Genomic DNA, 114475 nt, shown 5'->3' on the forward strand with positions numbered 1-114475 from the left:
TCACATAGAGACACTGGCCGGTGACCCAGCTAGACGCGGGCGAGGCCATATAGACCACCGCAGCGGCAATATCCTCTTCCCGGCCGAAACGGTCCAGCGGGATCTGGAACTGCTTGAGCAGGGCTGCGCGTTTTTCTTCAGAATCAATGCCCATGGACTCATCGAAATTTTCGGTAGGGATCGGTCCGGGCGCCACCGCATTGACGCGAATTTTCGGTGCGAGCTCCAACGACAGGCTTGCTGTGAGGCTGTTCACCGCCGCCTTGGACGCGCCATAAGGGGCGTTCTTCACCTGTCCGCCGATTGCCGCGCGCGAGGAGATATTGATGATCGCACCGCCATTGTCGCTCATATGATTGGCTGCGGCGACCGCGCCCATCCAGACGCTTTTCAGATTGAGTTCTATCTGCGCGTCCCAGCTGTCCTCCGGTGTGCGGGTGAGATAGCGGGGCGTGCCATCGGGCAAGCCGCCGGCGTTGCTGATCCAGATCGTCAATCGCCCCAGTTCCTCGACCGCGCGGTTGGCGAGATTTTCCAGAGCATCTTTGCTGGTCACATCGGTCGGCACCGCAATCGCGCGGCGGCCCATGGCGCGAATTTCTCCCGCTACTTTCTCCAGATCATCGGCAGAGCGCGCGGCGATCGCGACGTCGGCACCCGCTTCTGCAAGGCCGAGCGCAATTGCCCGCCCGATCCCCTTGCCGGCACCGGTGACAACGGCAACTTCGCCGTCGAGTCTGAACTGCTCCAATATGCTCATAGTCTCGTTCCTTTGGTCGGTTTGATCATTGGTTGGCCCGTCTGGCCGCCGCGCGGCCTGCAATATAGCCGAATGTCAGGGCTGGTCCCAATGTGCCGCCTGCACCAGCATAGACGCTGCCGGTCGGGGCACTGATCACATTGCCGGCCCCGAACAGTCCGGCGATTGGCGCGCCATCGACATCCGTGATCTGCGCCTGCGCGTTGGTTTTCGCGCCACCGTTGGTGCCCAGCGCGCCCATCCGGATTTCCACGGCATAATAAGGCGCCTTGTCCAGACGGCCCAATGTCGCGGCAGCGCCCGCTCTGGAGCGGTCGCCGTAGAAGCGGTCATAATCGGTCTTGCCGCGGCCAAAATCCTGATCGTCCAGTCGTTCGGCCTGTTCGTTGAACCGGCTTACCGTCGCCGGGAGGTTGGCCGCATCGACGCCGATTTGTGCAGCGAGCGCATCGACGCTGTTGGCCCGCGCCACCCAGTCCGGCAGTGGTGTGCCCGGCATGAAGGAGGAGAGCTGATAGCGCTCCCGATATTGCGAATCGAAAATCAGATAGGCGGGTAGATTGGGATAGCCATAGGTCGCCGGGTCGAAGGCATGGAATGCGCCCGCCAGCGCCGAGTAATTTGCCGCTTCGTTGCAGAATCTCTGCCCGTCGCGGTTGACCATGATGCCGTGCGGCAGGGTCCGTTCGATCAGTACCGGCATATTGCGGGTCTCACCGCTCTGCCATTGTGCTTCGGGGATTGCGAGGGTCGGCACCCACCAGGCGCTGGTCATATTGCCTAGTCCCGCGCCAGCCGCCATCGCCATTTTCAGACCATCGCCGCGATTGGTTGGCGGCGAGGCGGGTGCTTCAAGGGGACCGCGCAGGAAGGCGTGTTTCAGCGCGTCATTCCATTCAAATCCGCCGGTGGCTAATATCACACCGTTTCGCGCCATGATGGTTTCCTGCTTGCTGCCGCGCTCGACAATCGCGCCGGTCACCCGGCCATCTTCGATAGATAATCGGTAACCGCCACAACCTAGAACGGGTTCGATGCCGCGATCCAGACAGGCTTTCAGCAGCCGTCCGACCAGTGCCTGTCCCCAGCCGCGCAAATCGCTGGCATCGCGGCGCTGCAATTCCTCCGGCTCGACAATGCCGCTGCCGCCGCCGAGCGGCGTCTCGCGCAGCATCATTCTCGGTGCCGGTCCATGATCGAAGACACGGTCCTTCCACTCGCCGAGTGTCGTGAAATCGAAAAGGTCATTGTCGAGGGATCGACCGCCATCCGCCTTGGCCCCGGGGCGATCCTCGTAATAGTCCGGATAGTCCGGCATCATCGTCAAGCTGATTGCGTCGATGTCGGTCAGGAAGGAGAGCATTGGCCCGGCTTCCTGTACAAAGGCCGAGAGCACGTCTGCGTCCATCTCGCCATGATCGAGCGACAGGAAATAATCCAGCGCCGCGGCGGTGCTGTCCTCTATGCCCTGCGCGGCCATCTGGTCATGATCGGGCAGCCAGACCACACCGCCGGATATCGCGGCGGTCCCGCCCAGCCGGTCCTGCTTTTCGATCAGCCGGACCGAGGCGCCGGATTCATGCGCCGCCAGCGCTGCGGTGAGGCCCGCTGCCCCCGCACCGATGATCAGAACATCCACCTCGCTATCGACTATCGAACCTCTCCCATGAACGGATTTTCGATCAGTCTAGGGCGTTGCAGGAGGTGCGACAAACCGCACTTTGGATAGCGACGAAATGCTAGGCCGCAACGGTTCCCGGCTGTACCGGTGCCGGTAGTCCGGTTTCCTCCAGACAATTGGCACGCAGCGTTTCGATATCGGGGCCGAAGTTGAACGGACTGTCGCTCTCGACAATATTCGCCGCCATGTCCGCGCGCAGGCTTTCGGTTGCCGGACCATCGACACTGCCGTCTTCGGCAATGACCACGCCATAGTCGCGGGCGCCCTCTGCGGTTACCAGTCCCTGACGGATTTCTAGCGCAACCAGTTCGGGATCGCGTTCCAACGGATTGCCCCAGCCGCCACCGCCCCAGGTGATGAAGTGCAGCAGATCGCCTTCGCGGACCTCGACACCATCCTGTTTGTTGCCGACCACTTCTCTCGATCCGTCGGTGCGTTCCAATATCTTGGTGGCGCGGTCGCCCGGCTGACCGCCATTGACGCCCCACGGATAGGTGAACCAGCGATCGTCATGGATTGCCACCGTTCCGGGTTCCAGGAACCGGTAGGTCATGTGAATACCGTTACCGCCTCGGAAGCTTCCCGCACCGCCGCTGTCGGCCTTGGCCTCATAGCGTTCGATTCGCAGCGGGAAATATTTCTCGAGAAATTCGTTGGGTACATTGGTGAAGCCGGGCCATAGCGAGTGGCCGTCCGGGCCGTCGCCAAAGGGCCGGCCGGGGATGCCGCCAAAACCGATCTGGAACAGCTGGAACCATTCGCCACCCTTGTCGAAACCGGAGTACATCAGATGCGGGCTGGAGGAGAATCCGGCACCGTTCAGAAATTCCGGCTGGCGCTGGCCGAGCAGGCCGCCCAATATGTCGAAAATCCGGCCCAGCGCATGGGTCCGTCCGGCAAGCGCGGCGGGATATTTCGGCTTGAGCAGCGAGCCTTCGGGAATCCGGACATCGACCAGATCATAGAAGCCGTCGTTGAACAGGATTTGCGGGTCGAAGACCATGATCATATAGATGCCGAAGAACATCTTGAACATATTCTCGTTCAGGAAGAAGTTGATCGAGCTTGGCGCCTGCGGGTCTGTGCCTTCGAAATCGAGAATGACCTTGCCGCCCTCGCGCCACATCTTGCAGCTGATCTTATAGGGGCCAAAGCCGACGCCATCATCGCAGATGAAATCGGTGAAGCTGACGGGTTCCTCGCCGATGCTGGTTTCGATCAGATGTTTCATGGCGCGATGGTTGCGTGCCAGCAGTAGATCGGTGGCGCTGGCAAATTCATCCTCACCAAAGCGCGCGCACATCTCGTCGACCCGGCGGGCGGCAACCCGGCAGGAGGCGATCAGCGCGTTGAGATCGGCGGCACACCAGTCCGGTTTGCGGCTCTGGTGCAGCACGACCTTCACCATTTCTTCGTTATAGACGCCCTTCTGGTAGATTTTCACCGGCGGAATCCGGACGCCTTCCTCGAACACGCTTTTGCTGTCGATCGGGATAGAGCCGGCGACTTTCCCGCCGATATCGGATTGATGACCGAACATCGCGGTCCACGCGACCAGCCTGCCGCCGCGATAGACCGGCAACAAAACCAGCCAGTCGTTATTATGGCTGACAGCCCCGTCGCAGCTATACGGGTCGCTGAGGAAGATCATGTCGCCCTCCTCGATCGTGCCGGGATAGGAGCGCAGGAAGCCGTCGATAAAGCTGCCAAATTGGCCGACAACCATCTTGCCGTCGCGATCGGCGATCAACGGAAACGCGTCGCCCTGTTCACGGATACCCGGTGACATGGCGGTACGGACCAATGTGGCGTCCATTTCAATCCGGGCGTTGCGCAGGGCATTTTCCATGATATCGAGCGTGACGGGATCGACCTCGGAGTTGTTGAATGGAGCGCTGTTGGTTTCGATAATCTGTGCGGTCATATTAGGCTCCTGCAACCGGGTTGATGATGAGATTGCCATGATCGTCGACCAGCGCTTCGCAGCCGCTGTGGACGAGGGTGGTTGAATCCATTTCGGTGACAATCGCAGGACCGGGGATGCGGTTGCCGGCTTTGAGCAGCGCGCGATCGTAAATGGCGGCATCCTGTATTTTGCCATCCATATAAAGCTGGTGATCGCGGGTTTTGGCAGCGGCCGGGTCCGCATCGCCCTTGTCGATGGTCGGCGGTGCGACATCAGCCGATTTGCCGAGCGCTACGGCACGGACATTCACGATCTCGTGCGGTGTCTCGTCGAGATTGAACGTAAATAATCGCTCATGCTCGGTGTCAAATCGTTCGATCAGATTTTCGATCGAAAGGCCGGCGGGTTCGACCGACAAAGGAATTTCAAAGGCCTGCCCGGCGTAGCGAATATCAATTTCGTAGAGCAGTTCGACATCGTCGGGCGCGACGCCTTCGGCCTCCAGCTCCTGCCGGACCTGCGCACCAAGATTGTCGAGATAGACGGTCAGTTCGCCGTCGCTGGTGTTTTGAACCATCTCGTTATAACTGCGCTGGGTTTCGATGCGCTGGCGGGTGGTGGCATCACCATAAGCGCAGAGCACGCCCGGTGATGGCGGTATGATGACCGGCCAGCTGTTCATCAGCTTGCCCATCGCATTGGCGTGCAACGGCCCTGCACCGCCAAAGCCCATCAGCGCAAAGTCGCGCGGATCATAGCCTTGCTGCACCGACACCAGACGCAGCGCGCCGAACATATTCTCGTTCACAATGTCGATGATTCCGGCCGCAGCGTCCATCAGGTCGATGCCGAGCGCATCGGCGATTGTCTGGACCGATTTTTTCGCGCCTTCGCGATCGAGGGTGAAGCTGCCGCCCAGAAGCGATTCAGGCAGATAGCCCAGCACCACATTGGCGTCGGTCACCGTCGGCAATTCGCCGCCTTTGCCATAAGCCACCGGCCCGGGCACCGCGCCGGCGCTTTCCGGCCCGACGCGCAGCGCCTTGGTCAGTTCCGGCACGAAGGCGATTGAACCGCCGCCCGCACCGACGGTCTTTACGTCGATGGAAGAGGCGCGAACATTAAGGTCGCCGACCGACGTTTCCCGTTGCAGTCGGGCTGCGCCATCCTCGATTAGGGCCACGTCGGTTGATGTGCCGCCCATGTCCAGGGTCAGAACATTTTTGACATTAGCGCTTTTTGCCACCCAGACCGCGCCGGCGACACCGCCAGCAGGCCCAGACATCAGCAGATTGACCGGCGCTTCCGCGCTTTTTTCGGCGGACATCAATCCGCCATCGGACCGCAGCAGGCTGAGCCTTGCTTTGGTGCCCCAATCCTTCAGTTCTTTTTCCAGATTGCCGACATAGCGCGCCACTGCGGGGCGCACCGCGCTGTTGGCAATTGTGGTGAGCGCGCGTTCATATTCCTGCATTTCCGGCAGAATATCTGAAGAAATCGAAATCGGAACATCGGGGAAGACTTCGGCGCAGATAGCGGCGACGGCTTTTTCGTGCTGGCCGTCGACATAGCTGTTCATCAGACAGACGGTCAGCGCCTCGATGTCTTCCGATGCTTTCAACTGTTCCAGCCGGGCCCGCATTTCCGCTTCGTCCAGTTCGCGGACGGTGTTGCCTTCGGCATCCATCCGTTCCGGCGCTTCGATCGTGCGTTCTAGGGCCGCCATGGGCTCCGGCTTCGGCCAGATGATCCAGGCAGCAAGCCCACCGGGCACCAGACTGCGCGCAATCTGCATCAAATGGCGGTAGCCGTCGGTGACGACGAGGCCGACTTTGGCAATTTTCTTCTCTAGTACCGCGTTGGTTGCGACGGTGGTGCCGTGCAAGAACAAGTCGATATCGGCAGGGGCAATATTCTGGCGTTCGCACAGGCCCCGTGCGCCATTGATGACCGCCTGGGAGGGATCGCTCGGGGTGGAGGGAACCTTGTCCCGGAACGTCTGGCCTGTGGCCTCGTCAATCAATAGCAGATCCGTAAAAGTTCCGCCGACGTCGACACCCAATCGATACCCCATATTTCAATCTCTCTCTTATATTTTTGTCATTCAGGCTTCGGCTCTCGCGACCAGAGACGGCAACGGCCGGCCGATTATGGTTTCAAACCACTGATTGGTGGCGATGGCTTTCTGTAGATCAAGATCATGGCCGACAGCGGAGCGGTCGAGCAGGTTGACCAGATCTTCTGTAGCAATATTACCCGTGGCATTGGGCGCAAAAGGGCAGCCGCCCAGTCCGCCGAGGCTGGAGTCCAGTGTTTCCACGCCGGCCTGCACAGCAGCCCATGCATTGGCGATACCGGTGTTGCGTGTGTCATGGAAATGGGCCCGCATCTTTATATGGCTCGGTAATATTTCCTTCAGCCGACCGAATAGGTCAGTGACTTGCGCCGGAACGCCGACACCTATCGTATCGGCCAGCGCGATTTCCATCGGATCTTCCGCCGCCATTTCTTCGGCAATCCGGACTATCGTCTCTGGCTTGACGGCACCTTCAAACGGACAACCAAAAGCGGCCGAGATGGTCACTTGCGCTTTTAGCCCCTCGGCTTTGGCAAAGCGGATCATCTCGCGATTTTCCTTAATCCCCTGTTCGATGGTCTGTCCTTGGTTCTTCTCACCAAATGTGTCGCTTGCCACAATCACGCAGCCGGCTTCGTCAATGCCGCGCTTGTTGCCTTCGCGCGTTGCTAGGCCGCGTAAGACACCGCGTTTGTTCAGGCACAGGCCGATGTAAGAGACATCATCTCGGTCTGGCAGACCAGCGATAACTGCCTCTGCATCCGCCATTTGAGGAACGCGTTTTGGATGGACAAAGCTTGCCACTTCCATGCGCCTTGTTCCAGCATCAAGCATGCGGGTAATAAGGCCCAGCTTGTCAGCTGTTGAAATTATTTCGGCTTCATTTTGCAACCCGTCCCTTGGACCAACTTCCAAAATTGTAACCGCTGTGCGACTAATCTTGTTCATTTAAATTGTATACAATCCTGCAACTGCTTTGTATAGAAGAAAGGATGATGCGGGAGTATTTTTCATGACGCAAGGGGCATTGGCTGGGTTGCGGTTGATCGAAATGGGCCAGTTAATAGCGGGCCCATTCTGCGGTCAGCTGATGGGTGACCATGGCGCAGAAGTAATTAAGATCGAGCCGCCGAAAGTCGGCGATGCGATGCGAAGCTGGGGACAGGGCATTCCGCTCTGGTTTTCCGTCGTAGGTCGCAATAAAAAATCGATCACGCTGAATTTGCGGGAAAAAGAAGGCCAGGCAATCGTCAAGAAACTGGTCGAGAAATCGGACTTTCTGCTGGAAAACTTCCGGGCCGGTACGATGGAAAAATGGGGCTTGGACTATGAAACGCTCAGCGCGATCAACAAGGGCCTGGTCATGATTCGGGTCTCTGGCTATGGCCAGACCGGCCCCTATTCGAACCGTGCGGGCTATGGCGGTATTGGTGAAGCCATGGGCGGGATGCGCTATATCATAGGCGAGCCCGACCGGCCGCCCAGCCGTGCGGGCCTGTCCATTGGAGATTCACTCGCGGCGACCTACGCCTGCATCGGTGCGCTGATGGCACTGGAACATCGGCATAAGACCGGCGAAGGACAGGTGGTTGACTCGGCGATTTACGAAGCCGTGCTCGCCAATATGGAATCGACCGTGGCGGAATATACCGTTGCCGGACATATCAGGGAGCGGACGGGTTCGATCCTGCCAAAAATTGCTCCGTCCAATGTCTATCCAACCAGCGACGGCAGTATATTGATTGGCGGCAATCAAGACAGTGTCTGGAAGCGCATGGCGGCGATGATGGGGCGGCCAGAGCTTGGTGAGGATCCGCGCTATGCAACGCATGTCGCCCGCGGTGAAAATCAGACGGAGCTTGATGAACTGATCGCCAAATGGACGCAGACGATATCCAGCAAGGCCTTGCTGGATATGTGCGAAGAGCATGGTGTACCGGCAGGCAATGTGTATCGCGCACCCGAAATGCTCGAGGACCCCCATTTCAAGGCACGTGAGGCTTTGGTGGAAATGGACCATCCGCAGCACGACAATTTTGTGATGCAGAATGTCGCGCCGAAACTTTCAAAAACTCCGGGTCATATCGACAGCGTCGGTCCTGAATTGGGGTCGCATAACGAAGTGATATATGGTGAGTTGCTGGGCATGAGCAGCGCGAAGATGACGGACCTTAAAGATCGCGGTATCATCTAAGGCCCGCCCCGAATTCAGTTTTCTGCAGCCTGCGCTGATATACTGCTGAAGCTGTGAAAGGCGCGGCGGATATGGCTGGTCATGACCGCGCGCGCCCATTTTGGATCCTTGGCAGCAAAGGCAGCGATCAGTTCGTCATGATCGACGCCCGACTGGATCAGATCATCCTGCGAATATTGATTGGCGGTTCGACGGACAACGGGCTGTTCTACTAGGGCCGGGAGTAATTTGCTCAGCCGCGGAGACTGGGCGCGATGCAGAATCAAATTGTGAAATTGCCGGTTTGCATCGAGGAAGGTCGCAATATCAGGTTCGGGCTGGTTGACCGCTTCGGTCAGGGCGTCATTAATGGCGCGCAGCTGGATCAGGTTTTCGTCATCCATCCGCTGAGCGGCCCGTTCTGCTGCATGGGCCTCGAGCATTGCCCGTAGCGTGAACATTTCGTCGATCTCGTCATCCGACCAGTCCGCCACCGAAAGTCGTTTGGAAGCGCTGCGCACCAGCAACATTTCATTTTCCAGCCGGCGAACCGCATCGCGCACCGGCGTTCGTGACACGCCGGAAATCTCCGCGAGCTGTTCCTCCGTCAATTGCATACCTGGGCGCGCGCCTCCGTCCAGGATGAAGCTACGGATTTTCTTATAGGCGGTGTCAGAAGCGCGGCTCATCACAGGTTCTTGGCGCAATAATGGGTAAGGAGCAAGCCCTGACCAATCTAGCAGTTTCCACTTGACGGATCATAATTGTATACAATAGAACGTTGTTAGGGAGTTTTACATCACTATGTCCGAACCGGAATTGCCATGAAACGGATCAAGGTCATTGTTCCTATTCCCATGGACGATGCCGGTGTGGCTGCTCGGGCGGAACAATTGCCGGCCGATTTTGTGCGGGCCGGTTTTCAACCAGAATTTGTCGCTGTTCCGTGGGGAGCCGCTTTGGGTGACAGCTACCATGACACGCTGTTGATGGACTGGACGGTTTTTCAGGCCGGGATCAAGGCGGAAGAAGAGGGCTATGCCGGGGTATTGATCGATACGGTCAGCGACAGTGGCATGCGCGCGCTTCGTTCGAGGCTCAACATTCCCGTCGTCGGACCCGGAGAAGCCGCTTTCGCTGCGGCAATGATGCTGGGCAAGAAATTTACCGTGCTAACCATGTGGCCAGAATGGTTCCCGCTCTACGAAAAGACGATCAACGAATATGGCTGGTGGGAGCGGGTAGCCTCGCTTCGGTCGATCGAAACCCGACCCGATGTCACCGAATTGCTAGCGGGCAAGGAAGAGGTGATCTTTGATAAGCTGAAGCAAGAAGCGAACTTGGCGATGGAAGAGGATGGTGCGGATGTCATTGTGCTTGGATCGACCACCATGCATCAGTCGGCCCAATATCTAGACGAAAACCTGCCCATTCCCGTCCTTAATCCGGGACAAGTGGCCTATAAATTTCTCGAAACACTGATCGAGCTGGATCTGACTCACAGCAAGAAAGCGTTTCCTGCCCCTGAAGTGCCAAAGGATGATGATATTCGAAAGGGATGGTATTGATGACCGACTGGACGCCCGGCATGGCAGGCCAAGAACCGCTGCCTTATCCCTTTTATATCGATATTGTAATCAAGCGCTATTTCGACGGCGTTGATAATAAAAATCTAACCCAGGTGCTCAACTGCTTCGCGCCCGATGCGATATTGCACGAAGCCACATCCGACACGATCCATCAAGGCCGTGACGCGATAAGGGCCATGTTCGAAAAGCTGTTTGCTGATTTTGAATCGATTTGGCACGGCAATTTTGTGCACACGGCTGACCCGGGTTCGAATGCAATCTGTTCACAGTTTACAGTGCTAATCACGCCCAATGGTGGCGAGCAGCTTCGCTATGAAAATTGCAATCGCTTCTATTGCAAGGACCGGCTTTTTCAGCATGTCTTTGTCTACATGAGCGGTGACAATTTGCTGAAAGAAGGAGATTCCTGATGCAATATGAACCGGGCCTCTCCCGCACTGCATTGATCGAGCTCGCAACCAAAACCTATTTTGGCAATGTCGACGCGAAAAACATGGATGGAGCGTTGGACTGTTTCCAGGATGGCGCTCTATTCTGTGTCCAGACCGATTTTACCCGCCACAGCGGGAAGGCCGAAATCAGGCGCATGTTCGAAGATTTCTTCGGCGCCTATGAGAAAATTGTCCATCGTGACTTCACGTGCACGGTGGACGAAGCCAATGGCCGGATTTCTGCTTGTTTTGTGGCTGAGCTGACCGATGTCGATGGTGGGGTCACGCTGCTTAACAACACCAATTTTTGGCGAATCCGGGACGGAAAATTTCAGGAAGTCTACGTCTATATGAGCGGAGCCAATGTGCTCGTCTAACCAAATTTGACGGGCCAAAAAGGCCCGCAAATATTCCATTCAGGGAAGGAAGAAAAATGCGTCGCATAAAAACAACTCTTTCAATTTCGGCCGGTCTCGCTGCGCTGGTTGGGTTTAATCCAGCTTCTGCACAAACCGGTGGTGATCAATCAGCGAACGAAGGCGAGGACAGCAATGTCATCATCGTCACGGCCCGGCGTCAGGATGAATTGCTCACCGAGGTTCCTGCATCTGTTACGGTATTTACCGAGGATATGCTGGATCGCACCGGTGTGCAGCAGGCGGATGAGTTTGTTCAGCTGACTGCTGGCGTGACGATTGTCAGCGGCACCGCAGAAGCCGGCGATACGCAGATTAATATCCGCGGCATCAATGGTGCACGCGACGCTGAAAGTTCGGTTGCGCTGGTTGTGGATGGCATTCTCAAAACCAACACTGCCCAGCTCAATCAGGACCAAGGCACGCTTCGCCAGATTGAAATTCTAAAAGGCCCGCAAGGCGCACTTTATGGTCGCAATGCTGCTGCTGGTGCGATTGTCATTCAGACACTCAAGCCGAGTGACATTCTGGAAGGCGGAATCAAGGTCAGTGCCGCAGAAGATAAAACGTATAAAGCATCAGCCTATGTCTCGATGCCCGTGGGCGACAGCGCCGGTCTGGTGTTGTCGGGTTCTTACAACACCACCGACGGTTTTTACCGCAATAGTTTCCTCGGCAACAGCAAGGTTGTAGATGATCAGGAAACCTGGTCGATCGACGGACGCTTTATCGCAGAGTTGGGTGATGCGACGGAAATTGATGTGAAGGCTCGCTATGCCGATCTTTCCGGCGCCTCGATCAACTTTAACACGGCCTTCCATCTTCCCAATTTCGCTGGCGTCGATCCGGCCTTTTTTGAAGATGTGAATGATCATGACTTTGGCTATTATTCGAACATCCGGCCGACCAATGACCAAACCACGTTTGAAACATCTGTCAAACTGACGCACGAGTTTGAGTCAGCCACGTTAACGGCTTGGGCGCTCTACAGCGATGTTGACCAAGCATTGACGGCCGATGGTACGTCAGCAGATTTCGCGCGCTATACTTTCCCGGGCGCCACACCCGCATCGGTCGCTGCGTCGAACAGCTGTTTCGCGACGACTGCACAATTGACCGGTTTCCCGCTCAATTCCCCGACCTTTATCGGTAATGGCCCGATTCCGTTCATTTTTGATCCGGCCAATGGCTCGACCCTCGGCGCCTATAGTCCGACCACCTGTGATGGCACTCAATATCAAATTCGTGAACAGACCGATATTAGCGCGGAAGTCCGGCTGGCCTCCAATGGCGACGGGCCATTGGCCTGGCAGATTGGTGCCTATTTTCTGAACATCGACCGCGATGTTGGGGTGAGCCTCGGCGCCGATCTCGGTCAGGGCATCATCAGGCAATTGTATAATGACGCGGATAGCAGCAACCCGACATCGCAGTTGTTTGCCGATAATTTTAACACCAATGTCTATGCTGCTTTCGGTTCGCTCGATTATGAAGTGACCGATAATTTGGACGTCGGGCTCGCGCTGCGTTATGATATCGAGAAGCGGGAAGTATCCAGCCGGGTGCCGTTGGTGACCGATCCGATCACCGGCGGTCCGATCAATCCTGGACAGGCTTTCGGCGCCATTCCGGATCAACAGGAAACCTTCAAGGAGCTGCAGCCCAAGCTATCGTTGCGCTATGGGCTCACGGATGATCTGAACTTCTATGCTAACTGGGGCATCGGCTTCAAATCGGGTGGTTTCAACAACCAGGGATCTGCTGCCATTGTCGACCAGAATTTCAACCAGTTTCTCGGCACCAACATCTTGATCAACGATGTTTACCGTAAGGAAACATCGAGCGCGTTTGAGGCCGGTTTCAAGGGCTCTGCGGCAAATGGCGCGCTAACCTTTGATCTGGCAGGCTATTACACCACGGTCGATGACATGCAGTTCTTCGAATTTTTTGTCGGTTCTTTTGGTTTGCTTCGGGTGGTTTCAAATATCGACAAGGTCGATGTTTACGGGATCGAATTTAACGCCAATGCAGAAATTGTAGAGGGCTGGGACGTCTTCGGATCGGTCAATGTGACCGAAAGCGAGATTAAAGCCAATGCTTCTCGCCCCTATACTGTTGGCAACAAATCGCCGCATACCGCAGATTATACGATCAATCTGGGCACCCAGATGGTGGCACCGATCGCGGACAGTTTCGATCTGGTGATGCGCGCCGATTATCGCATCACTGGCCCAACGTGGTTCCACACGGTTCAGGAAGACACCGGCCCGACCCTGTTTAGTGGTCTATTGCCTGGTTCCGCCCTGGCTCTGCCGGCCTTTGTCGGCGACGCTGATATGTCGATTACGGAGCGTGATGCCTTTGGTGTGCTGGATCTCCGGTTCGGACTGGAAGGCGACAATTGGAACATCACTGCCTTTGCCGATAACCTGCTCGACAAGCGCTATCTCAATGAGGTGATTACCGCGATTGAATTTGGTGGTTCCTTTGTCTCACCGGGTGGCCAGCGTCGCTTTGGTGTCGAGGTTGGATATAAGTTCTAAAAGCCCTGTTTTTGCGCGCTGTCGATTTACGGCAATGATCCATCTAGCTTCGTAAGAGCTTTCCTTGCGAAGCTAGATGGGCCGCATCAACAGCGACTAGCGTCTTGTAGACTTGATGGGTTTGATCTGCGATTTCGTCCCATTGCGGAAAGCGGCGCGGGCTGACGCGGAACATATCGGGATTGGCGTGAGCCCGGTTGAGCGCGCTCACCATGCTCCGAACATTATCCGGATTGAAATAATGTTTAGCATTGAGCCGGAGGTCCCGGTTTTCTGGAAGGTCACTCAACAAGATGGGACAGTCAAAGCTAATCGCTTCAAGCAGCGTATTGGAATATCCTTCGCGGATCGAAGGGTTCACAAAGAAACGGGCGTCAGAATAGAGCGGGGCCAAGGCTGATCGGGGAAGACTGCCAAGCATCTCTATTCGGTCATCCGCAAAGGTTGAGCTTTGCTTGCGACCAGTATTTTTGTCATATTTGCCGACGATCACCAACTTTATATGCGGATGGCTTTTGGCAAAGACACGGAAAGCAGAAACCAAGCGATGGATATTTTTCTGTTGCGGTTTCTGGCCGACCAAAAGAATATAGTCGCCACTTATCGGCGCGTTTAAGTCTCCGGGGAAATTCTCTTTTCGGTCGAGTGCATTACCGATGACATGGATATGGTTTTTGATGCCCGAGGCGCGCAGTTTTTTTCTCAAGGCGGGCGTTACGGCGATGATACTATCCGCCCAGCGCAATTGATATTTGCCCCATCGCATGACCCATTTCCCGATTCCCTTCCATGAGCGTGTGTAACAATCAGCTCCATAGCGAATGACGGTTTTGCACCCGATCAACTTGTAAGCCCAAAGTAGCACAGCGGATTCAAGGCCTGAGAAATGCACAATGTCCGGACGCATCCGGAGCGCTTTCATGAAGGTCGCCACGGCGTAAAAAAATCTGCCGGTTCTGAGAAAGGCAAGCGACGGCACGCGCCATAGCGAAACACCGCTATACTCTGGCGCCTTTATAAACGGTTTTACGCCGGCGATGCACACCTTCCAACCACGGCTCGCGATAAGGGGGAAAAGTCGTTCCGCATTTTTTTCGATGCCGCCTTCGACATCCGGGATGCCACGAACCCCAACGACCAATATCGTTTTCATTGCCCCTCCTTCCAGCTGTTGTCAGAATTTGAAGCGATATCGCGCGAAGCTGGTTAACAAACCTTAGCGTGGTCGAGTCGGTTGGCCGCTTTAGACAAATATTTCTTTTGAAGGTCGAAAAACTCGGTTTGATTCACTAAGAGATTTTGCGACAAACCCCTGATGGGGCTATGAGAATCAGAACCGGGCTGAAAATATGCGGGACAACAAGCGATGACGAAGACGGACCGAAACAATCTGCCTGATAGCGATGCTGATCGGCTGAAACCGCCGCCTCGGTTCATCCAAAAATTTCTGGCCCTGGACCCACGGCGCGTGGAGTTTCGTGTTCGCGGTTTCGATCTTGCAGAAAAGAGCCGTGAGGAGAGGCTGGAGGCGATCGGCAAGGCATTTTTGCGTGGTTATAACCTGACGCTATCAGCGCGCTCATTTGCTGAATTCGTTGCGGCAATGGACGAAGAATCCTTATTGTTGCGTGGCTTCTTTATCGAAGGCGGCGCGATGGGCTGCGCTCTTGTGGACAGCCTTCCCTTTCGTAAGCCGATGTTGCCGCGCTATCTTGCGTTATTTGCCGGACAATATCCGATTCTGGTTCATGCCGGTGTCGGACTGACGATCTCGAAACTGTCGTGGCGTGAGAAAGGGATTTTGGCGGAGCTGGACCCGCTTTACCGTTGGCTTGCTTACGACGGTTTAGGTTATCACAATATGTATTTTGAACCCGAAAAAACGCTCACTGGGCCGAAACGCATCCTTAAAGGCTATGCATCACAGGCTTATGATCAGGGCGCTGGCCGCGGTATCTGGTTCATTAGCGGCGCAGACGTCGACAAGGCAGCTGCAACAATCGCCTCCATGGCCAGTGAACGGCGACCGGATCTCTGGGCGGGTGTCGGGCTGGCGCTATGTTATGCTGGGCCTAGCGGTCCACAGGAATTTCTCGCCGCAAAGGAATTGGCGGGCGGATATGCCGCCGATATGGCAATGGGCGTGGCAATGGCCTGTACGGCCAGAGTGAAAGATCAATCGCTTTTGCCGGAAACCCGTGAAGCGATCACTGCATTATGGGGTATCCCGCCGGAAGCGTTGGCAGAACGGGTGGAATCGCTGCGCGAATCTATAGTATCATCCGCGCTTAGCGACGGCACGGCTTATGCATCTTGGCGCGCTCAAATAGCGCAGGATTTCTCGCAAAAATAGAGCATTTGAATGCTTGTTATAGAAGGTCTGGCTGCTGGATATTGCAGCATTTGGCTAGGCTTAGTTGGTGCGGTCGAGAAGACTCGAACTTCCACGGGGTATTAACCCCACAGCGACCTCAACGCTGCGCGTCTACCAATTCCGCCACGACCGCACTGTCACTAGCTTGGGACAGCTTGTCCCGGGTAGGCGCGTGCCCTTAGCAAAGGGGTTTCCTAGTCGCAACAGATATTCGTTGTCAGCCTGCGTTGGTGGCGCGAAAGTTTAAGGGCGCACCGCCGTCAATCCCTTGTCTGGTCAGCCCACCCGACTTCGAGCTGGCTGGCTGCCCTTGGCACATCGAGCTTGGCTTCATTGAAGTTTACCGTCTCTCCGGGAGCCAGCGATTGCGTCGGAGCTTTCATTTTCCAACTATACACAATCCGGCCACCAGCATCACGTAGAATGACGAGCATGGACGGCACCGCATGGTCATTGGTTGTCGGGTTTATGATTGTCCCGCTGGCGGCGAAATATTCAGTGCCATCTGGAAGCGTTCTACGGTCCTGCTTCTGGCTAAGCTCGATAAGCAGGGGGGTCTCTTCAACCGTGGCAAACTGATAGTTGGAAATCCATTGCGGCGTTCCAAATCTATATAGCGCGGCCCCTAGGGCCAGCACCAATGCGGCGAAGGCAACCGCTGCGATTGTCCATAGCTTTGCCGGATTCCGGCGCGCTTTAAACGGTGGCTCGTGCGCGAAACTGCTGTCTGCCGCGGCATAGTCCGGAGCGACAGAAATCGGTGGCGGCGGCGTTGATGGCGTGACGGCTGGTGCAGGTTTCCAACCCCCGTCAGAAACGGGTTCTGTATTTGTGACCGGAGGCGCCTGTTCGGGCGCGCTTGCCTCAACTGTTTCGATTTCCGGGAGGATAGCTTCCTGAAACCAATTGTGGCGACAGGATGCACAGCGCACCGAACGGCCATTGGGGCCAATGGCGCTATCGGGTACGAGATAGCGGGTTTGGCAAGCTGGGCAATTCAAAATCATGACATCCCTCTAAACACGCCATGACGGCAAACTGCAAGTGGCTGCATAGGTGATTTGACATCGATGCTGCTTTTTTCGCGATTTCCCGCAAATTGAAACATCATCGCCAGATAGCGGAGTTGATTTGATGGGTCTTCCCGGCCTATTGGTCCTTGGGCTGGTTAATGTTTCTTTACTATATTGGAATGCAGAGCACAAATGGACGAAATTGTTCGATTTGAAAATGTCGGCCTGCGCTACGGTGCGGGTGCGGAAACGCTGACTGATCTCAATTTCTCTCTCAACCCAGGCCGTTTCTATTTTCTTACGGGTGCGTCAGGAGCTGGCAAAACGTCGCTGCTCAAGCTGCTCTATTTGTCGCAACGTCCTAGTCGCGGGATCATTCGTCTTTTTGGAGAAGATGCCGTTACCATGCCACGTGAGCGGTTGCCCGGCTTTCGGCGCCGGATCGGGGTGGTGTTTCAGGATTTTCGTCTCGTCCCGCATCTGTCGGCTTTTGACAATATCGCGCTTCCGTTGCGCGTCGCCGGGGTTCGCGAAAAAGATCTGGAAGCGCCAGTGGCAGAGATGTTGGAATGGGTTGGACTTGGAGACCGGCAATCTGCCCGGCCAGCGACACTGTCCGGCGGGGAGCAGCAACGCGTGGCTATTGCGCGAGCGGTGATTGGCAGACCGGAGATATTGGTCGCGGACGAACCCACTGGTAACGTGGATCCCGATATGGCCGTGCGGCTGCTGCAATTGTTCGAGGCGCTTAATACGCTCGGCACGACAATTGTGGTCGCCACCCATGATATTCATTTGCTTAGCAAGATACCGGGCGCTCAGATGATGCAGTTAGAAAAGGGCGCGCTTGCCGATCCAACCGGGTCGCTTCGTCATCCGCCACTTTCCAAAGATAAGCTGCAGTAGGTCGTTCGGGGCATGTTCAAGTTTTTTGTCATTCCGGCCCATGATCGGCGCCTGATACCCGAGGGCCGCCTGTCCGGACCTATGCCTTGGGTTATCGCCATTATGATTTTCCTCACGGTTCTGGCAGCAGCGGCGGGTCTCGCCATGACGCAGGCGATGATCGATGTGTCGGATGAATTGTCCAGTAAGGCGACGGTGCAGATCATTGAAGCCAATCCCCAAACCCGAAGTCGTCAGGCAGGCGTCGCCGCTGAACGATTGCGGTCCTTGCCGCTCATCAAAGAGGTGCGCGTACTGCCATCCGAAGAGATTGAAGCTCTCATGGAGCCCTGGCTCGGTACCCAGGATATTGCGGACAATATTCCGCTTCCCGCACTAATTGATCTGAAACTAGTCCGTGTTGCTACCGAAGCCGAATATCAGTCGTTACGAGACACGCTGCAATCGATCGCTCCGGAGGTGCGCGTTGAACCCAGTAGCAGTTATATCGCACCGGTTGTTTCCTTGGTGCGGTCTTTTCAATGGATCGCCTTTGGTCTGGTTGGCCTACTTGCCTTGGCGACCGCTGCTGCTGTGATCATTGCGGCGCGATCGGCGCTCAATACGCACAGGGAGACTATTGCGGTGGTGCATTTGCTGGGTGGTACAGACCAACAAATCAGCCGGTTGTTCCAAAGACGCATTGCTCTGGATGCCCTGTTCGGTGGATTGATCGGATTGATCGGGGGCATATTGATCATCTGGTTGATCAGCTCGCAATTGACGGCTCTTGGTTCCGGATTGGTACAGTCGGTTGGCCTTAACTGGTGGAGTTGGTTGATAATTGTCACCATTCCGATATTGGGAATGTTCCTTGCCATGGTGACGGCTAAATTGACGGTTACCGGCGCCTTGAAAAAGATATTATAGCTACGCCGAATGATTTTGCGCTTGCTCTCTTTCCTGATTCTGGTCTGGATCATAGGCTTTGCCTGGTTCGCCATCGATTTGCCGCGCCCAGCAGCAGATGATGCGCATACAGGCTCCGTTGTGGTTCTGACCGGTGGTGCTGGCCGCATTGATCGTGGGTTGGATATTGTTACGGCGAAAACAGCCGGCAGATTACTGATTTCTGGAGTCGACCGGGATGTGAAGCCAGCAGAACTCGCGGCTGAATATGACCGGTCAGACGCCCTGTTCGATTGTTGCATAGATTTGGGTTTCCAAGCGGTGGATACACGGTCCAATGCTCTCGAAATTGCGCGTTGGGCCGCCCGACGCGGCGATAAGTCGGTACGGTTGGTGACGTCTGACTGGCATATGCGGCGTGCTCGGTTGGAACTGGAGCGAGCGATGCCCTCGGATGTTCGCATATTGTCCGATGCGGTGCAGAATAAACCGTCTTTGGGTATGTTGTTCACCGAATATAATAAATATCTGATGCGCCGTTTGGCCGCTTTGGCGGGAGTCTGAGATGTTGGCTTTCATTCGCTCTTTGATCTTCATGGCCGTCTTCTACATCGGCTCTGTACCAATCATTGCCGCTACTTTTCTCGGGGCCTTTTTCAGGCCAAAGACCATCTATTATATGGCTCAATTTTGGAGCCGTTATCATTATCTCTGTGCTCGCTGCATTCTTGGCATTCGGGTTGAGGTCAAGGGCGAGATCCGCAACGAACCGCTGCTATATGTCTTCAAGCATGAAAGTATGTTTGAAACGATCGACCTGCTGAGGATTTTCGACAAGCCCGTGGTCATTGCCAAGAAAGAGCTTTTGGTTATCCCAGTTTGGGGATGGGTTGCGACCAAACATGGGCTGCTTGGTATCGACCGCGATGGCGGTGGGGCCGCAATGCGACAGATTATCAAGCAAGCCAAAAAAGCCGTTGCCGAAGGCCGGCCCATTGTCATTTTTGCCGAAGGCAGTCGTGCCCACCATGGTGAACGCCCGGAACTTCAGACCGGCTTTGCGGGCATCTATAAGTTAATGGGTATACCATTGGTACCGGTGGCGTTGAATAGCGGGATTATTTCCCCCCGGGACACATTTGTGCAGAAAAGCGGCGTGATCACCTATGAGGTGCAGCCGGAGATTGAACCCGGTCTGGACCGTGAGGACATCGCGGGCCGGGTGCATGCAGCGATCAATATGCTGAACGACTAGTCGTGCGTACGTCCGAAATCGGGCGCTGCATCATCTTGACCTTCTTCAATAATCTGGCGACGGATCGCGCGGGTCTTAGTGAAAAGGTCAAAAAGTTCATCACCCTTGTCCCAGCGGATTGCCCGTTGCAGCGCGGTGAGATCCTCGGAGAAGCGCTGGAGCATTTCAAGCACGGCTTCCTTATTTGACAGGAAAACGTCCCGCCACATCGTTGGATCGGATGCCGCAATCCTTGTGAAGTCACGAAAGCCGCCGGCGGAATATTTGATGACTTCACCGCTGGTGACATCTTCGAGGTCGGACGCGGTGCCGACAATCGTATAGGCAATAAGATGTGGCAAATGGCTGGTTACGGCCAAGACAAGGTCATGATGTTTGGCGTCCATGATTTCGACATTAGCACCGAGCTTTTGCCAAAAGGCCTGCACGCGCTCGATATCGATTTGATGGGCATCGTCCGGCGGAGTCAGGATGCACCAGCGTTCCTGAAACAATGTTGCAAATCCGGAGTCCGGGCCGCTATCTTCGGTGCCAGCGACGGGGTGGGCAGGGATGATCCGGGCACTGGGGAGAGCCTTGGTCAAAGCGCTCAGCACGCTTTCTTTCGATGATCCGACATCGCTGACAATCGCATCGTCCGGCAGGTCGGCAGCGATGTCCGATGCCACTTCGCCAATCGCTCCGACAGGTACGCAGAGCATTATCAGGTCAGCGTCGGTAACGGCGGCTCCCGCACTGTCACTGACGTCATCGCAAAATCCGAGTTCGATAACGCGTGCCCGTGTGGCCGGGTCGCTGTCAAAGCCGGTGATTCGAGCGGTCGGCATAGTGGCCCGCACCGCATGGGCGATGGAGGAGCCGATCAGTCCCAGACCAATGATGGCAATATTGGCAAACGGCAGCATCAGGCGGCCGCCGCCAATATTTCGCGCAAGGCTTGCGCCAATCCGCGGGTTTCCGTTTCTGTGCCGATGGTCATTCGCAGACCGTTGACCAGCCCCTGACCCGGAAGCCAGCGCACAGCATAGCCTTTTTCCATGAGCGCGCTGTTGGCCTGTTCGGCGGTGACTTTGCCTTCAAACAACACCAGCAAGAAATTGGTATGGCTTGGCACGATCCGCAGGCCGTGATTGCCAAGAGCATTGATTTCGTCGCTCAACCATTGCCGCCATTGCGCATTATGTTCGCGGCTAGCGGTGACAAAATCATCGGCAGCCAAGGCGGCGAGGGCTGCTTCCTGGCCTGCTGTAGTGACATTGAACGGCAGTCTGATCCGGTTCATCGCACCGATAACTTCTGCCGAGGCATAGCCCCAGCCGATGCGTTCCGCGGCGAGGCCGTGGATCTTGGAAAAGGTGCGCGTGACCAGAACATTGGCCTTGGTTTCGGCTAGCGGCAGCGCACCGTCATCCTCGTCGGCTTCGAGATATTCGGCATAGGCGCCGTCGAGTACTAGCAAGACATGACCAGGCAGCTCTGCCTGCAGGCGCGCGATCTCTTCGCGGCTTGAGAAGGTGCCGGTCGGATTATTGGGATTGGCAACAAAAACGACCCGCGTCTTTTCGTTGACCTTCGCAAGTATCGCATCAACATCGGTGCCATAGTCTACATCATCGGCGATCACTGGTGTTCCGCCATAACGCCGCGCGGCAATATCATAGACCGCAAAGCCGTATCGCACATAGATGATTTCGTCGCCGGGCCCGCTAAACGCGTTGGCGGCGAGGTGCAGGACATCGTCTGAACCCGTTCCGCAAATGATTCGCGCCGGATCTAGATCATATTTGGCCGCAATGGCTTCGCGCAACTTGGTCGAACCGGGATCGGGATAGCGGTCTACGGAGGCCGAAGCAGCGTTTAATGCCGCGGTAGCGTCCGGGCTGCATCCTAGTGGATTTTCATTGGCCGACAGTTTGACAAGCTTTTTGCCGTCATCACCGCTGGATTTACCCGGGACATAGGGCGCAATTCCCATGATCCAGTCTTTTGGTTTTGGTCCGCTCATTGCCTTGGTCCGCTTGCTTGGAGATAGTCTCTGTCGCCGGACTAACCTTTGCGGCCTGTCAGTCAACAGCATTATCATTTGACGGTCGGGATTTCGCCGCTTAGCTCCCATATTGATGACAGATGATACGCGTTTTGGATTGGATAGAAAGGTTCGCCTGCTCGGACCGCTGCCGCTGGACAGCGGGGCAGAGCTTGCGCCTGTCGATATCGCGTATGAAACCTATGGTAGCCTCAATGCGGATGCCAGCAACGCGATATTGATTTGCCATGCGCTGACGGGCGATCAATATGTTGCCTCGACCCATCCGATTACCGGCAAGGACGGCTGGTGGGTGCGGATGGTGGGGCCCGGCAGACCGATCGATACGGAACGTCATTTTATCATCTGCGCCAATGTGATCGGCAGTTGCCTTGGTAGTTCTGGTCCCGCGACGATCAATCCTGCGACAGAGTCTCCCTGGGGTATGAACTTTCCGGTGCTGACCTTGGCCGACATGGTCCGCGCGCAGGCTTTGCTACTCGATCATCTAGGGGTCGAACGGCTTCATGCGGTCGTTGGTGGTTCGATGGGCGGCATGCAGGCGGTTAGTTGGGCGGCCCTCTATCCCGAGCGGGTCCGTTCTGCGGTGGTCATTGCCTCGGCCGCGCGCCATAGCGCCCAGAATATCGCCTTTCATGAAGTGGGACGCCAGGCGATCATGGCCGACCCGCGTTGGCGCGGCGGGGCCTATTATGCCGATGACGATCCGCCGAGCAGCGGTCTCGCCGTGGCGCGGATGGCGGCGCATATCACCTATCTCTCGGAAGCGGGCCTGACCGAGAAATTCGGACGGCGGCTGCAAGACCGTGACGCCAAGACCTTTGGCTTTGATGCCGATTTCCAGGTGGAAAGCTATCTCCGCCATCAGGGGATCAGCTTCGTCGATCGCTTCGATGCGAACAGCTATCTCTATATCACCCGGGCGATGGACTATTTCGATCTCGCCGAAGCGCATGGCGGCGTGCTGGCCAATGCTTTCAAGGGATCACCAACCCGCTTCTGCCTGATCAGCTTCGACACCGACTGGCTCTATCCGACCAGCGAAAGCCGGACGATGGTCCATGCGCTGAACGCTGCGGGGGCAGAAGTCAGTTTCATGGAATTGTCGAGCCCGTTCGGCCATGACAGCTTCCTGCTGGAGAACCCGGAGATGAGCCGGATTGTCGACGGCTTTCTGAAGGCGGGGGAAGAGAAATGACCGCAGACCCGATTATATCCTGCCTTTCGCGCCGTTTTGGAATCGCACAAAGCCACAAAGGCACCAAGAAGAGATCGCCTGTTCTTCTCTTCGTGCCTTCGTGTCTTCGTGCGCAAAAATCTTCTGTCTCCCGCTTCGCAGAGTGCGCCGCATGATCAAACTCCGTCCCGACCTTCAGATAATTGCCGATAACATCGCGCCGGGCAGCCGGGTGCTTGATATCGGCTGCGGCGATGGCGCGCTGATGGCCGCCTTGCGTGATAAAAAAGGCTGTGATGCGCGCGGGCTGGAGATTGATCCTGCCAATGTCGCCAGCGCGGTCGCCAAGGGGCTTTCGGTGGTACAGGGCGACGCCGACACCGATCTGGCCACCTATCCCGACGGTAGTTTTGACTATGCGATCCTCAGCCAGACGCTGCAGACCACCCATCGGCCCGACATCATGCTCGACCAGCTGCTGCGGATCGGCCAGCAGGCCTTTGTTAGCTTCCCCAATTTCGCCCATTGGCGGGTGCGCATGGCGCTGTTTTTCGGCGGCCAGATGCCGGTCACCCGGTTGCTTCCACAACGCTGGTATGACACGCCCAATATCCACCATGTCACGATCGACGATTTCCGCGCGCTGGTGCAGGATGGCAAATATGCGCAGGAGGGGCAGTGGTTCCTCAGCGGTGACAAGCAGACGGGGCGCGGTATCGCCAATCTATTGGCGGAACACGCGGTGTTCTTGTTGCGGGGCTAAGGGAAGCAGCAAGAAGCTCGTTCGCTTCGATGGCGTCTATTTTGAACTAAGCTAGGAATTTTACCGTTCCCGCGTGGCGCTAAACTTGATCTCCGGATTGCGCTCTTCCTGATAGCCGACATCCCATGCTGACTTTGCCAAAAATACGAGATTGTCATCACGGTCTTTGGCGAGAGCACTCTGGTTGATATTGGCAAAGGCCTGCAAAGTCGCGTCATCGCCGCTGATCCAGCGGGCGGTCTCGAACGGGGCGATTTCCAGATAGGCATCGACCTTATATTCCACCTCTAGCCGGGAAACCAGCACCTCCAGCTGCAATTGTCCGACCACGCCGATGATCCAGTTGGCACCGAGCTCGGGATAGAACACCTGCACGACGCCTTCTTCGGATAGGTCGTCCAGTGCCTTGCGCAATTGCTTGGTCTTGGTTGGATCGCGCAGGATCACGCGGCGGAGAATTTCGGGAGCAAAATTGGGCAGGCCCGTGATCCGCACCTGATTTTTCTCTGACAAAGTATCACCGACCCGCAAGGTGCCGTGATTGGGGATACCGATAATGTCGCCCGGTTCCGCTGTGTCGGCAATCTCTCGGTCTTGTGCAAAAAACAGGATGGGCGAATGGATAGCAATCGGCTTGCCAAGGCCCGAAGGCGTCAGTTTCATGCCGCGCTTAAACTCGCCGGAACATAGTCGCATGAAAGCAATGCGATCGCGATGCTGGGGGTCCATATTGGCCTGAACCTTAAAAATAAAGCCGGTGATATCGTCGCTGGCTGGATCAATCGGTTCCGGTTCTGCAGGCTGCGGCCGGGGCGATGGTGCATAGTCGGCAATGGCCTCAATCAGTTCTTCGACACCAAATTGCTTCAGTGCGGAACCAAAATAGACCGGTGTCAGATCACCGTTCTGATAAGCCTCCAGATCGAAGCCGCTGTAGCCGCCTTGTGCCAGTTCACCTTCATCCGTCAGTCGTTCGAAGGCGCTGTCACTTAATGTTTCGGCCAGTTTGGGATCATCCAGTCCAGAAAATTGTTGCGTAACGCCATCATATATTTTGCTGTCACCGGTCGGCTGGTGCAGTTGGTTTTTGATCAGATCATAAACGCCTTCAAACTGGCCACCCATGCCGGCCGGCCAGCTCATCGGGCAAACGTCCAGTGCAAGCTTGTCAGCAACCTCGTCGAGCAGTTCAAACGGATCACGCCCTTCGCGATCGACCTTATTCACGAAGGTGATGATTGGTACGCTACGCAACCGGCAGACCTCGAACAGTTTCAGCGTCTGCGCCTCGATACCGCTAGCCGCATCGATCACCATGATCGCGCTGTCGACAGCGGTCAGTGTGCGATAGGTGTCCTCGGAGAAATCCTCATGGCCCGGTGTGTCGAGCAAGTTGAAGACAATGCCGTTGCGTTCAAAGGTCATGACGGAACTCGTCACGGAAATCCCGCGCTGCTGCTCGATCTTCATCCAGTCGGACCGCGCCCGCCGGTTGTCACCGCGCGCCTTAACTTCGCCGGCCAGGTGAATAGCACCGCCCTTTAAGAGCAGCTTCTCCGTCAACGTCGTCTTACCCGCATCGGGGTGAGAGATGATCGCGAATGTGCGGCGGGGTTTGGTCATATCAATATCTAACTCTCGTCATGCCGAACTTGTTTCAGCATCTCTCCATCTACTAGCCTATCTCAAGATCCTGAAATATGTTCAGGATGACGAATAGCCTAGCCCCTCAATTCCGCGCCCAATTTCGTCGCGTTTGCGACAACCTTGTCCGATAGGGCTTTTAGGTCCTCTTCGGTCAATGTCGCATCGGTCGGCTGGAGCGTCACTTCCACCGCCAGCGACTTTTTGCCTTCGCCCACGCTTGGTCCCTCGAATAGATCGAACAGCCGCGCGTCGGTGATCAACTTCTTATCCGCGCCCTTAACCGCGCGCACCAGATCGCCTGCGGGCAGATCAGCATCGACGATGAAGGCGAAATCGCGGGTAACGGCCTGCAATGCCGGTGGCGCAAAGGCATCGCGCATATGGCCAGACTTCTTCTTCAGCGGAATCGCATCGAGGAATATCTCGGCGGCAACAGCCGATCCCTTGAGGCCCAAAGCCTTGGTTGCAGATGGATGGAGCACACCATAAGCGGCGAGAATCTTCTTCGGCCCCAACCGCAATGTGCCGGACTGGCCGGGATGATAGTGATCACCAGCGTCAGCGAAATCCATCAGCTTTTCGGTCGGTGCGCCAGCGGCGTCCAATATCGCCAGCACTTCGGTCTTCGCATCATAGGCATCAAATTTACCTGCCGCACCGGTCTGCCAGCTGCGGGGACGATTTTCACCGGCCAGCGCCAGACCGATGGTCGGATGCTCGCTGCTTTCCAGATAGCGGCGTCCCACTTCGAACAGGCGAATAGACGACGCACCGCGCGCCACATTGCGCTGGGCCGCTGCGATCAGGCCAGGCAGCAGCGATGGCCGCATGGCCTTGAGGTCTTCGCTGATCGGATTGGCGAGCGACCATGTGCCGCCACCGAAAGGCGCAGCTTCTTTCTCGGAGATGAAGCTCCAGTTGACGACTTCGTTCAAGCCACGTGCAGCCGCCGCCCGGCGTGCCTTGCGTTCGGACATCTGTTCCGGCGAGGCAGTGGGTTTTGCTACACCCGGTTTGCGAGGGAGCGGCGTTGACGGAACCTTGTCCAGCCCTTCCATCCGGATGACTTCCTCGACCAGATCTTGCCAACCGGCAATATCCCGGCGCCAGGTTGGAATTGTGACCTGCCAATCCCCGCCAACAATAAAGCCCAGGGCTTCCAAAATGCTCTTTTGCTTGTCCGGTGCGACGTCCAGCCCACCCAGTGAAGCGCACTGGCTTGGATCATATGCGATTGTGCGCTGATCCGTCGGCGCTTTGCCGACACGGGTGATCTCGCTGGCTTGGCCGCCGCAAAGGGCTTGCACCAGCGCTGTTGCGATTTCTACGCCCTCTTCGAGAAAGGCCGGATCAACACCGCGCTCGAACCGTTGCCGCGCATCGCTGGTCAGCATTAGCTTCTGGCCGGTGCGTGCAATATGGGCTGGATCGAAATAGGCGCATTCTATCAGCACATCTTTGGTATTCTCGTCGGTACCATTGGCCGCACCGCCCATGATGCCACCGATACCATGGGCGCCCGCCTGATCGGCGATTACGGTCATGGTCTCGTCGAGCATATATTCCTTGTCGTTGAGCGCGACCAGCTTTTCACCAGCCTGCGCCTTGCGCGCAACCAGGCCGCCGTTGAGTTTGGCGACGTCATAGACGTGCAGCGGGCGACCCTGATCGAGCGTGACATAGTTGGTAATATCGACCAGCGCAGAAATTGGCTTCTGTCCAGCCGATTTCAGGCGTGCCTGCATCCAGTCGGGCGATGAGCCGTTGGTCACGCCGCTGACGGTGCAGCCGTAAAAGGCAGGGCAGCCTTCCGGATCGTCAATCGCGATATCGGGACCGGCCCCGTTGCGGGTAATGGCCTCAATGTCCAGCGGCTTGAGCGTGCCCATGCCGGCGGCTACCAGATCGCGGGCAATGCCGCGGACACCCATGCAATCCTGACGATTGGGGGTGATGGCGACGTCGATGACGGGATCGTCCAGCTGCGCATAGTCCGCATAGCTGCCGCCAACGGGAGCGTCTGACGGCAATTCGATGATACCGTCATGATCTTCACCCAGTTCCAGCTCGCGCGCGCTGCACATCATGCCAAAGCTTTCGACATCGCGGATTTTGGCAGGCTTCAAGGTGAAGTCACTACCGGGAATATAGGTGCCGGGAGGGCCGAATACGCCGACCATATCTTTGCGCGCATTGGGCGCACCGCAGACAACCTGCCACGGTTCATCCGAGCCATCGTCAACCTTCAGCAATTGCAGCTTGTCGGCATTGGGATGCGGTCCGGCTTCGATAACCTTGGCGACTCGGAATGGGCGCAAAGCATCGGCAGGATTTTCCAACCCTTCCAGTTCCAGACCGATATCGGTCAGCTTATCGGTAATCTCGGTCAGGCTTGCATCGGTGTCGAGATGGGCTTTGAGCCAGCTTAGGGAAAATTTCATGCGCCCACTCCTCCGCTTAATGTCGGAACATCCAGCGCATCAAAGCCATAATGGTCGGCCCAGCGCAGGTCGCCGTCGAAGAAAGCGCGCAAGTCGTCCATGCCATATTTCAGCATCGCTAGCCGGTCGATGCCGCAGCCGAAGGCAAAGCCCTGCCAGACATCGGGATCAAGGCCGCAATTGCGGATGACGTTGGGATGCACCATGCCGGAACCCAAAATCTCCATCCAGCCGCCATTTTCGCCACGTGGGTCACCACCGATGATCCGGCGGCCCTTTTCGACCGAGAAACCAAGGTCGATTTCAGCGCTTGGTTCGGTGAACGGGAAATAGCTCGGGCGCAGGCGCAGCTCGATATCGTCGCGCTCGAAAAAGGCGCGGACAAAGGTTTCCAGCGTCCATTTGAGATGGCCCATATGGATGCCCTTGTCGATCACCAGGCCTTCGACCTGATGGAACATCGGCGTGTGGGTCGCGTCGCTGTCGCTACGATAGGTGCGACCCGGCGCAATAATATGGATGGGCTCGCCGGCCCCGTCGGTCCGCTTGGCAACATCCATCATCGTGCGGATCTGCACAGGCGACGTATGGGTGCGCAGCAGCTTCGCCATCCCGTCTTCATCGGTCTGCGGGAAATAGAATGTGTCATGCATTGCCCGCGCGGGGTGCGTGTCCGGAATGTTGAGCGCGGTGAAATTGTGCCAGTCGTCCTCAATCTCCGGACCGGTGGCGACGGAGAAGCCGAGATCAGCGAATATCTCCGCCAGTTCGTCCATGACTTGTGAAACCGGGTGGATGCTGCCTTTGGGTGCCATGGGCGGCGGCAAGGTGAGGTCGAGCTTTTCGGTTGCGAGCTTTGCGTCGAGGGCTTCGGTCTCCATGGCTTCTTTGCGTGTCGCAATGGCATCGGCGACCGCTTGGCGACCGCCATTGATCTTCGGGCCTTGTTCCTGACGCTCTTCCGGCGTCATCTTACCAAGGGTTTTTAGCAGCAGGGAAATCTCACCCTTTTTGCCGAGCGCAGCCACACGGATGGCCTCCAGCGCGTTGCTATCGGCCGCCGTGCTAATCTGCTCCAGATATTTGTCCCTGATCGCTTCGATGTCGCTCATCATATTGTCCCGTTTTCTCTCGTTGCCCGTCTAGCAACCCCTGCGAAAAACCCAATAAAAAAGCGCCGCGAGATTGCTCTCCGGCGCTTCTTTGAAATTATGAAAATGCTTAGGCTTTGGCCAGAGCATCCTGCGCCTGTTTGATGATGCCGCTAAACACTGCGGGTTCATTCATCGCCAGATCGGCCATTACTTTACGATCCAGTTCGATCCCGGCAAGCTTGGTGCCGTGGATGAATGTGCCGTAGGTCATGCCTTCTGCGCGAACCGCAGCGTTGATACGCTGGATCCAGATAGCGCGGAAAGCCCGCTTTTTAACTTTACGATCGCGATACGCATATTGACCGGCTTTTTCGACAGCCTGCCGCGCGATGCGGATGGTATTTTTGCGACGGCCATAATAGCCCTTCGCCTGTACCAATAATCTTTTATGTTTTGTACGAGTGGTCGTACCCCGTTTTACACGTGCCATTTTCTATATCCTGTAAGTTTGAATGTCGCTGCGGCGGGATTAACCCAGACCGTATGGCGCCCATTTTTTGACTGTCCGAGCATCCGCATCACACAATTTCTTGGTGCCGCGGTTCTGGCGGATATATTTGCTGTTATGGCTCATCAAACGGTGGCGTTTGCCGGCTACGCCGTGCTTAACCTTACCGGTTGCGGTGATTTTGAAGCGTTTCTTCACACCACTTTTGGTCTTCAACTTGGGCATTTTGGTCTCCTCTAGATGGTACCGTTACGGACACTTATGGCAGCCCACACTGGCCAGAGCGTCACATAGGAAGGGCGGCAATAGCTAGATTCGCTCCAAATGCAAGTTTTATCGCGATCAGAACGACCATCAATGATGGCCAGCAATAGCCTCTAGTACATCATCCACCCGCGCATGGTCCCCGATCGCCAGCACATGGCCTTCGGATTCCGCATGGAGCGGCTCGCCGTTCCAGTCGCACATCATCCCGCCCGCGCCATCGACAATCGGGGCAAGCGCCGCAAAATCGTGGAGCATCAGGCCCGCTTCGCAGACGACATCGACATGGCCGCTGGCGACCAGGCCGTAATTATAGCAATCGCCACCATAGATGATTTTGCGCTGGGCAACCTTGCCCGCCAAACCCATGAAATGATCGGCTTCCAGTTCGTTGAAGCAATGCGGTGAGGTGGTGGCGAGGACGGCGTCCTTCAGATCGCGGCAGCGCGCCGCTTTGGCCGGTTCACCGTTGAACAGGGTCTCGCGCCCGACGACTCCGACCCAGCGTTCGCGCAGAATCGGCTGGTCGATGATCCCGATCAGCGGAAAACCGTCCTGCATCAGCGCGATCAGCGTGCCGAAAATCGGCCGGCCGGCGATAAAGCTGGTGGTGCCGTCGATAGGATCCAGCACCCATTGGCGCGAGGCGCCTTCGTTGCGGGTACCATATTCTTCACCGATAATGCCATCATCGGGGCGTTCGGCTTCGATGATGGCCCGCATCGCGGCTTCCGCGGCGCGGTCCGCTTCGGTTACAAAAGTCGAATCGCTCTTGGCTTCCTGATCAAATTTTGCGCGGAAGAACGGACGAATGGCTTCGCCTGCGGCTTCGGCCAGTCTTTGTGCTAGGTCGACGTCTTTCGGTGTCATTGGTCACTATCCGTTTCGGAAGGCGTCGGGCGCCAGGCCCATAGATATAGAATCAACCCAGTGATGATGAAGAGCGCACAGCCGGACAGCACCCAGCTATTTGCGTACCAATATTCGCCCCAGGTGAACTCACCAGCCATGATCCTTTTCCAGCCGTTGAAATGCTGCATTCCTCCGACGACCAAGCCTAGGACGGCTAGAGTGGACGCTATCCATCGAGTAAGCCAGTGCTGAGGATTGGTGAGCAACAGCAAGCCGAGAAGTCCGATGACGGTTCTTTGCGCGCGGCAAAAGGGGCAGACATATACCAGCCCTGCCAGTTCCGTGATCCAAGCGATGACGCAGATCGCAATCGCCAATAGCGCGATATGGATGCGATATTTCAGCAGAATTTCAAAGCTGGGCATGCCTGTCTCCCGAAGTTAGAAAATTGCGTCCCGATCTAGTCCCACAGGCTGCTGACGGAACTTTCATCGGCGATCCGCTTGATTGCTTCGCCGAGCAGCGGTGCAATTGGCAGAACACGGATTTTGCTGGAATCGAGAGCAGATTGCGGGGCCTGAATCGTGTCTGTGATGATCAGCTTGCGCAGCGAAGAGGCGTTGACCCGCTCTACAGCTTTGCCGGAAAGAACACCGTGGGTAATATAGGCGGCGACATCGGTTGCGCCCGCCGCGATCAAGGCATCGGCTGCGTTGCAGAGGGTGCCGGCGCTGTCGGCGATATCATCGATCATCACACAGAATCGGCCTTTGACGTCGCCGATGATGTTCATCACTTCGGATACGCCCGCTCGTTCGCGGCGTTTGTCGACAATGGCCAGTGGCGCATTGTCCAGCCGCTTGGCCAGCGCTCTGGCGCGAACCACGCCGCCGACATCGGGTGAGACGACCATGATGTCTTTGTCGGCGTGGCGCGATTTAATATCTTCGCTGATCACCGGTGCGCCATAGAGATTGTCGGTCGGGATATCGAAAAAGCCCTGAATCTGTCCGGCGTGAAGATCAACGGTCAAGACGCGATCTGCACCCGCTTCGGTGATCAGGTTGGCGACCAGCTTGGCCGAAATCGGCGTGCGTGGTCCTGGCTTTCGGTCTTGCCGGGCATAACCGAAATAAGGGATGACGGCGGTGATACGCTTGGCTGACGCCCGGCGCAGGGCGTCGATGCTGATCAGCAATTCCATTAGATTATCGTTGGCGGGGTGGCTGGTCGACTGCACGACGAAGACATCTTCGCCGCGAACATTTTCGTGGATTTCTATGAAAATCTCGTCATCGGCAAAACGCTTCACGCTTGCATCGGTGAGCGGAATATCCAGATATGCGGCAATTTCCTTAGCAAGCGGCAGATTGCTGTTGCCTGACATGAGTTTCATATGTGCGTTCCCCGAAGTAGCGGTCCGCCAGAATCGCCAGCGAGACCTCATGACAATTTTGTGACCCTGTTAGACAGAAGGCGGTGAAATCAAAAGTCCGTATTTGCGTTTATTTCGATTGCTCCACACAGTGGCCCTTTCTATCAGGGCATGATGACGAAAAAGCTTATCATCACCATGGCGCAACTGAATCAGAGTGTGGGCGATTTGCGGGGCAATGCTGACGCGATGATCGCGGCGCATAGCGGCCGGCCGGATAGCGACCTGATCGTGTTCCCCGAATTGCAATTGATCGGCTATCCGCCCGAAGATCTGGTGCTAAAACCTGCGGTCTGGGAGCGGGCCGAGGCCGAACTTAATCGGCTGGCGGCGGCGACCGCTGGGCCGGGGGCGGCGATGCTCGTTGGATCGGTGTTTCGGGAAGATGGCAAGCTGTACAATGGCATCGCGTTGCTTGCGGACGGACATGTTCGGGATATTCGCTATAAACACGAACTGCCCAATTACGGCACATTTGACGAAAAGCGTCTCTTCTCGTCGGGCCCATTACCCGAACCAATAACGTTTAAAGGTTGTAAAATCGGGTTGCCGATCTGTGAAGATGTCTGGTTTCCGACTGTATGCGACCATTTGAAGTCCCGGGGTGCGGAGCTGTTTATATCCGTGCATGGTAGCCCCTATGAAATTGAGAAAGATGATTTGCGCCTAGGTCAGGTCGCGACGAAGCGCGTGCAGGAAACCGGAATTCCGCTGCTGTTTCTGAACCGCGTTGGTGGGCAGGATGAAATTGTCTTCGACGGCGCGAGCTTTGTGCTCAACGGCGACGCTAGCGTGATGCACCAACTGCCCGATTGGGACGAGGTGATCGTCGATACGCATTGGTCGGGCGAAGAGGGAAACTGGATTTGCACGGCCGGCGAAATTCACCAGCTGGATGATCACCCAGCTGATATCTATAATGCGATGGTTGTGGGCCTGCGTGACTATGTGAACCGCAATCGTTTTCCAGGGGTCTTGCTTGGCTTGTCGGGAGGAATTGATAGTGCCTTGTCAGCGGCGGTCGCCGTCGATGCCTTGGGTGCCGACCGCGTGTGGAACGTCATGATGCCGTCACGCTTCACGTCGCAGGAAAGTCTGGACGATGCCGAGGGCTGTGCCGACATGCTGGGCACCAGATTGGATACTATTCCGATCAATCCCGCGATCGAGGGCTTTGATGCGATGCTGGAGGACAGCTTCGCGGACAGCAATGTTGATATTACCGAAGAAAATATCCAGTCGCGGATTCGCGGGGTCACGTTGATGGCGCTGTCGAACAAATTTGGTCATATGCTGCTGACCACCGGTAACAAGAGCGAGATGAGCGTCGGCTATGCCACTATTTATGGCGATATGGCTGGCGGCTATTCGGTGTTGAAAGATGCTTATAAGCTGACGGTTTTCAAGCTTAGCCGGTGGCGCAATCGCAATAAGCCCAGCCTTGGCCTTGGACCGGATGGCCCCGTCATGCCGGACACGGTGATCACCAAGCCGCCGAGTGCGGAATTGCGTGAAGATCAGAAAGACAGCGACAGCTTGCCGGATTATGAAATTCTTGATCCGCTATTGCATGGACTGATCGAGGAAGAATTGTCGGTTGATGATCTGGTGGCACGGGGATTTGATCGGGAAACGGTGGTGCGGATCGAACGACTTCTCTATATTGCCGAATATAAACGGCGTCAGGCCCCACCGGGCGTTAAGCTTGGCTCCCGAAATTTTGGCCGCGACCGGCGCTATCCGATAACCAACGCATTCAGGACTGTATGACCATAAAAACTCGCTTTGCCCCGTCACCGACGGGCCACCTTCATGTCGGTAATATCCGGACCGCGCTTCACAATTGGATGTTCGCGCAAAAAGAAGGTGGCACCTTCCTGTTGCGGCTCGATGATACCGACGCGGAGCGATCCAAGGAAGAATATGTCGATGCGATCCGGGCGGACTTGGCGTGGCTGGGACTGGCCTCTGATGAGGAGCGGCGGCAATCGGACCGCTTTGACCGTTATGAAGAGCAGTGGGAAAAATTAAAGGCCGATGGCCGTGTCTATCCGGCTTATGAGACCGCTCAGGAATTGGACCTGAAGCGCAAGATTCAACTCGGTCGGGGCAAGCCGCCCATTTATGACCGCGCAGCATTGGGACTCACCCAAGAAGAAATCGCAGCTTTCGAAGCAGAGGGCCGCAAACCGCATTGGCGTTTCAAGCTTGATCATGAAACACCGATTACGTGGACCGACCGCATTCGAGGCGACCAGAATTTTGACCCGGCATTGCTGTCCGATCCGGTCATTCGGCGCGAAAATGGAAGCTGGCTCTATATGCTGCCCTCGGCGATTGACGATATTGATATGGGGATTACCCATGTTGTGCGCGGCGAAGACCATGTTGCCAATACCGCGGTGCAAATCCAGATGTTCCATGCTCTTGGTGCAAAAGAACCCGAATTTGCCCATGAGGCGCTTCTGGTCGGTACCGAAGGAAAGCTATCGAAGCGCCTTGGTTCGCTAGGTGTCAGCAGCTTTCGTCAGAAAAATATCGAACCCCAGGCGATTGTTGCCTTGTTGGCCCGCATTGGCACCAGTGATCCGGTTGAACCGATTGCCGATGTACAGCAGCTGATTGCTACCTTCGACTTTTCCCGTTTTGGCCGAGCGCCAGCGCGGTTTGATGATGAAGAACTGGCGCAGCTCAACCAGAAAATCGTTCATCTGCTGGACTATGCAGATGTGAACGACCGGCTGCCGGACGCAATGGATGCTGAAGCATGGGCGGTTATCCGGCCGAACCTGCATGATATGGGCGATGTGGAGCAATGGTGGAAGGTGGTAACCGGACCGATTTCCCTTCCGGAGATATCGGCCGAAGATAAAGAATTTCTGACGGTCGCCCACGATAAGCTGGAAGAGATGGAAGCATCCGACGACTTATGGAAGCGGCTTACAACGGCGCTCAAAGAAGAAACGGGGCGGAAAGGAAAGCCTCTGTTCATGCCTTTGCGTCAGGCGTTGACGGGGTTGGATCATGGCCCGGATATGAACGCATTGATCCTGCTAATCGGCCGTGATGGCGCGCTGACGAGATTGGCCGAAGCCACATCCTAACCCTCTCTTAAATTAGAATATTCAAGCTGAGCACAGCCTTGTTTGCAATAGAATATGTAATAGTATATCATAACAATCGGTGTTGAGGTCAGATAGTCAGACAGGCACGGGCCGCTCCGCCACTTTTGAGGATGGTTGAGAGGATATAATCATGAGCTATGTTTCTGTTTACGAAAACAAGACTCCGCGGGCCAAAGGCGTGGCAATGGCGGCTGTTGTTCACGCAGTGATTATTGCGGGCGTGATCGCGATGCCGGGGATTGAGATTCCGGATACGTTTAATGGGCCTTTCGTCGCCATTCACATTCCGTCACCGCAGCCGCCTGAGCCGGTGACTAAAGAGCAAAAGCGCGACGTTGAGATAAAGCAGAAAAACCCGCGAAAGAAGCCTTCACAGCCGATCATTGATTTGCCGCCCGTTGCTACCAATGACTATTCCGATCTTATCTTTGCGACAGGATCTGAGGGGGCGGGCGATGAAATCCCTTTCGAAGCGATCGAAATAGCGCCTGATCCAGTGATGGTCGGCGCGAGCTTGAACAAGCGCTATGCCCAGCAGTTCCAGCCGGCTTATCCGTCAGGTCAATTGCGGATGGAACGCGAGGGCGAGGTTAGTGTCCGTGTTCTGGTCGGCACTGACGGGCGAGTTAAGCAGATCGAGCTGATCGATTCTCCGCATCTCGATTTCTGGCACGCGACCCGTAAGCAGGCGCTGCGAAAATGGCGTTTCTTGCCAGCGACAAAAGACGGCAGGCCGTTTGAAAGCTGGATGATGCTAAAAGTGCGCTTTGAAATCAACAGCTGATCGCCCTAGCGGATGACCGCCACTCACTTCCCGTGGCAAATTTACGGGAAGGGCTGGTCATCCGCGTGTTGCGACACTATTTGGGAATCATGGGCCTTATAAAAGATGCATCCGTAACCGGCGGATTTGGCGATTTAGTCGCTGTATTCCGTCAGAGTGAACCGGGGGAGCGCTTGCTCCCGGCGGTTTTGGCCATCGCCTGCACGACGTTCATTCTTTTCCTTTTCTGGCTCGATCCCAAGGTAAATACGTACACTTATGTACCGCAGGAGGTCATTTATGTCGAAAACTGGACCGTTGACCGGACTGATGAAGAAATCATGCAGGACCGTTGGGAAATTCAATGTCTGAAGGACAAGCTTGAAGATAAGCGTCGCGAAGCGGTCAAATCTCTGGGGCGCATGTCCGGTATGGATGTTGACGAAATCGAACGCGAAGCCGTTGCGGCTCGCCTCGCACGCGGTGAGGTAGAGGTGGAACGTCCTGCTGGCTTGCAATGCTAACCCCTGCTAGCGACGCGCATTTCATGGCGGCGGCACTGGCTCTATCAGAGCGGGGGCGGGGCCGGACCGGCGGCAACCCGAATGTCGGCTGCGTCATTGTCAAACATGGTATCATCGTAGGCCGGGGCTGGACTCAGCCGGGTGGCCGACCGCATGCCGAGCAGATGGCGCTGGCTGAAGCGCGCGCATCAGCCAAAGGCGCCGACATTTATGTGACCATGGAGCCCTGTGCTCATGAAAGCAGCCGGGGGCCGACCTGTAGCAACGCCATTATAGCCGCAAAGCCGAAGCGGGTTATTGTCGCGACTCTCGATGCCGATGAACGCACAAGACGCAGGGGCATTGATAGGCTGGGTGATGCCGGCATTCCCGTATCTGTCGGTATCCTTGAACCGGCAGCGCGCCGCACGATGGCCGGTTTTTTGTGCCGTATCGAAAAGGAACGGCCATTTGTTTCGCTCAAATTGGCAATGTCGCTGGATGGATGCATTGCCATGGCCGATGGCACCAGTCAGTGGATCACTGGTGATCGCGCGCGTGCGCATGCCCATTTGGAGCGGGCGCGCAGTGATGCGATTCTGGTGGGCGCCGGAACAGCGAAGGCAGACCGGCCGGGACTGGATGTCCGGATCGATGGACTGACGGATCGTTCACCCCAAGCGATTGTGCTCGGCCATGATCCTGAACTACCGGGCGATTGGTTGCAAATTTCCGAACCAGCGGCAATAGCCGATTTGGCCGACATCAACTGGCTACTCATAGAAGGCGGCGCAAAAACCGCAGCATCTTTCCTGCAAGCCGGGCTGGTCGACCGGCTTTTGCTCTATCGTGCCCCGATCATCATCGGCGGCGGCTTGCCCGGCGTAGCCGATATCGGACTGGAGAATCTCGGCGACGCGCATGGACAGTGGCGTCGGATCGATCAGCGGGCATTGCGGCAGGATGTGCTTGAGATATATGACCGCGCAGCCTAGGCTCCGGCTAGTGTAAAGCAAATAGGATCGTCCATGTTCACAGGCATTGTTTCAGATATTGGTACCATCGAATCGCTGGATCAGCGTGGTGACCTCCGTGTCAGGATCAGCTGCGGTTATGCAATGGACGGCGTCGACCTCGGGGCTTCCATTGCCTGTTCGGGTATCTGCCTGACAGTGGTCGAAAAAGGGCCTGACTGGTTCGCCGTCGATGTGTCGAGCGAAACCCTGTCATGCACCGCGCAAGGGCAATTTACCGCCGGGCGTCGCTTGAATCTTGAGCGCGCCCTGAAGGTTGGCGAGGAACTGGGCGGTCATATTGTGACCGGCCATGTTGACGGTATTGGTGCTGTGGTTTCCAGCACGGCTGCAGGAGATTCCCAGCAGGTTGTGATCCGGGTTTCGAAAGATCTTGCACCCTATATTGCGGCGAAAGGGTCGATCACGGTCGACGGCGTTTCGCTGACCGTGAATGCAGTTTCCGATGATGAAGAGGGGGCGTTGTTTACTCTCAACATCATTCCGCACACCGGTCAGGTGACGACGCTTGGCGAACTCGAAGCCGGTCGTGCCGTCAATCTGGAGATTGACATTTTGGCACGCTATCTGGCGCGGATGGAAAAGGTCCGGTCCTTAGGCTGAAGCCGGCTTTAGGCGACCGATGGTCGATTGTTCACGGCTTAGAACGGCAGCCATTTCTGCTTCTTGCTGAACTTCATATAGCCGACATTCGCACCCAGCCGTAGCCCCGCCCCTAGTCGTACGGGGATCAACACCTTGTCGCCGCTGCGCAGATAGCTGACATGGAAGCCGCCGATGAAATAGGCCGCGCCTTCGCCGGCGGGGAAGCGCTGAAACAGCTCTTCGCTATCATAGAGATTATAGACCAGCACAAAACTGTTGGCGGCATTGCCTCCGAAATCAAAGCCGATTGACGGGCCTGTCCAGTAGACCGGCCGTTCGCCTTCGACCTTGTGATATAGTTTGCCCGAACCGTAGCGTAGCCCGACGACGAAAGCGCCGCTGGCTTCACGACCAGTGATATAGGCGTTGGGCCGACCCTGTTTCTTCAGGATATCTTCGATCACCTGGGCAAGGCCTTTTGCGCCTTTGCCAAAGACGCCTTCGGCTGCGCCGATCAGATCATCGTCCTGATAGGTGGTATCGTCCGCTAACGTAGAGGTAGCTAAACCGTTTTCCGTCGCGCCTGTCGTATCAGCCGGCGTAACAATATCCGCATTGATGTCGCTGTCGATCGGTGCGTCTTCAACCATATTTGGGTTTGGCGCAGCGGGTTCGAAATTTCCATCATAGTCGGGCGCAGCCAAGTCGGCATCGATCACATCATTGGGATCGACATTCTCCACTTGTGCGAACGCGGGGGATAGGGCCGGCGCAGTGGCAAAAGCCAAAACAGCAAACAAGCCCAATGATTTCTTCAAAAACAACGGTAACATTGGGTAAATCCTTCCATTACCAGCCGCAGAAAGCTCTCGGCTGTTGCACATGACCACGCAATGAACGGACGACGAGATGAGTCGATTCTGCGGCGGCTTGAGTCGCTTTGCCGAAATTGGGTAGATTTCCGATTTTCCAGCGCGTTTTTACGCGGTCCACTTTACCCGTTGCAGGGAGCGCAATGCATGGTTATATAGCGGGCCTTGGCCAACTGCGGGGACACGTGGGTGAGCGGCTGAAACCACCTCCTTGCTAAGGAGACAAGCCTTTACGGGCTTCGAGGGTTCGAATCCCTCCGTGTCCTCCATTTATACTATCCTAGAAATCCCAGGCCGTTCCGTAAGCCTATGATTTTTATAGGCTTTTTAACTTACGCGATTCTCAAACACTCTTACAATATTTCACTTATGCTTGCCATAGTGGTGGGGTAAGTCGGGATGGTTGAAAATGAAGAAACTAACGACGACAAAAATCCAGCATTTCAAAAAGCTCGGTAACTAAGGTGACGGCGATGCCTTGACGTTGATTCTGACAAGTCCAAAGAAGGGCCGTCAGAGACTTCAGGTATTGTATTAGCGGTAGAAGGCGGGATATTTTCTTGGCTCGGTCGGCCTGGTGTCAGTGGCCGAATCCGCTAGTCATCCGGTCTTTCGGCTCAAAAAGCACCATCCTGTTGTCGCCGCGATTCTGGATTGATGAGCGAGCCTCCGTTTCTTGCCATCACTTTCAAGCAAGTTCGCTCAGTTGCGGCAATCTAGGTCTGTAAAATCACGCAGGCCGATTGGCAGTTTCTGATGCCTTTGCCAAACTTGACAATCTGGCTAGGCCGAAATGTCAGATTTCTGGACAAGATCGAATAGCCTGCCGATTGCGAATCATCGGATCACTTAGTAAAGCGTGCCCTCCCGTTCCCGATTTATGGCTTCGGTTCCTATAAGTGGCGTTCCTCAGTCTTTCACCCGATTAGACGGGTTCTACAATTGGTAGCATGCGCTAACCTATGGCGTTCATCGTTTCGTTCGCTTAAGGAGCTTGGTAACTCAACTTCAACAACAATTAGGGTGTGATATTTTGGTTAAAAAACCTACCAAAAAGAGGCTAAGCATGTCCACAAGGAAGCTCTCTAGTCCCGGCGCGCGTTTTTATGCATTTGTAGTGTTTTTTGTGCTCGTATTTTTTACTGGGGGTGGTTCGCGGGATGATATTCAATCACTGCTGATTTTGCGACCGCTCGCTGTGTTTTTTTGCGCCTATGCGCTGACTGTAAAGACCCCAGAGCTATGGACGGGCAGGATGTTTCCGCTCTATATTGTGGGTGCGCTCTCGGCCCTCATGGTTGTTCAGCTAATACCTCTGCCGCCACCAATCTGGGTCGAGTTACCGGGGCGTCAGATATTCGCTGACATTGCTGACATTGCAGGCATTGCACAGCCATCGCGGCCATTGTCTTTGTCACCATCGAAGACGCTTAATAGTCTGTTTTCGCTTGCCGTGCCGATTGCTGCGATGATGCTCTATCTCAACCTTGATCGCGAGTATCGCAGGCGCGCAGTACCGGTAATTATTATACTGTGTTCGTTGAGCGCGCTGTTTGCGATATTTCAGGTCATTGGTCCGTCGCGCGGACCGCTGTATATATACCGTATCACCAATTTTGGGGCCGGCGTTGGCCTCTTTGCCAATCGAAACCATCAAGCAGTCTTACTTGCTTCTACAATTGTAATGATTGGCTGGTACGCTGGTTCTTTGGCGCCGAATGTCAGGCAAGCTGCGTTGAAATTTTATGCCTCGGTAGCGACTATTCTCGTTTTTGTGCCGCTCATTTTCATTACCGGATCCAGAGCGGGGCTGCTGTTGATGGTGCCAGGGCTGATTTTGGCTTTGTTTATGACATATTTTGGTAAACAATACACCGCAGGTACTTTAAAAGGAAGGAGTTATAAATCATCAAAAAGCACCTTATTTGCTGATCGCCGATTGTTATTGACGATCAGCATCTTGACAGTACTGGGAATAGCGGCCTCGTCTATCCTTCTGTCCCGTTCAATGGCATATGACCGGCTTTTCGATGGCAATGTCGCTGAAGAACTACGTATCCAGCTTCTGCCTACATTGTTAACAATGACTAAAGAATATATGCCTTGGGGTAGCGGGTTCGGTTCGTTCGAACATGTCTACAATATATATGAGCCACAAGAGCTGCTCAACCCAACCTATCTGAACCAGGCTCATAATGACTGGCTTCAATTCCTTATTGAGGGCGGCGTTCCTGCCTTACTGCTCCTAATTTGCGTTTTTGTCTGGTTTGCCAAGCGCTCGTGGATCGTGATAAAAAGTTGGCGCAATTCCAATTCCGCAAAATATCGTGTTCTAATGTGTATTGCGGTTATGTCTTTTATGCTTGCTGCGAGTATCGGAGATTATCCCTTGCGCGTTCCTTCAATAGCAGCGGTATTTGCGGTGCTGATTTGTACTTTCAACGATAGTGTAGCTTCCATTCAGCGGCGAAGCATCGATCGACACTAGATAAGGTTGACGATTCGCGGCAAAAATTTTGCTTATCCGGCCAAGATACGGTTTACCTGCGAAACCACATAGTCTAACGGAATTCAATAAATAGTGGAATATCTGATAAAATGGTCAAACGTTTATTGCTTCTGATGGTAGTTTCATTGCTGCCATCCTGTGCTGGTCCGTCAGTTTTGGGAAATAGCCCTGATGTTACGGTTGTCTCGACCGAAGGAATGCCGGAGCCGACCCGCGTTGATCTGCTGAGTTCCAATCGACCCTATTTAATCGGCCCTTTCGATAAACTTAAGATCGACGTTTTCGGGATTGAAGATTTGAGCAAGGAAGTTCAGATTGATGCCAGTGGGCGCTTGTCCTTTCCTTTGATCGGCGTGGTCGAGGCCTCGGGCCTGACGCCGGGAGAACTCGCAGACGAACTCGAAAATCGCCTTCAAGGGCGCTATGTTCGCAATCCCGAAGTCACAGTAAATCTGGAAGAGACCGTAAGTCAGGTAATTACTGTTGATGGTCAGGTTGATAGACCGGGACTTTATCCGGTTATTGGTCGTATGACACTAATGCGTGCTGTAGCAACAGCGGGCGGCGCCGGAGAATTTGCGAGATTAAATGATGTGGTGATCTTCAGGACCGTAAATGGCCAGCAAATGGCTGGTTTGTACAATCTGAAAGGGATTCGGCGAGGAAATTATAGTGACCCGGAAGTATTCGCTAATGATGTTATTGTTGTGGGTGATTCTCAGGCGCGCAGGATTTTTAAGGATATCATTGCGGGATCCTCGTTTATAACTACTCCGCTTATCATCCTATTTAGAAAATAGTTGGCGCAACAAGGTTTTGAAATTCGATGGATAGTATGACGGACAATAACGAACAGCTTGCTATAAGTTACGATCCTTATGATGATGTGCATCATGAACCCCCGATGCTGTTGCAATATTGGCAATCTGTGTTGCGCCACAAGATTGCCATCGGCGCTATTCTTGCAGTTTGTATCGCTCTGGGTATTATTGTAACGCTGCTAATGACGCCCTATTTTACTTCGACATCCAGAATTGAGATCAGTCGTGAGCAAGAGTATTTTACCAATGTAGAAGGTCTGGCGGGCGCTGATGGAGCTGGTCAAAACCTTGAATTTTATCAAACACAATATTCATTGCTCGAATCTCGATCACTAGCCGAGCGGGTTGTTCGTGCCGAGAATTTGGCATCGAAAGATAGCTTTTTTGCGACGTTTGGTGTTGATCCAGACGGTTCAGGTATTTTGACAGAAACTCCAAAAGCACAATCCTCTGTTCAGCGAAGTGAGCGCCTGAAAATGGCGACTGATCTATTGCAAGAACATGTCAGCGTGTCGCCGATTCCTGGATCAAGTTTAGTTGACGTAAATTTTGAAAGCCCCAACGCAAAACTATCTGCTGAAATTGCTAATTCCTGGATTGAGCAGTTCATTGCGTCTAATCTTGACCGGCGCTTTAATTCTACTGCAGATGCACGAGAATTTCTTGAAGAACAGCTCGCTGAGCTTAAGCAGAAGCTGGAAGATTCCGAACGTAACCTGTCCCGCTATGCTGACAACAAGGAAATTATAACGTTATCTTCTGAGCAGACTGCAGAGGGTAAAACTGTCTCGCAAAAAACGCTAGCCTCCGCAAATCTAGAAGCGCTGAACGCCGAACTTGCCGAGGCCACTGCGGATAGAATTGTGGCAGAGAGCGAAGCCGCTCAACAACTAGGTAATAAAAATGCGCTGGCCAACGGTGCTCTAAATAGTTTGCGCGAAGAACGCGCAAAAGCACAGGGCGAATATGCCAAGCTTATGGTGCAGTTCGAGCCTGAATACCCAGCTGCAAAAGCAATTGAATCACAAGTTATGGCTTTAAACCAGAGTATTGCTGCTGAAGAAGCGCGTTCACGTATCGGCACTGCAGCTCGTTATAGCGAAGCCGTTGAGAGAGAACAAAAGCTGCGAAGTCAAGTTAACAGGTTGAAGAGTCAATTCAGCGGCGAAAGACGTGACTCCATTCAATATAATATATTCCAGCGCGAAGTTGACACTAACCGGCAGTTGTATGACGGTCTTTTGCAGAGGTATAAAGAAATTGGAGTGGCGGGTGTTGGAGCAAATAATATTTCTGTTGTCGATCGTGCCGAACGTGCCGAACGTCCGTCCAGTCCAAGGCTGTTGCTTAATGTAGCGCTTGCAATTCTTGCCGGTCTTGGTTTGGCAGCATGTTATGTTTTAGTGATGGAGCAGATTGATCAAACGGTGAAAGACTCAGCCGATCTGAAATCAAAACTCGGAATCGCGCCACTGGGATCAATTCCCAATTTTGAGAACGAAGACATAGCGGCAAGCCTAACAGACAAAAAGTCGGTGGCTTGGGAAGCGTACATTTCTATACGAACCAGCATGTCTTTCTTGACAGATCACGGGGTTCCGCGATCTTTTCTGCTAACCAGCACACGTCCGAACGAAGGAAAGAGTACATCAGCCCTAGCTTTGGCAGCGGTTTTGGCTAGCACAGGCAAGCGTATCTTGATTGTTGATGGCGATATGCGCAATCCATCACTTCATCAGATGATCGGTATGAAAAATAGCGCGGGTTTGAGCAACTATTTATCCGGATCAGATGACCTTGGGCAACTTATTCATCAAAAAACCTCTTTTGGCTTTGATGCAATGACTGCTGGGCCGATACCCCCAAATGCGGGAGAGCTCTTGAGCAGTACACGGCTGCAGGAATTGATCGCTAGACTCGGTGAGAGCTATGATACAGTTGTCATCGACGCGCCGCCTGTACTGGGATTGGCAGATATCCCACTATTGGCAGCCTCTGTTGAGGGCGTAATCTTCACTATTGAGGCCGGCGGTGTAAAATTGCATGCTATTCAATCGGCCCTGCAACGCATCAGAAGCTCTCATTCGAATATCTTTGGCGGAATTGTAACCAGAGTACAGCCACAACATTCGGGTTATGGATATGGCTATGCATATCAGTACAGTTACGGGAATAAGGCTGCTGTGGAAACATAGTATAAAAGCCACATTATGATTATATGCTGAAGATTTTTTTTATTTGGATCGCGGCGATTTCCATCGCCACAATATCGGGGGCGACGGCAATGGGTGCTATCGCCAAGGCGAAATCGCCAGAGCTTGCACTCTCACTTTCCCCTCAAAATGGGTTTGCCGCGCAGGCGATGGTCTCGAATGTGACTATGATTGCTGTGATAGAAAAGCAGGGCAGTTTTCCCGATTCAATTGACCCTGCTTGGAGCGCAATGGCGGTCCAAGCATTTCAATCTGAAGCGGTCAGTCCAGATGCAATAGCTGTGATAGCCTTATCACGCACCGGATATGTTCGCCGAAAGTTGATGGAAAAAGCGTTCGAGCTTTCGCGTCGCCGAAAGACTGTAATCGGGTGGTTGATTGCGGATAGTGGGAATCGCGATGAACTTACGAATCTGCTTAACTATTATGATACATTGCTGCGATCAAGCTCGTCTGCAAACAGTGTTGTCATGCCAGCCATGGCATCGGCACTCGCAGATCATAGCGCAATAGCCCCCTTGGCAAGTCTTCTGTCAAAAAAGCCACCTTGGGCTTTCCGCTTTTGGAGACAAGTTTCTTCAACTCCGCAAGCTACGAGGAATGCAGTCCAATTGCGTCAGCGGCTTTACAGGCCTGGTGAACTCACCGACGATTACTCGGATCCGTCTTTGATTGGGGCGTTGGTCAGAGGCGAGCAGTATCGAGAAGCAAACGAACTCCATAGTCTGTTATCAAATGGCTCCTCAAGCAGCTCGCTCATCAAAAATGGATCGTTTAGCTATGAGCCTAAATACCCTCCGCTTGATTGGCAGCTATTTTCGACCGGAGAGTATGGAGCTGTGGCTACGGATGGAAGTTTACAGATTAGCGCTATTGCCAATTCAGGAGGGCTTTTTGCTAGGCAGCTAGTAAGGTTCCCATCAGCGGTTCTTCAAATCGACACCAAATTCGCTAGCGAAATACCTGAAGACGCGAATTTGGAGCTTAGAATATCGTGCGCTGAAACAATTGCGATTGCACCGGTGCCTGTGCGGCTCCCGCTAACAGATCAGTCGGAACATAAGCAGATCAGTAACGAATCTTCGGGTTGCAGTTATTTTTGGTTCGATATAGTTGGCCGCGCGTCGGAAAAAGGCGATGGGTTTGACACTGTTCTGGAATCTGTTTCGCTCCACCCAAAATGACAACGAGAACGGGACCTTAAGCGCCAAGCCAACGATCTCAGCCTAAATATCGCGATGCAAGATTTGCCTTAAAACCGAGGCCCTGCAGTCTTTGCAACTTCTATGCTTTGGCCTGCAACACAGGGCGAGCCACCGATACCTTTGTTTTTTTGCCCATCACATCCAGTAGCAACCAAACCCGGCGATCAGACACCGTTCGCTCAACTTGGCCGACTAAATTCGCGAAAGGGCCATCGGTCACGCGCACCTTTTCACCTTCTTCGAAAATTACATTCTTTCCAATCAATCCATCTTTATTGCAGCGAGACTTCAATTCCACAATAAGTTGGGCCGGTACGTCGGCAGCTTTGGTACCGAACCGGACCAATTGGGACACCCCGTAGGTGGAGCGAATAGCGTTAAGAGGGCTGGATCCATCGGCTAGGCCAACGAACAAATAGCCTGGAAAAAAGGGCATTATCTTTTCGATGAATTTGCCTCGCGAAATTCGCGTATTCGTTTCGAGGGGCAGAAAGACTTCGAATCCTTGTCTTGCAAGATTGTGCTTGGCGATCATTGCGCAATTCGGTTTGTATTGCGCCAAATGCCAAATGAGCTCAGAATTACCCCGCTTTTCTTCCATTCGGGTTATGATACCTGCTAAACCTATCATAGGCAATGAGTTTGGATGAAGAATCAGTCTATAGAGGTCGTAAACTCCAACGCCCAAGGCCTGTTGGGTGGCAGCTTGTCCTATTTTCTCATTGCCATCCGCAACAGATTGGCTATTGTTCAAAATTGAACGATGTATATGCTTTGCATGAATCTGAATCGTAGTCATACAGGCTTGTCACGCTGATGAGCTTGTGCGGTAGCCTGCCCGAAAACGTATGACGGCATTGCACAAACCTAATTTTCGTGAAGACACGCGATTTCGCGTGCTTCGACTGCTTCAGGAAGACCCAGAGCTATCGCAAAGGGAGTTGGCGGAGGCTCTTGGGATTAGTCTCGGGGCCGTGCACTATCTTTTGCGCGCTTTGATAGACATGGGCTTTGTAAAGCTCGGTAATTTTACCGCCGCTAAGGATAAGCGCCGATATGTCTATATCCTCACGCCCCGTGGCGCGACAGAGAAGGCCGCAATCACAAGGCGGTTTTTGGCGCGAAAGCTGTCAGAATATGAGGCTTTGAAGCAGGAGATTGCGGAGTTAAGGAATTCAGTTCGGGCGGATCCATCCGACGAACATCCTCGACCGGAATCCAAAGCCGTCGACGGCAGTCAGAGGCATGCGTAATAGTTTAGGAGTTTGCTTTATCGGGAGATCGTTTGGGATCATTTTTTGGAGCCATTATAGGAAAACCAAAACATTGCGATATGAGGACATAGAGGGGCTTTGTAAGAATATACGCTCTTGACTGAGGCTTTGGCACGCTATTCAGTGGCGTTTGAGTGCGGGGAGAGATATAGAGTGTTCGTCAATGGATAGAGGGTTGTCAGTAGTGTTCGAAAACGTTGCTTCGCTCGAAAATTGTTCGCATTCCAGGCTGGCGGAATTGATGCGCATGGAGCGCGGGTTTAACCTTTGAGGCAAAAAAGGGGCTCGCAATTCGAACATCACAATTTAGAATTAGGGCTAGGTGATTTTCAAGGAGTCGCGTCTAGCGGATGTACCTAAGCCGCCCAGCAACAAGGCCAAGCAATGTCATATTTTGAGTTTGGTTGCCTCAAACACAAAGCGTCAATTTCTAATGTGGGTCTTGCTAGGTTGAACACAGGCTAGGCCCCTGAAATACAACTAAATAGAAAGAAAAAATAGATGCTCTCAAATTCAACCATACTAGTGACCGGAGGGACGGGCTCATTCGGTCATGCGTTCGTTCCCATGACTTTGCAGAAATACAACCCTAAGAAGATCGTTATCCTCTCGCGTGACGAAATGAAGCAATGGGAAATGGCTAAGCTTTTTAAAGATGATCCAAGGATACGCTTCTTTCTGGGTGATATACGCGATCGTGAGCGCCTTTATCGCGCGCTGGATGGGGTTGATTACGTCGTTCATGCTGCGGCAACCAAGATTGTCCCAACGGCTGAGTACAATCCATTTGAATGCATTAAAACCAACGTGATTGGGGCGATGAATTTGATTGATGCTTGCATCGACAAGCGGGTAAAAAGAGTTGTAGCGCTATCTACCGACAAGGCGTCGTCGCCAATTAATCTTTATGGTGCGTCGAAATTGGCATCCGACAAGCTATTCGTCGCTGGTAACGCGTATTCCGGTGGTCATGTCACGTCTTTTGCGGTGGTACGATATGGCAACGTTATGGGCTCACGCGGATCTGTAATCCCTTTCTTTGTTTCCATTCGCGACAAAGGCACTCTCCCGATTACTGATCCCAGAATGACCAGATTTATGATCTCTCTTGAGCAGGGCGTCGAACTCGTTTGGCATGCTTTTGATGATATGGTGGGCGGGGAGATATATGTAAAAAAAATCCCTTCGATGAAAGTCACGGATGTTGCAAGGGTCATTGCGCCAGACGCGTGTCAGGAGGTTATTGGTATACGGCCCGGCGAGAAACTGCACGAACAAATGATCGGTATCGAGGATTCGCCTTTTACGTTTGAGTATGACGAGCATTTCAAGATTTTGCCATCGATCAATGATTGGGCATCATCTGAAGAACGGATCAAGGACGGTAAAAAGGTTGATCCGGATTTTGTGTATTCAAGTGAGAAGAATGATGAATGGATGGCCGACGATGAACTTTCGCGCTGGCTTGATAGCAATTCTGAGAAGTTGGGGGCTTTTTGATGTTCCCAAATTCGGTTGACCCAATGTTTGTTGACCAAATATTATCGACGGCTTTTGTGTCACCGATGCAAAAGGACTAGTGGTGATGAGGATCATGATCTTGGGGAGCAGCGGCATGTTGGGTCGCACGCTGACCGCTACGGCTCGTAAGGCTGGTTATAGTGTCATCGCCCACGCCATTCGGGCGCCTGGTGACGAATATGTACGTGGAGACTTAACTGTGCCGGAGACCGCTAAACGGCTTCTAGATGAGCACAGCCCGGATGTGGTTGTCAATTTGGTTGCGCTAACGAGTGTTGACCAGTGCGAAGCTGACATCGACCAGGCCTTTCAAATAAATGCTGGAATTCCGACCTCTCTTGCGATGGCGGCTAGCAGGAAAACTCGCCTCATTCACGTGTCGACCGATCATGTTTATGATGGTTGCAAATCAGCTCCTTCTCGAGAGTCGGAGACCCGTTTGCGCAATGCCTATGCTGTTACAAAGCTCGCCGGAGAGCTTCCAATCCTGACTCAAGGTAGTGTGGTATTGCGGACCAATTTTTTTGGTCCGAGTTATGACTTAAGGCGAAAGAGTTTCAGCGATGCCATTCTAAATGCGCTGGAGGGTGGGGCGGGCTTTTCGGGCTTCCATGACGTCTTTTTCAGCCCGTTATCAATGGTACGCCTTTCAACGGAGATCCTGCGCGTGGCGGAGGTTTGGTGCCCGGGACTGTATAATCTTGGATCGCGCGCAGGCCTCAGTAAGTTGGAATTTGCTCGTTTGGTCGCGACGCGATATGGTTATGATCCCGCCTTACTGAAATCCCAAAGCATTGACGACGCTGTTTTACCTGCTTCACGACCCCGCGGCATGGTAATGGATGTGACAGCTTTCGAGTCAGCATATGCTGCAATCCTGCCTACGCTTGAAGATGAAATCGAATCCTTGGAGCTCTGACGTGAACAAAAATCTCTCTACACCAAACCGCAGCTTTCAAATCGGCGATAAGACGATAGGTCAAGACGGCCCATCATATTTTATTGCCGATATTGGCGCCAACCACGACGGTGATTTGGAGCGCGCCAAGGAGCTGATCTGGATGTGCGCAGAGGCCGGCGCAGATGCAGCTAAGTTCCAGCACTTTGCCGCCGCTTCTATCGTCAGCGACCGCGGCTTTAAGACAATGGACCCCAAGGCGATGTCACACCAATCCGGTTGGAAGAAATCTGTTTTTGAAGTCTATCAGGGCGCTTCCATCAACCAAGGTTGGACAGGTCAATTAAAGGAATGTTGCGACGCAGCCGGTATTGCTTTTATGACTACTCCGTATTCACGCGAACTTGTAGATCTCGTGGATCCTTTCGTGCCGGCCTATAAGATCGGTTCTGGCGACATTACTTGGCTTTCTCATATTGAATATATTGCTTCAAAAGGTAAGCCGGTAATTTTGGCCTGTGGGGCCTCAACAATGGACGAAACGGTCCGTGCTGTCGAAGCGGTATTGCGTCACAGTGGCGATGTTGCGCTGTTGCAGTGTAATACAAACTATACTGCGAGCCTTAAAAACTTCGATTTCATTCAGCTCAATGTGCTCAAGACATTCGAGAGCATGTACCCGACAGCCATTCTTGGCCTATCGGACCATACACCGGGGCATACGACGACGCTGGGTGCAGTGGCCTTGGGTGGTCGGATCATCGAGAAACATTTTACGGATGACAATGATCGGGACGGTCCGGATCACAAATTTGCTATGAACCCATTGGCCTGGCGGGACATGGTTGACCGTACGCATGAACTAGAGCGCGCTTTGGGTGGGGGTGTGAAGAAGGTTGAGGGCAATGAGCAAGATACCGTTGTGGTCCAAAGGCGTAGTTTGCGGGCGAAGAAAGACCTGCCGGTGGGCCATGTGCTGGCGGCAACAGATATTGAGGCATTGCGGCCATGTCCGGCAGATGGGATTGCTCCGCATCTCTTTGAAGATCTTGTGGGGCGCACGGTCACAACAGAAATGCAAAGCGGGGACCACTTTATATGGTCGAGCCTGAACTGACTTCAAGCATGCTGCCACTTAAGCACCGCGCAATTGTAATTCCGGCTTTGAATGAGGCAAAAAAAATCGCGCGGGTGGTCGAGAATGTTCGAGCTTACGGTCAAGTCTTTGTTGTAGATGACGGTAGTACTGACTCGACAGGTGAACTGGCTTCGGCGTCAGGGGCAACGGTTGTGCGGCATGATACTCCACGCGGCTATGACGGTGCATTGTCAAGCGGGTTTGACGCTGCATTTTCTGCTGGTGCTAAGGCGGCCATAACCATCGATGCGGATGGCCAATTGCCTGCAGACGAAGTTCCTGTCTTTTTTGGAAAACTGGAAGAGGGTTACGATCTGGTTGTTGGAGAACGGCCATCGTTACCGCGAGTCTCCGAATGGCTTTTCGCTCGGCTGATGCGGATGTCAGGCAGTGTCGTGCGCGATCCTTTCTGTGGGCTAAAGGCGTATCGGTTGTCCTTCTATGCAGAGCACGGCCATTTCGATACCTACCAGTCCATTGGAACGGACCTAATGATCTTTGTGCTCCTTAGTCAAGGGCGCGTATTCAGTCTGCCAATCTCTGTTGAGCCGCGTGAAGGTGCTTCTCGCATGGGTTCACTTTTGCACGCTGAGTGGAAAATACTAAAGGCCGTTTGGCGCGGTATTCACCGGCTGTGGTTCAACCGTGCTCGACCGCCAAGCCACGACAAGGGATGTGACTGATCCATTGGTAAACGCAGAATCCGATTCACGGCAGACAGGAGTCCGAGAAGGTGCGGGGCAATGACCAAACCTCTAATCATACTGCAGGCACGGACAAGCTCGCGGCGTTTGCCCGCAAAATCCTTAGTGAGCTTTCGAGGTTACCCTCTGGCTATTTTGGCTGCACTTAGGGCGGCAACGGGTGGCAACAAGGTTATCCTAGCGACTTCGGATGATTCCTCCGATGACATGCTGGCGGCGGCGGCGGAAAAGCATAAAATTGAGTGCGTGCGCGGCTCTCTGGAAAATGTGCTCACCCGATTTCGTGAGGCAATCCAGGATGTACCGGACGAAACTCCAGTGGTTCGTCTAACCGGCGACAATCTTGTGCCTGATGGCGCGCTGATTTGTGAAATCATTGACGAATTGCGCGCCACGGGCGCTGGATACATAACTTCCGGTCACGGTTCAGGTTTGCCTTATGGCGTTTCGGTAGAGGTAACATATGCACGACATCTCCGAGCTGCGGATCGGGAGGCAACAACGGATTACGAACGCGAGCATGTCACCACTTGGGTGCGCGCCAATCAAGGCGTGACTGTATTTAGCCGTTATGCTTCCATGGAGCTGGGTCAATACCGCCTGACAGTCGATTCGCTAGATGATCTCGCTTCGATCAATCAGGTTTTCCCCGAAACGGACGACCCTATCAGCGTACCTTGGCGGGAGATTGTTTCTCGCGCGCATCTCGGTTTGTATCAACCAGGCTCCAACGTAGTCGGCGAAGATATGGTTCTTGGTACCGCACAATTAGGCATGCCCTACGGCGTCAATCGGGCGGGTTCACCGACTGGTACTGAGGCACAAACTTTGATTCGTACCGCTATTGCAAATGGAGTTGAATGGCTGGACACGGCGCGAGTCTATGGCAACAGTGAGTCGGTTTTGGGACAAGTTCTTGGTGGTGGATGGGATGGACGTTGCCGGGTTGTAACAAAGCTAGATACTCTAAATGGGTGGGGGGCAAGCGAATCCGAAAAAGGCGTACGCGCTGCGTCAGAAGTGAGTCTTCTAACGTCATTAAGGGAACTGAGAGTCTCCCGACTGGATGCCGTGCTGCTGCACCGGGCGGACCATTGGGCTGGTTGGAGTGGCGCAGTCGCCAACTTATTGCAGGAGTGGCGTGCGTCCGACCGAATCGGTGCAATTGGTGTTTCGGTTCAATCGCCTGAAGAGCTCAAATTTGCGCTCGCGGAATCAGCCATTTCTCATATTCAGATGCCGTTTAGTATTTTGGACCATCGCTGGAGTGGGCACATAGACGCTATCGAGCAGGCGAAGGCGGAACGTCCGTTGACGATCCATCTTCGAAGCGCGCTTCTGCAGGGGCTTTTATTGTCCAACGACCCGGCGCTATGGCGTCGCGCGCATGTTAGTGAATCCAGTCCCATAATAGGCTGGCTGGCAGATAAGGCTCGTGATTATGCGCAGTCCGACATTGCGGCTCTGTGTCTAAACTGGTGCAGGGCCCAAAGATGGTCAGATGGTGTGGTTGTAGGTATGGACAACATTGAGCAGCTTAATCACAATCTCGCGATCTTCTCTGCACCGGTTTTGCCACCTCATGCCATAGATGAGATTATAGCGAACCGTCCGCAGCTCGCGACGCACAGTCTCGACCCCGCCCAATGGAAACACGGAAGGTAGTTCGATTATTTTTGTCTTATCTGGTAAAACGGCGCTTGTGACAGGTGCCACAGGATATCTTGGCCGCGAGATGTGTTGGGCGCTAGCCCGGGCAGGTGCCGAAGTTCTAGTCAATTCGAGAATTGCTGAAAAGGCCGAGGCTTTTGCAGCGGAGCTGCGGCAGGCCGGCTTTGCGGCGACACCCGCTCCCTTTGACGTCGTCGACGAAGAGGCTATTACGGCTTTTGTCGATAGCAGGGCCGGTTCCCCGCTGCATGTGCTTGTTAATAACGCCTATGCAGGAGTTGGAGGCACTATCGAAACTTCAAATTCTGAGCAATTTCGTACAAGCTACGAAATGACCGTAATCTCTGCGAACCAGATCCTCCAGGCGACGCTGCCACTTTTGCGCGGCGCCATCGCTGAAAGCGGCGATGCCTCGGTGATCAATATCTGTTCGATGTACGGTGTCGTTAGCCCAGACCTTCGGGTATATGAGACCCCTGAGGGTTCTAACCCACCGTTCTACGGAGCCGCGAAGGCGGCGTTTATCCAATATACTAGATACGCGGCTTGTGAGTTTGGGCCTGAAGGGTTGCGTGTGAACGCTATTGCACCGGGGCCCTTCCCTTCCCATTCGGTGCAAGAAGCAGACCCACAATTCGTTAAAACCTTGGCTGCCAAGGTACCCATGCGCCGCATTGGTAGCGCTGCCGAAATTGGCGGACCCGTTGTTTTCTTGGCTTCCTCCCTTTCGACTTATGTGAACGGGGCTGTGCTGCCTGTGGATGGTGGTTGGACGGCCTGGTGAATATGGATAGGTTCGCTTGCCCGAGTTTGCGAACGTCGAAGGTAGAGCGATCTGCGCCTAGGTTTTTTGTATAATCCTATGTTCGCTCAGTTAATGGGTACTAAAATCGGACTACAAGGTTCTGGAGGCTAAACGATGAACGCAATTGCAAAATTCTCGAAGGCATTGATCAAAGACGCGTGGCAAGAATTTTTTGGTGGAAAAGGCGAATTTGGTGAGCTGACACAAAAGACCGCACTCGTCTTTGAGGGCAGCCTGTCTAGGGAAGTGTGTGACACTCTTATCCAAGAAATCGAGCGAGTACTTGCGGATCGGTCTCACCCTAGGATTTGGAGAGATGCACTTGGTGCGGACTGCCGTATACTTGGTTTTGAAAAGGACATTGGGGGCCTGATCGATCACTTCGAAATCAAGCGCCGGTTACTGGCAATTGGAGAGTATTTGGGAACACCGATCCAGTCATGGCACCTGATGGCCAACCGGGTTGTGCCGAGGGAAGACAATCTTGGTTCAGGTGGCGGTTGGCATCGCGATTCCCCGTACTCCCATGAGGTGAAGTGCATTTGGTATCTCAATGACGTAGCGAGCGAGAATGGTCCATTCCAATTCTTGCCGGATTCACACCGTAAGACGATTGCGATGCGCAAAGAATATCCTTTGGGAGACAGTCGATTCGAGGCGCTGATGGCGGAAGACATGCCCGTAGAGGTAACGGGAAAGGCTGGATCGCTGCTTGTCTGCGACACCAAGTGCGTCCATCGCGGAAAGCCAATCGAAGAAGGTGCGCGCTATGCCGTCACAATCTACACCTCCCCCAACGCGGAAGACAAAAAGCGCCGCGTAATAAACATCGAAGACTGATTGAATGACTGGGGAAGTGCCATGGATTTAGTTTTTCACCTTGGGTTAACAAAAACAGGCAGCTCGTTTCTGCAGCACAAGGTTTTTGACGGGAAAATTCATACCCTTGATAGGTCCATAGGTTATGAACAGGACGTGAGAATCGCGCGCCAATTCCAGGATTTTTTCTTGAAGAGCGACCGATCTGCTTGGCGGTCAAGTAAAGGCCGTTCATGGTTTGATAAGCTGAACGAGGGGTATGATACGTCGGCTCTGATTAGTCATGAAAGTCTTTACGACCATATCCCGTTCATAGTCCCCGATGGCAGGCTGATAAAAGAGCCGGAGCTTCTTAGTGAAAGACTAGCGTCAATTGGCGAATTCTGCTGGCCGCATGGGAATGTAAAAGTGTTCTTCTTTTTTCGAAGACAAGCTGATTGGTTCGCTTCAATCTACTCGCATGTGGCTTATACTCTTTCTTCCCCTTCTCAGGAGCATTTTGAACGCAGTACAAGGGAAATTCTGGCCGGCCGAGCTCCCGGAAGCCATGTCGTCGACTATGCACGACTCCATGAAGCATTGGCAAATGTGCTTGGTCCCGAAAACGTCCTTGCGCTACCATACGAAGCGTTCGCAGATCGTGAGACATGGGGAAAGATCAAGAATTTCAGTAACCTTCCGATTCAGTTTGATCGCATTCAGTTTACCGACACAAGCGTCAACACAAAGAGGCAAGGAGATTCGGGCAAGTGGCGACCAGCATCGAAGATCACGCTTCTCGGCCGTTCTCGCCTGGCCCAATCGGTACAAAGGATGCTGCCAACATCTGTCAGTCAAAGTCTGAAGAAGAGAGTTAAGAGAACGTTCGAGGCGACGTGGAATATCTCCATGCCTGATGATCTGAGAGATGAGATACAAAGCCACTACGCCATTAGCAATCAGCGTCTGTCAGACATCTGCGGTGTAGATCTCGCGGTTCATCAATATTTTCCACCCGGCCCAAGCAACGCGTTTGATGGTTAGGCTACTGGGTCTACGAGTCGGGGCACTGTTGCTCCGGCCGCTTGCAATTCTACTTGAGGGCCTAATTGTCTCGGACGGCTATGTGCTCGTGTTCGCAATGCCGCTCGCAATGATGGCGTTGACTATCTCATCGATCCCAGTGCATCGCGAATATTATCAGAATAGAATGGCGGACGCGGCGCATGGACTGAAATATGCATCAGCGCTTGGCGTCATTCTGCTTCTTGGTTTTGCGGTTTTACTAGGGTTTCTTCACCTTCCTCAATTGGCCATGAATAGCGTTCTAGTTTGGGCGACAGTCTTTCTATTTTTGATTGAGAAGTTGGCAGATGAAATCTCGAGAGTGCTTGAATTCCGTAAGCATTTTTTGAGTTGGTTCTTGGCTCAAGCTCTGCGCTCCGGTTGGCTTTTGGTGCCGCTCGCCGCGAGCGCAGCGGGGGCAACTTACATACTATCTTTTCTTATTGTCTCCATCTTGATGGCAGGCGCCTTCCTCTTCTTCTTTGTGCGCGTCATAGGATTCGTCCCGTTGCCTCGTCTAAAGGGTTTTTCATTGATCCGTGGAAATCTGGTCTTTCTTGCAGGGGCGTTTTTGGCCGCGTCGCATCGACAAGTCCCGCGCATCCTTGTAGCACGCCTGTTTCCCGAGTTTGCGCATATTTATTTGGCGATAGCGCAACTCGCTCAAGGTGCGGCACTGATCTTTAATGTCCGATACCAAATCCCTTACAGAAAGGTGATTGTTCGAAAGACCGCATTGTTTCAGAAACTTAAGCATCCATTGATGGTACGAATGCTCGTTTTCCCGGCCATCATTGCACCGCTTTGTATACTGGGGCTCAGATACGTGCCGATGGACGACTTTTCCCAGACTGAAATGGCTATAGTGTTGGCCCCCGTATTGATCGCCGACGCACTGGTGGCTGCCATTTTGGCGGCGCATTTAGGGTATCTCACATGGTTCGCGGACCGGAAATCAGCCTTCTTCACTTATCTGATTGCCCTAGCTATACCGCTCGCAGTCCTTTTGTTGTTCTGTGTGTTGCCGATAGACATTCAACTGACGGTGTTTTCGTTGGCGGGAATCTCTATCCTAGTCGGAATTACTTGGATTGCCGTCATCGTGGGCCGACATTTTCGCGTGCCTAGCCGAGGAAAAGCTTAGTGAAGGACATTTTATGAAGCGAGTATGGACACTCGATGGCCTGCGCGGCTTGGCGGCGATATCGGTTGTTATATATCATGGTCTCTACTGGCATGGGGATTTGCTTTACAGCTCGGCAGGCCGCTTTGCTGTATATTTATTCTTCATTCTATCCGCGATGACAATGATGAAGGTCTATGCTGGCCGGTTCTCTGCAGGACTGGACGTGCGTTCGCTAAATTCGTTCTATCGCAACAGGGTAGCGCGCATCCTACCTCTGCTTGCTTTAGTGGCGGCGCTAAATTTTGTCTTCGAGCTTCTCAGAGGTGGAAATCTGGTTGTAGAGGGACCCAAAGCTATTTTGACCGCAACTGGCGCGTTCGGTTTCGGTGCGGCCGGCATTCTTTCAAACTCTGCTGGCGCATGGTCGATTGGCATCGAGATTGTGTTTTACGCTGTCTTTCCATTGGTAGCTCTGCTTGCTCATAATGCGCAGCTTCGAACTCTCATCCTTGGGGCTGTTGCGCTGACCGTTCTCCAATTTGCGCATAATCTTTTCGTGTTTTCCACCTACGGTGCCGACACTTATTGGCCTATATACATCATGCCAATTAGTTTTGCGGCTTACTTTGCTTGGGGCTTGGTTCTGGGGCGCCTTTCTCCTAAGCCAATATCTTTCGGCTGGATCGGGGTTCCCGCCATATTGGTCCTCATTTGGATCTCCCTCGTTGGTTGGCAATCTATATCATCACTGTTGGCCTGGCCTGGCGCATTGATTGTTCCGCTGTTTCTTTCGGGCGGGACCTACTTGATCTATTGTTGGACGCACCCCTCATGGTTCATCCCAAGTTTCCGTTTTCTTGGCGAAGTTAGTTATTCGCTTTACCTACTCCACCCGCTGGTCTATTTTGGCCTGACTAGAACATTTTGGCCGGCCAATACCGGCAACGTCCTACAGTTCGTTGTGTTGTTCGTAATGACGTCCCTGATTACCGCTTGGTTGGCACATCATTTATTTGAGAAACCCATGCGTCGTTGGATTAGATCGGCAGGACGAAGTGCAACTCTTGATAAGTCGGAGTATTGATTGTGGTAGACGCTACTAGCCCAAGGGCGCGCGTCCCAGGGCGAAACATTGCCAGAACTTCCATTGGCAAGCGCCGCCGTTTGGGGCTTAGTTTTGGCGAGCAGGTGGTGATAATATATTTCGCCGTTTTTTATTTTGCGCCGATATTGATCGATCTATTTTTCGACTTAGATATAAAGTATAAACTTCAAGGCGATCAGCCCACTGCTGCGGCTTTTCTTTTCGCAGCCTTATATTTGGGCGTGCTCCTTTTCCTAAGAAAATCAGTCAACCTGAATATTCGTGTGAACATTCCCTTTCGGAATAAGATCGCCAATCCGGTCCTTATTTTTCTAACGTTTGGGGCCTTTTTGCTTCTGGCTTTGTTCTTTTCGATCCAATTTAACGCCTCATTCCGCCATACTAACAGCCACTCATCTGCTGGTTTGATCCCGATTGCGACGTTTTGCTTGAAAGTGATAGCATCGGCTTATGTTTTCGCTTCAATGTCTGATAAGCGTTTCATCGAGCTAAGTTGGTATCATTACGCTCTGTTTCTTTGTGCGATCTACTTTTCCTTCTCTGGGTCTTATGACGTAATCTTTGCTATGATTTGCCTCTTTGCGTGGTTCAAATCATCCCGCGTAGGCTTGATCCAGTGGGTGCGCCGGCGGTTCGGAAAGCTAGGAGTTTTTTTCCTGATTGCGGCGGTCCCTGCCGTCGTATTTGCCGGGCTGGCAAACAAGATCGGTTTTCAAGAGGCCTTCCAGTATCTTTCAGTTGGTGGGATTGAACGAACCATCGAAATCTTCTCGAACCGATTATTCTACCACTCATATTCGCTCGCATACCATTTAAATCATATTGGAGAGTCTTTCAGTCTTGGGCTCAAGGCTTTGGATATTGTCAGCTTCCAAACCATGAGGCGTGCGTATGTCCTTATTGGCGTGGTCATGCCGAACGAAACACTGGAGACGGTGAGCCGGCTGAATTACCTTCTTATTTCTGGTTGGAACTCCTCCAGTGATGCAGGCGCTTCACCAGGGATGCTTGGGTCACTGTTCTTCTTGCCCGGTAGTGTTTTTGCTTTGCCACTGCACCTTGTGCTAATCTATAATGCGATTGGAATGCTTGATAATATTATGGGTCCCGCAAAATACAGCCCGCTTGCCTATTTGGCTGGATTGGTAGTTATGCAGGCGCTGGCCGACTCTATGATGGACAAGCTTAATCCCATTGGTGTCGGTTTTATCACTTTGGTGATTTATGCAACTTTATCCAGCTATGCCCGAACTTTGCCTGACCCCGCGCATTCGGCAAGGCGTGCAAGCCGACAAGCTAGTAATTGAACGAGAAGCGACGATGCCGAAAACCGCTTGTCGACAACAAGACCTCGAGCTTCTGCTTGCCGAGGTCCAAGAGTTTTATGGGCAGACGATCTACGCAGGCATGGAAGGCGGGATCGCTAAAAAGAAGCCAATCTATCGCCTGCTTTTTGCAATCGTGCGCCGTGGTTCAAGTTTCCGGATCTTTAGCCTGCTCTTGCTTGTTGGGGTGCTCCTTTTCCATCGCCATCTCCGGTGCCCACAGAAACGCAAGCAGATATTCCAATATGGACTTAGCCGGAATAATATTGTCGCATTTGAGCGATTGAATGTTTGCTTATCTGGCCGGTACGACGCTGAAATCGATGTTAACGGACTTCCTGCCTCACTTAGATCGAGAATTGCAACTGCCGTTTCACTGTCCAGACTTTGGCAGGGGGCAAGCGTTTTGGAACGCTATCGGCACCGCGAAGCACTCCCTCACCTACAAACGGCAATCGCAATCGCGGCGCATCTTTTTTATACTCGCCACCCATTGCCTTCTCAAGTCTCGCTTCTATGCGTGGCAACAGATCATTCGCCTGTCGCGATGGCGCTCCTGTTTATTGCTCGCCGTTCTGGCCTGAAAACCTGCTACATTCAGCACGCTCCGGTGACTGAGTATTTCCCGCCTCTCAATTACGATCTTTCACTTTTGTACGATCAAGCCTCTGTTGCGGCTTATACGAAAGCGGCAGCGAGACGGGGAATTTCGAGAAAGCAGCGGATCGTCATTTTGACACCTTTTGCGGAAGAGTTCAAACAACCGCAAAGTACGCGCCGACCTTATAGAATTGGGATGTGCCTTAGTGCCGTCCCGCAGGTTGCGCAATTGACAGGCCTTATGGAGCAGGTTTCCAATCATTCATCGGTCTCGCAGATTGTGTTGAGGTGTCACCCACGGTTCCGCTTTGAGGTATCCCACGAGAACTTTGGTGCGCCGGTAGTTCTTCAAGAACAAAATGCCTCTTTGGCTTCATTTTTGGACAGCGTGGATATTGTGTTAGTCCCAAGCAGCGGGGTCACGATAGAAGCGCTCCATCGCGGCAAGCCTACATTTTACACAGACGGGATGGATGAGCTTCCTGAAGACTATTATGGATTTGTCGCCGAGGGCATTCTACCCAAGTTTGATCTTACCGTGTTGGATGATAGTGACTTGATCGCTGCACATTTTGACGCTGTCTGGAAAGCGCGTTTTGTTAGGTACGATGCGACAGTCGATTCCGCGGTTGCATCGGCACATCAAAGCGTGGCTAATGCAATAGCAGGATTGACAAGGAAAATTGATGCATGATTATTTTTGACCTTAGTACAATGGAGGTGTGTCGGGTGCGACCAAGTTTCAAAAGGCGTTATGTTGACGCGCTGTTAGTCTAAGGCTGGATGTGATGACCGAGAAAACTGCTGAAAATGCGAATGCCTCAATGCCTGAGAATATTGTGGACCGACCATTGGTGAGTATCATTACGCCGACCTATAATTCTGCTGACTTTATCGAAGAGACTATATCGTCTGTCATGAAGCAGGAATACCAGAATTGGGAGCATATTATTGTTGACGATGCATCGACAGACGGCACGGCACTGGCCGTCAATGAACTGATTTCGCAAGACAGCCGCATCAAGTTCATACAGCTAGAGACGAACTCGGGTGCTGCTATTGCCAGAAACACTGCCATCAGCGCAGCTGCAGGCCGCTATATCGCCTTCCTTGACGCCGATGACCTATGGTTGCCTGCCAAGCTGTCGGTTCAGATCGAGTATATGTTGCGGACTGGCGCGTCATTCACTTTCTCCAGCTACGGGCTAATTGATGGTTCCGGGGACAAGATTGGGTCGGTCGAAGTCCCTAAAAAAGCGACCTATAACAGCTTGCTGCGCAACAATTGGATAGGCTGCCTTACTGCAGTTTATGATACCGAACAGATTGGTAAAATCAAGATGCCGCTTATTAGAAAGCGGCAAGATCTCGGCCTGTGGCTTCGGATCTTGAAACAGATACCTCAAGCCGAGGGACTAAAGGAAACCCTCGCTATGTATCGCGTCCGGCCGGGGTCCATTTCGCATAACAAGGTTGATGCCGCCCGATACACTTGGCAACTCTATCGCCATGTTGAAGCGCTGCCATTTTTATACGCAGTGTACTATTTTTCATGCTACGCGCTCAACGGACTTTTTAAGACGCGTCATAAGCCGTTTCGGCCCGATCTTGCTTAATCTGCTCGCCAAGGGTGTGGTTCCAAGGATGCCCAAGCAAGCATCCGGTGCCCTTTGTGATGACCTTTCCTCAGCGAATCCTCACTTTCAGTTAGATGGGCTAGTGATATGAAGCGTATTGGCATTACCGGGGCCACAGGATTTATCGGGCTTGCTCTAACCAAGCGTTGGGCTGCCCGTGCGGATATCGTTCCTATAGTGCGCAATCCGCAAAGCGACCTAACCGCAGCTATCGCCATAGGCGACATCAATGGTGAAACGAATTGGACCCCCGCTGTCTCAGGTCTCGATGTTATTGTTCACTGTGCTGGACGCGCTCATGTTTTGAAGGAGCAGGAAGTAGACCCATTAGAGGCATTTCGTGTTGTCAATGTGGAAGCGACGACCAAACTGGCTGAAGATGCAATCGCAGCTGGGGTAAGGCGCCTCGTTTTTTTGAGCTCCGTCGGGGTCATGGGTGATCCGCAAGATCGCGACGGTTTGCTGAGACTGACAGATAGTCCTTTGCCTACAAATGCTTATTCCGTTTCAAAGTTGGAAGCCGAGAAAGCGTTGCGGAGGGTAGAAGCGTCGAGCGACCTTGAGGTCGTTATTGTACGCCCGCCCTTGGTCTACGGGCCTGGTGCACCTGCCAATTTTCAACGTTTTGTGAATATCTTAGGCAAAGGGATTCCGCTTCCTCTAGGTCGGGTAAGCGCGCTGCGGTCCTTTGTCGGCATTGAGAATTTGTCGGAATTTCTGTGGCTTTGTACAAGTGCGCGTGCTGCGGCAGGCAGAACATTCTTCGTGTCGGATGGAGATGATCTTTCGACAGCAGATTTAGCACGACTAATTGCGAAGCATCTCGGCGTCCCAGCAAGGCTTTTGCCGGTCCCGCCATCCTGGCTTCGCATGGCTGGAAAGCTCGTGGGGCGAACGGGCGACGTCGAACGCCTTCTCAGCAATTTACGCGTTGACTTATCAGCGAATATGCAGATCTTGGGCTGGCAGCCTGCGCACAGTACAGAAGACCAAATCACGAACGCTCTTTTAAAACCTTGAACGCAGAACCCCATTCGGAAGGTTGCGAGCTAGCTTCTCTATACTATTGCATCACCGCTGCCGCCGCCTAGGAGGGTCCGAGCGAGGATTATCAAGTCTCCACTGAACGACTGCTGATTGAGGTAACGAGCATCGATTTCTGCCAATTTTCTGGGTGTCGACATGTCAATGCCAGCAATTTGAGCTAAACCTGTTATCCCCGGCCGTATTTCATAAACGCCCCGCTTGGACCGTTCCTCAATCAAGTCGGCTTGAACCGGTAAGCATGGCCGTGGGCCAACAAAGCTCATTTCTCCCGTCAACACGTTCCAAATCTGAGGAAGTTCATCAAGCTTGATAGCTCGAAAGATCCTTCCGGACTTGAGCATCGTCTGTGTTCCCACTTCATGCGATGGTAGGTTTTTGGTTTGCGCTGTCATAGTACGCAATTTCACAAGCCGGAAATGCTCTGTCCCGAGGCCCACTCTAGTCTGAAAAAATAATGGATTGGTTCGAGCTTCTATAAGCACCACCAAGGCGCAGACCGCAATCGTCAATGCAGCTGGTAACGCCATTGCGATTGCCAAGGTTAGGTCGAGTATTCGCTTAATGCGGATTGTCATGAGTGCTTTCTCAAAATGAATTTGAACTTCGTTGCCTTCTCGTCGTTCGCGCTTTGCGTTTCTTACATTCGAATATTGGCGGCCTCCCCATTCTTAAATTTCTCTCATTCAGTTCCAAAGTTCACAGGGCATTTAACGCACCCTGTATCTTCCTAGGTTTATCTCTAATGTACGTTACATTGCGTATGTGAATACTGGCGAATGTAAAGGTGTTTGGGCAGGCGGAACCTTGTCGATCCGATTGCCCATTAGCCCCTCTGACTCCCAATTCCAACAAATTCATTTATTCGCTTTGCCGATGTACTCCCCATCATCGCCCACGGCACAGACTAGCGGTTGAAGTTTAGGAGAGTTTTGATTCTCGTCGTAGTAACGAAGATGAGAACCAAAAAGCGGAAGTCGAAGCGATCTACAGAAGGTAGTGGCTGAGGAGGCGGACAATGGCCGTCTCGGGCGGATTTTTCGCGACCGTGAGGACCTGCCGGCAGCCGAGGGTCTCTCGGAATGGTTGAAGCAGGCGCTGGCGGGGTCCGAGGCGCTGATCATCATCTGCTTCTCCCTTCAGCCGGTGGCGACACTCCGTGTGCCTTTTTCCGGCGGATTTTCCGGCCCACCTGCGAAACATTGCGCAATTTCCATCCATTGTCGAGCGGTGTCGCCAACGGTTTCGAGAGCGGTGTCATCGATATTGCGGGTCTGGGTCACAACTTGTGAGAATTCGACCGCGCTGCCGCGTACGACATTGTCGTCCTGCGGGTCATTCCATTCCCACAAGGCGCCCGACGGTGCAGTCAGCTGGACAAAAGGCTTGGGCGCAGGTGGTTCCTGACGACGATTGCGGTAGGTCCAGCCATAGGTGGTGACGCCGAGATGCGCGATATTGCGGATGCGATCGCCGTCCTGGCGTTCCTGCCCCAATATATCGAATATCTCCTGCCCGTGCGACCATGTTTCCATCTGGCGGGCGATGACTTTGGAGCGTGTGGTCATGTCCGGTCCGGCCCACGCGACGCGATGTTCCGGATCAGCCTCGCCATAGGCGGCGGCGAGTTTCGGATAATAGTCGCAATAGGCATCGAACAGCGCCTTGCCACGAATCCCGCCGGCGTGCTGGTCGAGCCACGCATATTGCACATCAATATGGCCCTTGCCGGTCTTGAAGGCGGCCATCATATCATGAAGAAACTGCTTGAAGGCGTCGGGATCCTGCAGGGTCATAAGCGCCGCGGCGTTCCAGATATGCAGGTGGCCGATGACATCCTCTATCGTCCAGTTCTTGAACTGGGTGACAGTGGCAAAGACATCCTCCCCCGCATTGGCGAGCACGGCTGCCAGCGTGTCACTTTCGTCGTTGAAGTCCTGCGCTTCCTGCATCATCGAGAGTTTCCTTTCTGGTCGTCCAGTTGTTCCGCCAGTGTGGCCGCTATGGGGACCGGATGGGCGAGCAATATCTGGCTATAGCCTTTGCCCTGGGCGTCGTTTCTTATGCTCGCGACACCGCCGCCGCCGAGCACGGCGTCGATCAGGAAATTGATCGCATGAGAGCCGGGCAGATGGTATTTTTCGACGCTTGCGGCATCCGCACCGCTTTCCATGAAATGGCCGAAGCGCTCCGCGACGGAGTCCGGCGTCAGCGCGGTCCAGATATAGGGAAGAAAGGCCGGATCGCGTGCGATCACACCGACATTGGCCTTGTTGCCCTTGTCACCGGAGCGGGCCCAGGCCAGCTCTACCAGCGGAACGGTGACCTGATCATCCGATTTGTCCGGAGATTGCGGGGGCTGCGGACGGATGATGCTATCGGGGTCGAAAGCCTGACCTTCGGCGTCCTGAAACCCGATTTTCTTGCCGTCGACGTCGATTGTGATCGATATGGCATCTTTCGGCGTGAGATAGGAAAACAGGCGCACCACGGGCGAGGGCTTTGCGCGCGCGCCGGAAAAGCTGCCGAGCCCCGGCGGTGTCGCGAGACCCAGTCCGGTCAGCTCGCGCAGCAAGATGCCGATGGCCGCCGCTTCGCTGTGCTTGGCCGCGATTTTTGCAACCACTTCGCGTGTTTCATGGTCGGAGGCAAAATCACCGAACTGGCTTTCCGCGCCGATGAGTTCCACGCTGGTTTCGCTATAGTCGCCCAGATTATGGCCGCGCAATATCTTGTTGGCGCGGATGAAAACATTGTCGCAGAATTTCTGCGCCTTGCGGGCAGCGTCAAAGCCGTAAAAGCTGAGATAGGTTCCGCCGCGAAAGCCCTCGCCATAGGTCAGGCAGGTTTTATAATGGTCCGGCGCCGCATAGCCTTTGGCGGGGGAAACGCGCACCAGATCGGGGCCAGTCTGGCTGATCTCGACAGCGGAGAAATCACACACCACATCAGGTAGCATATAGGCTTGCGGATCGCCGATCTCATAGAGCATCTGCTCCGATACGGTGCCGACCGTGACACAGCCGCCGGTCCCTTCCGGTTTGCTGACCGTGAAGGAACCGTCAGGCGAAACCGTTCCGATGGGATAGCCGATATTCGATATGTCGCCGGCGTCTTCCCAGTCGGTGAAATTCCCGCCTGTCGCTTGCGGGCCGCATTCCAGAATGTGGCCGGCCAGGCTGCCGCTGGCGAGCAGATCATAGTCGCTCGCCGACCACCCAAATTCATGGATGCAGGCGCCGAGCGTTACCGCGCTGTCGACGCAGCGGCCGGTGATGACGATATCCGCGCCCTCGGCCAGCGCTTTGGCTATCGGGAAGGCGCCGAGATAGGCGTTGATGCTGGCGATCTTGTCCTTGTCCGGAAAGGCCGCGCCGGTGAACATCTCGGTGGGCGCAGCGGCGGCAATAGCATCCCGCTCAGCCAGCAGATTATCGCCGGTGATGACAGCAACCTTCAGATCCAGACCCTGCTCCTTGATCAGGGCGCGCGCAGCCTCGCCGCAAGACGCGGGGTTGACGCCGCCTGCATTGGCAATGACCTTCACCCCCTTTGCGGCAATGGTCTTGGCGTGCGGTTTCAGGACGGCGCTGATGAAATCGCTGGCAAAACCCGCTGCCGGATCCTTGGCATGGGCGCGGGCCATGATCGACATGGTGATTTCGGCGAGATAATCATAAACTAGATAATCAACGCCGGCACCGAGCAGCTGCGGCGTGGCCATGGCGCTTTCACCCCAATAGCCACTTGCGCCGCCAATGCGGATCGTCCTGTCGGTCATGTGCGTCAGCCCATTCGGTGCAGAGCGCAGAGCTTATTGCCGTCCGGATCCCGCAGATAAGCTAGATAGAGACTGCCCATGCCGCCGGTGCGAACGCCCGGTGGATCTTCGATAGATGTGCCGCCATTTTCAAGGCCCGCCTTGTGCCAGGCATCCGCCTGTTCGGGTGAATCGCAAGCAAAGCCGACGGTGCCGCCATTGGCTGCGCAGGCGTCTTGACCATCAATGGGTTCCGATACCGAAAATATGGAATCATTGTGCATGTAGAATAACCGCGTTGTGCCGTCCTTGACGTCCACCGCCGGCTCTCCTGCTCCGAGCGTTCCCAACAAGGCGGTGTAGAATTTTTTGGATCGTTCAATGTCGTTTGACCCGACCATGATATGACTGAACATTATCTTCTCCTTTTTCATTTTCAGCAGACCGCAAAGGGCTATTATATCTGCAACACTGCCTGTTAAGTGCCGCTTTTGTGAAAGCGTCCGCCCGTTGCCAATCTGGCACTTGTTCTCGTAGCTTTGCATCTTTAAGCGAGTGATTAATTTATTCAAGCAGGACGAGTCCAAAATGAAATTGAACGACAAGATTATCGTCATCACCGGTGGCGCCAGCGGCATCGGGGCAGCCATGGCTCGCCGCTTTGCAGCGGAAGGTGCGAAGAAGATTGTCTGTGCGGATCGCGATCTCGCCGGTGCACAAGCTGTCGCGGATGAAGTGGGCGGCATGGCCATTCAGGCAGATGTGTCTTTGGTATCGGATATCAGCGACCTGATAGAAACGGTTGAGTCCGAGATTGGTCCGATTGATTTGTTCGTGTCCAATGCGGGGATTATCACTACTGGCGGCACAGAAGTTGATGATGATGTCTGGCAGAATATCTGGGATATCAACGTTCTGGCACATATCCGGGCTGCTCGGATTTTGGTGCCGAAAATGCTGGCACGCGGGGGAGGCTATTTGCTCAATACTGCCTCGGCAGCGGGCCTTTTAGCGCAGATCGGTTCCGCTCCATATTCGGTGACAAAACATGCAGCGGTTAGTTTTGCCGAATGGCTGGCAATCACCCACGGCGCAGATGGACTAAAAGTATCTGTGCTCTGCCCGCAAGGGGTCGATACGCCAATGATCGCAGATGTTGATACATCGACGGTTGCGAAGGACGGGATAATGAGTGCGGACGGCGTGGCCGACATCTGCGTGGAAGCGATTGACGACGAACGGTTCCTGATTCTTCCGCATCCCAAAGTGGGCGAGTATATCCAACAGAAAGGCGCTGATCCTGAACGCTGGATTTCCGGTATGCAGCGCTGGCAGGCCATGTTGAACGATCAGGCTTCCTAATCGGTCCCTAACAATATCGTCCTGATAAAATGGAGCATTGGGGCGCAGCCAGTTCCTCTCTAGCGTTGTTGCAAGAGCAATAGGAGAGATAAGAATGGCATTGGTATCAGTTGTGGGCGCAACCGGGCGGCAGGGTCTAGCACAAATACGGCAATTGGCCGCCGCAGGACACAAGGTTCGGGCCTTGTCCCGCAGCGACAACCCTGATCTGGGGGGTACCAATGCAGCGGATGAATGCCGCAAAATTGACCTTACCGATGAATCGACTTGGGTTCCGGCTTTTGAAGGGTCTGATGCCGTTTTCTACACCCACCCGCTGCAGGCGCGCGAAGATCGTGCGACCATGGTTGGCAGGGTAGCGGCTGCGGCCAAAGAAGCCGGTACAGAGCGCTTCGTCTGGAACACATCCAGCTGGATTCCGGAACGCCCGGGTGAGCCTCACACATATGGCAACAATACGATTGCGGTGAACGAGATTTTCCGCTCCGGCATGCCGGCCACCGTATTTGGTTCGGTCTTGTTCATGGACAATCTGCTGACCAACTGGGCGCGGCCGTTCATTGTTGACGAGAAACGCTATGTCTATCCGCATAACGCGACTTTGGAAGCCAATTGGATCAGTCTCGACGATGTCGGGAAATGTATGGTCGCCGCTATGGATCGCCCTGACTTTGAAGGTTCGTGGCTCAATATTGGCGGACCACAGCGTGTGAAGCCCCCCGAAGTGGCCGAGATTTTGTCACGGGTTTTTGGTCATGAAATCAAATATGATCCCTGCACACCAAAGGAATTTGGTGACTATCTGGTCAAGGCTTTTGGCGATGACGTGCCGCCGGAAAATCGCGAGGCTTTCGCTGCGGGAATCACTGCCTTTTATGAATATAACAACAATAATGTAACAAGGCCCTTTGAAGTGGACACCGACTTCATGCAGCAGCGTTTGCCGGAAGTTGAATTTGAAACGCTGGAAGAATGGGCAACGCGGCAGGATTGGTCAGCAGACGCGCATAGACCGCCAGCTGGGTAGAATAATGACCAAACGCATGGATGGTAAAGTCGTTCTGGTGACCGGCGGCGCTTCGCGCCCCGGTCTCGGCGCGGCTATTGGCGAGCGGTTGGCAGCAGAGGGTGCCAATGTTGTGCTCAGCGATGTTGATCTTCCGGGCGTCGAAGAAACCGCTGCGTTGATCCGTGACAAAGGCGGTATGGCATCTGCCGTCAAACATGATGTGGCATCGCAAGAAGATTGGGACAAAGTTGTCCAGTCTCTGATCGCGGAGCATGGCCAACTGGACGCTTTGGTGAACAATGCTGGCATATTGGATGTCGCGGGCATGGCGAGCGATCGGGCGGTTGGCGCCCTTCGGAGCCAGTTTGAGGTGAACGTCGCGGGCAGCTTTATCGGGACGCAGGTCGCGGTGAAGGCAATGCGTCAATCCGGCGGTGGTTCCATCGTCAACATGTCATCCGTTGCAGGACTGGTCGGCTTTCGGGGCAGTGCCGCTTATGCGGCGTCTAAGGGTGCGGTGAAACTGTTCAGCAAATCTGTGGCCCTTGAAGTTGCTGCCGAAAACATACGGGTCAACACCGTGCACCCCGGTATTATCCGAACGAATATGCAGGCCGCGGGTGCGGGAACCAATTCTGACAATTATGACGCGATCGAGGCGGCTATTCCCATGGGGAGGCTGGGTGAACCGGTAGACATCGCCAATTGTGTGCTGTTCCTTGCATCTGATGAATCAACTTATGTGACCGGCGCCGAATTTGTCGTCGATGGTGGCTATACCGCCCAATAATTTTCACCGGTTTGAACCTTTTTGCGCTTTGCTCCGACTATAGGAGTAAAGGTTAAACGTATGAGCGCACGCTACAGTGAAACTGACAGGATATTCGACGAGCTGTTGCTGACGCGGCTACAGGCTGGAGACAAGCGGGCGGCCGAAAGACTGGCGGCGCGCTGGCATCCACGATTGATGCGCACCGCTTTCCGGCTATTGCGCGACGAAGAGCAGGCTCGGGTCGCGGTCCAAGAGAGTTGGACTGGTATCTGCAAAGGCTGGCGGAATATGCGCGATCCCTCCCGTTTTGCGGCTTGGGCTTACCGCATTTTGCACCACAAATGTGCAGACCGGATCAGGCATAACCGTCGCGATCGGCTGGTGCACGAAGAACGGACGGATGAACCGGTGATTGCGGCACAAGCTGAAAATAGGGTGGCACTGGATCAAGCCTTTGCTCAGTTGAGTGAAGATCACCGCATGGCGGCAACGCTGTATTTTGATGCGGGTCTGACGGTGAAAGAAATTTCCGACGTGACCAGCTGCCCACTTGGTACCGCCAAAACCCGTGTGTTTCACGCTCGGCTTCAGCTCAAACAGCTATTGGCAGAGGATATGAAAGAAGGAGAATGATATGACCAAATTTGATGATCAATTGAATGCGGGATTGACCGCAGACGACAGAGCCTTTCTCGATGATTTGGAAAATGGCCGCGGGTTGTTTGAGCAGCTCGGCGCGACATTGCACGGGCCGATGCGTTTCTGGTCCTATATGGTCACGGGCTTAACCTTCATCTTCTTCCTGTTGGCGCTCTATTGCGGTTGGCAAGCTTTCCATGCGGAGCAGGTTCGTGAAACGATCCTTTGGTCAGCCGGTTTTCTGCTGCTATTTCAGGCGGTGGGCTTTCTCAAAATGTGGATGTTTGACCGGATGAACCTGCTGTCTTTGCTGGCGGAAATGAAAAAGATCGAACTTAGAGTGACGCAGCTTGGAGATACTAAGAGTTGATCCGGCTTAGGCGACCATCCGTTCAATGAACCAGTAGGTCGCGATGATTCCGATGGCATAGGCGGTGGCGGTTTTTGTGGGCTGTAGCCAGCTGTGCTGAAATTTCCGGAGGCCATGCAGTACTGCGAGTGCCAGCGCGACAACGGCCAATTGTCCGATTTCGACGCCTAGATTGAACGTCAGCAAGGCCAGTGGGACATCGCCCTCCGGCAAACCTATTTCGGCAAGCGCGCCAGCAAAACCAAAGCCGTGGAGCAGTCCGAATAGAAAGGCCACGATCCACGGGAATCGTTCCGATAGGCGCAGATCACCCGGTTTGGATTTGACGACCTCGACGGCGAGAAAGATGATCGACAGTGCAATCACTGCCTCGACCGGCTGCGATGGTAGCGACAGCAAACCAAGGGTTGTTCCGACCAATGTAAGACTATGGGCAATGGTAAAAGCAGTAACGGTCTTGGCGATAAGCCAACCCCCTTTGAGGAGCAGGACCAGCGCCAGTACGAAAAACAGGTGATCAAACCCCAATATTATATGTTCGAAACCGATGATCGTATAGGTTGCGGCAACATTGGAGATTACCGAAGGTTTTTCCAAGGTTGCGATATGTTGGTCGGGTGTCAGGCGAACCGTCTCCATAGCGCTGTCTATCGGAGCGATCCGAGCGAGCGCGTCGGTGGATGACAGTTCCAAGCCTTCCAAGCCGATTGCTTGTCCCTGAATGGAACCCTCGCATTGCAATGACAGGCGGGTGAGAATGTTGCTTCCGACAAATTCGCGCGTGCGCGCGCCATTTGTCTGACAGTTTTGGGGCAATATGATCCGGCCATTCCGGCCCAGTCTCGAGTTTTCCGACGCCTTCCAGAGGAGCGACCATTGGCCCGGCGATTGTTCGGTCATTTCGATATAGGCGGGGCGTAGCTCATCTGCGCGAACGCCGGTCGGCCAAATAGTAAGTCCCAGGCAGACGAATAGGACAGCAAGCCAGCGGTTCATGGCTGGTCAGCGACCGTAATTTCATATTGCGCTTTATAGCGAGACAGCGCTTCTTCCCTTTCTCTAGCCTTTTGATCCGCACGCCAGTCGTTGACTACCTGTCGCCGGACATTGTTCAGAGATGCCTTTCTTCCAGGTGTTTTGGCCGTTAGTTTAACCGCATGAACGCCAAAACCCGATGTGATGGGCCCGCTCCATATATTGGTTTTCAGGTCCGCCAACTGTTCGGCAAAGCGGTCACCAAAGTTTCGAGAAATATCTGCGTTGTTTGCGCGCTTGAGAGTGGCGGGCAGAGATATCGGCTGAGCAAAACGGGTCGGCTCAGCGCCTTTGTTTAACTGAGCAATCCGTCTTTCGGCTTCTGCCATATCGATTTGACCGAGATAGATTTGCTCGAAAGCATAAATCGGTGATAACGTATATCTGTCGGGATGTTTGTCCATCCACTCTTGCAGCATGGGGTCGGTCGGAACCGTATTTCTAGTGTCTTCATCGTCGATAAAGCGCATCTTGGTAAAAAGCCTGCGACGTATCACCGGATCATCTTGATCCAGTCCCAGCCGAAGAGCTTCACGATAATAGATTTCTTCGGCAATCTCTTGATCGATGAGACCGTCTAGCTCGTCTTGTGTTGGTACCCGGCGGAAATTTTGGGTCCAGCCCGCTTTGAGACGGGCTATGTCGGCTTCTTCGATATTGATCGTGTAGTTTTCTGGATCGCGGCCGGTCCCGGTGGCCCAGAAGAAGATGAAAACCAGCAATGCGCCGCCGAGGAAGTGGATCAGCGGTTCTCTAATAAGCTTACGCAACATATATCGTGTAATCCAGTATGTTCATCTGCCGCTAGTTCAAGGATCATGGAAACCGGCGGCTAAATATAAGCTCAGCTTTTCGGTGTAAACCATATCGGTGAGCTATAGGCGCGTTCTTGTTGAATCTTGATCACCTCGTCAGGCAGTGTCAGGTTGAATTTGAGCGCATCATAGACCGGCCAGGTCGGTGTCGGAATTTCCAGTACGCGCACATAGTAGAAAGCATGCTGCGCAGCGTTAAAATCCGGATCCTGCCAGAAGGTTACCAGTTCAGGTGCGCCGGTACTATTGTCCCAAGCGCCCTTTGCCAAATCAACATTATTGGTAACGGGAGTCAGTTTTCCATCGGACCCGATCTTGCGATTGTCGGCATCGCTCCAGCCGACATTATAGACCTTCTCCTGGGATTTCCCGTTTGCATCCAGCCAACCCTTGACCACCTGAATCCGGTCCAGACTTGCGCTTTCCGGGTCCATCATCGCGCTAATCAGAAACTTGGGGGCTTCGCCATCGCCGCCTGTCAAATCGCCGCCCATTGGGACCCCGGATGCATAGCCGGTTTTCACGAGATCGGCGATATCGTCTTCTGCAAAATCAAAGCCGCCGAAGAAGCGAACCGTCATTCTTGGGCCGGTGGTGGCGTAGACTTCCCGCCGCTGGAACGCGTCGAAAATTGCCTCTCGTGAATTGCTCGTAGCCCATGCCGCGGCATATCCGCTGGATAGATAATGCCAAGCAAAGCGCCCTCTGCGCGTGCCCAAATTTTGCGGTTGCAGTGCGCGATCTTTGTTGTTCAGTTCGTTTTGGCTGTGCTTGCCAAAGAAGTTATTTTCATCTGCGGTGGCCAATGAAGTATGGCTATCGGTCGAACCGATCATGCCGAATTTGAACGGATTTGCACCCACTGTCTGCATCAGTTCCAGCCCACGCTTCAGCGCTTCACGGGCGTAGCTGCCAGCATAGTCTTCCGTTTTTGTATCGCCGGTGCAGCTTAAATTGCAATGATCCCAACCGGAATCCCCAAAAGCGGCGAACTCGTCATTGGGCGAGAGAAACGGGTGGGCCTCACTGTCACCTTTAATCTGTGTAGCTTCCACAACCGGCTCATATTTAGCCCGGGTCTCGGCATAGGCTTTATCAATCGGTGAACCGTCTAGCCTTTGCATTGCAAACATGCGCCCGTTGGATATGTTGCTATTATGAGGCATGGCCAGGACGGTGCCGCCGGTATCATTTTCATAGGCCGCCATATATTCCCACAACTTTTCCGGATCGCCGGCGAAGCCTTGCGAAGGAAAGGGCAAAACTTTCGTTGCCTTTTCGGCGCCATCGCGGAACATCACCACACGGTGGAGGTTATCGCCTCCGGGCATCGGGGTATATTCAAAGCCCATGAAGGCCGTGAATTTTCCGGGTTCATTATATTGATCCACCGTTTCGCCATGTTGTTCCCAGAGATCAATCGTACGTTCTTTGGTTGCTTCCGGGTCGGTTAGATCTTCTGGTAGGGTACCGTTGGCTGCGCCGTCGATAAGTTCCGCGGTAACTCGTAACGCCCCTTCGTCGCTCTCGTTCATCATATCGTGCCAGCGCAGCAGGAATTTGTTGGTCAGCAATGCAATGCGCGGCGCTTCCTTGATCGCCTTTGTCGCGCCCATCGCGTCGCTATGATCGGCGATCACTAGAAAATCGAGTGGCCGAGACAATTTCGCTTTGGCACCTTTTGTTGCGGTGACTTCTTCGCCGCGGGCAAATCTCAGCGCAGCTTCGGCGTCTAGCCGGTTTCCAAAGCCGAACGCATCGACGCTATTATCGGTATGGAGGTGCGTATCGCCCCAGAATACTTGCTCGGGATAAGCGGTGTTGACGATCTTTACGTCGCTGCTGCCGTCTTTGCTTTCTGAACAAGCCGAAAGCGCCAGAGCGACAGCGCAGACTGTCAATGTAAAGGGGCTTCGCATTCTGAATCTCCAATCCCATTTTTCCCGATGCTATCTCTCTTGGGTGGGTGGGTGCAACGGATAATAGATTTTCTTAGTCTACCGTAGCGTCAAACGGGTCCGACATCCAAAATTCCGAGGGTTTGCGAACGTGCATGTCTCGTTTGGGGCGTGACGCATTGGCAAATTTGTGCAAATTTGGATGGGATGATAGTGTTGAAAACAACCACTAGAAAAGGAAGATATTGGATGAGAAATTTGTTTCTGGTTGCAGCCTCTGCTTTGGCATTGAGCGCCGCCGTTACCGGGCCAGCCAGCCATGCGCAGACGAACGGAGTTACCAAACCGGCTAATGAGGACATCAATGAGCAACTGTCCGCCTTCTTCAAAGATTATGACGACAAAGAACTGGCTCACTCCCCGCTAGCCAAGGCCTATCGTGGTATCCGCGATGCTGATTATGGCAAGTTGGACGATCCGAGTGAAGCCGCCGAACTGGCGCAATATGAACGCGGTCAAGCCGCGCTGGCCAAAATGGAAGCGGATTTTGATAAAGACGAATTAAGTCAAGCCAGCCAGTTGAGCTATCGCCTGTTTCAGGCAAGGGCTGAACGGTCAACCAATGCCTTTCCCTTCCGCCGCAACCATTATATTTTCGATCAAATGAATGGCGCGCAAAGCTGGATCCCGGCATTCATGATCAACATTCATCGCGTCGCCAACAAGGCAGACGCTGGCGGCTATGTTAGCCGGCTCTATGGGGCTGGCCCGCTGGTTGAATCGCTTGTCGCGCAGTCGGCAGAACGCGCAGATGACGGGATCATGGTCCCGGACTGGGTGTTCCCCTATGTCATCAACGACGCCAAAAATGTGATAAGCGGAGCACCATTTACCGATGGCGATGATTCTCCGATATTTGCCGATTTAAAAAAGAAGGTGAATGCTCTGGATATCGCGGAGAGTGAAAAGACCGATCTGATCGCCCGTGGCGAAGAGGCTCTGATCGATAGCTTGAAGCCTGCTTATGAGAAGCTGATTGCTGAAATGGAACGTCAGCAGGCGATCGCGGTCGACGGTGATGGCGTTTGGCGGTTCAAGGATGGGGCGGCCTATTATGCAGAGCGGTTGAAGAATTATACGACGACTGATCTGAGCGCTGATGAAATTCACCAAATTGGTCTCGATAATGTTGCGCGTATTCACGGCCTGATGCGGAAAATCATGGCAGACGTCGGATTTGAAGGCAGTCTGCAAGAGTTTTTTGTTCATTTGCGCAATGGCGATCAATATTTCCACACCAGCCGCGAAGACTATCTGGCCGAAGCCAATGCTAAGCTTGCGGAAATGGAAAAGAAGCTGCCAGAATTTTTTGACACGCTGCCAAACGCACCATTTGTCATCAAGCCGGTAGAGGCGTTTCGGGAAAAATCGGCGGGCAAGGCTTTCTATCAGCGTCCCGCGCCAGATGGTTCGCGTCCGGGCACTTACTATGTGAATCTCTATGATCTCAAAAGCATGTCAAAAACCGAGTTGGAGGCGTTGGCCTATCACGAAGCCTTGCCGGGGCATCATCTACAATTGGCCATTCAAACGGAACTCGGTGATTTGCCGGCGTTCCGAAAATTTGGCGGGGTTACCGCTTATTCAGAAGGCTGGGGCCTTTATACCGAGGAACTGGGCAAGGACATGGGTTTCTATACCGACCCCTATTCCGATTTTGGCCGTCTCGGAATGGAATTGTGGAGGGCTTGCCGACTGGTTGTTGATACGGGCCTTCATGACAAGCGCTGGAGTCGGGAAGAAGCGATTCAATATCTAACGGATAATACACCCAACCCCGATGGTGATATTCGCAAAGCGATTGAGCGCTATATCGTCTATCCCGGGCAAGCGACCGCCTATATGATCGGCAAGCTGAAGATACTGGAACTGCGCGAGCGAGCGCAGAAAGCTCTGGGTGACAAGTTCACCATGGGCGGTTTTCACGATGTGATCCTGAAAAGCGGTCCGGTTCCCCTTGATATCATGGAAGAGCGGGTAAACGCCTGGATTGCCACGAACAGCTGATATTTGGGATAAATCGAGATTATGTCCTGAAATGTCAAAAGTTTATGAGAAATCTGTCGTTTTTGTCCAATAAGGGTGGGTCGCTTCCTGTGCATAGCGGCGGAGCGACCCGAAGGGCTCCTACCATCGTAATTTGAAGGTATCTGAGTTCTTTTCCTTATCGGCCTGACCATCTATTTGGTCAGGCCCTTTTTTTTAACTATATTTTTTAGCTATAAAGGAGCATCTGTAGGCAATCTGGCCTTATGGGAGACGCTAGATCAGGGGGACCTTCATTTGGTAAGCTTGAGATATTACGCACCTGCCGAGGATGTTCGGGACTTGGTTTCGGTCTATTATTTGTTCGAGGATGACCAGCCTCGCTTTGCCGACAATGAGCGAGCAGCCATCGCGCAATTGCGCTTTTTGCTGGAAGGCAGCGCGATCATCAGTTTTGCTGATGGCAACAGTTTTCCGCATGAGGGCGCGGTGTTGCAGGGGCCATCCACAGGGGCGATGCACGTTGATGTGACAGGACCGTTCCGTATGTTTGGCGTCGGTATCCTGCCGGCTGGCTGGGCAATTTCTACAAAGGAATCGGCCGCCGATTATACCGACCGGGCGGTCAACGCCGCTGATGTATTCACTCAAGAAATTGACAAAAATCTTGAATATCTGCGCGGTTGCAGCACGCCTGAAGAGATGGTGGCTTGGGCGGACAAGGTCTATCGGTCGTTGAAACCGCGCCTCAAACCAGAGACTGCGGCGTTTACCAAGATGGTCGATGATTGGCTGTCATCCGAGCCGTCGCCGCCGGTCAGCAGTCTGATGGAGCGGTCATCGCAAAGCTCGCGGCAGGTGCTGCGCACGGTGAACAAGCTTTATGGCATGCCACCCAAATATCTTGCGCGCAAATATCGCGCGCTGCGGGCGGCCCGCGCTTATGCCGAGCATGATGAGGAAGAATTGCTCGAGCTGATCGACGCCTTTTACGACCAATCACATATGATTCGGGAAGTGAAATTCTTTGCCGGCGTCACCCCGACCAAGTTGCGGGTGGGCGAAAGCGAAATCGCGCGGCTGATTGACCAGCGCGGTGACCTCAAGGGCAAGATTGCGCCACTGATTTCCGACACCTGATTGGAAGGATTGGAAGCATGTTTGTCGTTCGGCGGTTTTCTGTAGGATGCCGATTTACACTGTAGGATGCCGAATTACATCCATCATCGAAAGTCCGCCGGTTCTTGCAATGTTGGATAAATGAGACTAAATTAGTCTTGTTTAAACATTCACCCTTAGCGATTCGAGAAAAATGCGTCTTTCCAACCTCGCAGACTATGCTGTTGTCCTGATGTCCGCTGCGGCGCGTCATTGCGGTGCCGCGCTGCTTGCGGAAGGGAAGCTGAACGCAACAAAACTCGCGCAGGAAACCGGCGTCCCGCTGCCAACGGCGAAGAAGCTGGTGAGTAAATTGACCACTGCCGGCCTGTTTGAATCGACGCGCGGCATAGGCGGCGGCATCCGGCTAGCCCGGCCGCCGGCCTCGATCAGCCTCGCGGATATTGTCGAAGCCGTCGAAGGACCGCTGGCAATCACCAGTTGTACCATTGACGGCAATCATGATTGTGTGCTGGAGGACGGCTGCACGGTGAAGCCCCATTGGGGCGTTGTGAACCGGACGATCCGTAAGGCGCTGGACGATGTCAGCCTAGCCAGCCTGTCGGATTTGCCAGTCGCCGCCAAAATTCGAATAATGGAAAAAGCATGATGAGCGAAGACGTCAAAACCTCTGACTATGACGCGGAGCGCGCGGAAATGAATGCCGAGGCGCAGGAAGCGGTCGACAAGGCCAGCACCTATGAATTCGGCTGGTCATCGGACATTGAACAGGATTTCGCGCCCAAGGGTCTGAACGAGGAAACCGTGCGGTTTATCTCCGACAAGAAGGGTGAACCGCAATGGATGCTCGACTGGCGGTTGAAGGCTTTTCGCCAGTGGGAAAAGATGGAATCGCCGGATTGGGCAAAGCTCGAGATCCCGATGATCGACTATCAGGATGCTTATTATTACGCCGAGCCGAAGGCGAAGGAAAAGCTGGGGTCGCTGGACGAGGTCGATCCGGAAATCCTGCGCATCTATGAAAAGCTCGGCATTCCGATCGAGGAGCAGAAGGTGCTCGCAGGTGTCGAAGGCGCGCGCAAGGTTGCTGTGGATGCGGTGTTTGACAGCGTGTCGGTGGCGACTACCTTTCGTCAGGAACTGGAAGAAGCGGGCGTGATTTTCCGCTCCATTTCTGAAGCAATTAAGGAATATCCTGACCTTATTCGGAAATATCTGGGCAAAGTTGTGCCGATGCATGACAATTATTTCGCGACGCTCAATTGCGCCGTGTTTAGCGACGGCACCTTTGTCTATATTCCCAAAGGCGTCCGCTGCCCGATGGAGCTCAGCACCTATTTCCGGATCAATGCCGAAAATACCGGCCAGTTTGAGCGGACATTGATTGTCGCAGAAGAAGGTTCTTACGTCTCCTATCTCGAAGGCTGCACCGCACCGATGCGCGACGAAAATCAGCTGCACGCCGCCGTGGTCGAACTGGTCGCGATGGATGATGCCGAGATTAAATATAGCACCGTCCAGAACTGGTATCCCGGTGACGAGAATGGCAAGGGCGGCATTTATAATTTCGTGACCAAGCGCGGCCTCTGTCAGGGCAAGAATAGCAAGATCAGCTGGACCCAGGTCGAGACCGGCAGCGCGGTGACCTGGAAATATCCGAGCTGCGTGCTGAACGGCGAGAATAGCGTTGGCGAATTCTACTCGGTCGCGCTGACCAACAATTATCAGCAGGCCGACACCGGCACCAAGATGATCCACAACGGCAAGAACACCCGTTCGACGATCATCTCCAAAGGCATCAGCGCCGGCCATAGCGACAATACTTATCGCGGTCTGGTTCGCGTGGGTCCGAATGCGGAAAATGTGCGTAACTTCACCCAATGTGATAGCTTGTTGCTCGGTGACCAGAGCGGCGCGCATACCGTGCCCTATATCGAGGTCAAAAACCCGACCGCGACGATCGAACATGAAGCGACGACCAGCAAAATCTCCGACGACCAGATGTTCTATGCCCAGCAACGCGGCCTCGACGAAGAGGCGGCGGTGAGTTTGATTGTGAATGGTTTTGCCAAGGAAGTTCTCAAGGAACTGCCGATGGAATTTGCGGTCGAAGCGCAGAAATTACTGGCGATTTCGCTTGAGGGGAGTGTGGGATGAAGCTCGATTCCAATCGTGAATGGTCCTACGAGGGTTACTTCGAGGACTGCGAAAAAAATCACGTGAAGACTTATGATGATGTACGCCTCTTGGCGTCTACAACGGCGGTCGAGAACGGCACAGTATCAGTGGATGAAATATTTAAAGGCACGCTTGGCACAGTCTTGCTTCATTCTGACGGTGATCCCGTCCTTCTAGAAATCGAGTGCGATATCCAAGACGGCATGGCCTTCGCCATAAATTATCCCGCTGATCAAGTTGTACTTGTCAGAACAGCAGAAGAGAAACAGCAACAATGCTAAAAATCAATAACCTCCACGCCACAGTTGGCGACACAGAAATCCTCAAAGGGCTTTCGCTCGAACTGAATGCAGGCGAAATCCATGCGATCATGGGGCCCAATGGCGCGGGCAAGTCTACGCTGGCCTATGCGCTGGGCGGACGGCCCGGTTATGAAGTGACCGCAGGCGGCGCGAGCTTTGACGGGCAGGACCTGCTCGATCTGGACCCGCATGAACGGGCCGCAGCAGGTGTCTTTTTGGGCTTCCAATATCCGGTCGAAATTCCCGGCGTATCCAACCTGCAATTTCTGCGCGAAAGCCTGAATGCCCAGCGTGCGGTGCGCGGGGAAGAGGCGCTGACGGGAGCAGAATTCATCAAGCTCGCCAAGGAGAAAGCGGCGCTGCTGAAGATGGACATGGGTATGCTCAAACGGGCGGTCAATGTCGGCTTTTCCGGCGGCGAGAAGAAGCGCAACGAGATGGTTCAGATGGGCATTCTCAACCCCAAGCTAGCGATCCTCGATGAGACCGACAGCGGCCTCGATATCGACGCGCTGCGCACAGTGGGGTCCGGCATCAACGCGATCATGCGCAAGCCCGACAAAGCGGTCTTGCTGATCACCCATTATCAACGGCTGCTCGACGAAGTGAAGCCTGATTTTGTCCATGTTCTCGCGGATGGCCGGATTGTCAAAACCGGCGGACCGGAACTGGCGCTGCAGCTTGAAAATGAAGGCTATGAAGCGATTGCGGAGGCGGCATGATGTCCCGTAATTTCCCTCTTTCGTTTCGTCATGCTAAACTTGTTTCAGCATCCATCGTGCCCCAATCACAGCCTGTTCGTTTGGAGAAGTGGACCCTGAAACAAGTTCAGGGTGACGAGCTTTGGTCATGAATATGAACGCCCCTCTTCCATCCAAGCGCGACGAGGCGTGGCGCTATGCCGATGTCAAAGCGCTGGAACCTGTCTGGCCGAAACTGGCCGGTCCGGAGCATATCAACGTGCCCCCAGGCGAAACCGTGTCGCGCCAGATTGCCGAATTGCCGATCATCGACGGCGTCGGCATGATCGACCTTGATGTGACCATTGGCGACAAGGCGACCTTCATATTGCACGTGCTCGCGCATGACGCCGACTATGGCCGGATTCAGGTCAAGGCGACCTTGGGCAATGGCTCCCATTTCGAGCTGGGCGGCGCGATATTGGGATCGGGCAAACAGGTGCTGGAAATCGTCACCGAGACCATTCACGCCGAACCCAATGCGACCTCCAATCAGGTGGTGCGTTCGGTGCTGGCGGACACGGCGACCGGAAGCTTCCTTGGAAGCATCAACGTCGCCCGCCACGCGCAGAAAACCGATGCGGCCCAGTCGGTCAAATCGATGCTGCTGGATCGCGGCGCGACCGCGAACGCAAAGCCCGAGCTGGAGATTTTCGCCGATGATGTGAAATGCGCTCATGGCGCGACTGTTGGCGAACTGGACAAGCAGGCGCTCTTCTATCTCGCCTCGCGCGGTCTGCCGCCGGTTGAGGCGAAGAAGCTGATGTTGCAGGCGTTTATCGCCGATGCCTTTGTGTCGCTGGATGACGATGCGGCGCGTGAAGTGATTGAAGGCAAGGCGCTTGCGGTATTGGGGGCTATGTCTTGAACGCCCCGGCCAATATACGCACTAGCCATCGCGGCGACTTTCCCGGCATCGGACCCGACTGGCATTATCTCGACTCTGCCGCAACGGCGCAGAAACCGAAGGCTGTGCTGGACGCCGTAGCCCGCGCTTATGGACCGGACTATGCCACGGTGCACCGCGGCGTCTATGCCCGGTCGGCCAATATGACACTGGCTTATGAAGCCGCGCGCAAACGCGTCGCCGGTTTTCTTGGCGCTGCGTCGGAAAATGAAATTGTCTTCACCAGCGGCGCGACCGACAGTATCAATCTGGTCGCCGAAAGCTGGGGTAATAAATTTGTGACCAAGGGCGACCGCATCATGCTGTCGCAGCTGGAGCATCATTCGAACATCGTGCCGTGGCAAATGCTGGCCGAGCGGGTCGGCGCGCATATTGATGTGGCGCCGCTCACCGACGATGGACAGATTGATCTCGACTGGATCGAAGAGCATCTGACCGAACAGCATAAGCTGGTCGCGCTGGCCCATGTGTCCAACGTGCTCGGGTCTTTGCTGGACGCAAAACGGGCCGCCGCGATTGCGCATAGAGTTGGCGCGAAGCTGCTGCTCGATGGCTGTCAGGCCGCGCCGCGCCTGCCCGTTGATGTGCAGGATCTCGGCTGCGATTTCTATGTTTTCTCCGGCCACAAGATTTATGCCCCGACCGGCATTGGCGCTTTGTGGGCGCCTTATGAAACGCTCGAAGCCATGCCGCCGTGGAAGGGTGGCGGGTCGATGATCGACCGTGTGTCTTTTGACGGCACGACCTATGCACCGCCACCGGGCCGCTTTGAAGCGGGGACGCCGCATATTGCGGGTGTCGTCGGACTGGATGCCGCCATCCAATATGTCGAGGGCATCGGTCTGGACGTGATCTCTAATCACGAGAACGCCACACTAGCCAAGGCGCGCGAAGCTTTGTCCGGTATCAATTCGGTGCGGGTCTTTGGTCCCGACAAAAGCATGGGTATTTTGAGCTTCGCTGTCGGCGACGTGCATCCGCATGATGTCGCCACTATATTGGATGAAGGTGGCGTTGCGATCCGCGCCGGCCATCATTGCGCGCAACCTTTGATGGACTATTTTGGCGTAGCCGCGACGGCGCGCGCGAGTTTCGGGATTTACAGTGATGACGCGGATGTTGCCGCTCTGGTGGACGGCATTAATCGGGTCAGAAAGATTTTCGGGTAAGGTGACGATATGAACGAAGAACGCAAAATATTGGTCGAAGAAGTGGACTCGGTCGAAAAGCCGCCTTTGGCAAAGGTCGAGGATGCGGTGGATGAAAAGCCAGCACCGGTTGTCGCGCCATCGCCTTTTGAAGCGGAAAGCGACGCGGCGAAGCTCAATCGCAAGAAGGATTATCTGGAAGGCTTTCTGGCGCAGAAGCCGACAGAGGCCCCGGCCGGAGAAGCCGGTGGCGATCTTTATGAAGCGGTCGTCGACACGCTGAAATCCATCTATGATCCCGAAATTCCGGTGAATATCTATGATCTGGGCCTGATCTATGGCGTCGAAATCACGCCCGACAATCACGCAATCGTGACAATGACTTTGACCACGCCGCACTGCCCGGTCGCCGAATCCATGCCCGGCGAAATCGAACTGCAAGTCGGCAGCGTGCCGGGCGTTGGTCACGCAGAGGTCAATCTCGTCTGGGACCCGCCATGGGACCCGCAAAAGATGAGCGACGAGGCGAAGCTTGAACTGGGGATGCTCTAATGACCGAGACAAAGACCAAGACACGCGAAATACCCGCAGCAATCATCCTGACGCCCGGCGCAGAACAGCGGATTGCCGACCTGATGGCCAAAGCGCCGGAAGACGTGATCGGCGTCAAACTGTCGACCCCGCGTCGCGGCTGTTCGGGCCTCGCCTATTCGGTCGACTATGTGACCGAGGAAACGCCCTTTGACGAAAAAATCGTCACCCCCGGCGGCATATTCTATGTCGATGGTCCCAGCGTATTATATCTGGTCGGCAGCACGATGGACTGGGTGGAAGATGATTTCACCGCCGGCTTCGTGTTTCAAAATCCCAATTCCAAAGGCGATTGCGGCTGCGGAGAGAGCTTTACGGTTTGAGTCAAAATGAAAAGGCCTGAAGGCATGATAAGTTCACATCTTGAATGTCTGATTCCATCGATTTTGCTAGCTTAACCAACCGTCATCAGTAATCCCATCCTTGGCTCTGTCAGGGGATCTGGAAGTAGACCGTATCACGATAGAATGATTTTATCGGTTTTCCGCTTTCATCAAGAGCAGGCAGAAATTTTGCGCGACGTATCAGAGATTCGCAAACAGCATCGTCAAACTCCTTGGGCCTTGTGGTTTTTTGGATGTGGCATTCGGTCACGGCGCCCGTTTCATCGACGCTTAGCCGAAATTGAACTATCGCGGGTTGTTCCTGGTGCAACATGTCCGTTGGATAGTCATTCGCCTTGATCCACCTTCCGGGATTGTCGTCGGGAACAACGCTTCGCGACAGCTTCTTGTGCTTTTGAACATCTATACCCCAATGGGTCATCAGCTCGTCAATGCAGGTGTCAAGCGCAGCCAATGGCTTATCCATCGGACCCAGCTCCAATTTGATCGGGTTGCGCAATGGCCCGTCAACAGAAAGATAGGTGATTGCAGCCTTTCTCTCGGCGCTTATGTCCTCGAAATCGGGAGCTGCCCAATCACCGGACTTCGGTGTTTTGGATTGGGGTGGCTTGAGACCGAGGGTCGTTGTTCCCGAAAACATCAGGGCTGGCATGTCCTTGCCAAAACTGGCTCTGGAGAACGTCAATTTTTGTACAGCTTCGGTCGGTCCAAATTGCAGATTTGTACGACTTGCGTAGCTGCGCACCTTCACGGGCTCGCCCGCCAGGGTCAGTTGAAAGTCTTCATCCGGACCGTAGCGATTAAAGACTGTCACGACGTTTTCGTCATCAATACCAAAAGAGCGGATCAAGCGGCAGCTATCCTCTTCATATTCTATAAACCAATTGGAACTTGGTTTGAGAACAAGTGTCGCCTTTTTCGCATAGACTGGCTGCGTCGCCAACGCGCCCAGAACAATGGCTGCTATGGCGTGAAGAGCGGAGTGCTTTCTCCGGCCAAAGGGATTTTTTCGCAATCTCGATATCAACATAAGACAACCTGTACCAATTATTCGAAGCTTCAGCATAGAGATCAACTTTCCAGCTTCAAGTTCGAAGTTGTTACACCAATAGAAAGGGCGTGAATATTTCTCTCCACGCTCTATTTATTAGTCTTCTCCGGCCTCGCGAGGCATGTGTTTTTATACCTTCGAAGTCAACTTTGGCACCGCATCCAACAGATCCGCAACCAGTCCGATATCGGCCACCTGAAAAATCGGTGCGTTTTCGTCTTTGTTGATCGCGACGATCGTTTTGGAATCTTTCATGCCCGCCAGATGCTGGATCGTGTCGGAGATGTCGTAGGCGCCAAGCTGTCGACCCCGCGTCGCGGCTGTTCGGGCCTTGCCTATTCGGTCGACTATGTGACCGAAGAAATGCCCTTTGACGAAAAAATCGTCACCCCCGGCGGCATATTCTACGTCGATGGCCCCAGCGTGCTCTATCTGGTCGGCAGCACGATGGACTGGGTGGAAGATGATTTCACCGCCGGCTTTGTGTTCCAAAATCCCAATTCCAAAGGCGATTGCGGCTGCGGAGAGAGCTTTACGGTTTGAGTGATTAGCGCACTAGTTGTTCAACGAAAATCGAACCTGATTGCGCCAGAATGAAGCCATCGGTTTACCCTCAGCATCCAGTGCCGGTGAAAAAGCAGATCGTTTGATCAACCCTTCACAGACCGCATCGTCAAATTCCTTGGGCCTCGTCGTTTGCTGGATATGGCATGCCGTTGCCTTGCCATTTTCATCTACGCTCAAACGAAAATTGATCAGCGCAGGTTGTCGTTCACGTAGCATATCTGAGGGATAGTCGCTTGACCGCAACCAATTTGCGGCTTTGCCAATCGGACGCACCGACTGGCGCCGTTGCCTGTGCTGTTCTGCATCAACGCCCCAACTGGCCATCAGCTTGTTGGTACAGGTGCGCATCGCGTCAAATGGGCCTGCGAGTGAACCGGTTTCCAAAAACACCGGTCTTTTCTGACCAACGCGAATTTTCATAAACTCGACGGCTGCATAGCGCATTTTACTCAGGCGATTTGCTTTTGTGGCTTTGGCAGCGCCATCAATGCGCACTTGTTTGATAGCAACCAATGCAGGCAAGCCACCCGCCTCGCCCAGCGCAAAGGGGATTCTTTGCTCTTCTTCATGCGCGCCAAATTGTACTTTCAACGGCCTTCTGTCGCTATGGATTTTGACTGGTTCGCCCGCCAGCGTCATCCGAAATCGCGCCGATGGCCCGAAGCGGGTTAACACGAGCATCATCTTGTCGTCCCCTTCGCCAAACAGACGGACGAGGCGGCAGCTATCATTCTTGTGACGCATGACCCATTTTGAAGAAGGTTCGAGGCGTAACGGATCTTCCGCGGCATGGGCGATATGGGGAGATAAAATGGCAACAGCCAATGTGGACATTAGAAAGTGCAGCTTTTTACTCATGCCGGCTAGCATAATATCGAAATATTATGTTGCAAGTAATTGTCCCATAAAAAAGGCGCAGAGTTTCAACCTCTGCGCCCTATTTTTGTGTTCCGTCAATAAAGGTATGGCCAATTATATCATCAATTGATCAGACTTTCGAAGTCAACTCCGGAACCGCGTCAAACAAACCGGCAACCAGTCCGATATCCGCAACCAATAAACTCGGTGAGAATTCCTTAGAGCAAATTGAAGAATCGTTTCGTTGGAGATGCAAGCAAACAATATCAATGCTCTGACTATTTCGGAATCTGCCATCGTACTGATGATATCCAAGTGCTAGCGACCTTTTCGCCTCGCTTATCGAGAGCGGGAATGAACCGACTCCTTTTTTCCAAAACTGCGCACGCATGGTCATCAAGCGACTTGTGGCCACTAGATCGCAATATGATACACTTTTCAGTCTGCCCTTCAGTATCGATGGCAAGCATGAAGTGAACCGTTCCCTCAAAGCCTCTTCTTAGTGCTGTGCTGGGGTAGTCGAGAGCTTTTAACCATCGGCCTGGATTATTGGGTTCTGGTTGTCTTAAGAGCGACTCTATTTGACTGTAGTCGACACCGAACGTCTCGTAGAGATTCCGTTGGCACTGCTCGAGAGCGTTACTGATGGACTTCATTCCAGTGAGTTTAAGAGCTAATTCAGGATATTTCTTACTTTTCAATCTCAAGGTCACATCATTTGGAAGATCTTCGAGAAAGTCCAATTCAAAACCATAGATCTGCCAAACCAGCAGATTCTCATTTCTAATTCTTAAAAAGGAACCGTTCTTCTTTAATTTTGCACCGGTCTCGTCGATTGAGAAATCAACATCTGCTTCCCAATACCGTTCTTTGCTGACCGGTGCTGTAGTGAGGTAAAAGCTGGCGCCGCCAAGATCGAAAGCCTGAGAAATCTGTATCTGTATCTGACCGGTTTTGCCTTTGAATATACGTTTTAGATCACAAGCGGTTTCTCCATAGTGGATATTCCACGGAGAGTGCGGCTCATATACTTCGGCGCGAACCGGCAGTGAGATCATACAAGATGAAATTGAAAGGACTATAAGCAACGTTCGAAACATAACGGCTCCATAACAGAAGACCCCGGCAGTTTCCCGCCGGGGTCCTAAATTGTCAACACGCGATCAAATTGCCGTTTGATCAAAACGCTTATACCTTCCCGGTCAACTCCGGAACCGCATCAAACAGATCAGCCACAAGCCCGATATCTGCAACCTGGAAAATCGGTGCGTCTTCGTCCTTGTTGATCGCGACGATCGTTTTGGAATCTTTCATACCCGCAAGATGCTGGATCGCACCGGAGATGCCGATGGCGATGTAGACTTCTGGAGCCACAATCTTGCCGGTCTGGCCGACCTGATAGTCGTTCGGGACATAGCCCGCATCGACCGCAGCGCGCGAAGCACCGATGCCGGCACCGAGCTTGTCGGCGAGCGGGGTGATGACTTCTTCGAACTTCTCGGATGAACCCAGAGCGCGACCACCGGAAACGATGATTTTTGCGCTGGTAAGTTCAGGGCGTTCGGACTTGGCGATTTCTTCGCTGACGAAGCTCGACAGGCCAGCGTCGCTGGCGCCGCCCACGGCTTCTATGGAGCCGGAGCCGCCTTCGCTTGCCGCTTTGTCAAAGGCCGTACCGCGCACGGTGATGACTTTCTTGGCATCCGAAGATTTGACCGTGGCAATCGCGTTGCCGGCGTAGATGGGCCGGGTGAACGTGTCTTCGCTTTCGACCGAGAGAATGTCGCTGATCTGCATGACGTCGAGCAGGGCTGCGACGCGCGGGGCGATATTCTTGCCGGTGGTGGTGGCGGGCGCGAGGAACGCGTCATGCGTGTCCATCAGGCCAGCGATCAATGGCGCTGCATTTTCCGCCAACTGGTTGGCCAGCGTTGCATCATCGGCAACATGGACGGTGGCGACACCAGCGACCTTGGCCGCTTGTTCACCGACACTGGCACAGCCGGAGCCGATGACCAGAGCGTGGACTTCGCCCAGTTGCGACGCGGCGGTAACAACGGCCAGCGTCGCGTCTTTCATGTCGGTATTGTCATGTTCTACGAGTACAAGAGTTTTCATTAGATCGCTCCCACAGCTTTAAGTTTCGCGACCAGCGCATCCACATCTTCAACCTTTTCACCAGCCTGGCGAACCGGAGGCTCGGCGACGGTGATGGTGGTGAGGCGCGGGGCAATGTCGACGCCATAATCGGCTGGCGTTTTCTCATCCATCGGCTTTTTCTTCGCCTTCATGATGTTCGGCAGAGACGCATAGCGCGGTTCGTTGAGGCGCAGGTCGGTGGTGACCACAGCAGGAAGCGCAAGCTTCACGGTCTGCAAGCCGCCGTCGATTTCGCGTTTGACGGTGATGCTGTCACCATCAAGACCAACTTCGTTGGCGAATGTGCCTTGGCCCCAGCCAAGCAGTGCGGCGAGCATTTGGCCGGTCTGGTTTGAATCGTCATCAATCGCCTGCTTGCCGGTGATAACCAGCTGTGGCGCTTCTTCTTCAACGATCTTCGCGAGGATCTTGGCGACGCCCAATGGTTCGACTTCTTCGTCGGTCGTCACCAGAATAGCGCGGTCTGCGCCCATGGCGAGGGCGGTACGCAATGTTTCCTGTGCTTTTTGCGGGCCAACCGAAACCGCGACGATTTCTTCTGCCTTGCCGGCCTCTTTCAGGCGGATGGCTTCTTCGACAGAAATCTCATCAAAGGGGTTCATCGACATTTTGACATTGGCGAGATCGACGCCGCTGCCGTCGGATTTAACCCGCGGTTTTACGTTATAATCTATGACCCGCTTGACGGGCACCAGGATTTTCATTGCTGTTTCCTCTTTTTCAAATTTCACTACCCGATTAACTTACGTTCACGTAAACGTCAAGTTTTCGTGCTGCGATGCAGCATTTTGACCGCGCCCCTCTCCATCAGGTGACGGGCAATTGGCTTCAGGCTGCTTCCTGCACTTGTGCAACGATTTTGCGCGCTGCATCACCGAGATCATCGGCAGACACAATCGGTAGACCGCTACCCGCAAGAATTTCCTTGCCCTTTGCGACGTTCGTGCCTTCCAGCCTGACGACCAAAGGCACATCCAATTCGACTTCTTTTGCCGCAGCAACAATGCCTTCGGCGATGATGTCGCATTTCATGATTCCGCCAAAGATGTTGACGAGAATGCCTTCAACAGCCGGATCAGCGAGAATGATCTTGAACGCTGCGGTCACTTTTTCTGTGGTCGCGCCGCCGCCTACGTCCAGGAAGTTGGCCGGGAAAGCGCCATTGAGCTTGATGATATCCATCGTCGCCATCGCCAGACCGGCGCCATTGACCATGCAGCCGATATTGCCGTCGAGCTTGATATAAGCGAGGTCGGATTTGCTGGCTTCGACTTCTGCCGGATCTTCTTCGGTCTCGTCGCGTAGCGCAGCGAGATCGGGGTGCCGCATCAACGCGTTGCCGTCGAAGCTCATCTTGGTGTCGAGTACGATCAGCTGCTGATCTTCGGTTACGACGAGCGGATTGATTTCAACCATCTCGCAATCCATCGCCATGAAAGCGTTATAGAGTTGCTTGCCGAGCTTTTGCGCTTGCTTGTTGAGGTCGCCCTTCAACTGCAGTGCGAAGGCGATGGCCCGACCATGATGCGGCATGAAGCCTTGCGCTGGATCAATGGTGATCGTGCGGATTTTTTCAGGGGTTGAATGCGCGACTTCCTCAATATCCATGCCGCCTTCGGTGGACACCACCATCGCGACACGGCCACTGGCCCGATCGACCAGCATAGAGAGGTAGAATTCTTTCTCGATATCAACGCCGTCGGTGACATAGAGTCGGTTGACCTGTTTGCCAGCATCGCCGGTCTGGATCGTGACCAAAGTGTTGCCCAGCATTTCTTCTGCATTGGCACGCACTTCGTCGATGGATTTGGCCAGCCGTACGCCGCCTTTGGCATCGGGGCCTAGTTCTTTATATTTGCCCTTGCCGCGTCCACCTGCATGGATTTGCGCTTTGACGACATAAAGCGGTCCGGGCAGTTTCTCGGCCGCGGTGACCGCTTCTTCAACGGTGAGTGCGGCATGGCCAGCAGGAACGGCAATGCCGTGTTTGGCAAGCAGTTCCTTGCCCTGATATTCGTGGATGTTCATAGTACGGGAGAGTACCTTTCAAAATGGAGGCCTTGAATCTCAAGTCAAGCGACTAATTGACTCGGCTAAAGCACAGTCAGGCCCCTATTTCCACCCCGTTTCGTGATAATTATCAGTTGTTCTAGTCCGCTTCCCAACCCTGCGTTCCCGCCAGCGAATTTAAAGCAGCAAACGCATGGCGCAGCGCCGATCTCCGGGAAGGCCATTTTCTATTTCTGATTGGAGGGTCATCGCGAGTCGTTTCGATATCTCGGGCCCTTCCAGCGTTTGATAGCCCAGTTTCTGATAAAAATGCTGGTTGAACGACAGGTCCCGGAATGTGGTCAATGTCAGGGCTTGCAAGTCGTTTTCTACTGCATATTGTCGGGCGCGATCCATCAATTGTCGCCCGATACCATGGCCTTGATGACCATTTGCAACCGCCAGCTCGACGATGTGTAGCGTGTCACCATATGTTGCCGTCGTGACAAATCCGATGCAACGATCATCCAAGGTTGCGACCCAGACGGTGGATTCATCAATGTAAATTTGATGGGCTTCGGCGGCCATGGCCTCGTCGGCGGCAAGCCATTCGAGCCCGGGTATCGATAAAAAGGCCGTTCCAGCCGATCGTTCGATATCCGGCAAAAACGCAGCGTCATCGCTGGTCGCTAGTCGAATCAAGATATCGGACATTGCAGCGGCGCCGTTATTTGACGGCGCAGATCAAGCCGGACGATGTGACGACGCCGACTATTTCCGGATCGCGCAGGGATTTTGTGCGCTTGACGAATTCATTGAAGCTGATGTCACCGGGCTCGCGCTTGCGAAGCTTGCCAAGACCGGTGAGCTTGTCGAGCTGGGCTAGTGACAAGCGGTCGACCATCCGTCCGGCCATACATTGTGATATCGGTTTGGACAGGCCGATGCTCATCAGGCCGCTGCGGACTTTGCTTTCGGGTGTCGCGCAAGCAGAAAGGACGACAGTCAGGGTCAGGGCCAAAACTGTCGTCCCTTTGATCATTTCTTTTGGGCCAGTTCGATGGCTTCCAACACAACGCGCTTGGCGTCTTCGGCATCGCCCCATTTGCCGACCCGCACCCATTTTTCGGGCTCCAGATCTTTATAATGGGTGAAGAAATGCTCGATCTGCTGCATAACGATTTCGGGCAGATCACCACCTTCGCCAATTTTGCGATAATAGGGGAAGGTCGCATCAATTGGCACACAAAGCAGCTTCTCGTCGCCGCCATGCTCGTCTTCGAGGTTGAGAACCGCAATCGGACGACAGCGCACGACACAGCCCGGCATGAATGGCGAGCGTGCGACGACCAATGCATCAAGCGGGTCGCCATCGGGTGACAATGTATGCGGAATGAAGCCGTAATTCGCTGGATAGCGCATCGGAGTGTGCAGGATACGGTCGACAAATAATGCGCCCGAAGCCTTATCAAATTCATATTTCACCGGTTCGCCGCCAACGGGCACTTCGATGATGACGTTCAGGCTTTCTGGCGGGTTGTCGCCAATCGCAATTTTGCTAATATCCATGTAACAAGGTGGTCCTTATTTAGTTTTCGGCTGTAACAGCCGGTCAATGCCCCCCTCCTGTTCAACACCCTCTCCGGTGATTTTCTTGAGCGCCGGATAGCGCAGGCCACCCGAATGGTCGACCATAAAATTGTGATAGGCTTCACCATTTTTTGCAAAAACATCTATCTTGCCGTCGGCTCCCCGATTTTCCTCGATCGCCTGTTTGAGCGCTTCGTGACTATAGGCTGTGCCGTTGACGGCTGAGATGGTGAGACCGGATTTCAAGCCGGCTTTGAATGCGGGACTATCCCAGATCACCGATTTGATCGTTCCTTTGCTACCCATGATCAGGCCAAGGCTGTGGCTGAGGTCCAGCTGTTTGCGGCGCTTGTCATTGGCGAGGATATAGGCGCTAGGCTTGTCGATAAAGACGAGCTCGTAGCCGCCGAGCGCGAAGCCATTTTTGGGGGCGTCTGTGCTCGTCTGGTAAACCCGTTCTTGAATGAAGCCGTCCCAGTCATAGGGCTGGACCTTATTGAGCGCTGCGACGACATCCTCTTTTTCATAAGTTACCACACCCCAGTCACCATTTTTGCCGCCAAAAAAGTCGCGAGCAAAATTTTCGAGCGATTTCTTGCCATCCGATTCGCGGCGGATGATCTGGTCGGCTTCGAGCCAGATCAGCAGCCCTTCATTATAATAATCTTCTGCGCGCTGCCAACTGGACCAAGGCTTTGGCTTTCGGGCAGCAATGATCGGATCATGGGTGGTGTCGATCAACGGGCGCCACCGGCGTCCAACGCGCTGGTCCATGCCTGCCGCGATCGCCGCAAGGGCATCAAGTGTATCCTGCTTGGAATAGAGGCCCGACCGTGCGCTCAGAACATAGGTCCAGAATTGCGTCTGTCCTTCGTAGACCCATAATAGATTGTCGCGTGTTGGCTGACGGAAATCCGGCGTCCACATGCCCTGCGGGCGTCGATATTTGCCATTCCAGGAATGGATGATTTCGTGTGGCAACAGGCTACGGCGCCCCGGACCACTATCCCAATCGGTAAAATATTCCCGGTTCACGCCATTTTCGGATGACCGGTGATGTTCCAGACCAATGCCACCCATGTCCTCGGTCAGCGCGAGTAGGAAATCATAGCGGTCATAGGCACGGCTGCCGAACAGAGCCTCTGCTTCGATGACCAGCTGCCGGTGTAAATTGATATGCGCCTTTTTGGATTTCAAAAATTTTGCTTCATCTGCGACAATATTGAGATTCACGCGATTGGTTAGCGCGTGGGTTTGAAAATACCGTCCGGCAAAAACCGGGCTGTCCACCAAAGTGTCATAGTCGGTTTTTTCGTAGTTTATTGTGCTTCCTGTCTGAGATTCCGGTCGAAGGGCAGTCGCGGCCCGCCAGCCATCGGGGTAGATAGCGGTCGCCTCGACCGGAATCTGACGGACATAATAGCCCGCAGGATAAAGCGAAACCTGATGCCAGCGTAGGTTGAGCATCGACGGAGCCATGACGATCCGGCCCTGACGGCTTGTCGTGGCTGAAACGAACTCGAACTTCGCGGTAATCGTGCTGGTGTTTTCCGGAACGGTCAGATGAAAGGCAAACACATCAAGGTCGTCGCGGATCCAATCCAGCCGTTGTCCGTTTGCGCTGAACTCCAGCCCGGTGACTTTCTCAATTTCTCCGCGCGGGGCGTGATTGCCGGGCAGCCATTCGGGATAGAGCAAGGTGAGCCGGCCGGGTTGGGCAACCGGAATCGTCTGTGTGACTCGGAATATGCCCTGTTCATGATCGCGGGCATCAACTTCCAGTGTCATGGTGCCGGGATAGCGGATATCCTGTGGCGCGGGGATTATGTCCTGCGGCGCGACATAGCTTGGTTTGCTGAGGTGATCCGGCATCGCTGCCGCAGTTGTAGAAATAGAGAAGGTCAAGAAAAGACCCAATAGGCCAACCAGACGCATATGCAGAAAACCCCTTTCGTGATCAGGGCACTCGAATGGAGGTTTTTGCAACTTTCGTCCAGAGGCTTGCAGGAAATAAGCCACTTTCGCTTTGCGGCTTCTCTGGCTAAAGCGCTCCCTATGGCAAAGATACAGACACCCAAGCCGGTGCGTGGCACGCAGGATATATTTGGCGAAGAACAAGAGCGGTTCCAGCATGTGGTGGAGACGTTTGAACGCGTGCGGCGGCTCTACGGTTTCAAGGGTGTGCAAATGCCGGTCTTTGAACCGACCGCGGTTTTTGCCCGCTCCCTCGGCGAGACCACCGATGTTGTATCGAAGGAAATGTACTCGTTCGAGGATCGCGGCGGCGACAGCCTGACTCTGCGTCCCGAATTTACCGCCGGGATTTGCCGGGCCTTTCTGACCAATGGCTGGCAGCAACATGCCCCATTGAAACTGTCTGCGCATGGACCATTGTTCCGCTACGAACGGCCGCAAAAGGGCCGCTACCGCCAGTTCCACCAGCTGGATGCCGAAATTATTGGCGCCAGCGAACCGGCGGCGGATGTCGAACTATTGTGCTTTGCCGATCAGCTTTTGAAAGAGCTGGGCATTGATGATGGCGTGACTTTACAGCTGAATACGCTGGGTGATGCGGAAAGCCGGGATGCCTGGCGTGCGGCGCTGGTTGAGCATTTCTCTGACCATCAATCCGACCTGTCCGACGACAGCAAGACCCGGCTCGCAAAAAACCCGCTGCGGATATTGGACAGCAAAGCGCCCAATGATCGCGCGATCGTGGCCACGGCCCCGTCGATCGATCCATATTTGACCACCGAAGCCGCAGAATTTTTCGCGCAGGTTACCGAAGGGCTGGATAGCTGCGATGTGGCGTGGAAGCGCGACGCCAATCTGGTGCGTGGCTTTGACTATTATCGGCACACGGCGTTTGAATTCATTCCTGAGGTGGGCAGTGCGGCGGCTGAGAAAATGGGCAGTCAGAGCACCATACTCGGCGGCGGCCGGTTTGATGGCCTGATGGAAGCGCTTGGTGGACCCCATACACCGGCCGTTGGCTGGGCTGCCGGGATTGAGCGGTTGGGGATGTTGCTGGACGAGCCCGAGGCGGTAGGCCCCGACGCGATTTTCATTCCGCTCGGCGATGGTTGTGAAGCCGCTGCGATGAAGCTCATGGGTGACTTGCGCCGGTCGGATATCAGTTGTGAAATGGCCTATAAGGGCAATATGAAAAAGCGGATGCAGAAAGCCAATGCGGCCGGTGCGTCCCATGCGGTCATCATCGGTGAAAGTGAATTGGCCAATGGCGTGGTCGCGCTCAAAAACCTGGAGAGCGGTGATCAACAAGAGGTCGCGCTGGGTGATTTGGTCAAGGCGCTGACGGCATGACCACCATCACCCCCCAAAGGATTGCGCAAATCGAGGCGCGCTTTGCCGAGTTGCAGGCGATGATGGCCTCGGGCGATCTCGACAGCGACAAATTTGTTGAAGTCTCCAAAGAATATGCCGAAATCGAACCGGTTGCCGAGGCTGCCGCTCTGGTTAAAAACCTGCGCGACGAGCAAGAAGGCCTAGCCGAAATGCTGGCCGGTGACGATGCCGAGATGAAGGCGATGGCCGCTGATGAAGTGGATGGCGTGAAGAAGGCATTGGAAAAAGCCGAGCTGGCTCTCGCCTTGCAATTGCTGCCGAAAGACAGCGCCGATGACCGCCCGGCAATGATCGAAATTCGCGCCGGCACCGGCGGCGACGAAGCCGCTCTGTTCGCTGGTGATCTCTATCGTATGTATAGTCGCTATGCCGAGGATCAGGGCTGGAAGGTGGAGATGATTTCCGCCAATGCTTCGGAAGTCGGCGGGTTCAAGGAAGTCGTCGCCAATATTCAGGGCAAGGGCGTGTTCGCCAAGCTGAAGTTCGAATCCGGTGTTCATCGGGTCCAGCGTGTGCCGGAAACCGAAAGCGGCGGGCGTATTCATACGTCGGCGGCAACCGTTGCGATCCTGCCGGAGCCCGAAGAAGTCGATATCAAGATCCGCACTGAAGACCTGCGCATTGATACCTATCGGGCTAGCGGTGCTGGCGGCCAGCATGTCAACAAGACCGACAGCGCGATCCGGATCACCCATTTGCCCACTGGTATCGTAGTGCAATGTCAGGACGGCAAGTCTCAGCATAAGAATAAAGCGCAGGCAATGAAGGTGCTGGCGGCGCGTATGTACGAGCAAGAACGCGATGCGGTGCAAAGCGAGGAAGCCGAAGCGCGTAAATCGATGGTCGGCTCCGGCGACCGGTCCGAGCGCATCCGTACCTATAATTATCCGCAAGGCCGGGTCACCGATCACCGGATCAATGTGACGCTGCACAAGCTTCCGGAAATTATCGAAGGCGGCGCGCTGGGTGAAATGATCGATGCGCTGATTGCAGAGGATGAAGCCAGCCGGCTCGCCAATCTAGATGGGTGACGCCGCCGGCGCCCTGCGCGAGGCAGCGCAGAGACTGAGTGAAATATCCGATAGTCCCCGTCTCGATGCGGAATTGCTGATGGCGCATGCCTTGGGTATGGAACGGTCTGAATTGTTGTTGAAACTACCGGAACTGACAACACCCGATATATTTTCAGCGCTGGTCGAGCGCCGCCAGAAATCTGAACCGATCGCCCATATCATCGGCGCGAAGGAATTTTGGGGCCTCGATTTTCAGGTCTCGCCTGATGTTCTTATCCCGCGCCCCGACAGTGAATTGCTGATTGAATCGGCAGTGGGAATGTTCGCATCGGAGCCTCCGCAAAAGATACTTGATCTCGGCACCGGCAGTGGCGCGCTTCTGCTTGCCGCTTTGCAGGAATTTCCGGATGCGAGAGGTGTGGGGATTGATGCCAGCGCCGCCGCCTTGCAGATTGCCCATAATAATGCCGACAGGCTGGGCTTTGCGGATCGCGCTCGTTTTCTGATGCTGGACTGGACGCGGCCTGACTGGGAGAAGGCTCTGGGCTCCGGCTTTGATCTGATCCTCGCCAATCCGCCCTATATCGCAAAAAATACGCGGCTTTCCGCTGATGTCGGGGATTTTGAGCCCCATGAAGCGCTGTTTGCCGGAGAAGAGGGGCTGGATGACTATAAGATCATCATTCCCGCGCTCGAAAAACTGCTTTCTCCAGCCGGTGTTACCATGCTCGAAATTGGCTTTGACCAAGCGAATATCGTTTCGGAAATGGCTGAGAAAAGAAGTTATCATGTTGAATTAAAACAAGATTTAGGAAAAAATGATCGTTTGTTGATCCTGCGGAGGTAAAAAGGGCTTGGTTTTGCCGAAACGACTCGCTAAGACTTGCTCAGGCCCAGATGATTTCTGGCTTTTTCCCTAAAATTTCTGGCCTGCCCCCAACTCGATAATGTTGCTGGTTTTCGGCGCTTATTTGTCTTGTACGGGCTGCTGTGGACGGGTTGTCTGCGGCGCAATCGCCACCAGAGTGTGGCTATAACTTGAGAGAGACCAAGTTTATTAGCGGTATAAGGATACCTACAATTTGATGAACAATCGTCAGCCTGGCCGCCGTGGGCGCGGCCGGAACACCAATAACCGTAATCAGGGCAACCGCGGTGGCGGAGTAGATCGCGATAATCGTATTGATAACCGCGCGCGCGGCAATGCTGCGCAGATGCTCGATAAATATAAGAAAATGGCGCAGGATGCACAGGTCAATGGTGACCGCGTTAACGCGGAATATTATCACCAATTTGCCGATCACTATTTCCGGGTCAATGCTGACACGCAGGCGCGCCGTGAAGAACAGCGGCTTGCTCGGGAAGAAAATCGCAACGACAATCGCGGCAATGGTTCAGGCCAGAATGAATCCGGCGATCGGAACAACGATAAGGATGGCGATAATGATCGTGGCCGTCCGCAGCAAAACCGCCAACAGCGCGATGATCGTAGCGACCGAGCTGACAATGCAGCGGGTAGTGCGCCGGACGAGAAGAAACCGGTTCGCAGCCGTCGTCCGCGTAAGACCGAAAACACCCCTGCGGCCAATGAAACAGCGGAGCAAAATGGTGAGAGCAACGGTTTGGATGCCAGCGCTTTGCCGCCCGCAATTTCGCAGTCGACAGAGGTTGAAGTTGAAAAGAAACCGGCTCGCAAGAAGCGGGTCGTAAAGCCAAAAGCCGCTGAAGAAAGCGACGCTATCTAGCTTCTTTCACCGGGCTGATCTGCCGTTAGAGCGCTTTTTCCAACCAAGCCGGCAGGTTGAGCGTCTTTAGGTCATCGATGCGTCGATGTTCGACGGATATGTTATCGTCCGGATAGGCGATGCGCTGACGCTTTTCGTCGGCTTGGTCGATCGGCACAACGGCCATCCGCCGGTTCACCTTTTGCCGGTAGTTCATCCGCGCTGTGTTTTCCTGCCCAACATAACAGCCCTTGGTAAAGCTGACGCCGTTGAGTTCCGATGCATTGCATTCGAGCCATAATGTCTTGTCGCTGCCCAGCTCGGCGCTTCCTTCGGTTACGCCCAGAGACAGGCGATGTTTGCGATAGTCGTTCTCTGCACCGTCACCGATGCCTGCGTCGCCGAGCCACCGGTGGCCCAAATCTGCCAGTCTTGGATCAACCGGCTGGTCCTCAGCCTTCAAGGACCAGTACACGCCGATCATATCATCTTGTGCGATTTCAATCTTTCGCCGCAAGCGATAGAGTTTGAGACGGCGGACAAGCCCGTCAGCTTGCTCTTTTTCGCAGTCGATCAGGATATTGTCCTCATCGGCCCATAAAAAGAAATCGAACAGGACTTTGCCTTGAGCCGCGAGCAGCGCCGACCATTGCGGTGCGCCGGGCACAACAGCTGCCATATCCTGAGTCACCAATCCTTGCAGAAACTGCTTGATGTCTTCGGAGCCATCTGTGGCGGACAGGCGAATGATCGCACGGTCATTAAGTCTGGTTTCGGTCATAGCATTTAGGTAGGGTGTATGGAGTGAAAAACCAAGCCTCGCACGGAGCAATATGACCGATAAGATCACCATTCGCCGCCCTGATGACTGGCACGTCCACCTTCGTGATGGTGCCATGCTGGAGGCAGTTGCTTCCTATACGGCTCGGCAATTTACGCGTGCCATCGTCATGCCCAATCTTTCTCCGCCAGTGACCAGCGCCACCAGCGCCGCCGCTTATCGTGACCGGATCATGGCAGCATTGCCAGCGGGATCCGACTTTACGCCGCTGATGACTTGCTACCTCACCGATGATGCCGATGCAGATGATATTGCGAGCGGCCACGCAGAAGGCATTTTTACCGCCGCAAAGCTTTATCCCGCCAATGCGACGACCAACAGTGCGCACGGCGTGACGGATGTGGCGCATATCATGCCGGTGCTTGAACGGATGCAGGATATTGGGATGCCGTTGCTGGTGCATGGGGAAGTGACCGATGGTGACATCGACATTTTTGACCGTGAGGCGGTGTTCATTGATCGTATCATGGGAAAGCTGATCCAGTCATTGCCGAACCTGAAAGTGGTATTTGAGCATATTACGACCGAACATGCGGTACAATTTGTCGATAGTTCTGGTCCGAATGTCGCGGCTACGATCACGCCGCATCACCTGCATATCAATCGCAATGCGATGTTCGATGGTGGCATTCGCCCGCATGCTTATTGCCTGCCCGTGGCGAAGCGCGCATTGCATCAGCTGGCGCTGCGGAAAGCGGCGACGTCTGGTTCGTCGAAATATTTCCTAGGTACCGACAGCGCTCCGCATGAAATCCACGCCAAAGAATCGGCTTGCGGCTGTGCAGGTATTTTTAACGCACCTTATGCATTGGAAAGCTATGCGGCGGTGTTTGACGAAGAGGGCGCGCTCGACCGGCTAGAAGGATTTGCCTCTGAGCATGGCCCAAAATTCTATGGCCTGCCCTGCAATGAAGGCCGGGTCAGTCTGGAACGACGGCCTGCCCTTATTCCCGAGAATATAGATGCTGCGGGATCCCCGTTGGTGCCTTTTCATGCGGGCGCGACATTGAATTGGCAAATCGTCGAAAATTGACGTGTAACGGGTGACGATGATAGACCCCGTTGTTCAACTCCTGGCTTGTCAGGATTTTCCAACCCATTGGACTAGAAAAATCGGGCGCAGCTAATGGGGAAGGTTCTGGAAAGCCACTTCAGGAGAAGCCTGAATGCCCGAATCCGATCCGAACGAACCGAATGAAGAAGATGCACTTTCTGGAACTTATCCGGAGGGCTATTCGCGCGATATCCGCCACGTCATCGAAGCGGAACGCGAATATATAGAAGAGCGCCGTAAATCACAGCCTTGGCATCGATTTTATAATCGCGACAAGGCTGAGGCAGATGAGAGTCCAGAAGTGGATGAGCAAGAGCCGCGCTATTTGGGCCTGGCGATATCCGGGGGCGGCATCCGATCGGCCGCCTTTGCGATAGGTGCCATGCAGAAGCTGCACCGGGCCGATATCTTGCCCCAGTTTGACTATATGAGCACGGTCTCGGGTGGCGGCTATGCAGGCGGCGCCCTGACCTGGTTTCTGTCCAACTCGGAATCACAGGAGCAATATTTCCCCGGAGATGGATTTGGTGGCCGCCGTTTCAACATGATCGGCACAAACTTCCCGTTTCGCGAAAAAGAGGGCTCGAAATCGAAACATGATCCCGAGCCAACGGGTCTGCCCTTCAAGCGGGATATTATCGATTATATCCGTCAGCGCAGCGCCTATATGCAGCCGGGTGCCGGTCTGGACGCTTTTTCGGCGACCATCGTGGTTGTCCGTTCCATGCTGACCTCGCTAACGGCCTATCTGTCGATCTTGTCTTTTCTATTTGCCGGAATCCTGTGGAGCCTTGGCTTTCTTGATGGTCTGCTACCCCAGATTTCTAACAATGTTGCCAGCCTGTCTAATCTGATTGATGCGCGTCTGGGGGCATGGATAAACGATGGAGAGATATCGGTTTTTCTGAAGATACCCTTGTGTCTTTCTGCGGTGCTGGTTCTGATCTGGGTCTCTTATTCGCTGTTCACCGCTTTCCCGTGGAGCAAGAGACGAGCGGTGTTCTTCCGGAGTTTTATCGAACGATATGGCGGTGTCTTGACCAAATTCACGGTTGGATTCTTTGTCCTGGGCCTGTTGGATCAGGGATATTCGCAGAAGGAGCTTTTCGGATATAATCTGGCGGATTGGAGCGAGATGGTCGCGCCGGTCATTACCGGTCTTGGTGCCGTGGGTGGGTTGGCCAGCCGGCATTTGCTTAGCGCCAATCGGGGGCTGAAAAGTCCGATCACCTTCGGTATCATCAGCAATGGTTCCGTCAGTTTATTGATGCTTGGCTTTGCCATGATTTCGGTCATTCTGGGGCATAAGCTCCATGGCCTTCTCTTGGATGGCGACCTTTTGACATTCTTCGGTCTTTTTGCCGGGTTCTTCGTCTTCTGGGCATATGCCAACATCAATTTTTCCGGACTGCACCGGATGTATCGTGATCGATTGATGACGAGCTTCATGCCCAGCCGCAAGGCTGTTCGCGATGATGATGTAGCCGGACAAACGCCCGCTGATCTTGCGAAAGTCCACGAGATGTGCGCGCCGCGAACCGATGGTCCCTATCATATCATCAATACCAATGTTGTCTTGACCAAAGGGGAGAATGCACGCTTTCGCAGTCGGCGCGGCGACTCCTTCATCTTAAGTCCGCTCTTCAGTGGTTCGGAAGCCACCGGGTGGATTCGAACGGATCAGTGGCTTGTCCATGACAAGAGCCCGGAGTTTGGATTTCTGAACCGCAGCGTTTTGAAGCCGGTCTGGCCGGTCACGCTGCCGACAGCTATCGCGATTTCCGGTGCTGCGCTGAACCCGCGGACTGGCGCCGACGGACGCGGCCCAACCAAGAAATTTTCTTTGTCGTTGATGCTGAACCTGCTGAACCTGCGGCTTGGTTACTGGATCCCCAACCCCAATCCGAAAGGCCAGCAACGGCGGCTGCCCATCCCACCCTGGAAACGGAAAGACGGCAAGCCCAGAGTGAAGCTTTTTCGCAGCCGCATTTTCCCGCCCAATTTCCTATATCCGGGCTTTCTGCAATCGCTCATCGGTTTGCGCAGCGAGTCCGAATCCGGCTGGATAGAATTGAGCGACGGCGGTCATTTCGACAATACTGGCCTCTACGAATTGTTTCGTCGACGACAGAAAACCATCGTTTTTCTGGACGGTTCGGCTGATCCCCAATCACGCTTTTCCAGTTTTTCCAACGCCCTGGAAAAAGCCTTTATCGACTTTGGGGTTACGGTAGAATTTTTTGACAAAGATGAGCATGATCAGACGAACAGCTTCAGTTTCCAGAATATGGTACAAGGATCAGGCAGAGATAAAGACGATCCCGTCTCCGGAATATTGAACTTCAGCAAATTTGGTTTCGCCGTTGGAGAAATTTTCTATCCGAACGCACAGGGCCGGCGGGTTCGCAAAAAGGGTGATGATCGCTGTTTCCTATTCTATATAAAAACGTCGATGATCAAAGGGCTTCCGGCGCGTCTATATTCCTACAAATCGGAAAACGAACAATTCCCCGATGAACCCACCAGCGATCAATTTTTCAGCGAACAACAATTTGAAGCCTACCGAATTCTTGGGTTTTTCCTAGCCGATCAGATGATTGATGAAGTGCGGCGTTTCAAACCTTTGGCGAAGGCGCTGAAAATCAAGAGATGGGGGAATGAAAAGCAAGCCGCGGACTGGCCAGTGCTCAAGTCTTGAATCTTTAAGCGGAGGGAGCTTTCCGTGTTGCCTTACCCGCCAAAAAGGAATCGGTCGAATAGATCGCAAGGCTGGTCCAAATGAGCAGGAAGCAAATGATATGCGACGGGGTTAGCTGCTCCTTGTAGATCAATACGCCGACGAAAAACTGGATTGTCGGCGCCAGATAATTCAACAGGCCGATCGCCCCGAGGGTCATTTTTTTGACCGCTGCGGCAAAAAGCACCAGCGGTATCGCCGTGACGATGGCACCGCCGATCAGCAATAGGTCAATGGTTCGGTCATCGCCTAGATGCTGGCTTGGGGCAACGGGTGCCGCGCCGAAGGATATCCAGATCAGGAACAGGGTGAAGGGCAGAAAGAGAATCCCGGTCTCAGCCGTCAGCCCGACGATAGGACCAATATCGGCGATTTTACGGACCAGACCATAGCAGCTCCAGGACGCGGCAAGAGCGAGGCTGATCCACAGCGTGTCCAGCGCTTGTACGGCGAGTACGGAAACACCGGCGGCGGCAATCGCAATGGCGATCCACTTGTTGCGGGTGAGTTTCTCGCCAAGGAATATCCTGCCGAGAAAGACGCTGAGTAGAGGGCTGATAAAATAGCCGAGGCTGGCCGCCAGGATATGATCGGCGTGGACGGCCCAGACATAGATCAACCAGTTGGCTGCGATGAGACAGGCGCTAGCCAGCATGGCCCAGCGCAGTTTACTATCGGCCAGCGCTGTCGTCAGGCCGACGAGATTTTTCCGGAAATAGAGAATGAGCAGCAACAAGGGTACCGACCAGACGATACGATGTGCGACCACTTCCAATTCGCCGACGCTTTGCAGTTGCTTGAAATAGATCGGCATCAGACCCCAGAAAATGCACGCGATCAGCGCTTGCATGAGGCCGATACGGCTGGTGGCTGGTGCAGAGGACATAGACTAGCGCCTAAGCTCTGTCTCTCTGTCCGGCAATCAAGAAATCCTATTGTCCGGGAAACCCGGCGACGGGGTCAGATAATGCCGCCACCGATCCAGAGCCGCAAGGCGCAGATCCCCATGACAATCATGCAGAAATACATGCCGCTTGTCCGGGAAGAAATAAGTCCGAACAGGGCGCCGATGCCTGCGATGGGCAGGATCAGCCAGTTGGTCCATCCCAATAGCGGGACCAGACCGATAAAGGACAGGATGAGGGCGATAACGCCGATGAAGATTGAAATCAGATTAGCCATAACTGTATTATAGGCATAGATCACTTGATTTTCAAGTGATTGTGTTAAGAGCCGCGATATGGATTGAATAAGGGAAGGGCAGGATTCGTGGCAGATATTTCTTCTTTAACTATTGAAACGGACCGTTTGATTCTGCGTCCGCCTAGTGGCGAAGACTTTGATCAATGGGCCATGTTTCAGTCGGATGAAGCGACGATGAAATTCATTGGCGGTGTCAAAAGCCGGTCAGAAAGCTGGCGGGATCTATGCGCCGTAGTGGGAGCCTGGCATGTTCGCGGCTATGGGATGTTTTCTCTGATCCTAAAAGATAGCGGAAAATGGATTGGTCGCATTGGTCCCTGGTATCCGGACGGCTGGCCGGGCACCGAAGTGGGCTGGGCGGTGGTGCCGGCATATGCCGGTAAAGGCTATGCGCTGGAGGCTGCGGTCGCCAGTATGAACTATGCGGTCGATACGTTGGGCTGGGATGATATATGCCACACCATCGATCCGGACAATCTTGCCTCGATCAAATTGGCCCAGCGGCTGGGTTCGACCAATAGAGGGCCGACCAATCTCCCGAATCCCTATCAGGATGCAAGGGTTGACGATTGGGGGCAATCCCGCGAACAATGGCAGGAGAATAGAAAAAAATTCCAATAGGAGAGTCGGCCATGGCAGAAGATCGCTATCTTGATCCCACGCGAGAACATTTTGATGCATTCAAGGCGCTCCCCCGCGACGTACCGATTAACATGCTCAACCTGCTCCGCTTCCACAGCGATGCACAATATCCTGCAGACAATCCCAACGCCTCGAAAGGCTGGACCGGCGAACGTGCTTATGCCGAATATGGCAAGACCAGCGGACCGATATTTGAACGGGTTGGCGGCACGATCCTCTGGCGTGGGCAGATGGAGTGTATGGTGATCGGGCCAGATGATAAGCAGTGGGATTCATCCTTCATTGCCCGCTATCCGAATAGCGGTGCGTTCATGGAAATGGTAACGGATCCTGAATATAAAAAGGCAGTGGTCAATCGTCAGGCGGCTGTGCTGACGTCCCGTCTGATCCGATTTGGTGAGATGGACGGACCAAATACTTTCGGCTGAAATGCCAATAACGTGCATAAGATAAGAATATACAGGTTATAGCTTCCAATATGCCAAATGAATAATTAATGCTTTTGTGCGTATCTATGCCCTTAGATTCAGGAGCAAATCATATGTCTCACTTTTCGCGTCCCCTATTATTATCTGCAGCAGCCTTCGCCTTGCCGCTGACGCTTGCTGCCTGCGGTAGCAATGAAACCAGCGAAGAAGATCTGGCGAAACTGGACGAAAATCTGACGTCCGATCCGGCAATGAATGATGCATTGGAAGGGGCAATTCTGTCCGACCCTGATCTCACGGATCAGGCAAACCGCAATGCCATCCGCGGGGCCAATGGTGCCGCAGACGGATCGGTGCCGGCGGGGACTGGCGAAGATGGCAGCGCGGCTGCGAAGGCCGCGCTTGGCGGGAAAATGCTGGTGGCACCAAAGCCCAAGCAAATGACCGCAGCCGATGGAGCCATGACGTTAGGGGATAAAGCGGAACTGGCGGCGGCACGCCGTAGCAGTCCTGTCTGTAAAGAAAAGCTGAGCTACGATATGCGGTGGGCCAACCGGATGCCGCCGGAATTTACGGTCTATCCAAAAGCGGCTGTGCAAGAAGCGGCTGGCAGATGCGACCTTCGTGTGGTCAGTTTCACAACCGCGACGCCGATTAAGAGCATTGTCGATTTCTATTATACCAAGGCAGAGCGTGGTGGATATGATGCTGAATATCTGTTGCGGGGTAGCGAGCATGTGCTGGGAGGCACGAGGTCAAAGGATGACGGCGCCTATGTAATCACCCTGAACAAACGTTCCGGTGGTGGAACGGTTGTCGATATTGTTGCCAGCAAGGGCCGCTAGTTTAGAATAGCCAAAGCCGGATAGCGCATTGCAACTATCCGGCATGCAAAGGTGGCCCGCTCCGGCCACCTTTTTTGTTCATTCCCGGTAACTGCCGCCGCCGTCGACAGTAATGTCATTGGCGGTGGTGAAACTGCTCATATCGCTGGCGAGCCAGAGCATCGCATTGGCGACTTCCTCCGCCTTACCAACCCGATTGATCGGATGGTTGCGGTTGAACACTTCGACCGCTTCCTCATGCGATCCAGGATAGGCCGCAAGATAGCGCTGGTACATTGGCGTGTCGATTGCACCCGGATGTACGGTGTTCACGCGCACCGGATATTTTTCCGCCGCACAGTGAAGGGCAAGCGATTTGCTTAGCGATGTGACCGCTGCCTTGCTCGCGCAATAGGCCGCGAACTGGGCGCCGGGACGCATGGCCAGCATCGAACCAATGTTGACGATCGCTCCGTTCTCGCCGCTTTCCAGAATAGCGGGCAGTCCGACACGGCAGCCATAGAAGGTGCCCTGCATATTGATATCGATGGTGCGATTCCAGCTTTCCAGCTCGACCTCGTCCACAGAGCCCGGTTCCGAAATACCGGCAACATTGAAAAGCGTGGTCACCTTGCCGAAGCGTTTCTTGGTGGCGTCGACGGCGGCTTGCCATTGGTCAAGGTCGCGCACATCCAATTCCACCGCGTCCGCGCGTTCACCCAAAGAGGCAGCATGCTCTTTCGCTTTGTCGATCTGAATATCGGCAAGCATCACGGAGCCGCCTTCTTCGATAACGCGCTGCCCGGCCGTGCCGCCAATGCCTTCGGCACCGCCAGAAATCAGCGCAACTTTTCCATCCATCAAGCCCATGATATTTTCCTATTTCGGTCTATTTTTTGTCGAATATGATCGGCAAATTGCTCAGTCCGCGCAACATCATATTGGGCGGATAGTTTAGTTCTGCCCCCTCTTTGATCCGGATATTGTCCATGCGTTCCGCAAATTGCTGGAAGGATACGGTCATTTCCTTGCGCGACAGCATATTGCCGACGCACATGTGGATGCCTTTGCCAAAAGCCATATGGGTGCGGGCGTTCTTTCGGTCGACCTGGAATGCATTCGGGTTTTCAAACTGCTTCGGATCGCGGTTTGCCGCATGATAACGCATCATCACCATCGCGCCTTTGGGCAGCATCACACCGCCCAGCTCGGCGTCGCGGTGCATCACCCGCCAGATGCCGGAAGATCCGCTCGACATGCGGAGCACTTCTTCAACCGCGTTGGGGATGAGCGATGGGTCGTCTTGAATCTTTTTAAACTGATCCGGATTGGCTGCGAAAAGCCGCATGCCTTCGGCCAGCGCCGCAGTTGTGGTTTCATTGCCCGCAACCATCAATTGCTGCACGATGGACAAGGATTCTGCATCATCAAGCGGGCGTTCGCCATCAACTTGGGCATTGACCAGATCCGAGAGGATATCGTTTTTCGCTTCCTTGCGGCGCTCGTCCATATTGGCCTTTAGCGCGTGCTGATATTCCACCACTTCGCGCTCGGTTTCCAATTGCCGTTCGCGGGTCATCATGCCGGATAGTCGATCGACAAAGGCGTTGGTCCAGCGTTTGATGGTGTGCGCATCGGCGACGTCGAGTCCCAATTGCACGGCAATTGTGCGGACCGGCATCGGGATGGCATATTCCTCGACAAATTCGCATTCGCCTTTGTCAATGAAGCCATCAATCAGCTCGTTGGACATTTCCCGCATGCTGTCTTCCAGCTTGTTCACCTTGGGCATGGAGAACGCGAGATTGACCAGTTTGCGGAACCGTGTGTGTACCGGTTGATCTGCGGTCAATAATGTGTTGACCTGTGGCCAGCCCTTGGCCTGGATGGCTTGCAATTCCTCGTCATTTTCGAGCTCTTCTTCCGACTTTCCACCCGAAAGTAGAGCGTTGAAATTGTTTGAAAAGTCATCCAATCGGCCAACGGCCTCGGATATCAAGTCATAGTCGAGCACGACATAGGTGCCGCTGGCTTCATCGAAAAAGACAGGGCTGTTTGCCCGCTTCTCTTCATAGAAATCAAACGGATCAACCAATATATCTGGCTGGAAAAGAGATTTGGATACGGCTTCGTTCATGGCAAATTCCTGTTGAAACTAGTCAAAAGACGGGGTGGGTTTGCCTTCCGCATTATAAACGGGTCCTTCGGCATCCACCCGATATTTGGCACTGACGGCGTTGGTCAGGCCAAAGCTACCGATATGGGCAAGCATGTTAGCATAGTGGACATCTTGAAAATGTTGGGCGAGCGCGTCTTCGTCGGTCCATTCCTCGAAGACTTCGATGCGGGCCGGATTGTGGAGATCTGCGCACCAGCTATAGCATAGGCACCCGGCCTGCGACAGCGCGCCATCAATATAGGGCTGTGCTTTCTTCAGACATTCTTCGCGTGTCTTAGGGTCCACATCAATATGGGCGGCGATCAATATTTTGGCCATGTTTCAAACCCTCCTAAAGCTTGTTTCCGCCCAGTTGGGCAACGATATTGAATATGCGTTTGCTGTACAGCCATTGGCCGTCGACTTTCACAAATTCATCGTCATAGCGCCCGCCCGCAATGCGCGGTTCGCCCTTTTCGACCAATATCTCGTGGGTCTGGTACCGGCCCGATGCGGTGTCGCCGGTGATGGCAAGGCTGCCCGGTATGCCGAGGAAGCTGACGGCATCAAACTGGCTCATGGCGCCGTTCCATAGATTCACGATATTCTCGCGACCCACCACTTCGGTGCCCATTAGCGACCAGACAGCGTCTTCCGTCCATAATGCGCCCCAGTCATCGGGATCTTTGCGCAGCACGGCATCGCAATAGGCGTCGTGCAATTCCCGGATGGCCAACCGGTCTTCTATTGGTCCTGAAAACATGGACTCATCCTCTCCTGATTATGGGAGAGACTACACGGCAAAACCGCTGCAAAGACAAGCTGCCATAAGTGCTAGCGGGGGGTGATCAATCGCCGCTGATGCGCTCGATATCAGCGCCGACGGCCGCCAATTTCTCTTCCAGCCGTTCATAGCCGCGGTCGAGATGGTAGATGCGCTGTAACTTGGTTTCACCTTCGGCTGCCAGCCCGGCAATGGCGAGACTCATCGAGGCGCGCAAATCGGTTGCCATGACTGGCGCACCGGTCAGTTTCTTGACGCCCCGTACCACCGCGGTGCGGCCCTTGGTTTCGATATCTGCGCCCATACGGTTGAGTTCGGGCACATGCATATAGCGGTTTTCGAAAATCGTCTCGGTAAGTACGCTGGCACCATCGGCGAGGCAGAGCATTGCCATTAATTGCGCCTGCATATCAGTGGCCAGTCCGGGATAAGGTGCGGTGGACAGGGTAAGCGGCTGGAGCTTGCCGTCGGACGAAACCTTGATACCTTTGGCGTGGATGTCGACCGCAAGGCCGGCAAGGCGCAAGGCATCGAGTGTTGCTTCCATTTCGTCCGCCTTGGCCGCCAGTAGATCGACTTCTCCGCCGGCGATACCGACCGCGCAGGCATAGCTGCCCGCTTCGATCCGGTCCGACATCACCCGATAGGTGCAGCCGTGCAGTCGATCGACGCCATGGATGGTCAATGTGGAGGAGCCAATGCCTTCAATTTCGGAACCCATGGCGACCAGCATATTGCACAAGTCGACGATCTCCGGCTCCCGCGCCGCATTTTTCAGAACGCTTGTGCCGTTGGCCAGCACCGCCGCCATCAACGCGTTTTCCGTTGCGCCGACCGATACGACCGGAAAGGAAAACTCGCCGCCGGGCAAACCGCCATCGGGTTGGCGCGCGATGACGTAGCCGCTGGTGGTTTCGATTGTGGCGCCGAGCGCTTCTATAGCCTTGAGATGCAGATCAATCGGCCGGTTGCCGATGGCGCAACCACCTGGCAGCGAGACCCGGCATTCACCGGCACGCGCCAACAGCGGACCAAGCACCAAGATCGAGGCCCGCATTTTGCGAACGATATCATAAGGTGCTTCGGTTGAGGTGATCTTGCCCGCTTTTAGTGTCATGACCCGGCCGAAATCTTCCGGTCTTGCGCCTTCAATAGTGGTAGATACGCCGAGCTGGTTGAGCAGATGCCCAAAACTGTCGACGTCGGCTAGCCGTGGCAGGTTGCGTAGAGTGACCGGTTCTTCGGTCAGCAGCGCGCAAGGCAGCAGGGTCAGGGCGCTATTTTTGGCCCCCGAAATCGGGATTGTGCCAGACAGCCGATTGCCGCCACGTATCGAGATAATATCCATGGTCTAGCATTTACCGAAAATGGCGATGCAGGCAAGTCTATTGCGGCCGTTGCAACCGGCCCTATAGGCTAGGGTTGCTAGTTTCGTAGCAACCCTAGCGCGGCATAGGCGTTTTCTACGGTTGGTTGCGCCATCGCAGAAGCTTTCTCTGAACCGCTTCGTAAAATTGCGTCAATAGCCGTTTTGTCCTTCCGCAATTCCTCAAATCGCTCGCGGATTGGCGATAATTTGCTCACCGCCAGATCGGCAAGCGCCGGTTTGAAATCCCCAAAGCCTTTGCCACCATATTCGGCGAGCACAGCGTCCTGCGGTTGATCGGCGAGCGCAGCATATATGCTGACCAGATTTTTGGCTTCCGGACGATCATCGAGATCTGCCAGATTGTCGGGCAGCGGCTCAGGGTCCGTCTTCGCCTTTTTCATTTTGCGCGCAATTGTGTCATTGTCATCGCTCATGTTGATCCGGCTCAGATCGGATGGATCGGACTTGCTCATTTTGGCGGCACCATCGCGGAGGCTCATGATCCGGGCGGCGGTTTTACCAATGAAGGGTTCCGGCAGCAGAAATGTTTCGGTCCCGGTATCACTGTTAAATTTCGACGCGATGTCACGAGCCAGTTCAAGATGCTGTTTCTGGTCTTCGCCAACGGGCACATGGGTGGCTTGATAGACGAGAACATCGGCGGCCTGCAGCACTGGATAGCCATATAGGCCGAGCGAGGATCGTTGCTTATGTTTGCCCGACTTTTCCTTGAACTGGGTCATCCGGTCCAACCAACCCATGGGGGTGTTACAAATCAGCATCCAAGCCAGCTCGGCATGCGCTGGAACCCGGGCCTGATTGAACAGGATCGATGTGTCCGGATTGACACCCGCCGCGACCAGCGCGGCAACCATTTCACGGCAATTATTGGAAAGCTCTTCGGGGTCGTTGTGAACCGTGATGGCATGCAGGTCAGCCAGAAAGAATAGACATTCTCCCTCGTCCTGCATTTTCACCCAATTTTTGATCGCGCCCAGATAATTTCCGAGATGGAGATTGCCCGTAGGCTGGATGCCCGATACCGTCCGCATTGCTTTAACTTCCTTCGTTTGCGGCCTCTTCCGCCGCTTTCTTCTTGGTCAACATGCTGATCTTGTCGCGATCAATCGCGCCGGTCAGCCATGCGAGCGCCGCATAAACCAGTCCGCCGACGCTGACCAGAGCGGTTATCGAACCGACCCGTTCCCAAATTGTGCCGTCATACAGGCTATCGCCGATCGGGGCCGCATAGACGAGCACAGCGGCCATGCCTGCCGCCGACAAAGTGATCCGGCCGATCCGGAGCAAGAGCGACCATTCCAGATGATAATGTCCTCTGGAATGGAGCATGTAATAGAGCATCGCGCAATTGCACCAGGCCGCCACAGCACCGGCAAATGCGAGGCCGATGATTCCATAGATTGGGATCAATAGGAGATTGAGGCCGATGTTGATGATCAAGGAAATCGCAGCCGTATAAACCGGGGTTTTGGTATCTTTCCGAGCGAAGAAGCCAGGGATAAGCACTTTGACCAATACATATGCGGGAAGCCCTACGACCAGAGCGGCCACGACATTGGCCGTCGTCTGGCCATCGCTCGCGAGAAAATTCCCGCCAACATAGAAGGATGTGACCAAAGGTCCGGCGGCAAAGAATAGAGCGATCGCAGCGGGAATGGTCAGTAGCATCGCCAGTTCAATGGCATTGCTTTGCAATCGCTGTGCGCCGGCCTGATCATCCTTGGCGATGAAGCGGGACAGGGCGGGCAGAATAGCCGTGCCCAGCGCGATGCCGATGATGCCCAGTGGCAATTGATTCAGGCGGTCAGCCATAGCCAGATAGACGAAAGAGCCTTCCGGCAAGCGGCCGAGGAAGAATAGATCGATGAAACGGCTGACCTGATAGATGCCGGCACCGAAAACCGCGGGCAGGATCAGTATGCCCAATTCTTTCACATCGGCGGTGAGGCGCGGCATTTTTATGGGGAACCGAAACCCGGTCTTGCGGGCCCAATAGTAAAGCCAGAGCATCTGGATCAGCCCGGCCGATGCAACGGCTATCGCCAGAAAATAGGCGGTTTGACGCGGATCACTGCCATCATTTAACAGATAGGCCGCGAGCAAGGCTGTAATCATGCATATGTTGAGCATGATTGGTGCCGCCGCCGCTGCCGCGAACTTGCTCAGCGAGTTTAAGATCGCCGCAAATAATGTCGTGATGCTGATCAGACCGAGATAAGGAAAGGTTATGCGGGCGAGAGACAGGGAAAAACTACCGGACCGACCGCCTTGTCCAAAATCATCGATGAGCCAGATTAGGCCGGGCATGACCAACATCATGACGGCGGTAAACACCAGCAGCACAGGAACAAAAACCGATAGCACATCGACGACGAAATTCTGGGCCGCCGTCCGGTCGGCGTCTTCTTCCATCTTGCGGTTGAACAAAGGCACAAACGCCGCCGAAAAGGCACCTTCGGCGAACAAGCGGCGGAAGATATTGGGCAGCTGAAACGCCAGCTGCCAAGCATCAGCCGCTGCGCCCGCGCCGAGTATCCGGGCGAGCATGATGTCGCGGACAAATCCGAAAATGCGGCTGACCATCGTCAACCCGGCAATGGTGCCAGTGGATTTGAGCAGGTTCATGCCTGCTATCCTAGCAGGGTCGTTTAAGCGTTGCCAACTGGCTGATCGCCCGCTTGCTCTGCTGCCATTTGTTCACGCTGCTGCATATAGAGCGCTGTAAAATCAATTGGTTCCAGCAGCAAAGGCTGGAATCCAGCATCGCGTACGGTTTCGGAAACAATTGCCCGTGCAAAGGGGAAGAGGAGCCGAGGAGCTTCTGCAAATAAGAACGGATGGGCTTGTTCTTCGGAGACGTTGCGCAATCCAAAAAGGCCGCAATAGAGAAGCTCTACTGCGAACGCGACGCCTTCGTCTGCTTTTGCGGTGACGTCAATTTTCAGTTCGACCTCATGGACCTCATCCGAGACTTTGGACGAACCGATATTGAACTGCACATCAATCTGTGGCTGCGCGTTCCACTGATAAACGTCTGGAGCGTTTGGATTTTCGACCGACAGATCTTTCACATATTGCGAAATCACGCCAATTTGCGGTTGAGTATCTGCGCCATTGGCAAGCGGGTCTGGCGTCGTCACATTTCCAGTCGGTGCCGTTCCGGTTTCGTCTTTTTCATTCTCATCAGCCATCGGGCTTGTCCTTTCGGAAAATCAGTCAAACATGTCCTTTGGCGCATATTGCCGCGCCATTCGCAGCGCGCCTAGCAGGGGACGGAACCAAGGGCAATGAAAGAGTAATGCTGGTCATCGGAGCTTCCTATTTTCAAGAATTTGTCAGCACGGGTTCACATATTGATTGATAGAAGAGGCTAGCTGATTGCGGCATAGTGGCTTTTCCACTAATGCCATTTGAAACTAGGCCTTTTTCTGCCTATATATAGGGCAACAGGAAAGATTGGATTCTGAAGTGACCATCGAAATTATATTATTGGCAATGGTAGCGGCTTTTCTTGGCCTGCGCCTATATTCTGTGCTGGGCAAACGCACCGGTCACGAACAAGAGCATATGCCTCGGAATATAGAACCGCGCACAAATGACCGGCAGCCTCTAGATGATGTTAAACCGCATGTGCCAGACATTGTTCCTGCGCCTGCTAGTGCGCCTGCGATGGTTTACGATAGCAGCGCCGAATCTGGCATGCGTGCAATCCTAAACGCTGACCGCAATTTTGATGTCGGCCGGTTTGTCGAAGGGTCACGGGCGGCCTATGCCATGATCTTGGAAGCGTTCTGGAAGGGCGACAAAGAGGAGTTGAAACTGCTCTGTGACGATGATGTCTATGAGAGTTTTGCTGAGGTTATCGACGCCCGCGAAAAGCGCGGTGAAGTGCTTGAGAATCAGTTGGTACGAATCGACAACGCCCGTATTTCTGCGGCGGAATATAACCGGCCCGTTGCCAGCATTACGGTGCAGTTTGATGCGGATATTGCGGCAGTGGTCAAAGACAAGAAGGGCAAATTGATTGGCGGCTCGCTATCCGACGCTGCTGAAACCCATGATGTCTGGACCTTCAGCCGCGATCTTTCCAGCGCCGACCCCAATTGGCTGCTCGATGAGACCGATGAGGCCTGACCCTCAGCCGCCAAGGGACATTATCATGAAAATCGGGATGCTTTTCGGAGCAGCAGCCTTGTTAGGCGCTTGTTCCATGACGATCATTCCTCAGGGGGCCGCGCAAGGCCGTTCTGCGCAGCAGAGTGAAGAGCGCGCATCGGATGATCCTGTTGATCGTTCGGTTGTGCAGCCAACACGACCCGCATATCCAACCCATGTTTTGCAGCCGGTCGATTCTGCCCAGCTAACGAAAATCGGCGAGGATACGACCCGGGCACTGGGGACCGGCATTGCCGCAGGGCCGGATATTGCTTCGCTCAATCTATCGCAATCCAAAGCTGTGCCGGCTCTACAATCCTTCGGC

General features: G+C 54.1%; 112 protein-coding genes, 2 tRNA genes and 1 pseudogene (2 of these 115 running past the window's edge). 65 read left to right on the forward strand and 50 right to left on the reverse strand.

Going from position 1 to position 114475, the window contains the following annotated elements:
- The 5 genes from ABJG22_RS01640 to ABJG22_RS01660 form a co-directional block, all read right to left on the reverse strand.
- Window positions 1-760 carry the 5' portion of an SDR family oxidoreductase gene (locus ABJG22_RS01640; protein ID WP_348018492.1) on the reverse strand. 14 nt of this gene lie to the left of the window's left edge, so the window shows 760 of its 774 coding nt (coding positions 1-760); the start codon lies at window positions 758-760; its stop codon lies off the left edge, out of view.
- A gap of 25 nt (window positions 761-785) precedes the next feature.
- Window positions 786-2399 carry an FAD-dependent oxidoreductase gene (locus ABJG22_RS01645; protein WP_348018493.1) on the reverse strand — a complete coding sequence of 538 codons (1614 nt, stop codon included), beginning with the start codon at window positions 2397-2399 and terminating at the stop codon, window positions 786-788.
- 100 nt (window positions 2400-2499) lie between these two features.
- Complete coding sequence (locus ABJG22_RS01650; RefSeq protein ID WP_348018494.1) at window positions 2500-4365, reverse strand: hydantoinase B/oxoprolinase family protein; 1866 nt, start codon at window positions 4363-4365, stop codon at window positions 2500-2502.
- A gap of 1 nt (window position 4366) precedes the next feature.
- Window positions 4367-6421, reverse strand: coding sequence for a hydantoinase/oxoprolinase family protein (locus ABJG22_RS01655; RefSeq protein ID WP_348018495.1), 2055 nt, complete (start codon window positions 6419-6421; stop codon window positions 4367-4369).
- A gap of 30 nt (window positions 6422-6451) precedes the next feature.
- Window positions 6452-7372, reverse strand: a complete 921-nt coding sequence (locus ABJG22_RS01660) for a hydroxymethylglutaryl-CoA lyase (protein WP_348018496.1) — start codon at window positions 7370-7372, stop codon at window positions 6452-6454.
- Between the two features lie 64 nt (window positions 7373-7436).
- Between ABJG22_RS01660 and ABJG22_RS01665 the strand changes: the two genes are divergently transcribed.
- On the forward strand, window positions 7437-8618 hold the full coding sequence (locus ABJG22_RS01665; protein WP_348018497.1) for a CoA transferase: 1182 nt from the start codon (window positions 7437-7439) through the stop codon (window positions 8616-8618).
- Between the two features lie 14 nt (window positions 8619-8632).
- On the opposite strand, the gene ABJG22_RS01670 is transcribed toward ABJG22_RS01665, so the two are convergent.
- Window positions 8633-9286, reverse strand: coding sequence for a GntR family transcriptional regulator (locus ABJG22_RS01670; RefSeq protein WP_348018498.1), 654 nt, complete (start codon window positions 9284-9286; stop codon window positions 8633-8635).
- A 135-nt stretch (window positions 9287-9421) separates the two neighbouring features.
- On the opposite strand from ABJG22_RS01670, the gene ABJG22_RS01675 reads away from it, so the two are divergent.
- The 4 genes from ABJG22_RS01675 to ABJG22_RS01690 are packed head-to-tail and all read left to right on the forward strand — an operon-like array spanning window position 9422 to window position 13576.
- The gene (locus tag ABJG22_RS01675) at window positions 9422-10165 is read left to right on the forward strand and encodes an aspartate/glutamate racemase family protein (RefSeq protein ID WP_348018499.1); all 744 of its coding nucleotides are present in this window, start codon (window positions 9422-9424) and stop codon (window positions 10163-10165) included.
- Complete coding sequence (locus tag ABJG22_RS01680; RefSeq protein WP_348018500.1) at window positions 10165-10596, forward strand: nuclear transport factor 2 family protein; 432 nt, start codon at window positions 10165-10167, stop codon at window positions 10594-10596. The genes ABJG22_RS01675 and ABJG22_RS01680 overlap by 1 nt, the downstream gene beginning before the upstream one ends.
- Window positions 10596-10994, forward strand: a complete 399-nt coding sequence (locus tag ABJG22_RS01685; protein ID WP_348018501.1) for a nuclear transport factor 2 family protein — start codon at window positions 10596-10598, stop codon at window positions 10992-10994. Before ABJG22_RS01680 ends, ABJG22_RS01685 begins: the two co-directional genes overlap by 1 nt.
- Window positions 10995-11050: 56 nt before the next feature.
- Window positions 11051-13576 (forward strand): TonB-dependent receptor, encoded by a 2526-nt coding sequence (locus ABJG22_RS01690; RefSeq protein ID WP_348018502.1) that lies wholly within the window; start codon window positions 11051-11053, stop codon window positions 13574-13576.
- A gap of 43 nt (window positions 13577-13619) precedes the next feature.
- Here ABJG22_RS01690 and ABJG22_RS01695 read toward each other — a convergent pair whose 3' ends face one another.
- Window positions 13620-14729 carry a glycosyltransferase family 4 protein gene (locus tag ABJG22_RS01695; protein WP_348018503.1) on the reverse strand — a complete coding sequence of 370 codons (1110 nt, stop codon included), beginning with the start codon at window positions 14727-14729 and terminating at the stop codon, window positions 13620-13622.
- A 213-nt stretch (window positions 14730-14942) separates the two neighbouring features.
- Between ABJG22_RS01695 and ABJG22_RS01700 the strand changes: the two genes are divergently transcribed.
- Window positions 14943-15929, forward strand: a complete 987-nt coding sequence (locus ABJG22_RS01700; protein ID WP_348018504.1) for a DUF1702 family protein — start codon at window positions 14943-14945, stop codon at window positions 15927-15929.
- Window positions 15930-15994: 65 nt separating this feature from the next.
- Here the strand turns inward: ABJG22_RS01700 and ABJG22_RS01705 are convergent.
- A tRNA-Leu gene (locus tag ABJG22_RS01705) sits at window positions 15995-16083 on the reverse strand.
- A gap of 127 nt (window positions 16084-16210) precedes the next feature.
- A complete protein-coding gene (locus ABJG22_RS01710; protein ID WP_348018505.1) occupies window positions 16211-16957 on the reverse strand; it encodes a zinc-ribbon domain-containing protein in 747 nt (248 codons plus the stop codon).
- A gap of 198 nt (window positions 16958-17155) precedes the next feature.
- On the opposite strand from ABJG22_RS01710, the gene ftsE reads away from it, so the two are divergent.
- From ftsE to ABJG22_RS01730, 4 genes are read left to right on the forward strand one after another with little or no spacing between them, the layout of a single operon-like run.
- Window positions 17156-17869, forward strand: coding sequence for a cell division ATP-binding protein FtsE (gene ftsE, locus ABJG22_RS01715; protein WP_348018506.1), 714 nt, complete (start codon window positions 17156-17158; stop codon window positions 17867-17869).
- A gap of 12 nt (window positions 17870-17881) precedes the next feature.
- Complete coding sequence (locus ABJG22_RS01720; protein WP_348018507.1) at window positions 17882-18778, forward strand: FtsX-like permease family protein; 897 nt, start codon at window positions 17882-17884, stop codon at window positions 18776-18778.
- A 9-nt stretch (window positions 18779-18787) separates the two neighbouring features.
- Window positions 18788-19321, forward strand: a complete 534-nt coding sequence (locus tag ABJG22_RS01725) for a YdcF family protein (protein WP_348018508.1) — start codon at window positions 18788-18790, stop codon at window positions 19319-19321.
- A gap of 1 nt (window position 19322) precedes the next feature.
- Window positions 19323-20012 carry a lysophospholipid acyltransferase family protein gene (locus ABJG22_RS01730; RefSeq protein WP_348018509.1) on the forward strand — a complete coding sequence of 230 codons (690 nt, stop codon included), beginning with the start codon at window positions 19323-19325 and terminating at the stop codon, window positions 20010-20012.
- On the opposite strand, the gene ABJG22_RS01735 is transcribed toward ABJG22_RS01730, so the two are convergent.
- Together ABJG22_RS01735 and hisC are read right to left on the reverse strand one after the other, a co-directional pair.
- Window positions 20009-20917 (reverse strand): prephenate/arogenate dehydrogenase family protein, encoded by a 909-nt coding sequence (locus ABJG22_RS01735; RefSeq protein ID WP_348018510.1) that lies wholly within the window; start codon window positions 20915-20917, stop codon window positions 20009-20011. The two genes, ABJG22_RS01730 and ABJG22_RS01735, sit on opposite strands and share 4 nt — an antisense overlap.
- On the reverse strand, window positions 20917-22017 hold the full coding sequence (gene hisC, locus ABJG22_RS01740) for a histidinol-phosphate transaminase (RefSeq protein WP_348018511.1): 1101 nt from the start codon (window positions 22015-22017) through the stop codon (window positions 20917-20919). Before hisC ends, ABJG22_RS01735 begins: the two co-directional genes overlap by 1 nt.
- A gap of 115 nt (window positions 22018-22132) precedes the next feature.
- On the opposite strand from hisC, the gene ABJG22_RS01745 reads away from it, so the two are divergent.
- Both ABJG22_RS01745 and metW read left to right on the forward strand, forming a co-directional pair.
- Window positions 22133-23257, forward strand: a complete 1125-nt coding sequence (locus ABJG22_RS01745; RefSeq protein WP_348018512.1) for a homoserine O-acetyltransferase — start codon at window positions 22133-22135, stop codon at window positions 23255-23257.
- Window positions 23258-23411: 154 nt separating this feature from the next.
- Window positions 23412-23999 carry a methionine biosynthesis protein MetW gene (gene metW / locus ABJG22_RS01750; RefSeq protein WP_348018778.1) on the forward strand — a complete coding sequence of 196 codons (588 nt, stop codon included), beginning with the start codon at window positions 23412-23414 and terminating at the stop codon, window positions 23997-23999.
- A 60-nt stretch (window positions 24000-24059) separates the two neighbouring features.
- Here the strand turns inward: metW and ABJG22_RS01755 are convergent, their stop codons facing one another.
- The 8 genes from ABJG22_RS01755 to ABJG22_RS01790 all read right to left on the reverse strand — a co-directional run bounded on the left by ABJG22_RS01755 (window position 24060) and on the right by ABJG22_RS01790 (window position 32201).
- The gene (locus tag ABJG22_RS01755) at window positions 24060-25622 is read right to left on the reverse strand and encodes a peptide chain release factor 3 (protein ID WP_348018513.1); all 1563 of its coding nucleotides are present in this window, start codon (window positions 25620-25622) and stop codon (window positions 24060-24062) included.
- A gap of 98 nt (window positions 25623-25720) precedes the next feature.
- Window positions 25721-28087: a phenylalanine--tRNA ligase subunit beta gene (gene pheT, locus ABJG22_RS01760; protein WP_348018514.1), complete on the reverse strand. Its 2367-nt coding sequence runs from the start codon at window positions 28085-28087 to the stop codon at window positions 25721-25723.
- Window positions 28084-29202, reverse strand: a complete 1119-nt coding sequence (gene pheS / locus ABJG22_RS01765) for a phenylalanine--tRNA ligase subunit alpha (RefSeq protein ID WP_348018515.1) — start codon at window positions 29200-29202, stop codon at window positions 28084-28086. The genes pheT and pheS overlap by 4 nt, the downstream gene beginning before the upstream one ends.
- A 106-nt stretch (window positions 29203-29308) precedes the next feature.
- The gene (gene rplT, locus ABJG22_RS01770; protein WP_348018516.1) at window positions 29309-29671 is read right to left on the reverse strand and encodes a 50S ribosomal protein L20; all 363 of its coding nucleotides are present in this window, start codon (window positions 29669-29671) and stop codon (window positions 29309-29311) included.
- A 39-nt stretch (window positions 29672-29710) separates the two neighbouring features.
- Complete coding sequence (gene rpmI, locus ABJG22_RS01775) at window positions 29711-29914, reverse strand: 50S ribosomal protein L35 (RefSeq protein WP_066741203.1); 204 nt, start codon at window positions 29912-29914, stop codon at window positions 29711-29713.
- 129 nt (window positions 29915-30043) lie between these two features.
- Window positions 30044-30823 carry a histidinol-phosphatase gene (gene hisN / locus ABJG22_RS01780; RefSeq protein ID WP_348018517.1) on the reverse strand — a complete coding sequence of 260 codons (780 nt, stop codon included), beginning with the start codon at window positions 30821-30823 and terminating at the stop codon, window positions 30044-30046.
- Window positions 30820-31230, reverse strand: a complete 411-nt coding sequence (locus ABJG22_RS01785; RefSeq protein ID WP_348018518.1) for a hypothetical protein — start codon at window positions 31228-31230, stop codon at window positions 30820-30822. The genes hisN and ABJG22_RS01785 overlap by 4 nt, the downstream gene beginning before the upstream one ends.
- A gap of 35 nt (window positions 31231-31265) precedes the next feature.
- On the reverse strand, window positions 31266-32201 hold the full coding sequence (locus ABJG22_RS01790; RefSeq protein ID WP_348018519.1) for a ribose-phosphate pyrophosphokinase: 936 nt from the start codon (window positions 32199-32201) through the stop codon (window positions 31266-31268).
- A gap of 153 nt (window positions 32202-32354) precedes the next feature.
- Here ABJG22_RS01790 and ABJG22_RS01795 point away from each other — a divergent pair, with 153 nt between their 5' ends.
- The 6 genes from ABJG22_RS01795 to ABJG22_RS01820 all read left to right on the forward strand — a co-directional run bounded on the left by ABJG22_RS01795 (window position 32355) and on the right by ABJG22_RS01820 (window position 38268).
- On the forward strand, window positions 32355-34010 hold the full coding sequence (locus tag ABJG22_RS01795; protein WP_348018520.1) for an NAD+ synthase: 1656 nt from the start codon (window positions 32355-32357) through the stop codon (window positions 34008-34010).
- Entirely contained in the window at window positions 34007-35344 is a 1338-nt protein-coding gene (gltX, locus tag ABJG22_RS01800; protein ID WP_348018521.1) for a glutamate--tRNA ligase, read from the forward strand. The genes ABJG22_RS01795 and gltX overlap by 4 nt, the downstream gene beginning before the upstream one ends.
- A 151-nt stretch (window positions 35345-35495) precedes the next feature.
- Window positions 35496-36149 (forward strand): TonB family protein, encoded by a 654-nt coding sequence (locus tag ABJG22_RS01805; protein WP_348018522.1) that lies wholly within the window; start codon window positions 35496-35498, stop codon window positions 36147-36149.
- A gap of 32 nt (window positions 36150-36181) precedes the next feature.
- The gene (locus ABJG22_RS01810) at window positions 36182-36652 is read left to right on the forward strand and encodes a hypothetical protein (RefSeq protein WP_348018523.1); all 471 of its coding nucleotides are present in this window, start codon (window positions 36182-36184) and stop codon (window positions 36650-36652) included.
- Window positions 36646-37626, forward strand: a complete 981-nt coding sequence (gene ribD / locus ABJG22_RS01815) for a bifunctional diaminohydroxyphosphoribosylaminopyrimidine deaminase/5-amino-6-(5-phosphoribosylamino)uracil reductase RibD (protein WP_348018524.1) — start codon at window positions 36646-36648, stop codon at window positions 37624-37626. The genes ABJG22_RS01810 and ribD overlap by 7 nt, the downstream gene beginning before the upstream one ends.
- A 33-nt stretch (window positions 37627-37659) precedes the next feature.
- On the forward strand, window positions 37660-38268 hold the full coding sequence (locus tag ABJG22_RS01820) for a riboflavin synthase (RefSeq protein WP_348018525.1): 609 nt from the start codon (window positions 37660-37662) through the stop codon (window positions 38266-38268).
- A 38-nt stretch (window positions 38269-38306) separates the two neighbouring features.
- Here ABJG22_RS01820 and ABJG22_RS01825 read toward each other — a convergent pair whose 3' ends face one another.
- Window positions 38307-39083 carry a DUF1134 domain-containing protein gene (locus ABJG22_RS01825; protein WP_348018526.1) on the reverse strand — a complete coding sequence of 259 codons (777 nt, stop codon included), beginning with the start codon at window positions 39081-39083 and terminating at the stop codon, window positions 38307-38309.
- Between the two features lie 218 nt (window positions 39084-39301).
- Between ABJG22_RS01825 and ABJG22_RS01830 the strand changes: the two genes are divergently transcribed.
- The 5 genes from ABJG22_RS01830 (at window position 39302) to ABJG22_RS01850 (ending at window position 45849) form a co-directional block, all read left to right on the forward strand.
- Window positions 39302-39391: transfer RNA gene (locus ABJG22_RS01830), tRNA-Ser, on the forward strand.
- Window positions 39392-40188: 797 nt separating this feature from the next.
- Entirely contained in the window at window positions 40189-41610 is a 1422-nt protein-coding gene (locus ABJG22_RS01835; RefSeq protein ID WP_348018527.1) for an O-antigen ligase family protein, read from the forward strand.
- A 110-nt stretch (window positions 41611-41720) separates the two neighbouring features.
- Window positions 41721-42431, forward strand: a complete 711-nt coding sequence (locus ABJG22_RS01840; protein ID WP_348018528.1) for a polysaccharide biosynthesis/export family protein — start codon at window positions 41721-41723, stop codon at window positions 42429-42431.
- Between the two features lie 26 nt (window positions 42432-42457).
- Window positions 42458-44647 carry a polysaccharide biosynthesis tyrosine autokinase gene (locus tag ABJG22_RS01845; RefSeq protein WP_348018529.1) on the forward strand — a complete coding sequence of 730 codons (2190 nt, stop codon included), beginning with the start codon at window positions 42458-42460 and terminating at the stop codon, window positions 44645-44647.
- A 23-nt stretch (window positions 44648-44670) separates the two neighbouring features.
- Window positions 44671-45849, forward strand: a complete 1179-nt coding sequence (locus ABJG22_RS01850; RefSeq protein WP_348018530.1) for a hypothetical protein — start codon at window positions 44671-44673, stop codon at window positions 45847-45849.
- A 100-nt stretch (window positions 45850-45949) separates the two neighbouring features.
- On the opposite strand, the gene ABJG22_RS01855 is transcribed toward ABJG22_RS01850, so the two are convergent.
- Window positions 45950-46624: a transcriptional activator RfaH gene (locus tag ABJG22_RS01855; protein ID WP_348018531.1), complete on the reverse strand. Its 675-nt coding sequence runs from the start codon at window positions 46622-46624 to the stop codon at window positions 45950-45952.
- Between the two features lie 94 nt (window positions 46625-46718).
- Between ABJG22_RS01855 and ABJG22_RS01860 the strand changes: the two genes are divergently transcribed.
- From ABJG22_RS01860 to ABJG22_RS01930, 15 genes are all read left to right on the forward strand, one after another.
- The gene (locus ABJG22_RS01860) at window positions 46719-47123 is read left to right on the forward strand and encodes a MarR family EPS-associated transcriptional regulator (RefSeq protein WP_348018532.1); all 405 of its coding nucleotides are present in this window, start codon (window positions 46719-46721) and stop codon (window positions 47121-47123) included.
- Window positions 47124-47645: 522 nt separating this feature from the next.
- Window positions 47646-48644: a UDP-N-acetylglucosamine 4,6-dehydratase (inverting) gene (pseB, locus tag ABJG22_RS01865; protein ID WP_348018533.1), complete on the forward strand. Its 999-nt coding sequence runs from the start codon at window positions 47646-47648 to the stop codon at window positions 48642-48644.
- A 94-nt stretch (window positions 48645-48738) separates the two neighbouring features.
- Complete coding sequence (locus ABJG22_RS01870) at window positions 48739-49584, forward strand: SDR family oxidoreductase (protein ID WP_348018779.1); 846 nt, start codon at window positions 48739-48741, stop codon at window positions 49582-49584.
- A 1-nt stretch (window position 49585) separates the two neighbouring features.
- Window positions 49586-50680, forward strand: coding sequence for an N-acetylneuraminate synthase family protein (locus tag ABJG22_RS01875; protein ID WP_348018534.1), 1095 nt, complete (start codon window positions 49586-49588; stop codon window positions 50678-50680).
- The gene (locus tag ABJG22_RS01880; RefSeq protein WP_348018535.1) at window positions 50662-51384 is read left to right on the forward strand and encodes a glycosyltransferase family 2 protein; all 723 of its coding nucleotides are present in this window, start codon (window positions 50662-50664) and stop codon (window positions 51382-51384) included. The genes ABJG22_RS01875 and ABJG22_RS01880 overlap by 19 nt, the downstream gene beginning before the upstream one ends.
- A 60-nt stretch (window positions 51385-51444) precedes the next feature.
- Window positions 51445-53070, forward strand: coding sequence for an aldo/keto reductase (locus ABJG22_RS01885; RefSeq protein ID WP_348018536.1), 1626 nt, complete (start codon window positions 51445-51447; stop codon window positions 53068-53070).
- Between the two features lie 37 nt (window positions 53071-53107).
- A complete protein-coding gene (locus ABJG22_RS01890) occupies window positions 53108-53860 on the forward strand; it encodes an SDR family oxidoreductase (protein WP_348018537.1) in 753 nt (250 codons plus the stop codon).
- Window positions 53861-53995: 135 nt separating this feature from the next.
- Complete coding sequence (locus ABJG22_RS01895) at window positions 53996-54721, forward strand: phytanoyl-CoA dioxygenase family protein (protein ID WP_348018538.1); 726 nt, start codon at window positions 53996-53998, stop codon at window positions 54719-54721.
- A 21-nt stretch (window positions 54722-54742) separates the two neighbouring features.
- On the forward strand, window positions 54743-55723 hold the full coding sequence (locus ABJG22_RS01900) for a hypothetical protein (protein ID WP_348018539.1): 981 nt from the start codon (window positions 54743-54745) through the stop codon (window positions 55721-55723).
- A gap of 109 nt (window positions 55724-55832) precedes the next feature.
- A complete protein-coding gene (locus tag ABJG22_RS01905) occupies window positions 55833-56888 on the forward strand; it encodes a hypothetical protein (RefSeq protein ID WP_348018540.1) in 1056 nt (351 codons plus the stop codon).
- Window positions 56889-56901: 13 nt separating this feature from the next.
- Complete coding sequence (locus tag ABJG22_RS01910; protein ID WP_348018541.1) at window positions 56902-57954, forward strand: acyltransferase; 1053 nt, start codon at window positions 56902-56904, stop codon at window positions 57952-57954.
- Window positions 57955-57956: 2 nt separating this feature from the next.
- Window positions 57957-59282 carry a hypothetical protein gene (locus ABJG22_RS01915; RefSeq protein ID WP_348018542.1) on the forward strand — a complete coding sequence of 442 codons (1326 nt, stop codon included), beginning with the start codon at window positions 57957-57959 and terminating at the stop codon, window positions 59280-59282.
- Window positions 59218-60594: a hypothetical protein gene (locus ABJG22_RS01920; protein ID WP_348018543.1), complete on the forward strand. Its 1377-nt coding sequence runs from the start codon at window positions 59218-59220 to the stop codon at window positions 60592-60594. Before ABJG22_RS01915 ends, ABJG22_RS01920 begins: the two co-directional genes overlap by 65 nt.
- Before the next feature lie 94 nt (window positions 60595-60688).
- Entirely contained in the window at window positions 60689-61516 is an 828-nt protein-coding gene (locus ABJG22_RS01925) for a glycosyltransferase family 2 protein (protein WP_348018544.1), read from the forward strand.
- Between the two features lie 108 nt (window positions 61517-61624).
- Window positions 61625-62557, forward strand: a complete 933-nt coding sequence (locus ABJG22_RS01930) for an NAD-dependent epimerase/dehydratase family protein (protein WP_348018545.1) — start codon at window positions 61625-61627, stop codon at window positions 62555-62557.
- Between the two features lie 38 nt (window positions 62558-62595).
- Here ABJG22_RS01930 and ABJG22_RS01935 read toward each other — a convergent pair whose 3' ends face one another.
- From ABJG22_RS01935 to ABJG22_RS01950, 4 genes are all read right to left on the reverse strand, one after another.
- Entirely contained in the window at window positions 62596-63159 is a 564-nt protein-coding gene (locus ABJG22_RS01935; RefSeq protein WP_348018546.1) for a sugar transferase, read from the reverse strand.
- Window positions 63160-63720: 561 nt separating this feature from the next.
- Entirely contained in the window at window positions 63721-64536 is an 816-nt protein-coding gene (locus ABJG22_RS01940) for a TIGR03084 family metal-binding protein (RefSeq protein ID WP_348018547.1), read from the reverse strand.
- On the reverse strand, window positions 64533-66362 hold the full coding sequence (locus tag ABJG22_RS01945; RefSeq protein ID WP_348018548.1) for an acyclic terpene utilization AtuA family protein: 1830 nt from the start codon (window positions 66360-66362) through the stop codon (window positions 64533-64535). Before ABJG22_RS01945 ends, ABJG22_RS01940 begins: the two co-directional genes overlap by 4 nt.
- A 5-nt stretch (window positions 66363-66367) precedes the next feature.
- Window positions 66368-66757 (reverse strand): VOC family protein, encoded by a 390-nt coding sequence (locus ABJG22_RS01950; RefSeq protein ID WP_348018549.1) that lies wholly within the window; start codon window positions 66755-66757, stop codon window positions 66368-66370.
- A gap of 172 nt (window positions 66758-66929) precedes the next feature.
- Between ABJG22_RS01950 and ABJG22_RS01955 the strand changes: the two genes are divergently transcribed.
- The 5 genes from ABJG22_RS01955 (at window position 66930) to ABJG22_RS01975 (ending at window position 70493) form a co-directional block, all read left to right on the forward strand.
- Window positions 66930-67703 (forward strand): SDR family oxidoreductase, encoded by a 774-nt coding sequence (locus ABJG22_RS01955; protein WP_348018550.1) that lies wholly within the window; start codon window positions 66930-66932, stop codon window positions 67701-67703.
- 94 nt (window positions 67704-67797) lie between these two features.
- Window positions 67798-68730: an NmrA family NAD(P)-binding protein gene (locus tag ABJG22_RS01960; protein WP_348018551.1), complete on the forward strand. Its 933-nt coding sequence runs from the start codon at window positions 67798-67800 to the stop codon at window positions 68728-68730.
- Window positions 68731-68734: 4 nt separating this feature from the next.
- Window positions 68735-69502 (forward strand): glucose 1-dehydrogenase, encoded by a 768-nt coding sequence (locus ABJG22_RS01965; RefSeq protein ID WP_348018552.1) that lies wholly within the window; start codon window positions 68735-68737, stop codon window positions 69500-69502.
- A gap of 60 nt (window positions 69503-69562) precedes the next feature.
- A complete protein-coding gene (locus tag ABJG22_RS01970; protein WP_348018553.1) occupies window positions 69563-70117 on the forward strand; it encodes an RNA polymerase sigma factor in 555 nt (184 codons plus the stop codon).
- Window position 70118: 1 nt separating this feature from the next.
- Window positions 70119-70493 (forward strand): DUF6768 family protein, encoded by a 375-nt coding sequence (locus ABJG22_RS01975; protein WP_348018554.1) that lies wholly within the window; start codon window positions 70119-70121, stop codon window positions 70491-70493.
- 6 nt (window positions 70494-70499) lie between these two features.
- Here the strand turns inward: ABJG22_RS01975 and ABJG22_RS01980 are convergent, their stop codons facing one another.
- The 3 genes from ABJG22_RS01980 to ABJG22_RS01990 form a co-directional block, all read right to left on the reverse strand.
- Window positions 70500-71489 carry a HupE/UreJ family protein gene (locus ABJG22_RS01980; RefSeq protein ID WP_348018555.1) on the reverse strand — a complete coding sequence of 330 codons (990 nt, stop codon included), beginning with the start codon at window positions 71487-71489 and terminating at the stop codon, window positions 70500-70502.
- On the reverse strand, window positions 71486-72301 hold the full coding sequence (locus tag ABJG22_RS01985; protein WP_348018556.1) for a peptidylprolyl isomerase: 816 nt from the start codon (window positions 72299-72301) through the stop codon (window positions 71486-71488). Before ABJG22_RS01985 ends, ABJG22_RS01980 begins: the two co-directional genes overlap by 4 nt.
- A 71-nt stretch (window positions 72302-72372) precedes the next feature.
- Window positions 72373-74262: a DUF3604 domain-containing protein gene (locus ABJG22_RS01990; protein ID WP_348018557.1), complete on the reverse strand. Its 1890-nt coding sequence runs from the start codon at window positions 74260-74262 to the stop codon at window positions 72373-72375.
- 228 nt (window positions 74263-74490) lie between these two features.
- On the opposite strand from ABJG22_RS01990, the gene ABJG22_RS01995 reads away from it, so the two are divergent.
- The 10 genes from ABJG22_RS01995 to ABJG22_RS02040 all read left to right on the forward strand — a co-directional run bounded on the left by ABJG22_RS01995 (window position 74491) and on the right by ABJG22_RS02040 (window position 83595).
- Window positions 74491-76308, forward strand: a complete 1818-nt coding sequence (locus tag ABJG22_RS01995; RefSeq protein WP_348018558.1) for a DUF885 domain-containing protein — start codon at window positions 74491-74493, stop codon at window positions 76306-76308.
- Window positions 76309-76584: 276 nt separating this feature from the next.
- Entirely contained in the window at window positions 76585-77427 is an 843-nt protein-coding gene (locus ABJG22_RS02000; protein WP_348018559.1) for a DUF6597 domain-containing transcriptional factor, read from the forward strand.
- A 172-nt stretch (window positions 77428-77599) separates the two neighbouring features.
- Complete coding sequence (locus ABJG22_RS02005) at window positions 77600-78055, forward strand: SUF system Fe-S cluster assembly regulator (protein ID WP_348018560.1); 456 nt, start codon at window positions 77600-77602, stop codon at window positions 78053-78055.
- A 47-nt stretch (window positions 78056-78102) separates the two neighbouring features.
- Entirely contained in the window at window positions 78103-79563 is a 1461-nt protein-coding gene (gene sufB / locus ABJG22_RS02010) for a Fe-S cluster assembly protein SufB (RefSeq protein WP_348018780.1), read from the forward strand.
- On the forward strand, window positions 79560-79865 hold the full coding sequence (locus tag ABJG22_RS02015) for a hypothetical protein (protein ID WP_348018561.1): 306 nt from the start codon (window positions 79560-79562) through the stop codon (window positions 79863-79865). Before sufB ends, ABJG22_RS02015 begins: the two co-directional genes overlap by 4 nt.
- A complete protein-coding gene (gene sufC / locus ABJG22_RS02020) occupies window positions 79859-80608 on the forward strand; it encodes a Fe-S cluster assembly ATPase SufC (protein ID WP_348018562.1) in 750 nt (249 codons plus the stop codon). Before ABJG22_RS02015 ends, sufC begins: the two co-directional genes overlap by 7 nt.
- Before the next feature lie 133 nt (window positions 80609-80741).
- A complete protein-coding gene (locus ABJG22_RS02025; protein WP_348018781.1) occupies window positions 80742-81494 on the forward strand; it encodes a SufD family Fe-S cluster assembly protein in 753 nt (250 codons plus the stop codon).
- Window positions 81491-82702 (forward strand): SufS family cysteine desulfurase, encoded by a 1212-nt coding sequence (locus ABJG22_RS02030; RefSeq protein WP_348018563.1) that lies wholly within the window; start codon window positions 81491-81493, stop codon window positions 82700-82702. The genes ABJG22_RS02025 and ABJG22_RS02030 overlap by 4 nt, the downstream gene beginning before the upstream one ends.
- Window positions 82703-82711: 9 nt before the next feature.
- The gene (locus ABJG22_RS02035; protein ID WP_348018564.1) at window positions 82712-83233 is read left to right on the forward strand and encodes an SUF system Fe-S cluster assembly protein; all 522 of its coding nucleotides are present in this window, start codon (window positions 82712-82714) and stop codon (window positions 83231-83233) included.
- Window positions 83233-83595: an iron-sulfur cluster assembly accessory protein gene (locus ABJG22_RS02040; protein ID WP_348018565.1), complete on the forward strand. Its 363-nt coding sequence runs from the start codon at window positions 83233-83235 to the stop codon at window positions 83593-83595. The genes ABJG22_RS02035 and ABJG22_RS02040 overlap by 1 nt, the downstream gene beginning before the upstream one ends.
- Before the next feature lie 109 nt (window positions 83596-83704).
- On the opposite strand, the gene ABJG22_RS02045 is transcribed toward ABJG22_RS02040, so the two are convergent.
- Both ABJG22_RS02045 and ABJG22_RS02050 read right to left on the reverse strand, forming a co-directional pair.
- Complete coding sequence (locus tag ABJG22_RS02045) at window positions 83705-84430, reverse strand: energy transducer TonB (protein ID WP_348018566.1); 726 nt, start codon at window positions 84428-84430, stop codon at window positions 83705-83707.
- A 366-nt stretch (window positions 84431-84796) separates the two neighbouring features.
- Window positions 84797-84952, reverse strand: a pseudogene (locus ABJG22_RS02050) (electron transfer flavoprotein subunit alpha/FixB family protein); the annotation flags it as partial.
- Between ABJG22_RS02050 and ABJG22_RS02055 the strand changes: the two are divergent.
- Window positions 84932-85210: an iron-sulfur cluster assembly accessory protein gene (locus ABJG22_RS02055; protein ID WP_348018567.1), complete on the forward strand. Its 279-nt coding sequence runs from the start codon at window positions 84932-84934 to the stop codon at window positions 85208-85210. The pseudogene ABJG22_RS02050 and the gene ABJG22_RS02055 overlap by 21 nt on opposite strands.
- Window positions 85211-85222: 12 nt before the next feature.
- Here the strand turns inward: ABJG22_RS02055 and ABJG22_RS02060 are convergent, their stop codons facing one another.
- The 9 genes from ABJG22_RS02060 to ABJG22_RS02100 all read right to left on the reverse strand — a co-directional run bounded on the left by ABJG22_RS02060 (window position 85223) and on the right by ABJG22_RS02100 (window position 93766).
- Complete coding sequence (locus ABJG22_RS02060; RefSeq protein WP_348018568.1) at window positions 85223-86092, reverse strand: hypothetical protein; 870 nt, start codon at window positions 86090-86092, stop codon at window positions 85223-85225.
- A gap of 278 nt (window positions 86093-86370) precedes the next feature.
- Window positions 86371-87192 (reverse strand): energy transducer TonB, encoded by an 822-nt coding sequence (locus tag ABJG22_RS02065; protein ID WP_348018569.1) that lies wholly within the window; start codon window positions 87190-87192, stop codon window positions 86371-86373.
- Between the two features lie 88 nt (window positions 87193-87280).
- Entirely contained in the window at window positions 87281-88210 is a 930-nt protein-coding gene (locus ABJG22_RS02070; protein WP_348018570.1) for an electron transfer flavoprotein subunit alpha/FixB family protein, read from the reverse strand.
- Window positions 88210-88956: an electron transfer flavoprotein subunit beta/FixA family protein gene (locus tag ABJG22_RS02075; RefSeq protein ID WP_348018571.1), complete on the reverse strand. Its 747-nt coding sequence runs from the start codon at window positions 88954-88956 to the stop codon at window positions 88210-88212. Before ABJG22_RS02075 ends, ABJG22_RS02070 begins: the two co-directional genes overlap by 1 nt.
- Window positions 88957-89080: 124 nt before the next feature.
- Complete coding sequence (gene sucC / locus ABJG22_RS02080) at window positions 89081-90280, reverse strand: ADP-forming succinate--CoA ligase subunit beta (RefSeq protein WP_348018572.1); 1200 nt, start codon at window positions 90278-90280, stop codon at window positions 89081-89083.
- 159 nt (window positions 90281-90439) lie between these two features.
- Window positions 90440-90955, reverse strand: a complete 516-nt coding sequence (locus tag ABJG22_RS02085; RefSeq protein ID WP_348018573.1) for a GNAT family N-acetyltransferase — start codon at window positions 90953-90955, stop codon at window positions 90440-90442.
- Between the two features lie 13 nt (window positions 90956-90968).
- Window positions 90969-91283 (reverse strand): hypothetical protein, encoded by a 315-nt coding sequence (locus ABJG22_RS02090; protein WP_348018574.1) that lies wholly within the window; start codon window positions 91281-91283, stop codon window positions 90969-90971.
- Window positions 91280-91810: an inorganic diphosphatase gene (gene ppa, locus ABJG22_RS02095; protein ID WP_348018575.1), complete on the reverse strand. Its 531-nt coding sequence runs from the start codon at window positions 91808-91810 to the stop codon at window positions 91280-91282. The genes ABJG22_RS02090 and ppa overlap by 4 nt, the downstream gene beginning before the upstream one ends.
- Before the next feature lie 15 nt (window positions 91811-91825).
- The gene (locus ABJG22_RS02100; RefSeq protein WP_348018576.1) at window positions 91826-93766 is read right to left on the reverse strand and encodes a peptidase M61; all 1941 of its coding nucleotides are present in this window, start codon (window positions 93764-93766) and stop codon (window positions 91826-91828) included.
- 120 nt (window positions 93767-93886) lie between these two features.
- On the opposite strand from ABJG22_RS02100, the gene hisS reads away from it, so the two are divergent.
- From hisS to ABJG22_RS02120, 4 genes are all read left to right on the forward strand, one after another.
- Window positions 93887-95155 carry a histidine--tRNA ligase gene (gene hisS, locus ABJG22_RS02105; protein ID WP_348018577.1) on the forward strand — a complete coding sequence of 423 codons (1269 nt, stop codon included), beginning with the start codon at window positions 93887-93889 and terminating at the stop codon, window positions 95153-95155.
- Entirely contained in the window at window positions 95152-96228 is a 1077-nt protein-coding gene (gene prfA / locus ABJG22_RS02110; RefSeq protein ID WP_348018578.1) for a peptide chain release factor 1, read from the forward strand. The genes hisS and prfA overlap by 4 nt, the downstream gene beginning before the upstream one ends.
- On the forward strand, window positions 96221-97057 hold the full coding sequence (gene prmC, locus ABJG22_RS02115; RefSeq protein WP_348018579.1) for a peptide chain release factor N(5)-glutamine methyltransferase: 837 nt from the start codon (window positions 96221-96223) through the stop codon (window positions 97055-97057). Before prfA ends, prmC begins: the two co-directional genes overlap by 8 nt.
- Window positions 97058-97295: 238 nt before the next feature.
- On the forward strand, window positions 97296-97955 hold the full coding sequence (locus ABJG22_RS02120) for a DUF4167 domain-containing protein (protein WP_348018580.1): 660 nt from the start codon (window positions 97296-97298) through the stop codon (window positions 97953-97955).
- Window positions 97956-97980: 25 nt separating this feature from the next.
- Here the strand turns inward: ABJG22_RS02120 and ABJG22_RS02125 are convergent, their stop codons facing one another.
- Window positions 97981-98715 (reverse strand): folate-binding protein, encoded by a 735-nt coding sequence (locus ABJG22_RS02125; RefSeq protein ID WP_348018581.1) that lies wholly within the window; start codon window positions 98713-98715, stop codon window positions 97981-97983.
- 52 nt (window positions 98716-98767) lie between these two features.
- Here ABJG22_RS02125 and pyrC point away from each other — a divergent pair, with 52 nt between their 5' ends.
- The gene (gene pyrC / locus ABJG22_RS02130) at window positions 98768-99808 is read left to right on the forward strand and encodes a dihydroorotase (protein WP_348018582.1); all 1041 of its coding nucleotides are present in this window, start codon (window positions 98768-98770) and stop codon (window positions 99806-99808) included.
- A gap of 133 nt (window positions 99809-99941) precedes the next feature.
- Window positions 99942-102527 (forward strand): patatin-like phospholipase family protein, encoded by a 2586-nt coding sequence (locus ABJG22_RS02135; protein WP_348018583.1) that lies wholly within the window; start codon window positions 99942-99944, stop codon window positions 102525-102527.
- A 4-nt stretch (window positions 102528-102531) separates the two neighbouring features.
- Here ABJG22_RS02135 and rarD read toward each other — a convergent pair whose 3' ends face one another.
- Window positions 102532-103452 (reverse strand): EamA family transporter RarD, encoded by a 921-nt coding sequence (rarD, locus tag ABJG22_RS02140; protein WP_348018584.1) that lies wholly within the window; start codon window positions 103450-103452, stop codon window positions 102532-102534.
- 74 nt (window positions 103453-103526) lie between these two features.
- On the reverse strand, window positions 103527-103748 hold the full coding sequence (locus tag ABJG22_RS02145) for a hypothetical protein (protein WP_348018585.1): 222 nt from the start codon (window positions 103746-103748) through the stop codon (window positions 103527-103529).
- An 87-nt stretch (window positions 103749-103835) separates the two neighbouring features.
- Between ABJG22_RS02145 and ABJG22_RS02150 the strand changes: the two genes are divergently transcribed.
- The 3 genes from ABJG22_RS02150 (at window position 103836) to ABJG22_RS02160 (ending at window position 105684) form a co-directional block, all read left to right on the forward strand.
- Complete coding sequence (locus tag ABJG22_RS02150; protein ID WP_348018586.1) at window positions 103836-104390, forward strand: GNAT family N-acetyltransferase; 555 nt, start codon at window positions 103836-103838, stop codon at window positions 104388-104390.
- 11 nt (window positions 104391-104401) lie between these two features.
- On the forward strand, window positions 104402-104839 hold the full coding sequence (locus ABJG22_RS02155; protein WP_348018587.1) for a DUF1330 domain-containing protein: 438 nt from the start codon (window positions 104402-104404) through the stop codon (window positions 104837-104839).
- A gap of 113 nt (window positions 104840-104952) precedes the next feature.
- On the forward strand, window positions 104953-105684 hold the full coding sequence (locus tag ABJG22_RS02160) for a hypothetical protein (protein WP_348018588.1): 732 nt from the start codon (window positions 104953-104955) through the stop codon (window positions 105682-105684).
- 78 nt (window positions 105685-105762) lie between these two features.
- On the opposite strand, the gene ABJG22_RS02165 is transcribed toward ABJG22_RS02160, so the two are convergent.
- The 8 genes from ABJG22_RS02165 to secB all read right to left on the reverse strand — a co-directional run bounded on the left by ABJG22_RS02165 (window position 105763) and on the right by secB (window position 113186).
- Window positions 105763-106533, reverse strand: a complete 771-nt coding sequence (locus tag ABJG22_RS02165; protein WP_348018589.1) for an SDR family oxidoreductase — start codon at window positions 106531-106533, stop codon at window positions 105763-105765.
- 19 nt (window positions 106534-106552) lie between these two features.
- The gene (locus tag ABJG22_RS02170; protein WP_348018590.1) at window positions 106553-107800 is read right to left on the reverse strand and encodes a cytochrome P450; all 1248 of its coding nucleotides are present in this window, start codon (window positions 107798-107800) and stop codon (window positions 106553-106555) included.
- Between the two features lie 18 nt (window positions 107801-107818).
- A complete protein-coding gene (locus ABJG22_RS02175; protein ID WP_348018591.1) occupies window positions 107819-108160 on the reverse strand; it encodes an antibiotic biosynthesis monooxygenase in 342 nt (113 codons plus the stop codon).
- A 13-nt stretch (window positions 108161-108173) separates the two neighbouring features.
- Entirely contained in the window at window positions 108174-108584 is a 411-nt protein-coding gene (locus tag ABJG22_RS02180; protein WP_348018592.1) for a nuclear transport factor 2 family protein, read from the reverse strand.
- Window positions 108585-108669: 85 nt separating this feature from the next.
- Window positions 108670-109953, reverse strand: coding sequence for a UDP-N-acetylglucosamine 1-carboxyvinyltransferase (gene murA, locus ABJG22_RS02185; RefSeq protein WP_348018593.1), 1284 nt, complete (start codon window positions 109951-109953; stop codon window positions 108670-108672).
- A 77-nt stretch (window positions 109954-110030) separates the two neighbouring features.
- Entirely contained in the window at window positions 110031-111026 is a 996-nt protein-coding gene (gene trpS, locus ABJG22_RS02190) for a tryptophan--tRNA ligase (protein WP_348018594.1), read from the reverse strand.
- 4 nt (window positions 111027-111030) lie between these two features.
- On the reverse strand, window positions 111031-112620 hold the full coding sequence (gene murJ, locus ABJG22_RS02195; protein WP_348018595.1) for a murein biosynthesis integral membrane protein MurJ: 1590 nt from the start codon (window positions 112618-112620) through the stop codon (window positions 111031-111033).
- 23 nt (window positions 112621-112643) lie between these two features.
- Complete coding sequence (gene secB, locus ABJG22_RS02200) at window positions 112644-113186, reverse strand: protein-export chaperone SecB (RefSeq protein WP_348018596.1); 543 nt, start codon at window positions 113184-113186, stop codon at window positions 112644-112646.
- Window positions 113187-113463: 277 nt separating this feature from the next.
- Between secB and ABJG22_RS02205 the strand changes: the two genes are divergently transcribed.
- A complete protein-coding gene (locus ABJG22_RS02205) occupies window positions 113464-114129 on the forward strand; it encodes a Tim44/TimA family putative adaptor protein (RefSeq protein ID WP_348018597.1) in 666 nt (221 codons plus the stop codon).
- Between the two features lie 25 nt (window positions 114130-114154).
- Window positions 114155-114475: the 5' portion of a murein transglycosylase A gene (locus tag ABJG22_RS02210; RefSeq protein WP_348018598.1), read on the forward strand. Its footprint extends 981 nt past the window's final position; the window shows 321 of its 1302 coding nt (coding positions 1-321); the start codon lies at window positions 114155-114157; its stop codon lies off the right edge, out of view.

It is taken from the genome of Parasphingorhabdus sp. (assembly GCF_039939955.1).
In the GTDB taxonomy this organism is placed as follows: Bacteria; Pseudomonadota; Alphaproteobacteria; order Sphingomonadales; family Sphingomonadaceae; genus Parasphingorhabdus.

Coding starts and splice junctions, on each gene's coding strand:
- ABJG22_RS01650 (WP_348018494.1), bottom strand. CDS start 4,365: ATGACCGCACAGATTATCGAAACCAACAGCGCTCCATTCAACAACTCC.
- ABJG22_RS01655 (WP_348018495.1), bottom strand. CDS start 6,421: ATGGGGTATCGATTGGGTGTCGACGTCGGCGGAACTTTTACGGATCTG.
- ABJG22_RS01660 (WP_348018496.1), bottom strand. CDS start 7,372: ATGAACAAGATTAGTCGCACAGCGGTTACAATTTTGGAAGTTGGTCCA.
- ABJG22_RS01665 (WP_348018497.1), top strand. CDS start 7,437: ATGACGCAAGGGGCATTGGCTGGGTTGCGGTTGATCGAAATGGGCCAG.
- ABJG22_RS01670 (WP_348018498.1), bottom strand. CDS start 9,286: ATGAGCCGCGCTTCTGACACCGCCTATAAGAAAATCCGTAGCTTCATC.
- ABJG22_RS01675 (WP_348018499.1), top strand. CDS start 9,422: ATGAAACGGATCAAGGTCATTGTTCCTATTCCCATGGACGATGCCGGT.
- ABJG22_RS01680 (WP_348018500.1), top strand. CDS start 10,165: ATGACCGACTGGACGCCCGGCATGGCAGGCCAAGAACCGCTGCCTTAT.
- ABJG22_RS01685 (WP_348018501.1), top strand. CDS start 10,596: ATGCAATATGAACCGGGCCTCTCCCGCACTGCATTGATCGAGCTCGCA.
- ABJG22_RS01690 (WP_348018502.1), top strand. CDS start 11,051: ATGCGTCGCATAAAAACAACTCTTTCAATTTCGGCCGGTCTCGCTGCG.
- ABJG22_RS01695 (WP_348018503.1), bottom strand. CDS start 14,729: ATGAAAACGATATTGGTCGTTGGGGTTCGTGGCATCCCGGATGTCGAA.
- ABJG22_RS01700 (WP_348018504.1), top strand. CDS start 14,943: ATGACGAAGACGGACCGAAACAATCTGCCTGATAGCGATGCTGATCGG.
- ABJG22_RS01710 (WP_348018505.1), bottom strand. CDS start 16,957: ATGATTTTGAATTGCCCAGCTTGCCAAACCCGCTATCTCGTACCCGAT.
- ftsE (WP_348018506.1), top strand. CDS start 17,156: ATGGACGAAATTGTTCGATTTGAAAATGTCGGCCTGCGCTACGGTGCG.
- ABJG22_RS01720 (WP_348018507.1), top strand. CDS start 17,882: ATGTTCAAGTTTTTTGTCATTCCGGCCCATGATCGGCGCCTGATACCC.
- ABJG22_RS01725 (WP_348018508.1), top strand. CDS start 18,788: ATGATTTTGCGCTTGCTCTCTTTCCTGATTCTGGTCTGGATCATAGGC.
- ABJG22_RS01730 (WP_348018509.1), top strand. CDS start 19,323: ATGTTGGCTTTCATTCGCTCTTTGATCTTCATGGCCGTCTTCTACATC.
- ABJG22_RS01735 (WP_348018510.1), bottom strand. CDS start 20,917: ATGCTGCCGTTTGCCAATATTGCCATCATTGGTCTGGGACTGATCGGC.
- hisC (WP_348018511.1), bottom strand. CDS start 22,017: ATGAGCGGACCAAAACCAAAAGACTGGATCATGGGAATTGCGCCCTAT.
- ABJG22_RS01745 (WP_348018512.1), top strand. CDS start 22,133: ATGACAGATGATACGCGTTTTGGATTGGATAGAAAGGTTCGCCTGCTC.
- ABJG22_RS01755 (WP_348018513.1), bottom strand. CDS start 25,622: ATGACCAAACCCCGCCGCACATTCGCGATCATCTCTCACCCCGATGCG.
- pheT (WP_348018514.1), bottom strand. CDS start 28,087: ATGAAATTTTCCCTAAGCTGGCTCAAAGCCCATCTCGACACCGATGCA.
- pheS (WP_348018515.1), bottom strand. CDS start 29,202: ATGATGAGCGACATCGAAGCGATCAGGGACAAATATCTGGAGCAGATT.
- rplT (WP_348018516.1), bottom strand. CDS start 29,671: ATGGCACGTGTAAAACGGGGTACGACCACTCGTACAAAACATAAAAGA.
- rpmI (WP_066741203.1), bottom strand. CDS start 29,914: ATGCCCAAGTTGAAGACCAAAAGTGGTGTGAAGAAACGCTTCAAAATC.
- hisN (WP_348018517.1), bottom strand. CDS start 30,823: ATGACACCGAAAGACGTCGACCTAGCACAAAGACTGGCCGAAGCCGCA.
- ABJG22_RS01785 (WP_348018518.1), bottom strand. CDS start 31,230: ATGCCCAGCTTTGAAATTCTGCTGAAATATCGCATCCATATCGCGCTA.
- ABJG22_RS01790 (WP_348018519.1), bottom strand. CDS start 32,201: ATGAAACTCATGTCAGGCAACAGCAATCTGCCGCTTGCTAAGGAAATT.
- ABJG22_RS01795 (WP_348018520.1), top strand. CDS start 32,355: ATGACGAAAAAGCTTATCATCACCATGGCGCAACTGAATCAGAGTGTG.
- gltX (WP_348018521.1), top strand. CDS start 34,007: ATGACCATAAAAACTCGCTTTGCCCCGTCACCGACGGGCCACCTTCAT.
- ABJG22_RS01805 (WP_348018522.1), top strand. CDS start 35,496: ATGAGCTATGTTTCTGTTTACGAAAACAAGACTCCGCGGGCCAAAGGC.
- ribD (WP_348018524.1), top strand. CDS start 36,646: ATGCTAACCCCTGCTAGCGACGCGCATTTCATGGCGGCGGCACTGGCT.
- ABJG22_RS01820 (WP_348018525.1), top strand. CDS start 37,660: ATGTTCACAGGCATTGTTTCAGATATTGGTACCATCGAATCGCTGGAT.
- ABJG22_RS01825 (WP_348018526.1), bottom strand. CDS start 39,083: ATGTTACCGTTGTTTTTGAAGAAATCATTGGGCTTGTTTGCTGTTTTG.
- ABJG22_RS01835 (WP_348018527.1), top strand. CDS start 40,189: ATGTCCACAAGGAAGCTCTCTAGTCCCGGCGCGCGTTTTTATGCATTT.
- ABJG22_RS01840 (WP_348018528.1), top strand. CDS start 41,721: ATGGTCAAACGTTTATTGCTTCTGATGGTAGTTTCATTGCTGCCATCC.
- ABJG22_RS01845 (WP_348018529.1), top strand. CDS start 42,458: ATGGATAGTATGACGGACAATAACGAACAGCTTGCTATAAGTTACGAT.
- ABJG22_RS01850 (WP_348018530.1), top strand. CDS start 44,671: ATGCTGAAGATTTTTTTTATTTGGATCGCGGCGATTTCCATCGCCACA.
- ABJG22_RS01860 (WP_348018532.1), top strand. CDS start 46,719: ATGACGGCATTGCACAAACCTAATTTTCGTGAAGACACGCGATTTCGC.
- pseB (WP_348018533.1), top strand. CDS start 47,646: ATGCTCTCAAATTCAACCATACTAGTGACCGGAGGGACGGGCTCATTC.
- ABJG22_RS01870 (WP_348018779.1), top strand. CDS start 48,739: ATGATCTTGGGGAGCAGCGGCATGTTGGGTCGCACGCTGACCGCTACG.
- ABJG22_RS01880 (WP_348018535.1), top strand. CDS start 50,662: ATGGTCGAGCCTGAACTGACTTCAAGCATGCTGCCACTTAAGCACCGC.
- ABJG22_RS01885 (WP_348018536.1), top strand. CDS start 51,445: ATGACCAAACCTCTAATCATACTGCAGGCACGGACAAGCTCGCGGCGT.
- ABJG22_RS01895 (WP_348018538.1), top strand. CDS start 53,996: ATGAACGCAATTGCAAAATTCTCGAAGGCATTGATCAAAGACGCGTGG.
- ABJG22_RS01900 (WP_348018539.1), top strand. CDS start 54,743: ATGGATTTAGTTTTTCACCTTGGGTTAACAAAAACAGGCAGCTCGTTT.
- ABJG22_RS01905 (WP_348018540.1), top strand. CDS start 55,833: ATGATGGCGTTGACTATCTCATCGATCCCAGTGCATCGCGAATATTAT.
- ABJG22_RS01910 (WP_348018541.1), top strand. CDS start 56,902: ATGAAGCGAGTATGGACACTCGATGGCCTGCGCGGCTTGGCGGCGATA.
- ABJG22_RS01920 (WP_348018543.1), top strand. CDS start 59,218: ATGCCCGAACTTTGCCTGACCCCGCGCATTCGGCAAGGCGTGCAAGCC.
- ABJG22_RS01925 (WP_348018544.1), top strand. CDS start 60,689: ATGACCGAGAAAACTGCTGAAAATGCGAATGCCTCAATGCCTGAGAAT.
- ABJG22_RS01930 (WP_348018545.1), top strand. CDS start 61,625: ATGAAGCGTATTGGCATTACCGGGGCCACAGGATTTATCGGGCTTGCT.
- ABJG22_RS01935 (WP_348018546.1), bottom strand. CDS start 63,159: ATGACAATCCGCATTAAGCGAATACTCGACCTAACCTTGGCAATCGCA.
- ABJG22_RS01940 (WP_348018547.1), bottom strand. CDS start 64,536: ATGATGCAGGAAGCGCAGGACTTCAACGACGAAAGTGACACGCTGGCA.
- ABJG22_RS01945 (WP_348018548.1), bottom strand. CDS start 66,362: ATGACCGACAGGACGATCCGCATTGGCGGCGCAAGTGGCTATTGGGGT.
- ABJG22_RS01950 (WP_348018549.1), bottom strand. CDS start 66,757: ATGTTCAGTCATATCATGGTCGGGTCAAACGACATTGAACGATCCAAA.
- ABJG22_RS01955 (WP_348018550.1), top strand. CDS start 66,930: ATGAAATTGAACGACAAGATTATCGTCATCACCGGTGGCGCCAGCGGC.
- ABJG22_RS01960 (WP_348018551.1), top strand. CDS start 67,798: ATGGCATTGGTATCAGTTGTGGGCGCAACCGGGCGGCAGGGTCTAGCA.
- ABJG22_RS01965 (WP_348018552.1), top strand. CDS start 68,735: ATGACCAAACGCATGGATGGTAAAGTCGTTCTGGTGACCGGCGGCGCT.
- ABJG22_RS01970 (WP_348018553.1), top strand. CDS start 69,563: ATGAGCGCACGCTACAGTGAAACTGACAGGATATTCGACGAGCTGTTG.
- ABJG22_RS01975 (WP_348018554.1), top strand. CDS start 70,119: ATGACCAAATTTGATGATCAATTGAATGCGGGATTGACCGCAGACGAC.
- ABJG22_RS01980 (WP_348018555.1), bottom strand. CDS start 71,489: ATGAACCGCTGGCTTGCTGTCCTATTCGTCTGCCTGGGACTTACTATT.
- ABJG22_RS01985 (WP_348018556.1), bottom strand. CDS start 72,301: ATGTTGCGTAAGCTTATTAGAGAACCGCTGATCCACTTCCTCGGCGGC.
- ABJG22_RS01990 (WP_348018557.1), bottom strand. CDS start 74,262: ATGCGAAGCCCCTTTACATTGACAGTCTGCGCTGTCGCTCTGGCGCTT.
- ABJG22_RS01995 (WP_348018558.1), top strand. CDS start 74,491: ATGAGAAATTTGTTTCTGGTTGCAGCCTCTGCTTTGGCATTGAGCGCC.
- ABJG22_RS02005 (WP_348018560.1), top strand. CDS start 77,600: ATGCGTCTTTCCAACCTCGCAGACTATGCTGTTGTCCTGATGTCCGCT.
- sufB (WP_348018780.1), top strand. CDS start 78,103: ATGAATGCCGAGGCGCAGGAAGCGGTCGACAAGGCCAGCACCTATGAA.
- ABJG22_RS02015 (WP_348018561.1), top strand. CDS start 79,560: ATGAAGCTCGATTCCAATCGTGAATGGTCCTACGAGGGTTACTTCGAG.
- sufC (WP_348018562.1), top strand. CDS start 79,859: ATGCTAAAAATCAATAACCTCCACGCCACAGTTGGCGACACAGAAATC.
- ABJG22_RS02025 (WP_348018781.1), top strand. CDS start 80,742: ATGAACGCCCCTCTTCCATCCAAGCGCGACGAGGCGTGGCGCTATGCC.
- ABJG22_RS02035 (WP_348018564.1), top strand. CDS start 82,712: ATGAACGAAGAACGCAAAATATTGGTCGAAGAAGTGGACTCGGTCGAA.
- ABJG22_RS02040 (WP_348018565.1), top strand. CDS start 83,233: ATGACCGAGACAAAGACCAAGACACGCGAAATACCCGCAGCAATCATC.
- ABJG22_RS02055 (WP_348018567.1), top strand. CDS start 84,932: ATGCTGGATCGTGTCGGAGATGTCGTAGGCGCCAAGCTGTCGACCCCG.
- ABJG22_RS02060 (WP_348018568.1), bottom strand. CDS start 86,092: ATGAGTAAAAAGCTGCACTTTCTAATGTCCACATTGGCTGTTGCCATT.
- ABJG22_RS02065 (WP_348018569.1), bottom strand. CDS start 87,192: ATGTTTCGAACGTTGCTTATAGTCCTTTCAATTTCATCTTGTATGATC.
- ABJG22_RS02070 (WP_348018570.1), bottom strand. CDS start 88,210: ATGAAAACTCTTGTACTCGTAGAACATGACAATACCGACATGAAAGAC.
- ABJG22_RS02075 (WP_348018571.1), bottom strand. CDS start 88,956: ATGAAAATCCTGGTGCCCGTCAAGCGGGTCATAGATTATAACGTAAAA.
- sucC (WP_348018572.1), bottom strand. CDS start 90,280: ATGAACATCCACGAATATCAGGGCAAGGAACTGCTTGCCAAACACGGC.
- ABJG22_RS02085 (WP_348018573.1), bottom strand. CDS start 90,955: ATGTCCGATATCTTGATTCGACTAGCGACCAGCGATGACGCTGCGTTT.
- ABJG22_RS02090 (WP_348018574.1), bottom strand. CDS start 91,283: ATGATCAAAGGGACGACAGTTTTGGCCCTGACCCTGACTGTCGTCCTT.
- ppa (WP_348018575.1), bottom strand. CDS start 91,810: ATGGATATTAGCAAAATTGCGATTGGCGACAACCCGCCAGAAAGCCTG.
- ABJG22_RS02100 (WP_348018576.1), bottom strand. CDS start 93,766: ATGCGTCTGGTTGGCCTATTGGGTCTTTTCTTGACCTTCTCTATTTCT.
- hisS (WP_348018577.1), top strand. CDS start 93,887: ATGGCAAAGATACAGACACCCAAGCCGGTGCGTGGCACGCAGGATATA.
- prfA (WP_348018578.1), top strand. CDS start 95,152: ATGACCACCATCACCCCCCAAAGGATTGCGCAAATCGAGGCGCGCTTT.
- prmC (WP_348018579.1), top strand. CDS start 96,221: ATGGGTGACGCCGCCGGCGCCCTGCGCGAGGCAGCGCAGAGACTGAGT.
- ABJG22_RS02120 (WP_348018580.1), top strand. CDS start 97,296: ATGAACAATCGTCAGCCTGGCCGCCGTGGGCGCGGCCGGAACACCAAT.
- ABJG22_RS02125 (WP_348018581.1), bottom strand. CDS start 98,715: ATGACCGAAACCAGACTTAATGACCGTGCGATCATTCGCCTGTCCGCC.
- pyrC (WP_348018582.1), top strand. CDS start 98,768: ATGACCGATAAGATCACCATTCGCCGCCCTGATGACTGGCACGTCCAC.
- ABJG22_RS02135 (WP_348018583.1), top strand. CDS start 99,942: ATGCCCGAATCCGATCCGAACGAACCGAATGAAGAAGATGCACTTTCT.
- rarD (WP_348018584.1), bottom strand. CDS start 103,452: ATGTCCTCTGCACCAGCCACCAGCCGTATCGGCCTCATGCAAGCGCTG.
- ABJG22_RS02145 (WP_348018585.1), bottom strand. CDS start 103,748: ATGGCTAATCTGATTTCAATCTTCATCGGCGTTATCGCCCTCATCCTG.
- ABJG22_RS02155 (WP_348018587.1), top strand. CDS start 104,402: ATGGCAGAAGATCGCTATCTTGATCCCACGCGAGAACATTTTGATGCA.
- ABJG22_RS02160 (WP_348018588.1), top strand. CDS start 104,953: ATGTCTCACTTTTCGCGTCCCCTATTATTATCTGCAGCAGCCTTCGCC.
- ABJG22_RS02165 (WP_348018589.1), bottom strand. CDS start 106,533: ATGGGCTTGATGGATGGAAAAGTTGCGCTGATTTCTGGCGGTGCCGAA.
- ABJG22_RS02170 (WP_348018590.1), bottom strand. CDS start 107,800: ATGAACGAAGCCGTATCCAAATCTCTTTTCCAGCCAGATATATTGGTT.
- ABJG22_RS02175 (WP_348018591.1), bottom strand. CDS start 108,160: ATGGCCAAAATATTGATCGCCGCCCATATTGATGTGGACCCTAAGACA.
- ABJG22_RS02180 (WP_348018592.1), bottom strand. CDS start 108,584: ATGTTTTCAGGACCAATAGAAGACCGGTTGGCCATCCGGGAATTGCAC.
- murA (WP_348018593.1), bottom strand. CDS start 109,953: ATGGATATTATCTCGATACGTGGCGGCAATCGGCTGTCTGGCACAATC.
- trpS (WP_348018594.1), bottom strand. CDS start 111,026: ATGCGGACGGTATCGGGCATCCAGCCTACGGGCAATCTCCATCTCGGA.
- murJ (WP_348018595.1), bottom strand. CDS start 112,620: ATGAACCTGCTCAAATCCACTGGCACCATTGCCGGGTTGACGATGGTC.
- secB (WP_348018596.1), bottom strand. CDS start 113,186: ATGGCTGATGAGAATGAAAAAGACGAAACCGGAACGGCACCGACTGGA.